This is a genomic window from Blastomonas natatoria (genome assembly GCF_003201955.1).
Classification (GTDB): Bacteria; Pseudomonadota; Alphaproteobacteria; order Sphingomonadales; family Sphingomonadaceae; genus Blastomonas; species Blastomonas natatoria.
The window spans coordinates 1-114,612 of record NZ_QJJM01000005.1 but is presented as its reverse complement, the minus strand read 5'-3'; the positions used below and the strand labels follow the sequence as shown (position 1 = coordinate 114,612).

Genomic DNA, 114,612 nt, shown 5'->3' with positions numbered 1-114,612 from the left:
TTGGAGCCGGACGTGTGGCGGGGGCTGCCTTCGCCCCAGCCATAAGCCGGGCGCAGGCGTACCGCGATGCGCGGGCTGCCGCTGATGACGCGAACGATGCGAGCAATGGCAACAGGGCGGAACATGCGGCCATGACGCGGAAAGCGCGGCATGAAATCGACAACCTCGATGACGTTGCCCGCTTCGCAAGACATTCGGGTGACCAGCACCGGCGTATTGCGGATGTAATGCTGTTCGATCCGCGCGCAATTTTCCAGAACGATGTCCCAATAGCCATGGTCCTCTTGAGGCTCGAGCAGCGAGCAGAAGACGGGGTCGCCATCGAAGCGGGGCAGGCAGCCCCAGGCGATCCGGGCCTTGGCGTCGACCAGCGCGGCAATCTCGCAATTGCCGATCGGCCAGAGATTCATCGACTGATGTTGGGCCTGATGCTGGGCCTGGTCCGGAGCGCCGTTCATGCAATCAGCTCCGCAATGCGCCTGCGCACGCCTTCCACGGTGTCGAGCCGCTCGTCGCTGTGATCGGCGGTGCGCGTACCCACGCTGATCGCCTGTCCGCCAAGCGCGCGTGTCGCCTCGAATGCCGGGATGTCGGTCAGGTCATCGCCGATGAACACCGGCTCGCTGCCCCTGAAGCGCTCGAGCGCCATGATCTGGCGCACCGCATCGCCCTTGTCCGATCCGCCCGGGCGCAGTTCGAACACCATGTCGCCCTGTTGCACGACAAGCCCGTGCGCGGCGGCCCGGTTCATCGCCCATTGTTCCGCGCGATCGCGCAGCTGCGGCGTCAGCCGGTAGTGAATGCCGAGGCCGAAACTCTTTTCCTCGATGACGATCCCGGCAAACGGCCTGAAATGCTGTGCTGCCTCCACCGCCAGATCGGCAAACAGCCGGGTGGGGCGGGGCGCATGCACCGTGCCGTTCACGCTCAATTCCTGTCCATGGCTTGCTGCGATCACGCCATCGGCCAGCGCGTGCGGCAGCAGGTGACGAAGCTGTTCCAGCGAGCGTCCGCTGACGACCGCGATCCGCCCGTCGAGCCGGTGCGCCGCCAGCGCCAGTGTCTGCGCCATCGCAGCGCTGAGCGCGACCGCATCGGGGGTATCGCCGATCTCGACCAGGGTCCCGTCGAAATCGAGCAGCAGCGCCAGAGGCCTTGGGTCTTGATCACGATCGTCAGCGGCGATTGTCTGCGCAAGGCTGTCAGGCACGCGGGTGCTGCTCCTTTTCAGGGTCCATCCATGAGGGTGTGATAGGGACACGCACCACCGCCACGCCGGTTCCCCTCAGCCGCGTTTTTTCAGCATTTTCAGCACTGCGGGCTCGGCCTGATCGGGGTCGGTCCGGCGGAACAGCGTCTCGTCTTCGCGATAGGCTTCGAGGATTTCGGGATGGATGTACGACTGGCGGCAGATTGTCGGCGTGTTGCCGAGTGCATCGGCCGCGCTGGCCACCGCCGTGCGGATCGCGGCTTCGGTCGCCGGCGGTTCGTCGTGCTGGCGCAATTCGCACAGCGCCGAAAAGGCGGTGACGGTGCCGCACCAGGTGCGGAAATCCTTTGCCGAGAAATCCTCGCCCGCGATCTCGCGCAGATAGGCGTTGATATCGTCCGAGCTCACGCTGCGCAGCTCGTCGCCGTCCCGGTATCGGAACAGCTGCTGGCCGGGCAGCTCCTGCAGGGCGCGCAGCACCCTGGCGACGCGGCGATGGCGCAAGGAGACGTCCCATTTGCGCCCGCCCTTGCCGTTGAAGCGGAAGCGGATCTGTGAGGCTTCGAGCGCGACATGGCGGCAATGCAGCGTGGTCAGGCCATAGGAGCGGTTTTCCTTGGCATAGAGCGCGTTGCCGATCCGGATCGCGGTACAGTCGAGCAGATGAATGATGGTCGAGAGCACGCACGGCCGCGATGTCCCGCGCGTGCTGATGTCGCGCTCCACCCGTTCGCGGATCGCGGGGAGCTTTGCGCCGAAGCTGGCAAGCCGCGCGAACTTGGCTGCGTCCTGCTGCTCGCGATAGGCGGAGTGATAGCGATATTGCTTGCGCCCGCGCGCGTCGCGCCCGGTCGCCTGAAGATGCCCATTGGGGTCGGGGCAAATCCAGACCATTTCATAGGCCGGCGGGATGGCGAGGCTCTCGATGCGTTTGCGCACCGCCTTGTCGCGGATCAGCCTGCCCTTGCTGTCATGATAGCTGAAGCCCTTGCCGCGCCGCTTGCGGGTGATGCCGGGCATGTCATCGCTGGTGAAGACCAGCGTGTCGCCCGCGCTCATAGGGCGCGAGCGCCGGGTCGGTCACATGCCCTCATGGTCCTTGTCACCTGCCAGATCGTCGCGCCCGGCATTCTTGGCGGCATTGCCTTGCGCATGCCTGGGCCCGTAATAGCGGTTCTCGCTCTGTCCACCTTCGATGAATCCCCGTTTTTCGCCGCGTTCCTGCTTGCCGGTATGCGGGTCGGGATAGGGTCCGCCGCCCGATTCCCCCGCACCGCCCTTGCCGGTCTGCGCTTTCATGTCGTCGGGGATACGCGTCTTGTTGGTCATGGCTCCGTCCTCCTGAAAAATGAGCCTTGAAGGCTAGGCGCGGCAATTGCTCTGCCCCTTAACATAGGCGTGTGTGGGCGCGTCGCGGCTGCGCGACACAGGGTGTGAAACCGCCTCCCCCGAATCGGCGGACCCATCGAGAGGAACACCCCATGGCCCATTCACGAACGCACAATGGACGCACACCCAATGGACAGGGCGGCAGCTCGATCCTCGGCAGCTCGGCCAAGGGGCTGCTGCTTACCGCAGGCGTTGCCGCCATTGCCAATCTTGGTCGCAAGATGGCGGTCCAGGCCCCGACCGCCATGGCGCAGGACTGGTGCGAGGGGCTGATCCTGGAGCACAAGGCGACGCTCGCTGTCATCGACAAGCTCGAACAGCTCTCGCCCGACCAGACCGACCGCCGCGCGCTGCTCTACGAGCTCGGCCAGATGGACAAGCGCGACCCAGCCTTTGGCGAAACGCTTGGCCGGCTGCGACACCACGGTATCGCGTGAATTGCGCATCTCGCCGACATCGATCGCCACCGATTGCAGATATTCCGCCGCGTCCTCATCGCTTTGCAGGTCGAGGCAGTAGAGCGCGTTGAGCGTCGTGCGGTTGATCGGCATCGGCACCCGCTGGTCGTCGACATGGGCGAGCACGCGATGCTCATAGGCCCGCCAGCCGGTAAGGCGGCTCGGAAGGACACCGGCACCAGCACGATCCGCATTATTCGAACTGGCGGCAGAAGCAGATCGAGCAGCTCGACAGCGATTACGATCGCTTCAACCAGCAGCGCCAGAGCCAGTTCGATCAGGAGTTCAGCGAATGGCGGTCGAAGAACCGTCAGGACTCCGAACGGGATGGCGCCAGCGCGTCCGATTCGCCCTCGGGTCTCGGCAAGACGGAAAAACCCAAGAGTTGATGCAAGTTAATTCGATTGCGGCCTGAACCGCGGCGGGGGGCGATTTGCCCCCCGCTTGCATTCGGTTCGTCGCGAATGCCTCCCTAACATATACCAGTATAAGGACGTTTGTTCAGCCAGGTGAAAGGTTGCGAGTGGAGGGACCTAGCAGAGAGACAAAACACCATGAACATGCATGCGAGCTTGCCGATCGCGTTTCCGTCTCAATCCCGCCCTTGCCCCAGATCCATCGAGCCGCGTTGCGACTTCATCCAGCAGGGTGACACTGTCGTCCGCCCGCGGCTTGTGCTGGAAGGCTGGGCAGCGGGATACCGCATCACCTTTGACGGTCGGCGCCAGTTGACCAACCTGTATCTGCCCGGCAAGATCATCGGCGTCTGGCGCAGCAACCAGACCAGTTTCTACCACGCGGTCATGTCGATCAGCCGGCTGCAGCTCATCGAATTCGGTTCGCTGCCCGAAGCCGATGTGGTCGAACTGGAATGCGCGCTGATCGAGCGCCAGCTGGAAAACAGCATCTTCCGCCTTGGCTGCCTGAACGCCTATGAGCGCATGGCGCATCTGTTTCTCGAACTGGGCGAGCGCCTCGCGATGCGCGGCCAGGGCGAGGCGGATTGCTATCACATGCCGCTGACTCAGGAGCTGCTCGCCGACCTGGTCGGCATCTCCTCGGTGCACGTCAACCGCACGCTGCAGCAGATGCGCGCCGATGGCGTCATTCGATTGGTCAACTGCCGCCTCGAGATCCTCGAACGCGAGGATCTGGCCGACAAGGTCAATTATCAGCCGCTTTTCTGAGGCCCTGGCTGAACCCGATCGGGCGTGCGCCGTTACCCCTTGATGGAACAATCCGAACTCTGGGAGATGCTGCGCACGCCCGCGATCGTGGTCGCGTTGATCTCGACCGCCCTGGTGGCACACCGGGTGATCATGGCGATCGCCGTGCGGATCGCGCAGCGCACGGACACCGATCAGGACGAAGCGCTGCTCGCCTGCCTTTTCCACCCGCTGCGGTGGATCATGGTGGCGTTGCTGCTGCTGGGTGCGGACAGCCTCGCCGCGCGGGGCGACGACTTGTCGAGCGCGGTGACGGCAGTGGTGCGCATTGCGATGCCGCTGCTCTGGGGCTGGCTGGTGATCGCCGTCATCCGGTTCGCCCATGGCTATATCGACGCGCGGTCCGATGTCAGCGCGGAGGACAATCTCGCGGCGCGGCGCAGGCGGACCCGTGCGGACATTCTGGCGCGCATTGCCATCGTCATCGTCGCGCTGGTCAGCCTGGGACTGCTACTGCTGAAGATACCCGCGGTCCGCGAGATCGGTCTGGCGCTGGTTGCCTCTGCAGGCCTTGCTGGCCTCGCCTTTGGCGTCGCCGCACAGCCGCTGCTCAAGAACCTGGTGGCCGGAATCCAACTGGCCTTTACCGAGCCGGTACGGATCGACGACGTCGTAGTGTACCGCGGTGAATGGGGCCGGATCGAGAAGATCACGTTGACCTATGTCGTGCTGAAGATCTGGGATGATCGCCGGCTCGTCATTCCGGTCTCCAAGCTGCTGGAAGAGCCGGTCGAGAACTGGACGCTGCAGACGAGCCATCTGCTCGGCACGGTGATGATCCATGTCGACCATGCCGCCGATGTCGAGCGTATCCGCGCCTGCGCGCTCGATGAGGTGCGCGCCCATCGCCTGTGGGATGGCCGGGTCGCGCTGCTGCAGGTGACCGACATGAATGCCAATGTGCTCGAACTGCGCGTCCTGATGAGCGGGCGGAATGGCGGCGAGCTGTTCGATCTGCGCTGCGACGTGCGCGAGACGGTCTTGCGTTTCATCGCCACCGAAATGCCTGATGCCCTCAACCGCAACCGCGTGGCGCTTGAGCCGTTGGAGACCGCATGACCATCGACTGGATCAATATCGTCGGAACGATCGGCGCCTGTGCCTCGGTGGCCAGCTTCACTCCCCAGGCGTGGAAGATCATCCGGGAGAGATCGACCAAGGGCCTTTCGCTCGGCATGTTTGCGCTGACCTGCCTGGCCTTTGCCGCCTGGACAACCTTTGGCCTGCTGAAAGGCGAATGGGCACTGATCATCCCCAATGCGATCTGCCTGTGCTTTGCGCTCTTCATTTTCGGCATGATCGCGCTGCCGGGCCGGAAAACCCGCGAGGTGGCCGAAACGCTCGATCCGATCAGCTGATCGGTCCAGCCTATGTTGCTGCGGCGGGAGGCCCTGCATGCCGTTGTTGCGCGCAAGGAGCCGCCCGATGAATGCCGAGAAACGCCGAGAACTGGCCAGGGATCGCACCGATCTGGCCGAAGACCGCACCATATTGGTGCATGAGCGCAGCTTTGCCGGATGGGTTCGTACCGGTATGGCAGCGGTCGGCATCGGACTCGGTTTCAACGCGCTGTTTCGCGCTCTCGAACCGGCCTGGGTCCCCAAGGCCATTGCCAGCGCGTTCCTGCTGGTGGCCATCTACATATTCCTGTCTGCGGATCGGCGTGCGCGCCGCATTCTCACCAGGCTCGACGAGCACAGCGTCATCGCGCTCAAGCCGATGCGCATCCGTCTTCTGTCCTGGCTGCTGTCGCTGGCCACGCTGGCGCTGATCGTGGCGATCTGGCTTCTAACAGGCAATCAATCGGGCTGATCGGCCAGCTGCCGCAGCGCTGCATTCGCTGACACCTGCTGTTCGACATAATGCGCCGCCTGATCGGCCTGCTTGCGGCCGAGATGCCAGTCGAGAATCTGCATGCCCGGCACGATCGGGGGGCTGAGCAATATGTCGCCGTCGCGCATCATCGACCGCGAGGCGATGCGGCTCGCTACCACCATCGATCGCTGCATGATCTCGACGATCGAGGGGAAATCGCTGTCCGACTTGCGGCGCAGCAACAGGTCGCGGATCAGTTGCCCGCGTCGCCGGAGCGACTGATAGGCGGCCTTGATCCGCCATACCTGTCCCGCTTCGCCCAGGGTCACGACGATATTGGGCCCGGACTTGAGCGCGCGCATCGTCACCACCGGCACATTGTCGAGCACGCCGCCATCGACCAGGATATTGCCATCGGCATCGATGAACGGCGGCAGGATGGTCGGCAGCGAGCCCGAAGCGCGCACCGCATGCCAGAGCGGCCCGCGGCGGTGGACATGCAGGTCGTTGGTCGAAAGATTGGTGGAAATGGCGAAGAAATTGAGCGGCTGGTCGGCAATGTCGGCCGTACCGTAGCGCGCCTCCAGTTCGCTGTCGAACACCGCCGGGTCGAGCAGCGAATGGATCGGCACGGTAAAGCGCCGCATCGCCCTGGCGCCGATGAACATTGCTTCCATCTGATCGAGCGTCTGGGCCACCGAAAGGCCCTGCGCGATGGCCGCACCCATGGCCGCGCCCGCGCTGGTGCCGCCGATGAGGTCGATCGGCACGCCCGCCTTTTGCAGGCCGCGGACGATTCCCAGATGCGCGCACCCCAGGGCGCCGCCGCCCGCCAGCACCAGCCCGACCGCCCGGCCGGTCAGGAAGCGCGCGACGCGATGAAAATCGGCGTCGCTGTCTCTGGCCACATGATGGTGCAGATGCGGGTCACGCCCGGCCAGCCAGGCGGCGGTGCCGCAGATCGCCTGATCAGCCCGGTCGCGGATCACCAGCAGGCTGCGGTTGGGCGGTTCGATCGCCGCACAGCCTGCCCGTTCGAGGGGGTTCATGGCCGGGCTGGCACCGGTTTCGGCGATCATCAGCAGGCCATCGGCATTGCGACACACCAGTGCGCCCCATTCTGCCTCGCCCGAGGCATCGATCAGCAGATAGCCGCGCCGTGCCTCGTGCTCGCGCAGCCAGGCCTGATAGGCGCTGGCGGGCCCGGGCGGCACGTCGCTTTCGCGCACCAGCATGACCTGGCGATCGTCGGGCACGGTGGCGCGGATCGCAGCCATCAGACGGTCGAGCAGGACGGGATCGACCCGGCTCGTGCCGCATGGCACCACCGCGATGACCCGCGGCAGCCGCGCCTCCATCGGCGGAGTCTTGGCGGTGACTGCGGCCAGCCGCTGGGTCACGGCGGTCAGGATCGCGGGAACCAGCTGCGGATAGGCGGCGACCACGGCATCATAGTTCTGGCGATCCAGCACCATCACCACGCTGTCGCGGCTGGCCTGCAAGGTCGCGGTGCGCGTGCCGCCGCCGAAAAAGGCCAGTTCGCCCACCGGCTCGCCGGCCTCGATCTGCGCCACGGCCTTGGTGCCGGTCGGTGTTTCGATCAGCACCCGCAGCCGACCGGTTTCCAGGAAATACAGCGAATCCGCCGGGTCGCCCTGGCGAACCAGAATATTGCCTGCGGGCAGATCGAGCCGATGGGCGCGCCTGCTCAGCGCATCGATCGCAGCCTGATCGACATTGGCGAACAGGCCGGCCTGCATCCAGTCGCGCAGGGCCCCTTCTGCCGGATACTCACCCGTGTGGCCCGTCACCTCCACGCTCTCCCCCTGCGATGCCGACAGTCTGGCTTCTCCATCGATCCTAGCCCAGGCATTTCGAAAACAGAAGCGGCTCGGCAGGCAAGGGCAGGAATGCGACGACCCGAGCAACGCTTTTGCCGTTCAACCCTTGGTGTCTTGCTGGCCGGGCCACCCCCAAACCGCCTCTCGGCCCGGTCAGCAGCCTGACTTTCCCAAGAACAGCAGGTCAGACGGCGGACAGCACGAGGAGACACCCCATGAACATGATGCAGGACAGCACGCTTGAGCGCGGCTATGACACGATTTCGAGCGACCGCGTTGACGGTACCGCAGTCTATGGCGCCGATCGCGAGAAGATCGGTTCTGTTACCAACATGCTGATCAGCAAGCGTGAAGGCCGGGTGACGGACGTTATCGTCTCGGTCGGCGGCTTCCTCGGCATTGGCAGCGAGCTGCACAGTCTGCCGTGGTCGAAGCTCAGCTATGACACCGAACTCGGCGGCTATCTGGTCAATGTGACGGCAGACCAGCTCAAGGACGCGCCGCGCTTTTCCGAAAGCGATCGCGACCGCGCGCACGACCGTGACTACCAGTCGAGCGTCTACAATTACTGGCAGGTCCAGCCCTATTGGTGATTCGATCACCTGAGCCGCGAAAAGGGCCGGAAAGCATCAGCTTTCCGGCCCTTTTCCGTGTGGATGCGCAGCGGAATGGCTTGCCTTGGTGATGGGCCTGCGCTTAAGGAGCGCGGCGCACGGCGCCCGTTGCATCCCGTCCGGATCAGCGCTGACATGACAAGGTTTCGCCCGGATGCTCAAACGGCTCTATCACTGGACGCTCGCCAAGGCCGCGCATGAAAAGGCGCCCTATTGGCTGGCCGCCGTCAGTTTCATCGAATCCAGCTTCTTCCCCATTCCGCCCGATGTGATGCTGGCCCCGATGTGTCTGGCGCGGCCTCAAAAGGCGTTCCAGTACGCGCTGATCTGCACCATCGCCTCCGTGCTCGGCGCGCTGCTCGGTTATGCGATCGGTTTCTTCCTGTTCGAGACGATCGGCCGTGCCATTCTGGACTTTTATGGCCTTGCCGATCAGTTTGACACCTTCAAGATCAATTTCAACGAGCAGGGCTGGGTGATCGTGCTGCTCGCCGGTTTCACGCCGCTGCCGTTCAAGGTCATCACCATCGCCGCCGGTGCAACGGCGATGCCGCTCTACATTCTCGTCTTCGCCTCGATCGTCGCGCGATCGGCGCGTTTCTTCCTTGTCGGCGCTCTGCTGTGGAAGTTCGGCCAGCCGATGCAGGACTGGATCGACCGGCATTTCGCGCTGGCAACGACTGTGGTCGGCGTGCTGTTCGTCGGCGGTTTCGCCGCGCTCAAGTTCGTCTTCTAGTGGTCCGATACTGACATTTGCAGACCCAATCCCGCCGCAAGGGGATGCAAATGTCAAAATCAATTCACTAGGGCTTGCGGACGAACAGCTCTTCATAGCGCCGCCGCAGCGGATCGGGGATCGCCTTTGGGCCGTTCCTGTCGGTCAGCACCAGCGTCGAGACGCAGGTCGCAACGCACACGCCTTGCTGGAAGGCGGCGGAACAGATGTCCCAGCTGGACGAGCCGATGCGCCCGATTCCGCTCATCACTTCGACCGGGTCGGGGAAATGCGCCTCGGCGACATAATCGATCGCAACCGACGCGATCAGCCAGCGCTCGCCGGGCTGGCGGCGTTCCAGCCCCAGATTGCGGTTGAACCGCACCCGGCCATTCTCGAACAGCGCCGCCATCGCGACATTGTTGATATGGCCGAGCGGGTCGAGGTCCTGGAAGCGCGTCTCGGTGACCGTGCTGAACGGATAGCTTTCCGGTTCGCGCTGCCAGGCTTCGGATCTGGGCATTCAGTCGAGTCCTGACAGGCCGTTCAGAGCGAACGACCGATCAGTTCCTTCATGATCTCGTTGGTGCCGCCGAAGATGCGCGTCACGCGCGCACCGCGCCAGGCCCGCGCGATCGGATATTCGTTCATGTAACCTGCGCCGCCATGGAGCTGGAGGCACTTGTCCATGATCTCCCACTGCAGTTCGGTGTGCCACAGCTTGGCAGCAGCACCTTCGGTGGCCGTCAGTTCCTTCTTGGCGTGGCGGTTCAGCGCCCAGTCGAGATGCGCCCAGCCGACCTGCAGCTTGGTCTTGAGGTCGGCGAGCACGAACCGGGTGTTCTGGAAATCGAACACCGTCTTGCCGAAGGCCTTTCGGTCCTTCACGAAGGCGACGGTATCGTCATAGGCCTTCTGCGCCGAAGCCTGGGCGGACACGGCGATCGACAGGCGCTCCTGCGGCAGTTCGCTCATCAGGTAGATGAAGCCCTTGCCCTCTTCGCCGAGGCAGTTGGTCATCGGCACGCGCACGTCGTTGAAGAACAGTTCCGACGTATCGGCGGCGTCCTGGCCGATCTTGTCGAGATTGCGCCCGCGCGCAAAGCCTTCGCGATCGGCTTCGACCAGGATGATCGACACGCCCTTCCAGGCCGGCTGCACCTCGGTATCGGTCTTGGCGCAGACCAGGATCAGGTCGGCATTTTGGCCGTTGGTGATATAGGTCTTTGACCCGTTGATGACGTAATGGTTGCCATCCTTCTTGGCCGTCGTGCGGATGCCCTGCAGGTCGGAGCCCGTGCCAGGCTCGGTCATCGCGATGGCGGTGATCGTCTCGCCGGAGACAAGCCGCGGCAGCCATTTCTGCTTCTGCTCTTCGGAACCGTACTGGACGAGATAGTTGACCACGATGTCCGACTGCAGCGAGAAGCCGAGCGGCGATCCGCCGAAATAGGCGGCTTCCTCGTTGACAATGGCGTTATAGCCGAAGTCCAGGCCCAGGCCGCCATATTCTTCCGGAACTGTCGGGCACAGCATGCCGAGCTCGCCTGCCTTGGGCCAGATTTCACGTGGAACAATCTTTTCCTCGTCCCATTTGACCGCATTGGGGGCCACTTCTTCCTGCATGAAGCGGCGCACGGTCTGGCGAAAGGCTTCATGATCAGGGGTATAGGCGGTGCGGGCAAGTTCATCGAGCGACATGGCTTCTCTCCGGTGAATCCTCGGCCACGCGATTCATGCCGCGTGGCAGTGCTTCAAGGTCTAGCGCTGCGTTGACGTAAACGTCAATCGCTATTTAATCGCTCGGTTAAGATCGTTTCAGCCCTGACTGCGGCCGCGCGCCATCACCGCGAGCCGCGCCTGTTCGACCGCTTCCGGCGCAACCTGGCGATTGGCGTCGGTCGATCTTTGCGCCTCCAGCGCCAGCCCGTCGGCCAGGCTCATCCCAAAGCCATCGTCGATCAGCCGCTTGTAGGCCGCGACCATGACGGGGTCGATATTGGCCATGTCGCGCGCCAGGGCAGTGGCGACAGGGAGCAGTTCTTCGGCTTGGACGACGCGATTGACCAGGCCCCAGCGTTCGGCGGTGGCAGCGTCGAGGAAATTGCCGGTCAGGGACAGCTCCTTGGCACGCGAAATGCCGATCATCCGCGACAGTTTCTGCGACAGGCCCCAGCCGGGCATGATGCCCACCCGCGCGTGGGTATCGGCAAAGCGGGCGTTGGTGGACGCGATCAGCACGTCGCAGGCCAGAGCCAGCTCGAACCCGCCGGTGATCGCGACCCCGTTGATCGCGCCGATCACCGGCTTGGCGCATTGTTCGACAGCCTTGACCGGATTGTCCCGGGGATCGGTCGCATTGGCCGCACCCAGCCCCTCGGTGCTCGCGCCCAGCTCCTTGAGATCGAGCCCCGCCGTGAACGCGCGGGTGCCCGCGCCGGTCAGCACCACCGCGCGCACCGCGTCATCCTTGGCCACTGCCCGCATGGCATCGGCTAGCTCGGCACGCAAAGCGCTGGACAAGGCATTCATCGCCTCGGGCCGGTTCAGGGTCACGATGGCGACGCTGTCGGCCAATTCGATGGACACCAGCGGCATGTCTCTCTCCTGGCTTCTATAATCCGGATTCAGGCTATGCGGGCCGCGCATGGGTGGCAAGCCTTGCCAATATCCCCGGCTTGGCACACAATGTCCGCGCCTTGGGGGTCGCGCTTCAGGCAGGGGGCTTTGCCGTGTCGCGCGCACAGCGTTTTCTCGAACGGTTCCGGTCTTCGGCCGATGACCGCAACCCGCTCGACATGCTGCACGAGGATGCCGAAGGCTTTGGCGCCCTGCTGGCCGAAGCGCCCGAAGCGCTGGCCGAAGCGCTGATGGACGATGCCGATCGTGCACCCGCGGGTCCCGCTTTTGTCAATCCGCGCGCCTATGCCTCGGCCGCCTGTGATGCCGATGGCACGATCATCATTGCCGATCCTGCCTTTGCCGCCTGGGCCGCGCCGCTGCATCGCGGCCGGGCCGAGCTGGGCGCGTTGAAACAGGGGCGCGCGAGCGTCTCCTATCTGCTCGAGGACGCCTCCGGCGCTGCCGGGCGCGATGGCAAGTTCATCGCGGTGGCTGCAGCGCCGCTGGCGGCTGCGCGTCACTGGCCATTGGCCCCTGAGGTGCGCCGCGCGCTGGAAAAGGGACGCGCGGATTACGCATTGGTCGCCCATCTTCCGCCGACGCTGCAACCGCGCGGGCTCGCGAGCGCGGCACGGATGTTCGGCTTTACCGCGCGCGAAGTCAGCATGGCGGAAGCCCTGGTGCGCGGCGGCGACGTGCGCGAGGCGGCTCGGCTGGAAGGCATCGCCTATGAGACCGGGCGCGACGCGATCAAGTCTGCCATGGCGAGGGCAGGCTGCCATCGTCAGGGCGAGTTCGTCGCGCTCTGCCTGCAGATCGAAAGCGGAGAGCAACCGGGGGGGCTCGCGGTCGAGCCGGTGCTGCGCGACATATTCGGCCTGACCGAACGCCAGGCGCGCATTGCCGATGCCATGGCGCGCGGGCTCACGCGGGAAGAGTGCGCGCAGCGGCTGATGCTGTCGGTCAATGTCGTCAAGGCCGAACTCAAGGCGATCTTCGTGCAATGCGAGCTCAGCTCAGTGGTGCAGCTGACAACTCTCGTCGGGCATATCCAGGCTGTTGCCGCACTGGCCGAGGCGACCGATATCGACCTGTCGGTGGCGACACGCGGCGCAGAGCCGTTGCGGTTGCTGCCACGAGCGGATCGGCCGGGGCGCATCGCCTTTGCCGATCATGGACCGCGTGACGCGATACCGCTGATCTGCCTGCACACCGCGACCACAGGCCGGCATCTGCCCACCAGCGCGATCAGCGCGCTGCAGGCCGGCGGAATCCGTCCGATCACGCTCGACCGGCCCGGTTTCGGCCTGACCGCGATGGTCGAGGGCGATTATCTGAAGCACAACATGCGCGACATTCTGGAGATACTCGACACGCTCGGCATCGCGCGAACCTCCATCCTGGCGCGAGGCGGCACGATGGTGCTGGCCCATTTTGCCGCACAATATCCGGATCGCTTCGACCGCGCCGTGGTGCTCAATCCGGAGCCGCCGCCCCGCGCCGATGGCCGTTTGAACGGTCTGCAAGGGCATGTGAAGAAGCTGGTCTATTCGCGGCCCGGATTGATCGGGCCCCTGGCGACCCATCTGTCGCGCCGCGCCTCGGCGGGCACCGTCGAGCGTCTGGTGCTGCAGGTCGTCGGCGGCTCTGCCGCAGACCGGGCGACGCTGGCCGATCCGGAGATTCTCGCCGCCTATGTCCGGTCCACGCAGCAAAGCGCGATGCAGGGCGGCGCAGGCTTTCTGGCGATCGCCCGGTCCGAGCCGCACGACACGGTGCAGCCGCTAGCCGATGGCAGCCCGATCACGATCCTGTGCGGGGCCGAGGACACGATGTACGAGGCATCCGATTCCGTGCCCTATTGGCAATCGCTCTGGCCGGGCGCGGCCGCGCATGTCGTGGCCGGGGCGGGGCGCATGCTGCTCTTCCAGCGGCCCGACCTCGTGGCAGCGGCCCTGCGCGGCGATCCCCTCATGCTGTAACCGCGTGCTGCGCAACATTTCCCCGCGCGAACACTTGCCCAATCCGTACCGTCACGGCTATGCACGAACCTGCGGGGCGTCCTCAAACCATCAGGCCGGCAATCGGCAAAACCACAATCGAATCAACCTGCGGCCGCGCCCCTGCGGTCGCCAGACAAGGGCCTGTCGATGAGCGAGAAGAGCAACGTCCAGTTCACCGAGCGCGAGGCGCTGCACTTCCATTCCACCGGGCGCCCCGGCAAGCTCGAGATCATCGCCTCCAAGCCGATGGCTACCCAGCGCGATCTGAGCCTCGCCTATTCGCCAGGCGTCGCCGTGCCGGTGCGCGCCATTGCCGAAGACCCGGCCACTGCCTATGACTATACCGCCAAGGGCAACCTGGTTGCGGTCATCTCCAACGGCACCGCAATCCTTGGCCTCGGCAATCTGGGCGCGCTGGCCTCCAAGCCGGTGATGGAAGGCAAGGCGGTGCTGTTCAAGCGCTTCGCGGATGTGGATTCGATCGATATCGAGGTGAATACCGAGGATGTCGACCGGTTCATCGAGTGCGTCGAGCTGCTCGAGCCGAGCTTCGGCGGCATCAACCTGGAAGATATCGGCGCACCTGCCTGTTTCATCATCGAACAGGCGCTGAAAGAGCGGATGAACATTCCGGTCATGCACGATGACCAGCACGGCACGGCGATCATATCCGCCGCCGGCCTGCTCAACGCCTGTTACCTCACGGGGCGTGACTTTGCCGATGTGAAGGTGGTGGTCAATGGTGCGGGCGCCGCTGCCATCGCCTGTACCGAGCTGATCAAGGCGATGGGCGTGCGGCACGACAATGTGCTGATGTGCGACCGCTCGGGCGTGATCTATCAGGGCCGCGACGATCTGGATCAGTGGAAGTCGGCGCATGCCGCCAAGACCGACCGGCGGACGCTCGAAGAGGCGCTGGATGGCGCCGATATCTTCCTGGGGCTTTCGGCCGCAGGGGCGCTCAAGCCCGAGATGGTGATGAAGATGGCGCCCCAGCCGATCATCTTCGCCATGGCCAATCCCGACCCGGAAATCACGCCGCCCGATGCCAAGGCGGCGCGCCCCGATGCGATCATCGCCACCGGCCGGTCGGACTATCCCAACCAGGTCAACAATGTGCTGGGTTTCCCGTTCATCTTCCGCGGCGCGCTTGATGTGCGTGCGACGGCGATCAACGAGGAAATGAAGATCGCGGCGGCCAAGGCGATCGCCGAACTGGCGCGCGAGCAGGTGCCCGAGGAGGTCGCTGCGGCTTATGGCGGTGCGAGCCAGAAATTCGGCGTCGACTACATCATTCCGGCACCGTTCGATCCGCGGTTGATGGAGCGCGTTTCGGCGGCGGTCGCGCAGGCGGCGATGGACACCGGCGTCGCGCAGAAGCGCATCGAGGACATGGCCGAATATCGCCATTCGCTCAAGTCCAGGCTCAACCCGACGACCGCCGTGCTGACCCAGGTCTATAGCGATGCGCGCGCCAATCCCAAGCGCGTGGTCTTTGCCGAGGCCGAGGAAGAAGTGGTGCTGCGCGCCGCGATCCAGTTCCGCGATGGCGGCTATGGCACGCCGGTGCTGGTCGGCCGCGAACAGCGCGTCCGCGACAAGCTGAAGGAACTGGCGGTCGACGATCCCATGGCGTTCGAGGTGCACAACAGCGCCAACTCGCCGCTGGTGCCGCACATGGTCGACGTGCTCTACGAACGGCTGCAGCGGCGCGGTTATCTCAAGCGCGACGTCAAGCGCATGGTCAACCAGGATCGCAACATCTTCGGCTCGGCGCTGCTGCATCTGGGCGAGGCCGGTGCGATGCTGACCGGCATTACCCGCACTTTCGGCCAGTCGATGCGCGAGATTCGCCGCGTGCTCGATCCCAAGCCGGGCGAAACGCCTTTTGGCATCCATGTGATGGTCGGCAAGAGTCACACGGTGTTCCTGGCCGATACCACGGTAAACGAGCGGCCAAGCGCCGAGGAACTGGCGTGCATCGCGGAGAACACCGCCCATGTCGCGCGGCGTCTGGGGCATGAACCGCGTGTCGCGTTCCTGTCCTATTCCAATTTCGGCAATCCTTCGGGTCGCTGGCTGGACAATATCCGCGACGCGGTGAGCATCCTGGATCAGCGCGGGGTCGCATTCGAATATGAAGGCGAGATGTCGCCCGACGTCGCGCTCAACCCCAGGCTGATGGCCAATTATCCGTTCTGCCGTCTGTCGGCACCGGCCAATGTGCTGATCATGCCGGGGCTGCAATCGGCCAATCTTTCGGCCAAGCTGCTGCGCGAACTGGGCGGCGACGCGATGATCGGACCGATGCTGATCGGCATGGAAAAGCCGGTGCAGATTGCCGCCATGTCCTCGACCGCTGGCGATCTGCTGACGCTGGCGCTGCTGGCCTCGGCGGGCGTGGTGGGCTGATCAGCCAGGCTGGCTGGTGGCAATGGTCCGGCGGACCAGAGCCACCAGATCGTCAGGCGCAAACGGCTTGGTGATCAGAACATTGTGCGGGCAGCTTTCCAGCGCGCCGCCGGCATAGCCGGTCATCAGCACGATCGGGATGTCCGGCCAGGAGCGATGGACCTCGGCAGCAAGCGCCTTGCCGTCGAGCCGCGGCATGGTGATGTCGCTCAGCAGCAAATCGGGGCGCTTTTCGGCACTGCGCATCGTGTTGAGCGCGGCCTGGCCGTCTTCGGCCTCGACCACGTTGAAACCAGCTTCCTGCAGCACGTCGCTGACATGCGCCCGGAGCGCGGCATTGTCTTCGGCCAAAAGGATCGTGCAATCGGGACGGCAGGCAGGTTCGGCCAGACCCGCGCTTCCCTCGCCCGGCAGATCGTCGAAGGCATCCGCCGTCACCGGGAGCCACAGGCTCAGCGTCGTGCCCTCGCCGGGCGCGGTCTTCAGCGTCACGAACCCGCCCGATTGCGCGACAAAGCCCTGCACCTGGCTGAGGCCAAGGCCTGTGCCCTTGCCGATCTCCTTGGTGGTGAAGAACGGCTCGAAGATATGCGCGGCAATGTCTGCCGGAATGCCCGATCCGGTGTCGTGCACGCAGAAGCGGACATAGCGGCCCGGCGGTGCATCATGCCCGTCGTGCATGTCCTCTTCGCTGCGCAGCGCATTGGCACCGTGGATGGTGATCGTCCCGGGCTGTTCCATCGCGTCGCGCGCGTTGACCACCAGGTTGAGCAGCGCATTTTCAAGCTGGCTCGCATCGACCGTGATCGGCCAGAGACTGTCGGGGCACTCGACCGCCAGTTCGTGGCGATCGTCGAGCGCTTGCGCGGCCAGTGGCTGAAGGTCGCGGATCAGTTCGGTCGGGCGGATCAGCGTCGGGGTCAGCGACTGGCGCCGGGCATAGGCGAGCAGGCGCTGGGTCAGGTTCGCGGCGCGGCTCGCGCCATCGCGGGCGTTGGCGATCGCGGCCTCGGCACGTTCGACCTGACCGGAGGCGATGCGCTTCTGGGCGATGTCGAGGTTGCCGGTGATGATCGTGAGCAGGTTGTTGAAATCATGGGCGATGCCGCCGGTCAGCTGGCCGATCGATTCCATCCGCTGAACCTGGGCCAGCTGGGCCTCTGCGGCGCGGGCGCGCGTGATATCGCGCGCGATGCCGAAGATCAGTTCACCCTCGCGTGCCAGGCTCCAGCTCGCATAGATTGCCTGGCCGTCGTGCCCGCGCATCTCGCGCTCGAGCTGGACATCGGTCTGACCGCTGGCGAGATGGACCACCTCGGCCTCGTCGGGATGGGCGAAATAGTCGCGGATATGCCCCTGGCCATCGGCAGGGACCGGGCCGAACGCCTTTTCCCAGGCGGGGTTTCCCGCCACCAGCAGCCCGTCGGTCGTGGTGATCAGCATCATGTCGAGCGAGCTGTCCCACAGCCGGTCGCGCTGATCGGCGGCGAGGTCTGCGGCGAGCTGCTGATGGATCAGCTGCTTGCGCAGTTCGAGCAGCGCCGCCACCTGCCGTGCCAGTGCAGCGAGCAGGGGGGCTCCGTCAAAGCCCTCGCGCGCGCGGCTGTCGGACAGGCAGATGGTCCCCAGCGCAAAACCGTCCGCGTTGATCACCGGTGCGCCGGCATAGAAGCGGATGTGCGGAGGCCCGGTGACGAGGGGATTGTCGGCAAAGCGCGGATCGGCGGTCGCATCGAGCACGACCATGACCTCGCTCGATCGGATCGCATGGTCGCAAAAGGCAATGGAGCGCGGCGTTTCCTTCAGATCCAGGCCCAGTGATGCCTTGAACCATTGCCGCTCGTCCTCGACGATCGAGATATACGCCGCCTCGCTGGCACCGATCGACCGGGCGATGCTGACGAGATCCTCGTAAAGCGCATTGTCGCTGTCATCGGGAGACAGCTGATAGGCGCGCAGGGCATTGAGCCGCGCGGCGTCGTCATCGGCCCTGAGGCCGGCCTGGCTGGGATTGAGCAGCATCGACCCGTCCGTAGTCGCGCGAAGCATGCCGCGCACCAAGTTTTGCGCCAATATAGGCCAAGGATCGCCAAGCACCAGAAGCATCGATGTTTTTCTTGGGCCAGGTGGTCGGCGCAGTTGCGGGCTTAACGGAAGGCCGGAGCGATGCTAGAGGCGGCGCACCCCCATCGAAAGAAAGTCTGCGACCCATGAAGACCCGTGCCGCCGTTGCCTTCGAAGCCAAGAAGCCGCTGGAGATCGTCGAACTCGACCTTGAAGGCCCCAAGGCCGGAGAAGTGCTGGTCGAGATCATGGCAACGGGCATCTGCCACACCGATGCCTATACGCTCGACGGGTTCGACAGCGAGGGCATCTTCCCCAGCGTACTCGGTCATGAAGGCGCCGGGATCGTGCGCGAGGTCGGCACGGGCGTGACGTCAGTGAAGCCGGGCGATCATGTCATCCCGCTCTACACCCCCGAATGCCGCCAGTGCAAAAGCTGCCTGTCGGGCAAGACCAACCTGTGCACCGCGATCCGCGCGACCCAGGGCAAGGGCCTGATGCCCGATGGCACCACGCGGTTCAGCTACAAGGGACAGCCGATCTATCACTATATGGGATGCTCGACCTTCTCGAACTTCACCGTGCTGCCCGAGATCGCGGTCGCGAAGATCCGTGAGGACGCGCCGTTCCAGACCAGCTGCTATATCGGCTGCGGCGTCACCACCGGCGTCGGTGCGGTGATCAACACCGCCAAGGTCCAGGTCGGCGACAATGTCGTGGTGTTCGGTCTCGGCGGCATCGGCCTTAACGTCATCCAGGGTGCGCGGCTGGCGGGTGCGGACAGGATCATCGGCGTCGACATCAACCCGGATCGCGAGGAATGGGGCCGCAAGTTCGGCATGACCGCGTTCCTCAATTCCAGGGGCATGAGCCGCGAGGATGTCGTCGCGAAGATCGTCGAAATGACCGATGGCGGCGCGGACTATACCTTCGATGCGACCGGCAATACCGAGGTGATGCGCACCGCGCTGGAGGCCTGCCATCGCGGCTGGGGCACCTCGATCATCATCGGCGTTGCGGAAGCGGGCAAGGAGATCGCGACTCGGCCGTTCCAGCTGGTGACCGGGCGCAACTGGCGCGGCACCGCGTTCGGCGGGGCCAAGGGCCGCACCGACGTGCCCAAGATCGTCGACATGTATATGCAGGGCAAGATCGAGATCGACCCGATGATCACGCATGTCATGGGTCTGGAAGAGATCAACACCGCATTCGACCTGATGCATGCGGGCAAGTCGATCCGCTCCGTGGTGGTGTTCTGATGCCGGTCGCGGTGGAAACCATTTCGTCGGCGAAGAGCTTCGGCGGCGAGCAGGCGGTGCTGCGCCATGCCTCGGAGGTGACCGGCAACGACATGACCTTCTCGGTCTTCGTGCCCGATCATGCAGAGGGCGAGAAGCTGCCGGTGGTCTGGTATCTTTCGGGCCTGACCTGCACGCATGCCAATGTCACCGAAAAGGGGGATTTCAGGCGGGCTTGCGCCGAGCTCGGCCTGATCTTCGTCGCGCCCGATACCAGCCCGCGCGGCGAGGGCGTCGCCGATGACCAGGACGGGGCCTATGATTTCGGCCTTGGCGCCGGCTTCTATGTCGATGCCACGCAAGACCCGTTCGCGCAGCATTACCGCATGTGGAGCTACATCACCGAGGAACTGCCCGAGATCATCGGCGACTGCTTCCCGGCGAACTTGGCGCGCCAATCGATCATGGGCCATTCGATGGGCGGGCATGGTGCGCTGACCATCGGCCTCACCCATGCCGAGCGCTTTCGTGCGGTTTCGGCCTTTGCGCCGATCGTCGCGCCGTCGCAGGTGCCGTGGGGCATCAAGGCGCTGACCGGCTATCTGGGCGAGGACCGTGCCGCCTGGCGCGCCCATGATGCGGTGGCACTGATCGAGGATGGCGCGCGCGTGCCGGCGCTGCTGGTCGATCAGGGCGATGCCGACAGCTTCCTGGCCGAACAGCTCAAGCCGCAACTGCTGGCTGAGGCTTGCGAAAAGGCGGGAATCGACCTGACGCTGCGCCTGCAGCCGGGCTATGATCACAGCTATTACTTCATTTCCACCTTCATGGAGGATCACCTGCGCTGGCATGCCGAGCGGCTGAAGGCCTGACCAAGGATCAGGGGGCGATCGTCACCGTCGCGGTGCCGCTCGCCCAGACGGGCAGATAGAGCCCGGCGCCGGCGGCCTGCAGCTGGCCGGTCCTCGCCCGCTTCACCTCGGCATGGATGACCAGATCGCCCGTGCGCTTGGCCTCGATCGCGCGGTCGATTTTGCCGAGCAGTTCGGCATAGTCGCGCTCGAAATTCTGTGCGAGCAGCTCGGCCACCATCGGCGCGACGCCAGGCGCGTTGATCAGATCGAGAATGAGGTCGCCTCCGGTCATGTCGGTCGTACCCGTGACCTCGAAATCCTCGAAGCCGACGCGGCGCGAATCCTCGGCATTGACCGGCTTGCCCGTCATCCAGACCGTGCCCGATGTCGGCGTCTTGCTGCCGCGTTCGTGCGCGCTGAAGGTCAGGCCCACGGCGATCTTGCCGCCCCTGGTGCCATAGATGGTCGCTGCCTTGAAAGTCGCATCGACGGGGTTCAGGCCCGGCACCTCGAACGGACGGCGCGACCGCTTCTGCAGCGCTTCCAGCAGCACCGGCTGCAGCGCGCGATAGTCGCCGAACACCGGAAGGAAAAAGGCCAGTTCGCCGGTCTGCGCCTCGAGCGGCTGCATGGGCGGCAGCGGCTTCGGGGCACGCGGTCGTGGTTTGTGACCCACATAGGTCTCGGTGAGCGCGCGCATCCCCAGCTTCAGCCGCAACCGACCGCTCGCGATCTCGTAGCCGCCATATTGCAGCTCGCGCGGGGTGATGCGCATCCAGACCTCGGGGTTGCGTTCGTTCAGCACTACGGAAGTGAAGGCGGAGGCCCAGGCCTTTTCGATCTGGCGACGCAGCTCGAGCTTGCCGAGTTCGCCGGGCAGTTCGCGCTCCAGCCTGGCGACGATCGGCGCCAGCTCGCGCTCGGCTTCCTGCGTGAACCGGATTTTCTGGCCGAGAAACTCGATATGCGGCTCGGTGGTCCAGGAATAGTCGAGGTCGAGCGTTCCGCGCGGGGTCCAGTCGCGGGCGATGGTCATGCGGATATCGGCATGGACCATCGCGCGCGCGGTCGCGGTCTCGCGCTTGAGGATTCCGGCGATATCCTCGGCCCGGACGACCGCGGTGATCGGGATCGACAGCCGGATGCGCTGGCCCGACCCTGCGACCGAAATCGCGCCGCGCGTCACCTGCCCGACGATGCGGCACTTGATCTTGGGTGTCTTGACCTTGGCGATCCCCAGATCGACCTTTTCGCTGGCGATGCAGACCTGATCCTTCTGGTCGATGCTCCACAGGCGGCGCGGCACCTGCCGCTCCATCGCACGCGCAAGATTGCCGAGATCGGCTTCTACCGGCACCGAGACAAGCGAGGCCTGGGGCGGGATGGTGATCGCGTCATCGGTGCGCGGCGGGCGCCCCTCGTCGCGCCAGCCGCCGCAGCCTGCAAGCAGCACCAGCCCGGCAAAAGCGAGCGCGCTCGCGGCGATGCGCATCAGCTGCTGGCCACGACCATGCCGTCGATGCGCAGCGTCGGGACATTGACGCCATAGCGAAATTCGAGGTCGTCGGCCGGGATCAGCGCTGCGAACATGTCCTTGAGATTGCCCGCAATGGTGATCTCGCTGATCGGTTCGGCAAGCTGACCGTCGCGGATGATGAAGCCGCTCGCGCCGCGGCTGTAATCGCCGGTGACGCCATTCACGCCCATGCCGATCAGCTGGGTGACGTACACGCCCAGCTTGATGTCCGCCATCAGCGCCTCGGGGCTGACGCTTCCCGCTTCCATATGGACGTTGCTGGAGCCCGTAGAGGGTGCACCGCTCACCCCGCGGGCAGCATGGCCGGTCGGCGCTTCGCTCAGCTGACGGGCCGAGGCGCTGTCCATCATCCAGCCGCTCAGCACACCATGATTGATGATCCGCCAGGGCGCGGTGGGCAGGCCTTCGCCATCGAAGGCGCGGGAGCGCTGACCCCGGGCGCGGTGCGGATCGTCGATGATCGAGACGCTCGAATCGAACACCGGCCGGCCGCGCCGGTCGAGCAGGAAGCTCGTCTTGCGCGCGATCGCGCCGCCCGAGATCGCGCCGAGCAGCGGCCCGAGCAGCGATCCGCCCGCGCGGCGATCATAGATGACCGGCATCGGCCCGCTCTCGATCTTGCCCGCGCCCAACCGCTCGACCGCGCGTTCTCCGGCGCGGCGCCCGACGGCTTCGGCCGATTCCAGATCGGCGAGGAAGCGTGTGCTGTGCGAGGCCGAATCGCGTTCCATCTGTCCGTCGCGCGCGGCGAGCACGCTGGCGGCAATGCCATAGCGGCTGCCGCCATAGCTGCCGCAGAACCCGTGACTGGTGGCGAGCGCCATGACCGATCGTACCGCGCTGGCAGAGCCTCCCTCGCTGTTGGTCACGCCCGGCACGGCGCGTGCCGCATCCTCGCAGGCGAGCGCCAGTTCGCGCAAGTGCTGCGGATCGGGGTCGCCGCCATCGTCGAGTTCCAGATCGGGCAGGGCGCTACGCATCAGCAGCTCTTCGGGGGCAAGTCCGGCATAGGCGTCTTCGGGGGCCAGCCGCGCCATCGCGACGGCGCGCTCGGCCAGGGTGGCAAGTCCGGCGGCGCTGACGTCGGCGCCCGAGACGCTGGCCGACTGTTTCCCGTGAAACACCCTGAGACCGATCGCGGCACTTTCGGACCGCTGCACGTCCTCGAGCGCACCCAGGCGCATCTGGACATCGGTAGAAGCATCGCAGGCAAAGACGGCATCGGCGGCAGTCGCACCGGCGGCCATGGCGCGGGCAACAAGGTCTTGCGCCAGATCGCTGGCTTGTTCGGGGGTCTGCATCAGCGCGATGTAGGTCGCTGGCAGGCTCGGGTCAATCGAACCGCCGCATTCAGATCAGTGCGGCAAGGCCCTTGATCAGCGCGACAAAGCCGAAGGGAAAGCCGATCGCGAACAGCCAGATGCCCAGGCGATCGCCGCGATAGGCCGCGGCCAGCGTTGCTTCGGCCGCATTGCTGCGCACCAGGCCCTGCCATCGCCGTTCGACCCGGCGGCACAGGGGAATGACGATGCCGACCAGCGCGACCAGGCCCAGATAAGGCAGAATGGTCATGCCATCGACCTTGATCGCCTGCATCACCACGAAGATCTGCAGGCCGGTATAGACCAGCAGCGCATAGGCAACATGGTTGCTGATCCGCTTTTCCCAAAGGCTCTCGGGCACGAACGGCTTGACGATATTGGCGTTGTAGCGCGCGGCCTCGAACCGCTTTTCCAGAGCATTGGGCATATGCGTTCCCCTGCCTTGCCAAATGCAGGCCCCACCCCTGCATTTACGGGGAGTGTGTCATTGATGTGACAGCTTGGCAAGGGGCATCGCGCAACGGCTTAGGGCCGTATATCCCCGGCCTTGCGCGCCGTTCTATGCCGCAATGCCTTCGGCCTTGCGGAGGGCCTTCCGGTCGAGCTTGCCGATCAGCGTCTTGGGCAGAGCCTCGCGGATGTCGACCGCGATCACCCTTTCGTGCTTGCCCAGTTGCGGATTGAGCCACGCCATCAACCCAGGCCCGTCGATCTCGGCATCGTCCTGCAGCGCGACAAACGCCTTGGGGCTTTCGCCGCGATAGGTATCGGGCACGCCGATCACCAGCGCCTCCTTCACGGCAGGGTGGCGATAGAGCACTTCCTCGATCTGGCTGGGAAACACCTTGAACCCGCCCACCGCGATCATGTCCTTGATGCGGTCGACGATGCGGATATAGCCCTGTTCGTCGATCTGCCCGACATCGCCGGTGCGCAGGAAATTGCCGATGAACACATCGGCATCGGCATCGGGGCGGTTCCAGTAGCCGCGCATCACCTGGGGGCCGGAAAAGATGATCTCGCCGGGTTCGCCGGGCGCCACGTCCCTGGTCGGGTCTTCCTTGTCCACAAGGCGTACCAGCGTTCCGGGCAAGGGCTGGCCGATGGTGCCGGGCTTGTTGAGCCCCTCATAGGGATTGGTCGAGACGACGCCGCTGCTCTCGGTCAGGCCATAGCCTTCGACGACATTGGCGCCGGTCGCATCCTCGAACCGCGCCTTGACCTCGGCTGCCAGCGGTGCACCGCCCGAAATGCAGGCACGCAAGCTGGCGAAATTGGTGTTCGCGATCTCCGGATTGTCGAGCAGCGCCTGGTACATAGTCGGCACGCCGGGCAGGGCGGTGACCCGGGTGCGGGTAATCGCCTTGAGCGCGGCCTCGGCCTCGAAGCGCGGCAGCATCACGATCTCGCCGCCGTTGAGCACGGTGCGGTTGAGCACGCAGGTGTTGGCGAAGACATGGAAGAAGGGCAGCACGCCCAGAATGCGGTCATGCTCGCTGTCGTTGCGCGGATCGATCGCGTTGACCTGGCGTGCATTGGCCGAGAGATTCTGGTGGCTCAGCATCGCACCCTTGGGCGTGCCGGTGGTGCCGCCGGTATACTGGAACAGTGCGATGTCGCGCTCCGCATCGATCTGCACGGGCGCATATTGCCCGTCATTGGCAATCAGCTTCGAAAACCGCGTGATGCGCGGATCGTTCGGGAGCGGCGTCGTTTCCTTGCTCTTGAACAGCCGGAAGAGCAGCGACTTGAGCGGCGGCAGCCCGCCTGCCACCGATCCGACGACCAGCCGCTGCAGTGTGGACTTGTCGAGCACCTTGAGTGCAGTCGGCAGCAGTGCCGTCGCGGACAGCGTGAAGAGGATCGTCGTGCCGCTGTCCTCGACCTGATGGGCGAGCTCGTCCACGGTATAGAGCGGCGAGAAATTGACCACCGTCGCCCCGGCTGCCATAGCGCCGTAATAGGCAGCGACATAATGCGGCACATTGGGAAGGAACAGGCCGACCCGGTCGCCCTTGCCGATCCCGAGAGCCTGCAGACCCTTGGCTACCCTGGCGACACCGTGAGCGACCTGGTCGTAGCTGTACTTGCGCTCCATGAAATCGAGCAGGGGTGCCGAATGCTTGCGTGCGACCGAAGCGAAGAACATGTCCGGCAGCGACAGCGGCGGAAAGGTCTGATCCCAGGGGCAGGGATGGTTGTAATGCGTCTTCCAGATCGGCTCTGCGTCATCGGCAGCGGCGGAAGGGGCGGTCGAAGCGGGGGCAGAAGCGTCTGTCATTGACATCACTGTAAATAAGACCCGCGCGCCAGACAAGCCGCTTGCTATCCATAAGCCTGAACGCTGCCGATAGAAATGTTCGATTGCAATCCTTGGTTTCTCGCAACACAGTGTGCGGACGCGGGGAGAAGGTGCCAGCATGACGACGATCAGTAGAGCCTGCCAAGTTCTGGTGGTCTTACTTGGGCTGGCCGGCCACACTGTTCATGCGCGCGAAGTCCCGGACAGCCAGAAGCGCGGCCAATGGACGCATGCGCGGACGCAACTGTCGCTGGAACCGGTCCTTGCCGGCCTGCAACTCTACAAAGTCCTGTCTTCTGCGCCGCGAGAGCTCGATGTCCATGCGCGATTTGAAAGCCCTGACCAGGCGACCTTCGCCACGGTCTATGTTTTCCGACCTGCCGCTGGCGACCTGCCGCTCTGGTTCGACCGCGCCACTGCCACCATCGCAACGGCCGATCGCTGGACGATCGCGTCGACAGAGGAATTCGGCCCGTTCGTCCCCCCAGGTCAGGATCGCGCAAACGGACTTCAGGCGATCTATGCACTCGGCGGCGGGGAGTTCAGGTCAACCGCCATCGCCATGGCGGCGACCGACGGGTGGATCATCAAGATCCGCATCACGTCGCTGAAGCTCGATGCGGCCGAAATGAAGGCCCTGATGGGCGAATTCCAGCGGCAGATTGTCTGGCCCCGCACTCTGGCTACCGCCCCGGCAGTGAGCCCGCTGGCCGACTGCCCGACGCCGCTGACCTTCGGCAAGGCCGCCAGGCCGGTGCGACGCAGCCGCGACAAGGCGGCGGCCAGCGCGGTCGCAGGCGCCCTGCTCGAAGGTTCCGAACGCGATGCCACCATCGGGGCGCCCTTGCGCGGCAAGGCCTATTGCCGCGATTCGGTGTTCGGAACGCACGGAATCTATCGCATCGAAGGGACATCGGATCAGTATCTGCTGGCCTATAATGACGCCGGGCGGGTTGCGTCGGTCCGGCCTTCACCGGGCCTGTTCGATGCGGACGGGAAGAAAAGCTTTGCGATCTCGTATCTCGAGCTCGATCGCAGCCTGCAATATGTCGATCACGATCGACTTGTCTCGCCCGCGCATTTGAACGAAATCGTTCATTCGCAGCGGCCGCTGACCACGGTTGCGATCGAAGAAACCGGATCGGAGGCAGCGCCGGACCGGCCCGGTGCGCAGCCATGAACCGATAGCCGCTTGCATCGTCGCCCGGCTTTGCTAGGCGCGTTGCCCATGACTGCGTACAAACCCGGAGACCCCGTATCGGTGCGGCGGCTTTATGGCCGACAGCAGAACCACAAGCTGCGCCTGGGCCAGGCCGAGCTGGTCGAGAAACTGCTGCCGCAGATCAGTGTGCCCGAGGAGGGCGAGATCACGTCGCGCCGCCTGTTCGGCGATGATCGCCCGCTGCATTTCGAGATCGGCTTCGGGGCGGGCGAGCATATGGCCTATCGCGCCGACATGCTGCCCGACCACGGCTTCATCGGCGCAGAGCCGTTCCTCAACGGCGTGGTCGGCGCGCTGCAGCATGTGCGCGAGCAGAATCTGCACAATGTCAGGCTGCACATGGGCAACGCCATCGACGTGCTCGAGCGGGTGCCCGACGGCGCGCTGAGCTTCGTCTATCTGCTGCATCCCGATCCCTGGCCCAAGGCGCGCCACGCCAAGCGCCGGATGATGAACAAGGGGCCGGTCGACCTGATCGCGTCCAAGCTGAAACCGGGCGGCGAGTTCCGCTTCGGTACTGACCACCCGATCTATGTCGCGCATGCGATGATGGTGATGAACGATCACCCCGCCTTTGACTGGCTGTGCGAGAAGCCCGGGGATTTCCTGACCCGGCCCGGCGGCTGGCCCGAGACCCGCTACGAGGCCAAGGCGCGCGCGCAGGGCCACGAAGTCTGGTATTTCCGCTACAGGCGTCGATAACGCCCGGCGCACAGTGATATTCTGCCCCGCTGACCAGCAGAAGCGGCGCGTTCCGTAATCTGGAGCCTGCGCTGTCACGCAATGGCGCTTCGTTGGCGCGCTGAAACTACCGAGCTTGTGCGTGCAAGGATAGAATATGCGATCGATTGCCTCAATCGCACCCAGGCCAATCTGGCGCGCGCGATCGAGGGCTGTGCGAAGCTGACCCGCGAACGCCGGCCCTGTTCGCAAGGGCATCGTCCTGAAGCGCGCAACGGCACGACCAGCCTTGCCATGACGGGTTGACGCGCAAAAGGGAAGTAATTACTTTCATCCTTGACCTTCCACCTTGTCAGGATGGTGCGTGCATGCTCACCGAACTTCCCTTCGAAGCCTCCGATCGTTCAGCACGGCGGATGCGCCCGATTCGGGCCTTGCAGCATTTTCGCGCGCTGATGCGCGATGCCGAGGATACCGCCCAGGTATTCCACATGGCAGACTGCCTTCCGAACCGCAGCACGCGGCAGATCGCACGGCGCTTCTGCGCCAGCGCGGAGGGGCGGGCCCGCATGGCAGCCGAGCCCGCGCTCGTCGATATTCTGGATGACCATGAGAGCCTGCTGCGTCACGGACCCGGCAGCGTGGCCCACGCCTATGTCAGCTTCATGCGATCGGAAGGGCTGTCGGCTGCGGGTCTCGTCGAGGCAAGCCGATGGCCCGGGCAGCGTGTGCATGCCGACCAGCTCGAATGGTTCAACAACCGGCTGCGCGACACGCACGATCTGGCCCATGTGCTGACCGGCTATGGTCGCGATCCCCTGGGCGAACAATGCGTGCTCGGCTTTACCAGCGGCCAGTATCGCGACTGGACCGAGATCGTCATCGCCTGGGCGGGCACGGCCGAATTCGCGCTTCGGCTGCGCAGCGACGCGCCCTTTGTTCGAGCGGTGGCCGAAGCGCGGCGGCATGGCAGGATCGCACAGGCCATTTTCCGCCAGGATGTACGCGCCTTGCTGGCAGAGCCGCTAGCGGCAGCGCGGGCGCGCATGGGCATTGCCGCGCCGAAAATCTATCGTCAGGCGCATGAGCGGTTGCGGGCTGCCGGCATCGACCCCTATCGCATCGGTGGTCCTGCCAGGGCTTTGACCACGACTGGCTGACCATCTCCTTCCTGCTCTCAACCGGGGAGATACGGTGCCAGCAGGTCGTGGAGCATCCGCTTGAGTTCGTCCAGTAGCAGGGCGGCATCGGAGCGATCTTCGGCCTTCAGCGCGAGGTCGATCAGGCGCCCCGAAATCTCGATGATGATCTGCGCGATGATCCGCCGACGATCGGATGCGATGGTCATGCCCAGGGCAAGAAGCGTGTCGGCCACATCGGTCTCGAAACGGGTGACGTTGCGGGCTTCGACCGCGCGCAACTGGGGCGAGACCTGACAGGCGGCGCGCAGCACGCCATAGCTCGCGCTGGCGCTCGCTCCGGCATAGAAGCCGTCGATCATGCGATCCACCGCGCTGCGCCAGTCGTCCCCCGGCCTCAGCCCACCGAGATGGCCGACCCATTCGCGTTCGCGTGCATAGGATCGGTCGACCAGCTCGACCAGAATGGCCCATTTGTTCGGAAAATAGCGATAGATCGCGCGGACGCCGACCTTGGCCCTGTCTGCCAGCACATTGGTGTTGAAGCCGTCCACGCCCTGCTCGACCAGCAGCGCCTCGGCCTCCTCGAGCACGCGCTGCATGGTTTCGCGGCTTCGGGTCTGCTGGGGCTGTTTGCGCGGTATCAGATCAGGAGCCACCATGCTGCCGACTTAGCAGTGGCGATGCGCGCCACGCAAGGCTGGCTGCCGGACCGGTTCGTTTTACCGGCCGCGCCAGGGCCTGTGCCTGCGGGTTCGCTGGATCGAGGCGCGGCCTGCGGCGCGCATCACGCGGCGCAAGGCCATACCGAATCTCAGGCTGCCCTTTGCGTCGCGGCGCGCCCGATGGGCTGCCTTGATGCGCTTGCGTTGAACGGGGTCTTCGGCCGGAATGGCGGACTGTTCAGTCAGGTCTTCCGGGGGAGCAATGGGCTGGCGCGGCAATGCCCGGGTGTTGTGCGGCTTGCGACGGCTCCGCAAGGTCGATCGCAAGGCCGGGCGGCGCTTCGAGCTGGAAATCCGGGTCACTGTTCAGACGCGATGACATGCCTGCGGGCGGCCGGAACCCCCGATATCCCTGCCATCACGCTCATGATCCATATCCGCCCCGCATTAGTTAGCTAGGACTATTAAAATCAGAAATGGTATACTGTCAATGCGCTTGCGATCGCGGCTCAGTCGGCGGGTTCGACCTTGGGTGTCGGCGCATGCGACAGAACGACATCGCGGTAATAGATGCTCATCATTCTTGCTGCTTCCCTGCGCAACAGGGTGGCGGTGGGCATGTCGTCTGCCATGGTCTCGGTCACCGCGTTGTTGACCATGGACGTCAGCAGGGTTGCTCCGCGCACCCGCTCGGGATCGACCTTGGGGAAATCCTCGGTCACCGCCTGATAGACGATGTCGACAATCTCCTTCGACATGCGCTTGCGCATATCCTGCAGGACGGGCACGGCGCTCATCGCGCGATAGATCCACGCGCCGCCGGGATGCGCAAGCACGACATCGCGGAGCTTGTCGAGCAGCGCGGCAAAGGTCTGCACCTCCTCTTCCAGATCGCGGCCGATGGCAAAACCGTCGCTTTGCAGCCATTCGGTGACCACCGCATTTTCCGCCGCGATCAGGCGCCGCCCCATCTCGCTCAGGATGGCATATTTGTTGGGAAAATAGCGGTAGAGCGCCGGCGGCGTCAGCCCCGCACGTTCGGCTATCATGTTCGTCGAAAGGCGTTCGATGCCGATCTCGGGAAGCAGTTCGCCAGTCGCCTGGATGATCTGTTCATAGGTGGCGCGCGCGCGATCCTGCAAGGGCATAACCTTGGGATCAAGCTCGACGGGTTGGCCACTGAACGGCGGCATGCGTTGGGTCTCCACTGACGGAACTTGCCAGATCGCCAGCCATCCGGTTGTACGGAATATCGGGGTTGCCAGCTTTTTCAGAGGCTTAGAATGACACCAGCAGGCCCTTCAATCCAGCAAAAATACGGCCGATCTGGAGCTAAAATAATAGCAATTGTTATAATATGATCAATGCTATTTCAGTTGCCGGCGCCGCTGTCAGGCCTTGCCCCGACGCGTCATTGCCGCCAGCCCCGCGACGATCAGAAGACAGCTCGCGAAAGTCAGCACGGCGATCATCTGATTTTGATAGCGCTGGTCGATCCCTGCAATCGCGATACCCCGGCCGACGAGAAACCCCGGGGTAAGCACCAGCACGACCCACAACACCCCGGAGGCGATGTTCCAGCGATGAAAGCGCCGTGCATCCATCCGCGCGACGCCTGCCACCAGCGGCAGCATCGACTGGAACGGGCCGAGCAGATACCGACCGACGATCAGCGAAATTCCGCCCCAGCGGCGAAAGAATAGCCGGGTTCTCGCAATCCCGCGCCGATGCCGCACCAGCGCCGGCGTCTGCCAGGCGCGGTGGCCGAGGTGATGGCCGATCTTCCACGACACCCAATAGCCGGCAATCGCCCCAGCCATGCCGAACAGCACGACCGATGCCGCATCGATCCGGCCGTTGCCGACAAGCACGCCGACCATGAACAGGATCGGCGTTGCGGGAATGAAGATGCCGGCGACCGCCAGCGATTCACCAAAGGCGATCAGGGCGAACACGGGCCCGGCCCACCAGCGGTACTCGGTCATGAACGCCGCCAGATGATCGAGCAGACCGTTCATCGCGGCCTGGCCACGGTCAGAGCGAGAGCTTCTTGAAGATGGGCTCGGGAATGGCGCGGATGATCGCCATCACCAGCCGCCAGCGACCCAGGGTGTAGATCACATCGGCCTTCCTGCCCTGTGCCTTGATGATGGCATCGGCGACCTGTTCGGGCTCGGCCGTCATTACAGGAGAGAGCTTCATGCCCGCCGTCATCTGGGTGCGGACAAAGCCGGGCTTGACCGTCATCACGTGCAGCCCGGTCTTGGCATGGGCGTTGCGCAGGCCCGAGAGAAAAGCGGTGAACCCAGCCTTGGCCGAGCCATAGACGAAGTTCGATGCGCGGCCACGTTCGCCGGCAACCGAACTGATGCCGATGATGCAGGCATCGGGCACGCTCGCCATCCGGCGGGCCGCTGCCAGCAGATAGCGCGACGGGCCGTTATAGTTGCTGTCCATCACCTTCTGCGCGGCTTCGTCATGGGCAGCCGATTCGGCCTGATCGCCCAGCAGCCCCGCCACCATCACGATCGTCCCCGGCACGACTCCCAGCGCATCGAAGAATGCATCGGGCTTGCCGTCGGTTACGTCGAAGCTGACGGAGCGCACCTTCGCCTGGCTGCGCAGCGCCAGATCGGTGGCATCGGCGCTGATATCGCCGCGCGCGGCCAGGATCACTTCGCAGCCCTGGGCAGCATAGCCCTTGGCGAGAGCACGGCCGATGTCCGAACGGGCGCCCAGGATCAGGACGGGAGATGCAAGCATGGTCAAAGTCCCAATCGTTGCGAAAGCAGGGAGGAAAAGCGCTGGTCGAGGCCATATTGCGCACGAAGATTGCGAAATTCCTGCAGGCGGGGATAGCCGGCCGCAAACATCTGCGCAGAAACGCGCGCATCCTTGGTGAGATAGACGCGACCGCCATGGTCGGCAGTGATGGCATCGAGCCGTTCGAGCAGCTGCAGATTGCCGGGCGTCGCCGGAAAATCGAGCGCGAGCGTATAGCCTTCCATCGGAAAGCTCAGCATCCCGAACGATTGCGGGCCCATGCGCTTGAGCACCGCAAGGAACGAGCCTGCACCGGCGGCCGAGATCGCCTCGAGCAGGCGGCGCATCCCCGTCTCGCTCTCGGCCAGCGGCAGCACCGACTGATATTGCACGAACCCGCGCCGCCCGTAGATGCGGTTCCATTCGAACAGCGCATCGAGCGGGTAGAAATAGGGATCGATGTCGACGACCTCATCGCCCGGACGCTGCATCGCGTAATAGAGATGGTTGAACATCTTCACATTGAAGCCGCTGAGCGCAAAGCCGGGGAAATCGATCGGTACGGTCTTGGGCTTGCGGACCGGGCGCGCCAGCGGTGCGGCGCGGCGGCGTTCGTCGAGCTCGTCGACCCTGGCATGCTCGCCCAGCAGGATCGCCGAGCGGCCCAGATGGCGACCGGTCGCCATGCAGTCGATCCACGCGACCGAATAGGTGGAACCATGCGACTGTTCGAATACGCTCAAGGCCTGATCGAGATTGCCGACACGGATGGTGCGCTGGCGCATGAACGCCGTCTCGATCCTGAGCATGCGAAACGCGGCGCGCACGACAATGCCGGTCAGCCCCATGCCACCGCAGGTCGCCGCGAACAGATCAGGATTTTCGGTCCGGGAACAGCGCAGCACCCGACCATCCCCCAGATCGAGATCGAACCAGTCGACATGGTCGCAGAACGAGCCTGCAACATGATGGTTCTTGCCGTGCACGTCGCTGGCGATCATTCCGCCGATGGTGACCATGCGCGTGCCCGGCGTTACCGGCGGGAACCAGCCGCGCGGAACGAAGGCGGCGACCAGATCGGACAGCAGCACGCCCGCCTCGCACTCCATGGCGCCGGTTGCGTCGTCAAAGGCGATCAGCCGGTCCAGCCGGCGCATGTCGATCGTCGCTTCGGGATTCAGGCTCGCATCGCCATAGGAACGCCCGTTGCCGCGGGCGATGCTGACGGGCAGGGGCCCCAGCGTCTCGTGCAAGGCCTGCGCCGTTGTCGGCTGCCACACGGTGCAGTCACGCACCGGATAGCGGCCCCAGCCGGCAAGAGGCGCGCTATAAGGCATCAGATCGAAACCGCGATGATGAGTGCCGCCACCACGCCGGTCAGCCAGCTTATCTTGTCGGTCATCGCGAAGATGATCGGGTCATCGTGCATCTCGTTGCGATTGGCCAGCATCAGCGTCCGGCTGATCCAGTAGATCAGCAATGGGCAGATCAGCCACATGCGCAAGGGATGCGCGTACAGCGCGGTTATCTGCGGGCTGGAAAGATACAGCATCACGACCATGACCGAGGCATAGCCCGCCGCCGCGCCCAGCGGCAGCAGCATCGCCAGGTCGTTGATGGCATAGCCGCGGCCCGGGGGGCTGGACTTGCCGGCATCGCGACGCGCCACCAGTTCCGAACAGCGCTTCACGATCGCGAGGCTCAGGAAGAAGAACAGGCAGAACATCAGCAGCCATTGCGATTTTTCCTCGCCGGTCGCGGCAATGCCGCCGAGCACGCGGATCGTGTAGAGGCCCCCCAGAATGATGACGTCGACCAGCATCTGGCGCTTGAGATAGAAGCTGTACGCCAGGGTGATGACGACATAGCCGACCAGAATGCCCAGGAATTCGAGCGGCAGCAGCGCGGCGATGACGATCGCAAGTGTCATCAGGCCAGCGGCCATCGCGATGCCGCGCGGGATCGGTATCTGCGCTGCGGCAAAGGGCCGGTTGCGCTTGCGATGATGGTCGCGGTCGCCCGGAAGGTCGAGCAGGTCGTTGATGATATAGGCGCTGGAAGCGGCAAAGCTGAAGGCCCAGAAAGCCATGAACGCGGCGAGCAGCACCGAGAACTCGCCGATCGAGTGCCCGGCGATCGCGGGCAGGAACACCAGTGCATTCTTTGCCCATTGATAGGGCCGCATCGCCTTGAAATAGGGTTTGATCGGCGTCCTGGGGCGGGCGATCACCTCGGCATCGGCAAAGCGGCGCTTGACTGCGCGCTCCAGCGCGCTGCTCTGCGCGACCAGAATCGCACGGCGGGCCGCATCCCAGACCGGCATGTCGACATGATGGTCGCCAATATAATCGAAGCCCTTGTGTCCGAAGCGCTCGACCAGCGCCTTGGCCTTGTTGGGACCGGCAAGGTTGGTCACCCCATCCGATCCCATGACGCCGTCGATGCCGTCGATGCGCGCCGCGATCTGTTCGACCCAGCTCTTGTCGGAGGCGGACGCCAGCCAGACCGGGCGGCCTTCCGCCTTGGCGGCAGCGATATAGGCCACCGTCTCCTCGCGCAGCGGGATGGTGGCGATATGCGGATCGGTGGTTTCGACCAGATTCTGCTTGAGCTGCGCCTTGCCGCTGGCCAGCCAGGTGCCAAGTTTCCAGGCGTTCCATGGCTGGGTCGCGATCAGTTGAAGGGCGGATTCGTACAGAAGGTCGCTGCAGATCAGCGTGCCGTCGACATCGACGACCAGCGGCGTGCGGTCGGTTGCGCCCTCGAACGGAAGCTGCGGATCGATCACGGCTTTGTCTTCTCGCCAAAGGAATAATGCTTGTGCGCGTAATAGCTGAGCACGATCGGGCTGACCACGCCGACCAGATGCGCGATTTCCTCGGCATGCCAGGTCCAGCCGACGAACGGCAGCACCAGCCGCAGCATCCCGGCGCTGACGCCGAGCACGACGGCGAAGCTGAACGCGTTGACCACGGCAAAGCGGCCATATTCCGCCAGCCAGCTGTCCCCGCTGGCATTGAACACGAACATGCGCGCGAGCAGGAACGCCGTCGTCATGCCGACCAGATAGGCGAGCGCGACCGCTGCCTCATAGGGCATTGCATGGCTGAACAGCCAGCGCGAGCCCAGATTGACCAGCGCGGCCATGCCGCCGGTGACGATGAAGCTGGCAAAGCGCTTGCCCTCGCCTGAACCGGCGACCGCACCGGGCCGGGCCACCTTGTCGGACAGGCCGGTCATCCGGGAATTTGCTCCACCATTTCCTTCGCCAGCCGCGCGCTTTCCGAAACGCCGCGGTCCTCGGGATAGTAGAAGCAGGTATCGGCGACCTGCAGTCCGGCGATCGGCGTCTGGATCGGCGGAATCTTCGCGGCAAAGCCCGGCTCGCAGATCGGCTGGGCATGGCGAAGTCGGCCAACCTTGGTCGCGACGATATCGTCACGCTTGATCGCGGGGTTCACGCGCTGGATGTACGAAAACGCCTCGTCGAGCAGCTTCTGATCGTCCCACGAGAATTTGGGATGGGTGACCGGCATGTAATAGGGCACGTAGACGATCGATTCCCCGTTGGGCGTCGGCCGCAGGTTCGAAAATTCGATAATGCCCGGGATTTCGATATCCGGCTCGGTGATGTTGACCCAGAAATGCGGCGTCACCGGCTTTTTCAGCCGGAACAGCAGGCAGCACACGCCGATATTGTCGATCGCATCGTACTTCGCCTTCCAGTCGGCGGGAAGGTCGGGGATCATTTCGGACACGAGCGGAGTGGGGACGGTGGAGATGACATGATCGGCGGCGTGGAAACCGTCCGCCGCCTCGACCCCGGTCACCTTTCCGTTCTCGCTGACCACCCGGCTCACCGGATTGCCCAGCGAGATCTTTCCACCCAGCGCCTCGATCCTCTCGACCAGCCGGTCGACCAGTGTTTGGCTGCCGCCTTCGATATAGCCCAGCTGTTCCTGGAACATCGACTTGCGCGAGCGGCCGGTGCGCTTGACGCGCGTCCAGATCCAGGCGGCGGAGACATTGTCGGCATATTCGTAGAACTTGAGGTCGAACAATGGCTTCCACAGCTTGTTATAGACGCTCTCGCCCGACCAGCGGACGATCCATTCGCGCGCGCTCTGCGTTTCCAGCGCGTCCCAGCGGTCCCGCTTGACCGAGACGAACGCGAGCAGCCCGTAACGGATCTTCTCGATCAGGCTGAGATGCGGATAGGTCAGCAGCGAGACGGGGTCGCCCCATTTGTGCAGCTTGCCGCCCGCAAAATAGCCCATCGATGTGTCGCGCCAGCGCATCTTGTCGCCCAGGCCGATCTCCGCCATCAGATCGAAGGTCGGCTGATCGGTCTTGCAAACGAAATGATAGAAGCGCTCGATCGACATGCCCGCAAAGTCGAAATGCGCCGCCATGCCGCCTGCATCGGGCGATGCCTCGATCACCTCGACCTGATGACCGGCCTTGGCTGCATGATAGCCGGCGGCCAGCCCCATGGCTCCGGCACCGATGACGACAACACGTGACATTCGCTTCTCCTGGGGCCCGATCGACGGAGCCCCCTTAAAGTCCCTGGCGCCAGCCCGCGCCAATCAGAATTGCAGGGCAATCTTCGAATAGACAGGGTGCCCGAAGGTTTCCTTCAGCGCCTCGTCCAGTGGCGTTGCCCTTACGCCGAATATGCCGGGCCAGTCGATGATCTCGAACACGTCGGGCGTCGACAGCGCCTTCAGCTGCTTTTCGGTGAACGGCGGGTTCTTGCTGAACAGGCCATAGATGCGCAGCAGCAATGCGAACAGGTCGTAAGGAATGTTGAGGATGATCGCCCTGGCCCCGGTCGCGCGCTTCATCGCGCGAATGAGATCGATATAGTCGATCCGCTCCTGGCCGGTGATGTTATAGGCGCCGGTGGTGCGGTTCTCGATCGCCGACACGATCACGTCGCAGAAATCGGCGACATAAAGCGGCTGGCGCAGATACTTGCCCGATCCGGGAATAGGGAAGACCGGCACCTTTTCCATGAAGCGCGCCAGCCAGCCGACATGCTTGCGGTCGAACCAGCCGAACATCAGCGTCGGGCGCAGGATCACCTGGGGAATGCCGGTTTCGGCCACCAGTTTTTCCTGGGCCTTCTTCGTTTCGGTATAATCGTCCACGGCCATGGAATTGACCACCGACGAGGAGATGTTGACGATATAGGGCACGCCCTGTTCGATCGCAGCGGCCATCACGCGCTCGCTCGCCAGGATGTTGTTGTCGACAAATTCCTGCGGCACCAGCCCGCCGATCTGGGCATGGCCGTGGACCAGCGCATCGCAATCGGCCAGCGCATGCTGCCAGCCATCCTCGCGCGCCAGATCGGCGACGATCACCTCGATATCGGGATGCTGCTCGCGCAGGATCTGGGAATTGTTGGCAGCCTTGTCGATGGAGACGATGCGCGTGTAGCCACGCTGCTTGAGCTTGGCGACCAGGTTCTGCCCGACCAGACCCGCACCGCCTGTAATGACTATCTTCTTCCCCACCTGCCACATCTCCCAGCGATTATGCCGCCTCCAAATGCGGCGGACCATTACGGATGCTTTGGTTGCAGTGCAACAAGGAAGCGCTTGACGGCGCGGGGAGGCGCTGCTTTGCAACAACACTGTTTCACGCACTTCAAAGGACCATCCATGCGCAGGCTGATCGACGACAAACCGTTCGCTGCAAGCCTGATCGCCGGATTTTTCGCGTTCCTAGTGCTGGGCGCGCTGATGGTGCGAGATATCAACCCCTATGACGAAGGGATCGTGCTGACTGGAGCCTTGCGGACGCTGGCTGGTGATATCCCGCACCGTGACTATTACTCGACGTACGGCCCCGGGCAGAATTATCTGGTTGCCGGACTTTTCGCCCTATTCGGCAAGCAGCTGATTGTTGCACGGCTGTTTAGCCTCTTGCTGATGGCGTTGACTGCTGGTGCGGCCTTCGTCGTGACGCTGGGGCGCATGCGCTGGTATTTCAGCCTGCTCGTGCTGGCTTTGGTCCTGGCGTTCCTGGTCGGCTGGCAGGCCCATCTCTATCCGATCTATCCGGTAATCCTGCTGGCCCTGGTTGGTGCGATCGCGTTGCTGCGCAACCCCGTCGCCCCTTCGCGCACGGCGTTGATCCTTGCCGGCGCATGTGCGGGTGGGGCTGCGCTGTTCCGCTATGATGGCGGGTTTTTCATTCTGGTTGCGCACTGCCTGGCGCTGGCCATCATAAGCTGGCGTTGTGCTTCGGGTGCGTGGTTCAGGCGCTGGTTCGTCGATTGCATCGTCTACGCGCTGGCCTCTGCGGCCATTTTTCTGCCGTTTGCCGTCTCGTATCTGGCCGTTGCACCGCTAGATGCGTTTCTCCATGATATCATTCGCTTTCCAACGACATATTATGCCGAAATGCGTGGCTTGCCATTCCCCGGACCGGGCGAACTGAAGTCCCAGCCACAAGAAATTGCGGTCTATTTTCCGATCCTGATCCTGCTGCTCGCCGCTTGGATTTTGCCGATCAGGCGCTCGCAAAACGAGGGCATCGCCGCAGATCGCTCATGGTTTCCACTGGCGGTGATGATGGCCGTGCTGCAGGTCGTGCTGTTCTACAAAGGCGTTGTGCGGGTGTCAGGATTGCACATGATGATGTCGATTGTTCCCGCCACGGTACTGGCTGGGCTGGTTGCGGACCAGATGATGACCAGACGAGGGTGGCGAGCAGCGCTGGCGATAACGGTCTTGATTGGCCTCGCCCCGGGTCTCGGTGCGATACGCGAACTGGCGCTGGATCTGCGGCAACCGCAAAGGTCTTTGCTGGGCTGGGCAGTCACTGCCAAACCTCAGCCAAGATCTTGCGCAGCAATCGACGAGCGATCGATGTTCAGGCTGGGGGGAGACTATCGCGCCGTGGCGAGCTTTGTCCGTCGCCACACCCCACCTGACGCACGAATTCTGGTCGGGTTGGGGCGCCACGACAAGATTTTCGTCAATCCGCAAGTTCTGTATTTCGCATCTGATCGCCTGCCAGGCACCCGCTGGCATCATTTTGATCCAGGCTTGCAGACGCGAGGTGATGTGCAGCGTCAGATGATAGGTGAATTGCAGCATAATGGTGTTCAGTGGATTGTCAGAGATGGCAGCTTTGACAATGTCTCGGAGCCAAATGGCAGCGCTGTTGGCAGTGGGGTGCATCTCTTGGACCAATACATCGTCAGCCGATATCGTCCATTGAGCTATTACGGTAGACTTGAAATCTGGCTCAGCAAGAGCGTGGCTTGGCCCCGAGACATGAAAGCGTCGCGTTGCATGGCTATTCCATAATCTGCGCCCAGCCGATGGTTGCGTATCGCTCATGCGGTCTGACGCTGCGGCAGGGCTGATCGACGCTTTGCGAAGGCTCAAAGTGAATGCTTGTGTCAAGTCGCTGCGCCCGCTGGTTGAATGAGCCGGGGCGACAAAGCTCTTGCGAAAATTGGTGCTTCTCAGCAAAGCGCGGTTGGGGCTGCCAGCATTGGACGGGAAAGATGAAAAGGCAGATGGCAATCGCATCTATGGCCAAGGTTGGTATAATCGTCGCTGAGGGGGGCCGCCCCTGATGGCCTTCACGTTCGCGCGAAAAAATGGCCGGACCAAATTGGGTCAAGATGGCAAGCGTTACCGATCAAAGTCGGAATCCAGGCGGAAAACGGCACAAAAGCCGCAGCGTCGCAGTCGTAGCTTCTGGATTCTTCTTGGATTGCTCGCTCTGGCCTTCCTGGTAGGCGGCAGTTCGCGGCCAGAAATTCCGGGATTGATATTGTTGCGGCCGCTAGCCGTTTTGATCGCCTTCTATGCTATAGCCATTACACCTATTGAGCGCTGGCGGGCATATCTGTGGCCCGTAGTTTTGATGGCACTGATAACCGGGATGGCCATCGCGCATCTCGTTCCGCTTCCGCCGACCGTGTGGCAGTCACTGGCAGGGCGGGAGATTATCCTGGATATTGAGGCTCTTGCGGGTCAATCAGAGGTGTGGATGCCCCTCGCGATGGCCCCGGGCGCTGCTTGGAATGCATTTTATGCGCTGTTCGTGCCGATTGCTGCGTTCTTTCTGGCCATGCAGCTGGACGATCAAGACCATTTCTGGCTCCTGGTGACGCTCACCGGACTTGGCCTGCTCAGTGGAATGGTTGGGGTCATCCAAGCCGCCGGGATCGACGTCAAGCTCTACGCCATCATGTCGGATACACCGCCCGGCCTGTTTGCAAACCGTAATCACCAGGCGGCTATGCTCGCCATGTTGTTTCCAATGCTAGCTCTGATTGCATCGTCAGCCGAGCGTTTCGGCTTGAACGGGGGATTCGTACGGATTTTGGCAGGCGCCCTAGCTGTAGCTGTCGTGCCCTTGGTGCTTGTCACCGGATCACGGATGGGCTTGCTCGTCAGCGCGGTTGCAACTCTGGGTATACTGTTCTTGCGATTGGAGCTGCTGCCTGAGCGCTGGGTCAGGCGGCACGGCAAGCTGCTGATTGCCGGTGCGGTCGCGGCTGTTTTGGCGATGATTGCTGTAATCGGCTTTGCAATGTCGCGTAATGTAGCCGTTGACCGTCTTTCGCTGGTGAATGAGGATCTTCGATATTCGGTATGGCGTGAGGTCTGGGCGTTTTTGCCCGAATATCTACCCTGGGGGGCCGGGAACGGCAGCTATGTCGAGATTTATCAGTTGCACGAGCCGGCCGAACTGCTGATTTCCAGCTATTCCAATCACGCGCACAATGACTGGCTTGAGGTTGTCCTGACGATGGGCATACCTGGTCTGTGTCTGTTGCTGGTTGCCGTAATGGCCTTTTTGATCGCGGCTTGGCGCAGCGCCAGAGCGCGAGGCCCGCAAGCCAAGTTCAATCGGCTGGGCCTGCTGATGGTGCTGGTTTTGGCCATTGCTAGCCTTGTCGATTATCCGCTAAGGACGCCGATCATGGCGGCGGTTTTTGCAGTGGCGACGGTGTGGTCGTGTCGGCCGAATCAGGCAATTCGCGAATTTAAGGGCAAGGAAGCCAATGTTTAATCGTGCGCAAATGGTTCTGGTGCCGGTGATGGCTGCGCTGCTGGCGTCCGCCTGTTCGACCGGTGGCGCCGTGCAGATCGGTGGGGCATCGAATCTCGCGGTCGTTCCCTCCGACTCGTTGCCTGCGCCTACCGCCGGCGACTATGCGGCTGCGGCAAGGCCTTTCATTATCGGCCCCTATGACATTGTCAGTATTGACGTTTTCGGCAATGAAGACCTCAATCTCAAGGAAATCCAGGTCGACGCAGGCGGGCGCATCACCTTTCCGCTGATCGGAACGGTGGAAATGGCGGGCAAGACCCCGGGCGAGGCGGCGCGCACCATCGAATCCATGCTCAAGGGCCGCTATCTGCGCAATCCGCAGGTGACGGTGAACCTCACCGAAACCTCCAGTCAGGTCATTGCGATCAGTGGCGAAATCAAGAAGCCGGGGATCTATCCGATCGTCGGCGACATGACGCTGCTCAAGGCTATCGCACGGGCCGAGGGCTGGACCGAATTTTCCAAGAAGCGCGAGGTGCTCGTCTTCCGCAAGGTCGGCGGACAGCAATATGCGGCGCTGTACGACGCCAAGGCGATCGAGCGCGGCCAATATGCCGATCCGGAGCTTTACCCCAACGATACCGTGGTCGTGGGCGATTCGCAGGCACGCCGGAACATGAAGGACTTTATCACGGTCGTTCCGCCGATCGTCGGCCCGCTGATCTTCCTGCTCGGCAACAACAACTGATCCAGGCGCTGAATCATTATGCAAACCGTAGAGAATTTTGGCGCCATGGAATCCCACCGCGGCTATCCCGCGGCAACCACGCCCGTCGGACCCAGCGTCCCTCCTATGCTGCTGCAATACTGGTACACTGTCATGCGGTGGCGCTGGCTGGTGCTCGGCATCATTCTGGGCTGCATTGTCCTCAGTGTCGTCGCAACACTGTTCATGTCACCGCAGTATACCGCGCAGGTCCAAATCCAAATTGATCGGCAGCAAAAGCAGATCACGATGGTGGAGGGGATCGAAGCGCAGACCACCCCGCAGGACCAGGAATTCTACGCCACCCAGTATACGTTGCTGAAAGCGCGGCCACTGGCGGAGCGCGTCGCTGCATCGCTTGCTCTCTACGATAATGAGGCATTTCTTGCAGCGCATGGCGTGGATGGCGATGTTCTGACAGAAAAGACGCCGGGTCTGACCGCGCAGCAGATCAAGGACAAGAACCGCCAGCTGATCGTCAATCTGCTTCTGGATAACGTCGATATTGATCCGATCAGAAACTCGAAGCTTGTCAACGTCCGATACACGAGTCGTGACGCCGCGTTGTCTGCAAGGATTGCCAATGAATGGGCTGCCGCATTTATCGCAACCAGCATGGACCGGCAATATGCTTCCACGGCCGATGCCCGCAAGTTCCTCGAAGAACGTCTCGTCACGCTGCGCCAACGATTGGACGAATCTGAAAAGCTCGCGGTGAACTATGCCTCGCGCAACGGAATCGTGACGCTGGGCGAGACCAAGGACAGCGAAGGGCGGACAATTTCGAACCAGACTCTTGCCGGCGTGCAGCTGGCTGAGATGGCGACGGCGTTGAACGACGCAACTGCTGCACGAATTGCGGCCGAGGCACGCAGCGCTTCCTCTGGCGAGGCGACCAGTGAATCCGTGACGAGTTCCACGCTCTCGAATCTGCGGGCGCAGCGGTCGTCGATTGCCGCAGATTATGCTAAGAAGCGGGTCCAGCTTGAAGACGGTCACCCGACAGTGGTGGAGCTCAAGCAGCAGCTCGCGACAGCCGACAATGCGATATCGCAGGAAACGCAGCGCATTTCGCGTGCACGCCAGTCCGAATATCGTGAAGCTGCCCGTCGCGAAGCCGAGTTGCGGGCCAAGGTCGAGACCCTCAAGCAGAGCCTCGATGCGGAAAACAAGGCCAACATCCAGTATGCTGCCTATCTGCGCGATGCCGATACCAACCGCCAGATCTATGATGCGCTGCTGCAGCGCTACAAGGAAATCGGCGTTGCAGGTCAGGTGGGCGTCAACAATATCAGCGTGGTCGAACCGGCCAATGTGCCAGATAAGCCGTCTTCACCCAATCTGCTGCTCAACCTGCTGATTGCGACCTTCCTTGGTATCGCCATCGCGGCAGCAACCGCCTTTGGTCTGGAGCAGATCGACGAGGGTGTGCGTGATCCGACGCAGGTCGATTCGCAGCTTGGTCTTCCGTTGCTCGGCATTACCCCGCAAGTAGAGCGCGACGCAGTAGAAGAGATGTCGGACCTCAAGTCCGCATTGTACGATGCGTATTTCTCGATCCATTCGAACTTGGCCTTCTCCACCAGTCATGGCTTCCCCAAGTCGCTGGCTGTCACCAGTACCCGTCCGGCTGAAGGCAAGAGCTCGACGTCCATGGCATTGGCGATCGTGCTGGGACGCACAGGCAAAAACGTGCTGTTGATCGATGGAGACCTTCGTTCGCCCTCGGTTCATGGCATGCTCGGAATGGGCAACGAGAAAGGCCTCAGCAATTTTCTGGCGGGTGAGGACAACTGGCAGAGTTTTGTCCAACCAACCGAGCTGAAGAACCTCTCGATCATATCAACAGGTCGCACGCCACCTAGTGCTGCAGAATTGCTGAGTGGTGGACGTCTGTCGATGCTGATCGAACAAGCGCTCTCGGAGTATGACCATATCGTGATCGACGCGCCGCCGGTGTTGGGCATGACAGACGCTCCGCTGATTGCCAAGGCGGTTGAAAGCGTTGTCTATGTCGTCGAGTCTGTTGGTCCCGCAGTGCGCGGTATTCGCTCGTCGATCCAGCGTCTGGTCATGGCCAATGCCCGCCTATCTGGCGTCGTCCTGACGAAAGTCGGCGAGGGATCCATGAACTACGGCTACGGATACGGGTATGGCTATGGCTATGGCTATGGTCAGGACCGCAAGGATCTGGACCAGTAAGCGTGGCGGACGCGTGATGTCTGCTATGCTGCGCGCGACGCGTTGGCCACTAGCTTTTGTGGCGCTGGTGCTTGCCTATTGGGCTTTTGACCACTCGCTGGCATCCAACCAGCGGCGGGCCAATCCCGAAGCGGCTTACCGGTCCAGGCCGACAGATCCGGGGACAGTGGCCTCCGTCATGAATGACCGCATGGTGGCGCGGAATCAGTTTGCTGCGACGCCAGACGATGCGGCCAATGCCCGGCTGGCGCTTCAGCGCGATCCGCTCAACCGGACTCTGTTGCGCACGCTTGGTGTCCAGGCGGAAGTTGCCGGCGATGTGCCGTCCGCCTTGCGGGCCATGCGAATGGCCGACCGGGTATCACGACGCGACAGCATTACCGAGCTGTGGTTGGGGGAGTACTATCGCCGCAATCGCCTGCCTGCCGAGGCGGTCAAGCATTACAATGCAGCAATGCTCGTGCGCCCGGAGCTGCAGAAGGTGCTGTTTCCGCAGATGACCAAGTCACTGGCGCAGGCTGATTTTCGAGCTGCCATACGCCCTTACATCATCCGGCAGGCAAGCTGGACAATACCATTTGTCGGCACTGCAGCTGGGACGAATGTCAATGACGCCTACAGGCTAGTGCTGCCCGTGGCTACCAGCATGATTGATAACGGATTTAATGAGGCACTCGCCGACATCATCCTGCGACTGGCCCGACAGAACGAGGACGCAAGCGCACTTTTACTGGCTCAGACGGTGTTCCCAGATCTAAACTTGGCCGCGTTCCGCAAGGCTGCCTGGGGGCCAAGTACGCTTGACCCGCGAATGGGGCGGTTGTCCTGGACCTTTCCGCAGTCGGCGGAAATCAGTTCCACGCTCGATGCGCAGGGTCGCCTGACAATCCAGGTGTCGCCGCTGGCCGCTGGTGCCTTTGCGGAGCGCGCTTTGATGATCGAAGGCGGCCGCACTTATGAGCTGAAGTACGACATGTCGGCCGTCGGTACGTTGAACAAGGGAAACCTTGGCTGGACCGTAGATTGCATCAACAAGAATCTGCCTGAACGACTTTGGCAATCCGACACGTCCGCACCAGCCGGAAACGGCGTACGCAGCGAGCCTATCATGGTTCCCGCCAGTTGCAGCCTCATCTTGCTCACAGGGCGGGTGATCGGCGGCGATTCTCAGTTCCCGGTAGAATTAAGAGTTGGAGCTCCAAGCCTAGCCCCTTTCCCGGCTACGAGATAGGTTGAAACCGAAATACACTTACACTCTGCGCACGGGGCGAACTGCGAAATGACTGCAAAGCCAAGGCGGACCCTTGCTGAATCGATGTCAGCGAGGGATAACCATCTCAATCTCATCCGGGCAATTGCCGCTGTTGCTGTCCTAGTTTCGCATGCATGGCCGATAGCTCTTGGGATGGGCTCCGTGGAACCAGTCGAGCGCGTTGTTGGCTACACGCTGGGTCAGCTTGCGGTGCTGATTTTTTTTGCGATCTCCGGTTTTTTAATTACTGCTAGCTATGATCGCTCTAGGTCACCCAAGAAGTATGTGATCGCACGATTTTTACGACTAATTCCTGGCCTTTTTATCTCTGTTGTTTTGATTGCAATAATCATGGGGCCACTGGTTTCTAGTCTCCCGCCTGCAATATACTTTTCAAATGCAGGCGTTTATGAATTCATTGTTAAGAACGCAATCCTGATTTCACCGCAATATAGACTGCCCGGTGTCTTCCAGACCAACCCGATGCAAGATGTTGAGGGGTCAATCTGGACTTTAGCCTATGAGGCGATGTGCTACGGCGTTATACTTGCCTTCGGGCTACTGGGCGGATTCAAAAATATCCGAATTCTCCGAATGATCACGGTAGCCATGATGGCTTTCCTTGTCGTATTGAACATCCAAGACTACTCGATTAGTCCACGGATCGACATATTTGTAGAATTTGCACTACCGTTCTCGTTCGGAATGGCATTTTATGCCTGGAAAAATGAAATAATTCTCTCACCTTTTTGGGCGTGTATAATCTTGGCAATTGCTTTTTTTTGCCATGACACAAAAATCTATCCCGTCTTTGTTGCTCTGGCTCTTTCGTATACAACGATATTGCTAGCATACACGGCAAGCACATGTTTGCTTGCCTATAATAGGCTCGGCGACTATTCCTACGGGATATATATTTACGCATTTCCCGTGCAAGGTCTTATGGTCCATATGAGCAAAGGTGCGATGTCTCCTGCTGAAAATATCGCGACAGCGTTGCCGATTACCATCTTCCTTGCAGTCGTTTCCTGGCACTTCGTTGAAAAGCCGGCGCTTCAGGTTGCCAAGCGATTTTAATTAACTTGCTGTTTCGCAAAATTTCTTGGCAGGAGAGTTCGAGCGTGCGGCCAAGTGCCTACGGTTCATCGCTCTGTAGGTAGCAGAATAAGCCAAGGCGATAGCAAAGAACATTGTGGCGAATAACACGCCTGACGAACCACCGTTATAGATTGGTGTCTGTAAGCTATATGCACTAAGTATAATGGCTGTGAGGACAACGGCTGAGGCCATATCGCTTGTGTAGCCTAATGATACAATGCGCTTGTAACTTGTACACCCGAGAAAGCAAATCAGAATATAAACGAGAAAGCCTAATATCCCATACATAAACAGGATGCCAATTAAGCCAATGTCAACGGGGTAAAAATAGGTAATTCCACTGATAGGTCGATACCCCTCGATGCCAAAAGAAATTCCAGCTCCGGTGCCCAAATATTCCCAAACCCTTTGGGATGCGATATCAATCGAGTTGGTTCGTACACTTGCTGACTGATCACCAAAATATAAATATGGATTCCAGTTAGGCTCGATCAAGATAATTAGCGAGGCAATTACGCCCACCATGAAAACTGAAAATGCGAGGCGACCAATTAATTCAGCCTTTGGCAAAATCAGATAGGCTACGATAACCGGGATCGATACGACGACGATGGCTCTTGATTCCGTTAGCCACCAGGCCAAGGCAAAGATCGCAGCCCAGATCGTGTGCAATAATCGGAAATTGGTTCTGATTTTGACGATCGTATAGGTTGTACCATAGACAAGCAGCAGCGCTGCAGAGTGTAGTCGGTCGCTTCGTCCGGCATCGTCAGCGCTTGCGATCCCGCGCGTGACGCCACCAGTATCAAGATACCCAAATCTCAGCGCTAGTGACGCCAAAATATAAAACAACGCATAGCCAATGCACAAATTGAAGAACCAGTTCAAAAGGCGTCCGAAAGTTCGATCATGAAGAGTCAAATAAAATAGGCCAGTGAAGGCGATTCCTACGTACTCTCCACCGGAATTGAAAGTAAACGGAACGCCAGAATTAATCGAGAAAATGTATAAGGAAGCAAATATGGCCAGCATGCTAATGAAAGACACAAGCGCCGGTAAGAAAAGACCCCGAAAAACACAAATTGTGGCGCCAAGCATTGCTACAAAAGCTGAGACTATGATGGCAGAGAGCCGAATTCCTTCACCGGCAGGTCCAAGCAAGTCTGCAATAAATGCATAAAAGAATAGCGTCGTTGCTATGGCAGCGATTGTAAGATATGCGTTTCCGAACCCCCCAATGGCAAACAGCGTATTTGGTCGTGCTGGTGGGTGATAGCCATGGCCGCGTACGGGAGCATAGGTTGGTGCGTGCAAGACTGAAATTCCGTTTGGGGGGGTGATAGCGGGACGCGTACCATGAAGGCGTTGCCGTTTGCAAACTTCGAAGGTCACGGCTCGTCCATTTTTTAACAGTCCCAACTCTGGCCTTGTGCACCTCGCCATAGAGCGCTTATCCGCGCCGATACGCCAGGATGATTATCGGTGGTGGATCGAGGAGTTTGGTTCACCGCTCTCATAAACTGACCGGCGGGGCTGCTTCCTCTGTGGAGCGCAGGATGAAAAAAATGAGCGTTTCCCGCAACACGACCTACAATCTCATCGGCGCTGCGCTGCCGATCGCGCTCGCGCTCGCAACCGTGCCGGTTTACCTCAAGCTGGTCGGGTCCGATCGCTACGGCGTTCTGGCGATTGCCTGGCTGCTGCTCGGCTATTTCGGTCTGTTCGATCTGGGGCTCGGCCGGGCGACCTCGCAGCGGATTGCCGCGCAGCGCAATGCCGATCCTGCCGATCGCGCCGCAACTTTCTGGACCGCACTGTGCGTCAACGGCGTGATGGGGGGCATCGGTGCGCTGATCTTCTGGCCGGTTTCTTACTATCTCTTCGGCCATTTCTTCCGTGTTGACGAAGCGCTTCGCCCGGAAGTGCTGGCCGCAGCCCCGCTGCTGGCGCTTGCGGTTCCCATCGCCACCTCCACCGGCGTGCTGACGGGTGCGCTGCAGGGGCGCGAGCGCTTTCTCGAGGTCAATATCATCTCGGTGATCTCGACGACCCTTTTCCAGTTGCTGCCCCTGGCCGTCGCCTGGCTTTATGGACCCTATCTTCCGATCGTGCTGCTCTCGGCTCTTGCTGCACGGGCGATTGCGTTGCTGGTGCTTTGGCAGCGCTGCCGAAGCGATCTGCTGCGCGGGCAGGCGGTCCGTCCCGACTGGAAGCTGGTCAAGCCGCTGCTCAGCTATGGCGGCTGGGTGATGCTCACGTCGATCGTGGGGCCGATGCTCGTCATGTCGGACCGGTTCCTGATCGGTGCGATCCTGGGTGCCGTGGTCGTGGGACATTATTCGGTGATCTTCCAGCTAGCCGAGCGCATCACCGTGGTGCCGATGGCGCTGACCAACGCGATGTTTCCGCGGCTGGCGCTGCTGACGGGGGAGGAGGCCAATCGGCTCGCGGCCGACGCGATCCGGGCTGTCATGACGGTGATGACCCCCATCATGGTGGCTGGCATCTTCATCCTCGACCCGTTTCTGTCGCTCTGGGTTGGCGCAGAGATAGCGGCAGAGGTCGGCTTTGTCGGAAAGATCCTGCTGATCGGCTTCTGGGTCAATTCGCTGGCCCTGGTGCCCTATGCCCGGCTGCAGGCGACGGGCCGGCCCGATCTTGTTACCAAGGTCCTGCTCGCAGAGCTGCCGCTCTATATCCCGGCGCTCTATTTCGCGGTCACCAGTTTCGGGCTGGTGGGTGCGGCCGTGACCTTCGCCATCCGGCTGGCGGTCGATTATGTCCTGCTGTCGCTCGTCGCGGGGCGTATCGCAGCGCCGCTGGCGACCATCATCTGTTTCGGCTGGCTGCTGACAGCCCTCGGCATATCCGAGCTCGCCCCGGTTCCGCTGGGCGTCAATCTGGCCATCGGTGCCGCGATGGCGATGATTGCCGGCGGTTATGGCCTGTGGATAGCTCCCGACCAGCTGCGCCAGCTGGTCGCCCGGCTGCTGCCATGGGGCGGGCATCTGCTGGTGCGATCGCGCTGACGGGTGGCTTCCAGTCATCCCGTGACACGACCATGCCGAACTGGCCCACTTGCAAGGCCTACGCTTGGCTGTATAGCTCCATGCCCGACGGGGTGACGCACATCCGGCGCTGCGACGCGCCTTCACGATCGAGGGGCCTGGCCGAGAGGCAGTATCAACCGAGCAGCATATCCGGCAGAACGGCGCTCCGCGCGCCCGCCTGATGCTGCCCGGCAGGGCCAAGAGGAGACTGGGTTTGGGCAAGGTGAACAATCGCAAGGGCATCATACTGGCAGGCGGCGCCGGGACGCGGCTCCATCCGCTGACCAAGGCGGCATCGAAGCAGCTGATGCCGGTCTATGACAAGCCGATGATCTATTACCCGCTCTCCACGCTGATGCTGGCAGGCGTGCGCGAGATCCTGATCATCACGACGCCGCACGACCAGGCCTCGTTCAAGGCGCTGCTCGGCGATGGCAGCGACTGGGGCATCTCGCTCACCTATGCCGTCCAGCCCGATCCCGGCGGTCTGGCCCAGGCCTATCATATCGGCGCGGATTTTGTTGGCACCGATCCTTCGGTGCTCGTGCTGGGCGACAATATCTTCTACGGCCATGGCCTGGTCGATCTGCTTTCTGCGGCGAATGCGCGGACCGAAGGCGCAACCGTGTTCGGCTATCATGTCAGCGATGCGCGCGCCTATGGCGTCGTCTCGTTCGATGCGAACGGCAAGGCCGAGACGATCGAGGAAAAGCCGGAAAATCCCAAGTCCAACTATGCGGTCACGGGGCTCTATTTCTATGACGGACGCGCGGTCGAGCTCGCGCGCGATCTCAAGCCCTCGCCGCGCGGCGAGCTCGAGATTACCGACCTCAACCGGCTCTATCTGGAAGCTGGAGAGCTTTCGGTCGAGATCATGGGCCGCGGCTATGCCTGGCTCGATACCGGCACGCACGGATCGCTGCTCGATGCCGCGCTCTATGTCCGCGTGACCGAGGAGCGTCAGGGACTCAAGATCTGCTGTCCCGAGGAGATTGCGTGGCGAAGCGGATTTATCGACGACGCCCAGCTCGAGCGGATTGCAACGCCGCTGCGCAAGAGCGGCTATGGCGATTATCTGGTGCAGCTGCTCAGGAACAAGGGGCAGGTCTGGTGATCGTAACCTCAGTCGATATCCCGGGCCCGCTGGTCATCGAACCCAAGGTGTTCGGCGACGAACGCGGCTTCTTCCTCGAAAGCTGGAACGAGGGCCGCTTTGCCGAGGCGGGTCTGGACTGGACCTTCGTCCAGGACAACCACAGCCGCTCCGCCAAGGGCGTGCTGCGCGGCATCCATTTCCAGAATCCCAATCCCCAGGGCAAGCTGGTGCGCGTGGTCTCGGGCGCGGTCTGGGACGTCGCAGTCGATCTGCGCCGCTCCTCGCCGCATTATGGCCAATGGTTCGGGCTGGAGCTGTCGGCCGCGAACAAGAAGATGTTCTGGGTACCACCCGGCTTCGGCCACGGGTTCCTGACGCTCGAGGACGGCACCGACTTTCTCTACAAGTGCACCTCGCTCTACGATCCTTCGGCAGAACAGTCGCTGCAATGGAATGACCCTGCGGTGGGCATCGACTGGCCGCTGGACGGAATCGAGCCGCAGCTTTCGGCGAAGGATCGCGAGGGGACGCCGTTCGATCAGATCAGGGCTTACGCATGAAGGTGCTGATCGTCGGCGGCAAGGGCCAGCTCGGCCGGGGACTGGCTGCCACTGCGCCTGCGGATGCGGAGATCGTCAGCCACGATATCGACACGCTCGACATCGGCGATGCTGACGCCTTGCGTGCCTGTGTCAGCGACGTGAAACCCGCCACCCTGTTCAATGCCGCCGCCTATACAGCGGTCGACAAGGCGGAGAGTGAGGAGGCGCTGGCGCTGGTCGTCAACGGCACTGCCGTGGGCACGCTGGCGGATGCGGCGCGCTCGGTTGGCGCGCGGTTCATCCATGTCTCGACCGATTTCGTGTTCGATGGCACCTCGGGCATACCCTATGCCCCTGATGCTGCACCCAATCCGGTCAGCGCCTATGGCCGCACCAAGCTGGCGGGCGAACAGGCAGCGGGACCGGATGCCCTGATCGTGCGCACAGCCTGGGTCTATGCACCCACTGGCGGTAATTTCGTCCGCACCATGCTGCGCCTCATGAAGGAACGGCCAGAGGTCCGCGTCGTCGCCGACCAGATCGGCACGCCGACCTATGCGCCGGACCTCGCCAGGGCCTTGTGGACGCTGGCGGCCCGGGGTGTCACCGGCATCCACCATTATACCGACGCAGGCGCGGCCAGCTGGTACGATTTTGCCGTCGCGATCCAGGAGGAGGCGCTGGCCATCGGTCTGCTCGACAAGGCCGTGCCCGTCATGCCCATTGCCACTTCCGATTACCCGACACCGGCACGCCGTCCGCATTATTCGGTGCTCGACAAGACCAGCGCCTATGCCGCGCTCGGCGGTCCCGCGCCGCACTGGCGCAGCAACCTGCGCATCATGCTGCGCGAAATCGCCCGGAACGGATAAGCGATCGTGCCGATGTGGTTGTTGCGCGGTTGTGAACCGGACAGAGGCATGCTAGCCGCACGCTCTTGCTGCGGCGCAGCATTGGGCATCCGCTTGCCGCCATGCGTTTGTAGAGAAGAGTAGATACTGATGGCCAATCTGATCGTGACCGGCGGTGCCGGATTTATCGGTGCCAATTTCGTTCACCGCTGGCGCAAGGTCGAGCCGGGCGACGGCATCGTGGTGCTCGACGCGCTGACCTATGCCGGCAACCGCGCCAATCTGGACGGGCTCGATGGCGTCGAGCTGGTCGAGGGCGATATTTGCGACACCGATCTGGTCTCGAAGCTGATCGCCGATCACCAGATCGATACCATCGTCCACTTTGCCGCCGAAAGCCATGTCGACCGCTCGATCACCGGGCCCGATGCCTTTGTCACGACCAATGTCGTCGGCACGCACAGCTTGCTCAAGGCCGCCAAGGCCGCATGGCTGGACAAGGGCACGGGCCGTCCGCACCGCTTCCACCATGTCTCGACCGACGAGGTCTATGGCTCGCTCGGTCCCGATGATGCCGCGTTCAGCGAGACCACTGCCTATGCGCCCAATTCGCCCTATTCGGCCTCCAAGGCGGGCTCCGACCATCTGGTGCGGGCCTATCACCACACCTACGGCCTGGAGACGACGACCAGCAACTGCTCGAACAATTACGGGCCGTTCCAGTTTCCGGAAAAGCTGATTCCGCTGTTCATCCTCAACGCCCTGTCGGGCCGCAACCTGCCGATCTATGGCGATGGCATGAACGTACGCGACTGGCTGCATGTCGAGGATCACTGCCTCGGCATCGAGCTCATCCTGAAAAAGGGCCGGGTCGGCGAGGTCTACAATGTCGGCGGCGGCCAGGAGCTGCCCAATATCCGCGTCGTCGAGGAAATCTGTGCCGGTGTCGATGCTGCCTTCGCTGCCGACCCCTCGCTTGCCGAACGTTTTCCCGATGCGCCGGCGGCGAAGGGCCAGCCGACCGCCAGCCTCAAGACCTTTGTCGAAGACCGCAAGGGGCATGACCGCCGCTATGCGATCGACGAGCGCAAGATCCGTGGCGAACTCGGCTATGAACCGGCGCGCGACTTTCCGCAGGGCTTTGCAGAGACGTTGCGCTGGTATCTGGCGAACGAGGGCTGGTGGCAGCCGCTGCTGGAGCGCGCCAAGCTCAACGCGCGCTGATTGCCCGGAGGTCCGGTCGTGAACAAGTCTGCTCCCGCTCAGCATCGCTCGGTCAACATCCTCGGCTGTCGGGGCGTTCCCGCCGCGCATGGCGGTTTCGAGACCTTCGCCGCGCGGCTTGCGCCCTATCTGGTGCAGCATGGCTGGGACGTGACCGTCTATTGCCAGGACGATGTCGCTCCCGGCAGCGACCTGACGGTGTTCAGCGACGAATGGCAGGGCGTGCACCGCCGCCATATCCCCACGTCGCGATCCGGCCCGGTCGGCACGATCAGCTTCGACCTCAAGGCGACACGCGACGTGCTGTCGCGGCCGGGGGTCGACCTGGTGCTCGGCTACAACACGGCGGTCTTCGCTGCGCTCAATCGCATCAAGGGCCGCAAGGTCGTGATGAACATGGACGGCATCGAATGGAAGCGCGCCAAATGGTCGGGCCTGGCCAAGGCCTGGTTCTACCTGAACGAGCGCGCCGGATCGTGGTTGTCCCAAGTGGCGATTGCCGACCATCCCTCGATCGCCGATCATCTGCGCGATACCAGCGGCATCTCGTCGATCGTCATCCCCTATGGCGCTGACCTGGTCACCCAGGCGGATGCCGCGCTGCTGGCGCCGCTGGGCGTGCAGCCGAACCGCTATTTCGTGTCGATCGCCCGTATCGAGCCGGAAAACTCGATCCTGGAGATCGTCGAGGCCTTTTCGCGCAAGCACAGAGGCGATGCCCGGTTGATGGTGCTGGGCAAGCTGGAAGAGGGCAACGCCTATCATCAGCGCGTCAAGGCGGCGGCCAGCGCCGAGGTCATCTTCCCCGGCGGCATTTACGAGGCGGACCGGCTAGGCGCCGTCCGCTTCCATGCGCTCGCCTATATGCACGGTCATCAGGTCGGCGGCACCAATCCCTCGCTGGTCGAGGCGCTGGGCGCGGGCAATCCCGTGATCGCGCATCGCAACCGCTTCAACCTGTGGACCGCAGGCGAAGGCCAATTCTATTTCGACAGCGTCGACGAATGCGAGGCGCAAATGGAGCGGCTTCTGGCCGAACCGTCTGCCGCCGAGACTGCAAGAGCTGCAGCCCGCGCGCGCTTTGCTCGCGACTTCGAATGGGAAAAGGTGCTCGGCCAGTATCGCGCCCTGCTGGAAGACGTCGCGGACGGCAAGCCTGTCCGCGAGGCCTATTGATGGATCGGAAGGCGGCGTGATGGCCCCGGCCTCCGACCAGCAGCCGCGTGTCGCCATCGCCATCGTCAACTGGCGCAATGCGGCAGACACCATCGCGTGCCTCGAATCGCTTCAGCAGCTTGCTGACCGCGATGTGATGGTGGTGCTGTGCGACAACGGCTCGGCCGACGGATCGGTGGAGAAGTTCGTCGCCTGGGCAAGCGACCGGCTGGCTGCCAGGGGACGCAGCTTCCGTCTGTGGCGCGACGGGGAGCAGCCGTCCGAACCGCCGCGCGACTATCTCAGCATCATCGCCTCGCAAGCCAATCTCGGCTTTGCAGGAGGCAACAATCTGTGCATCCGTCTGGCGCTCGCCGATCCCGGCATCGAGGCGGTATGGTTGCTCAACAACGATACCGAGGTGCTGCCCGATTCGCTCGGCGCGCTGCGCGATCGGATGAAAGAAGATGCGCGGGTCGGCATCTGCGGGTCCACTCTGGTCTATCATTTCGACAAGCAGACGGTGCAAGCGGTCGCGGGCCGGTATGACATAAGCCGGGGCACGGGGCATGAAATCGGCCAGGGCCTGACCATCGCCACCCTGCCTTCGCGGGCCGAAGTGGAATCGCAGATGAGCTATCCGCCGGGAGCCTCGATGCTGGCTTCGCGCAGGTTCATCGAGAAGGTCGGTCTGATGGAGGAAAGCTATTTCCTCTATTTTGAAGAGCTGGACTGGACGCTTCGGGGCAAGCCGGATTTCGCGGCGGGCTGGGCGCCGGCATCGGTGGTCTATCACAAGGAGGGCGGATCGATCGGCACTCATGCCCGCGGCCGCCCCAGCGACCTTTCGCTCTACTATAATCTCGTCAACCGGTTGCGCGTGGCCCGGCGTTTCGAGCCTGCAGCGCTGCCGGTCAATCTTGCCAGGCTCGCCGCGATCGCTGCAAAATACGCCATCCAAGGCGACCGGCGCGCCGCGCGCATCGCGTTGCATGCCCTTGGCGACTTTGCCAGCGGGCGTTACCGCACCGGCGCCTGGCTGTCTGCCAGCCGCCCATCAGAGCCCAGCCAGGGAAGAAACTGACCACCATGTCGACTGCCCAGAACGGCTCCAAGCCGCCGATCGCCATTATCGAGACCATCGGCTCGCACGGTGGCATGCATTATTATACGGACAATCAGGCGCACGCGCTGGTCAACCAGGGCCATCGCGTGACGCTCTATTCCCTGCCCGCGTCCACCGATGCCGGCGCGCGCTATCGCAAGGTCGATACCTTCAAGGCGATATACGGCCCCGATCCCAAGGCGATCCGGGGATTGCGGCTGATTCGCGATCTGACCACCGCGATTGTGTCGGCTAGACGATGGGGTGCCAAGGTCTGCATCTTCCATCTGTTCAAGATGGATATATTCGAGCTTTACGCCGCCCGACTCTGCCGGATGCTGGGGATGAAATCCATGGCGGTCGTGCATGACGTCGCTCGGCTCGATCAGCCGAACGATCGCCCGCAGCTTGCTCGCATTGCCGGTTTTACCGACTTGCTGATCACCCATAACGGCTTTTCCGAGACGGCCCTGCTCCAGGCCCTGGCCGGCGCTCCGGCGAATGTGTCGGTCATTCCGTCGGGCAACTATATTGCCCAGTTCCCGAACCCTCCCTCAAAGGCGCAGGCGCGCGACAGGCTCAAGCTGCCGCACGACAAGCAGGTCATCCTGTTCTTCGGCAATCCCCGTCGCGAAAAGGGGTTGCATGTTCTGCTCGAGGCGATGGTGGCGCACCGCGATAACGAACGCCTGCTGGTGCTGGTGGCCGGAAAGATGAAGCCTGACGAGGAAGCCGAATATCGCGGATTTGCCCGTGCCAACGGGCTGGATGCGCGGGTCCGTTTCGACATCGGTCATGTCGATGATGCCGATGTGCCGTCCTATTACCGGGCGCCCGATATCGTGGCTTTGCCCTATCTCAGGATTTACGAAAGCGCGGTCGCCCTGATGGCGATGAGCCTCGAACGACCTGTGCTTGCCAGCGACCTTCCGCCCATGCGCGACGTGATTGGAGAGGATGTTCGCGGCTTGCTTTTTGCGGCAAGTGATGCGCAAGCGCTTTCCGCACGTATCGGCGATCTGATGGCTGATCCTGCAAGGCTTGCAGACCTGGCGGCAAACGCGGCACATTATGCCGCAAACGACCGCCACTGGGACGTGACCGGCAGGATGCTGTCAGCCGCCGCGCAATCACTCTGAGCCGCTAGCCGGAACAGCAGACCCCTGGAGGACGAATGAAGGCTTTAATCACTGGCGTCACCGGACAGGACGGCGCGTATCTGGCGGAAAACCTGCTGGGTCGCGGCTATACCGTCTATGGCACCTATCGCCGGACCAGCTCGGTCAATTTCTGGCGCCTTGAAGAGCTGGGCATCGACAAGCATCCGAACCTCCATCTGGTCGAATATGACCTGACCGACCAGGGGGCGGCCATCCGGCTGCTGGACACGACCGGTGTGACCGAGGTCTACAATCTCGCAGCGCAGAGCTTTGTCGGCGTATCGTTCGACCAGCCGCTGACCACCGGTGCGATCACGGGTCTCGGCGTCGCCAACCTGCTCGAGGCGATCCGCATCGTGAACCCCAAGATCCGCTTCTACCAGGCGTCGACCTCGGAGATGTTCGGCAAGGTCCAGGCTATCCCGCAGACCGAGGACACGCCCTTCTATCCGCGCAGCCCCTATGGTGTGGCCAAGCTCTATGCCCACTGGATGACGATCAACTATCGCGAAAGCTATGGCATTTTCGGCACCAGCGGCATCCTGTTCAACCATGAATCGCCGCTGCGTGGTCGCGAGTTCGTGACCCGCAAGATCACCGACACGGTCGCCAAGATCCATCTCGGCAAGGCCGATGTGCTGGAGCTCGGCAATATCGATGCCAAGCGCGACTGGGGCTTTGCCCGCGACTATGTCGAAGGCATGCGGCTGATGCTGCAGCATGACGAGCCCGAAACCTTCGTCCTCGCCACCAACCGCACCGTTACCGTGCGCGATTTCGTCTCGCTCGCCTTTGCCGAGATCGGCGTGAACATCGAATGGAGCGGCAAGGAGGAAAACGAGATCGGCAGCGATCCTGCGACCGGCCGCCAGCTGGTTCGCATCAACCCGCGCTATTATCGCCCGGCCGAGGTCGATCTTCTGATCGGTAGCGGAGAGAAGGCCGAACGGCTGCTGGGCTGGAAGAGCAGCACGTCGCTTGAAGATCTGTGCCGCCTGATGGTGGCGGCGGATATCGACCGCAACACGCGGGGCTTCTCGTTCTGATGCGGGTTCTCGTGACCGGCGCGGAGGGCTTTACCGGCACCTATCTGGTGGCGGAATTGCGCACGCGCGGTTGCGATGTCATCGCGCTGGCAAGCGACATCACCGATGCCGCAGCGGTCGATGCCGAGATCGCTTCGGTCAGGCCGGATCGGGTGATCCATCTCGCAGCGATCGCCTTTGTCGGCAGCGCGGCGGTGGATCCCTTCTATCAGGTCAACCAGCTCGGCACCTTTCACCTGCTGGAAGCCGTGGCGCGCCATGCACCGCAGGCGCATGTGCTGATCGCCAGCAGCGCCAACATCTATGGCAACGGGACCGGCGGCTATCTTGACGAAGCAACCCCGCCCAACCCGGCCAACCATTATGCCGTGAGCAAATGGGCGATGGAACTGGGGGCTCGTTTCTGGGCCGACCGGGTGCGCATGACGATCGTGCGGCCTTTCAACTATACCGGTGTGGGGCAGGACGAACAGTATCTCATCCCCAAGATCGTCCGCCATTTCCGGCGGCGCGAACCGGTGATCACCTTGGGTAACATCGACGTGAGCCGCGACTTTGGCGATGTTCGCTCGGTTGTTGCGGCCTATTGCGGCCTCAGCCTGGAGCCGCCGGAGGCAGTGGTGGTCAATGTCTGCACCGGCCGGGTGTTCAACATTCGTCAGGTCATTGCCATCGCTGCCAATCTGACCGGCCACGAGATCGAGATTGCCACCAATCCCGCATTCATGCGGCCGAACGAGGTGGAGATCCTGGCAGGCGACGCCACCTTGCTGCGGCGCCTGCTCCCGAGCTGGGAGCCGAGAAAGCTTGAGGATACGTTGGCTTGGATGCTGCGGGCATGATAGCAGCAATTGAAACAGCATTTCTGGGGTAATCGATGACACTGACCACGACTATGGACCCGTCCCGCATGGATTACCATAAACACATTCGTGAGGAGATTATCCCGCTTGTCCCTGATGCAGGTGGAACGTTGCTCGATGTGGGAGGCGGAGTCGGTGCTACTGCCGCGCGATTGAAGCACCTAGGCAAGGCGCAAAGGGTTGGCGTGGTCGATCTTATCGATTCGTCGATGGAGGGCGTTACAAAAGATTTCAGCTATAGCGGCAATATAGAGGACGCTCGTTTTCTTGATTCGGTGATCGAAGCAGAGGGTCCGTTCCAAACCATTTTGTGCCTTGATGTTCTCGAGCATCTGGTCGACCCGTGGGCAATCGTCGGGCGGCTGCACAAAGCCTTGGCTCCTGGCGGCGTTATCGTCGCCAGCATACCGAATGTTCGACATTATTCGGCATTTCTGCCTCTCGCATTTCAGGACCGGTGGGATTTGGCCGACGACGGTATTCTGGACAGAACGCACCTTCGTTTTTTTGTGCGCAGTACGGCCATCGAACTCATGACCTGTTCAGGTCTCAAGCTCGAAGAGGTGCGTGGTAATCTGGTGGGCGGCCGGAAGGTCAAGCTTGCTCGCGCGCTAAGTCTGGGTATGGTTAACAGCTTCACCTATCTTCAGTATCTGATCCGGGTACGCCGGGTCGACTGATTCGAGCCTTGCTTTGAGTCAAAGCCGTTGATCTCCTGACGGTCGGACGCGATGGGTCGTGCCGTCTCAGGGGCTAACCAAATTCCGAGGCTATTGTGCGTTGCAGCAGAATCGGGTACCAACCCGGCAACGGGCGCACCATGATTCCTGTCATCGGAGCAAAAACATAATATGCTGACCGCCAAGGACACTGCTGCCGTAACGCCTGCCGCACTGACGGGCCAGGATCTGGATGCTGCACCAATCCGCACCGATCGTGCCAATCGCGTCGATTTCGATACGGTCGTGCGTCTCGATGCGCTGAAGGGACGCAAGCGTTTCCGCGGCACCATGTCGCTCCTGTCACTTACCACGGATGTCGTATCGATCGTCGCCGGCTTCTTTCTGGCGGGGCTCGTCTATCTGGGCAGCATCGAGAACGATCATGCGCTGAACATGGTCGCGGTCTGCGTGCCGATGTTCCTGCTGTTTTCGCTCAACAACAATGCACACAATACCCGCAAGGTGCTCAATCTCACCTCGGGAGTGACGTCGGCAGCCGGCGCGCTCATTCTTGCGGCCGGATGTTTGCTGCTGATTGCGTTCTTCATGAAGATCGGCGCGGAATTCTCGCGCGGGGTGTTCTTCCTGGGCGTGGCGTTCAGCCTGTTCGGTATCATCGCGTCCCGCACGCTTACTCGCATCCTGTTCCGCAAGCGTCTGGACGAGGGCGTCTATGCAATCCTGTGCATTTATGACGGCGTCCCCATGGGCCCCGGCGCCGGGCCGGGTGCCATCGAGGCCAGGTCGATGGGCCTGCATCCCGATCTTGCCAGCGCGGTTGCGGTGAACCGTCTCGGCACGCTGGCCAAGGGGATGGACCGCGTGGTCATTCACTGCGTCCCGGCTGCGCGTGAGGCCTGGGCTCTGGCGCTCAAGACCCTCGATGTCCGATGCGAGATCGTGGTGCCGGAACTCGACAGTTTTGCCGCTCTCAGCATTTCGGAACGCTCTGGCCATACCAGCCTGCTGCTCAACAGCGGTCGCATGGCCTGGAACCACCAGCTGATGAAGCGCGCCTTCGATCTTGCGATTTCGCTGGCTGCGCTGCCGGTGCTTCTTCCCTTTTTCGCCTTGGTGGCGCTCGCGATCAAGCTTGACAGCCGCGGTCCCGTCTTCTTCCGGCAGGAACGCATCGGACTGGGCAACCGGCCGTTCATGATCTGGAAGTTCCGTTCGATGCGCACCGAAGCGTGCGATGCCAATGGCAGCCGCTCGACTTCGCGCGATGACGACAGGATTACCCGTGTCGGGCGCATTCTGCGCAGCACGAGCATCGATGAGCTGCCGCAGATCCTGAACGTGATTTCGGGTGACATGAGCCTGGTCGGCCCGCGCCCGCACGCGTTCGGATCGCGCGCCGAGAACGCGCTGTTCTGGGATATCGATCAGCGGTACTGGCAACGCCATGTGGTCAAGCCCGGCCTCACCGGGCTGGCGCAGATTCGCGGTTTTCGCGGTGCGACCGAGCAGAAGACGGACCTGACCAAGCGGCTGCAGTCCGACCTTGAATATGTGTCTAACTGGAGCCTGATGTCAGACATCCGCATCCTGCTGGGCACCGCCTTCGTGGTCTTCCACAAGAACGCCTTCTGAACGCCAGCCGCCTTCGGATCGTCGTTCTAGCGGCGATCCCTACCGCTGGGTCCCGGCGCTACCCGAATGGCATGGCAAGGGAGTCTAGAGCGTTTTCACTTTGAGCGAAAACGCTCTTGTTTTCTGATGCCGCATTTTCCGAGCCGTTGACCGTAACCGGTCAACTTGAAAATGCTCTAGGCCGGCCCACGTTCCTTGAGCGCTGCAACGATAGCCTTCACGTCCTGGGACTTGCCCTTGGGCACGATCATCACATGCGATCCGTTGGCAATGACGATCAGATCGTCGATGCCGGCAGCCGTCACGGTGACGCCATCGGCGTGGACATGGATGTTGCGGCTGTCGATCAGTATCGCTTCGCCGGCAATCGTGTTGCCTTGCGTATCGGGTGTTCCGATCTCGGCCAGCGCATCCCAGCACCCCACATCCGACCAGCCACAGGCCACGGGTACAATGGCCACGCGATCGGCACGCTCCATGACCGCATAATCGATCGAATCGGACGGACAGGCGGCGAAACGCTCGGCGTTCGGGCGGATCAGCCGCGCCGCCATGTCGCGGCCATCGAGTGCGGCGCGTGCAGCGTGGGCCATGTCGGGGGCATAGCGCGCCAGTTCCTCGAGATAGCGATCGGCCCGCATCAGGAATATGCCCGCATTCCAGGCATGGCTGCCCTCCGCCAGCATAGCTTCGGCCTGATCGCGGGGTGGCTTCTCGATGAATCGCTCGACCTTGCGGACACCGGTCGCGTCATCAAGGCTGTTACCCATCCGGATATAGCCGAAACCGGTTTCAGGGCCCGCAGGCTCGATGCCGAAGGTCACCAGCCAGCCTGCGCGCGCAGCGGGCAGGGCGGCATCGACGGCGTCCAGAAAGGCGGGCAGATCGCGGATGACATGGTCGCTGGGCATCACCAGCATCACCGCGTCACCTGCGCCAGCAGCGATTGCCGCGAGCGCAATGGCAGGGGCGGTGTTGCGAGCGCTCGGCTCCAGGATAATGCGCGCCTCGGCCTGTTCAGGCGCCGAGAGCTCTGCCTCCATCAGCGCAGCGTGCCGCTCTGCGCCGATCACTAGCGCAGGACCGAACCGACCACGATCGCTCGTGCGCGCGAGCGTATCGGCAAACATCGTCCGGCTGGAAGCCAGCGGCAGAAACTGTTTGGGGCTGGTGTCTGTCGAGAGCGGCCAGAGCCGCGTGCCCGATCCGCCGGAAAGAATGACGGGGGTAATCAGGGTCATGAATGCTCTCGTATCAGTTCGCACGCGCCAGCAGCAGGCGTGCGTCCTCGCTTGCCCACAAGCGACTGTCGCTGTCAATTGCCAGACATTCGCCAGCCTGAACCGTGATCGCTGCCGCATCCCGCTCGATTCGTGCGCTCCCCTGTAGCGGAATGACCATCAGTGGGCCGGAGCCATCCAGCCGAGCCGTTGCATCGCTGGTGAGCAGGAGCGAGAAGAACGGGCCTTCGACCAGCCTATGTTCACCCTGCAGATCGACCTTCTGCTGCAGAGCATGGGCATAGGGTTTGGCGCGCGACACGGCGACGGCCTCTTCCAGATGCAGCGCGCGCGGACGGCCATAGTCATAGAGACGATAGGTGATGTCGGCGTTCTGCTGCACTTCGATCAAACTGATCCCCGCCCCGATGGCGTGAATGGTGCCCGCAGGAATGTAGAAAAAGTCGCCGCGCTCAACCGGCTTCCAGTCCATCAGCGCCTCGATCTCGCCTGACATCGCGGCATCGCGCAATTCTTCGGACGATAAGGGGCGATGCGTCCCGATGCCGAGCACGGCGCCGGGCTCCGCATCCAGCACCAGCCAGCATTCTTCCTTGCCGCTCGCCAGACCCATGGCGTGCGCCTGCGCGTCGTTCGGGTGAACCTGCACCGACAGCTTTTCGCTGGTGAAGAGATATTTGACCATCAATGGCAATGCCGGGCCCTGCGCAGCCTCGAACCAGATTTCCCCGATCCGTTCGGCCTGAGCATCGCCGAACGGTGCAGGCAATATCGCCCGCCCCCAGGGCTTGGCCACTTGCCTGGTGGTCAGTTTCTGGCCCCGCTCCACGTAAGTCATCGGCACACAGCGCGCCCGATGCCGGTGCCGTTGTCACGGTTCAACACCATCGGACCTGAATGAGGAAGGGGCGGGGAGATCATGAAAGGGTCAACTGCCGTAAGATGTTGCGCCTGCCCGACCGGCCCGAGAACGGACGTTGGCTCAACGGCGATACCCATGTCGATAGCGCCAAGAAAGCGCAAGTTCAACGCGCTTGCCGATTCTGCAACACGGCTCTGCCGCTGGGAGCCTGGCCGGCGCATTCAGGGCAGACTAGCGCACAGGTGGCGCAAACAGCCTTGGATCGATCGGCTCGCCGACCTTGATCACCTGCCAGAAAACCGTGTTTGCCTTTACCCCATTGTAGAACAGGGTCACCTCGCGCGCCTGAACCCAGCCCGAAGGCAGACGAACAAAATCGTCATAGTGCCGCTCGTGAAAGCCGCGAGGGGTCACGAAGCCCATATAGCGGATATAGTGGCTCTGCCGGTCGATCCCGAACAGGGTAGTCGCACCGTCTGGGGAGATCACGCGCATCAGGGCGATGGCATGGCCGCCCAGATCCCGGTCGGGTGCACGCTCCAGCCTGAAGCCATCGCCCAGCGCTTCGCGGATGATCCCGAACCCGAAGTTGCTCGCCCAATAGGCATCCGCCTGGTCCTTGGGCATCACGCCCTTCTCGGTCCAGGTGGTCGTGCCGTCATAGCCGATCTCGAACAGCAGCTTGCCGTCAGATTTCGCGGTAATCCGCACCTTGCCGTCCGCGCCGTGCGCGGTCTTGCGATCAGGATTCATCGCGCGCCACATGCGATAGTCGTCCGCCGTGCTGCGGGGCTCGGCACTGTCGGGTGCATAGAACACCGCGCGGCCAGCCAGATACAGGGTGGAGGGGTTGAGCCAGGCATCGCCGCCCGCCGCCGCCACTGCTTGCTCCAGAATCACCCGGGCGCTGTCATCAGGCGCAGATGTCTCCGCCTGCGCCGGGCTTGCGATCGCCATGAGGCCAGCCAACACCAGAATCAGCAAGCGCATCATCGCTCCATGCCCTGTCTCCCTTAAGTCTGGGAAGATGCCGCTGAACCTGCATGGGCACAAGTATAATTTGTCCGGACAAATGAGTTGACGTTTCGCTACCGGTGAGGCGTAATGCTTGCCATGTGGCGTCTTGCCTTTCCCTTGTTCAGCTTTATGGCGGCGCCAGTTTCTGCCCCGCCATCCGAGCCGCTTCCGACCGGCACCTTCACCAACGAGGAACAGGTCTATTTCGATGCCGAGGTAGGCGGTACGCCGCCCCCATGGATCGGCGTGCGCATCGAGGTGGCAGAAACCGGCCTGGTCTGGAAGACCATCGATCGCCTAGGCACCGTCCTGGCGAGCACGCCCGTTCAGGCAGGGCAAACAGAATGGATGATCGGGACCTGTGCGCTGACGACGAGGACGGACGCCGATGGTGCGATGGAATTCGTACCGGGCAGCGGCGAATGCACAGGCGTTACCCTGCCTGTCCGGCTTGATCGGACGGCGCTGACGCTGCGACTGGCCGATGGCCGTGAAACCCGGCTGCTGCGCGCACGGCCGTTTACGTGCTGGATGAGCGTCAGGCGCGACAGGCCGAAAAGCGATGGCAGCGATGACTGGCTGTTCCAGCCGGGCATGGCGACCCATGATCAGGGCGGGCGGTTGCGTCTGGGCGGGGGCGATAGCGGTGCGCCTGAGGCGATCATCCGTATCCGCAATGTGGTCTGGCCGCCGCCTTCGCGCAACCGGTCCTCGATCGTGCTCTACGTCTTCACCCCCGATGACATGAACCGGGCGGTGGCTTATGGCTGGGCCGACCCGGGCGCGGTGCGGGTGGGAATCAATCAACGCTGGATGCAGGCCAGCTGTACTTTGGATGGAGCAGAATGATGCAGGCACGCCAGGCCGTCATCCGGGCAACCGGTGGTCCCGAGGTGATCGAATGGCAGACGGTCGACGTTGCTGCCCCCGGCGCGGGCGAGGTGACGTTGCGGCAGACGGCGGTCGGCCTCAACTATATCGACACCTATCACCGGCGCGGCATCTATCCGGTCGATCTGCCGAGCGGGCTGGGCCTTGAGGCAGCAGGCGTGGTCGAGGCGGTCGGCGCGGGCGTCGAGGGGCTGAGCGTCGGCGACCGGGTCGCGACCTTCGGGCCCGCACGCGGAGCCTATGCCGATATTCGCAATGTTGCTGCGGCGAGCCTGTTCAAGCTGCCCGAGGACATTTCCGACGAGACTGCAGCCGCCGCGCTCCTCAAGGGCTGCACCACCGAATTCCTGGTCGAACGCTGCGCACGGGTCGAACCCGGCCAGGCGGTGCTGGTCCATGCCGCCGCTGGCGGCGTCGGGCTGTTGCTGGTGCAATGGCTGAAAGCGATCGGCGCGACCGTGATCGGCACCGTCAGCAGCGAGGAAAAGGCAGCGCTGGCCAAGGAGGCCGGGGCCGACCATATCGTCTTCTACACCCGCGAGGATACGGCGAAGCGCGTGCGCGAGCTCACCGGCGGCGCGGGCGTGCGCGTGGTTTATGACGGCGTCGGGCTCGATACCTGGGAGGCTTCGCTCGACAGCACCGGACGGCGCGGGCTGATCGTGTCTTATGGCAATGCCAGCGCGCCGGTTACCGGCATCAGCCTTGGCATTCTCGCCACCAAGGGCTCGCTCTACAACACCCGGCCGACGCTGTTCGATTATTATGCCGATCCGGCCGAACGCGAAGCGGGCGCCGCGCGGTTGTGGCAGATGATCCGCGCCGGCAAGGTCAAGGTGACCATCGGCCAGACCTATCCGCTGGAGCAGGCCGAACAGGCGCATCGCGATCTGGAAAGCCGGGCAACCAGCGGATCGACGCTGCTGATGCCCTGAGCGAGGCAGGGGCCGGGCGCAGGCTCAGAAGCGCCCGGTTTCGATCAGCTCGATCAGCTCGCCCGAAGGCCCGCGGACGGTGGCGGCCATGTTGCCCATGTACAGATCGCCATGGCGCAGCACCGGCGGGGTCAGGAACTCGACATCGAGATCGTCGAAGCTCTCCACCGCCAGCGTCACCAGCGCGTTGCCCGGCGGCAGCATCTCGGCATGGCTTGGGCGATCGGTCGCCTCGGCGGGATAATCGTCGATCTCGAGGATCGGCAGCCGTTCGTTCTGCACCATGGTAATGACCGACTGGGTTCCGGCCGGCTTGCCGAACGCGGCGTTGATCATCGTGTATTCGAGCGTGTAGCTCTCCCCTTCGTCGAGACGCAGGGCATGGCGATACCAGTCGACTGCGGCCATGCGGTCCTTCGCCGCCAGGATCACGATGAAGACATGGTCGGTCAGGCTGTGCGCCTTGGGCAGATCGGACGAGGGCGTGTCCATCGCCACCTCGTTCAGATAGATCATCTCGTCGCCGCGCCCCAGCACCTGCATGGGGATGAAATAGGGCAGGCCCGCAATTTCCCTGGGCGGGCCGATGACGCGAAAGCCGCTGCCGTCGAGCCGGTCGGGCCAGCCGAACACGTCCCTGACCGTCAGCTCATAGGCGGCCCAGCCAAAGGTGCGGGTCGGCCTGAACCCGGGAACATCGGGCTGCTCGACCAGCCGGATGAAGCAATGCGCGCCGCTTTGCGGGCGCAGCATCGCATAAGGCAAACCGGCGCTGCCTGCGCAGCCCCAGCTTGCGGCGAGGTCCGCAGGCAGCGGTCCCTGCTCGACCAGATCGAGCCCCAGCCGCCCCTGATAGTCGGCGAGCGATCCAGCAAGATCGGGCGTTACCGCCACACCGCCCATGATCTTTCCGTGCTTCGGATGATGCGACATGGCGTCAGAACTCCGGCTTGCGCTTGGACAGGAAGGCAGCGACGCCTTCGCGAAAATCGGGACCGTCAAATGCGTCGGCGAACTGGGCCAGGGTTTCGGCGTCATCCTCGGCCTGGCCGTGCAGGATGCGTGCGATCATCGCCTTGCTGGCGTGCACGCTGTGCGGCGAGACGCTGGCGACGGTCGCCGCAAGCGCGGTTGCTGCGGCTCCGGCATCCTCCGCCAGCTCGTCGATCAGGCCGATGCGGTGGGCCTCCGCGGCGTCGACCAGCCCGGCGGTGAACAGGATGCGCTTGGCCGCTGCCGGGCCGACCAGATCGACCAGCAGCTTGGTGTCGTGCAGCGAATAGACCAGGCCAAGCTTCGCGGGTGTGATGCCGAAGCGCGCCGTTGGCGTGGCGATGCGGAAATCGCAGGCGAGCGACAGGCCGCAGCCGCCGCCGATGCAATCGCCCTCGATCTGCGCGATCACCGGCTTGGGTGCGCGTGCCAGCGTCTCCATCGCGCGGCGGATTGCGGCCTGGTTGCGGATGCGCCAGTCGGCGTTCTGCGCGCCGGCCCCGAACTCTGCGATATCTGCGCCCGCGCTGAACGCGCCCGGCACGCTCGCGCGAAGGATCATCACGCGGATATCGGGGTTGAGCATAGCCCGGTCGACCAGCTCGGGCAGGGCCTCCCACATCGCTTGCGTGAACGCATTGCGCTTGTCGGGCCGCTCGATGATCAGGTGCGCGATAGCGCCGTGGAGGGTGAGAGAGAGCGCCATCACTCCTCTCCCTTTACGGGAGAGGACAGGCTTGGCTTGGCGGCTTGCCGCCAAGCAAGCCTTGGAGAGGGCCCAGCGCCACCGTCGGGGACAATCCCCCTCTCCCAGCTCCGGCTAGGCGGCACAGCCGCCAAGCCTGCGCAACCCTTTCCCTCGAGGGGAGAGGGGGAGGTGCGCACGCCGCTCATGCCGGCACCGTTTGCGTGAAATGCTGCGCGATGGCGCGGCGCGTCGTCACCCAGACGTCAGGCTTCCTGCGGACATGGCGGAAGAATTCCTCGAGCGCCCAGATGCGCCCCGGACGCCCGATGATGCGCAGGTGCAGGCCGAGCGACATCATCTTCGGGTGACCGTCTTCCCCTTCGGCATAGAGCTGGTCGAAGCAGCGCACCGCGTAATCGAGCCACTGGGTCGGCGTTATCGCAGGGTCGGTCCACATCTTCATGTCGTTGGTGTCCAGCTGATAGGGCATGATGACCATCGGCTTTTCGGGCACGGTCTCGCGATCCCAATAGGGAATATCGCCCGAATAATCGTCCATGTGATACTCGAACCCGGCCTCGCTCAGCAACCGGCGGGTATTGTCGGTATGCAGATAGCGCGACAGCCAGCCATAGGGGCGCGTGCCAGTGGTTTTCTCGATCGACGCCACGGCCCTGGCGATGAAATCGCGCTCGGTGGCCTCGTCCATCTTGAACTGGTGCACCCATCGCCAGCCATGGCTGACCGGTTCGTGGCCGAGTTCGACAATCGCCTCGGCAATCTCGGGATGGTTTTCCAGCGCCATCGCCGCGACAGTCCAGCTTGCCATGATGTCATAGCGCTTCAGCAGCTTGACCACGCGCGGCGCGCCCGCCTTGATGCCGTAGAGATAATTGCTCTCGTTGCCATAGTTGCGGATGGCGGACTTCACGAACACGCCCAGCTCGTCGACCGGCTCCATGCCCCGGTCGCCGCGCGCGATCGTCATCTCGCTGCCTTCCTCGACATTGACCACGACGCTGAGCGCGAGCTTTGCGCTGCTGGGCCAGTCGATCCGTTCTTCCTTCATGGTCAGTGCATCTCCTCGCCGCCGCTCACGTTGAGCGCCTCGCCGGTCACGTAAAAGGCATCATCGCTTGCCAGCCAGGCGCAGGCCGACGCGGTGTCGCTGGCAAGGCCCGGACGGCCCATCGGGTTCTTCGCCTTCATGTTGGCGAGGTAAGCCTCGACACTGGCAAAGCCCAGAAGCTTCGAGAAATACGCGTTCTGCTGTGCCCCCAGGCCGGTTGTGACATGGTTGGGGCAGACCGCATTCACGGTAATGCCATGCGCGCCGAGTTCCACCGCGCTCGCCCGGGTGAGCCCGACCATGCCGTGCTTGGAGCTGACATAGGCGGGCAGGTGCGGAAAGCCGGTCTTGGCGGCCTGGCTCGCGATGTTGATGATCCGCCCACCGCGCTTCCCTGCGATCATCGCCTTTGCCGCGGCCTGGGTGCAGTAGAACGCGCCGGACAGGTTGACGGCGAGCACCTGGTTCCAGTCCGCCGGATCGACATCGAGCAGCGGCTTCATCATGAAGCCGATCCCGGCATTGTTGACGAAAATGTCGACCGAACCGAATGCGGAACGTGCACCATCGACCAGCGCGCGGCATTCCTCGACTTTCGCGACATTGCAGGCGATGCTCGTGACCTTCGCGCCGCGCGAGCGCAGCTCGTCTGCCACCTCTTCGGCTTCGGCGTCGATGGCAAGGTCGGAGAGAACGCAGTTCGCGCCCTCGTCGGCAAAGCGCTGCAGGATCGCCTGACCCAGCCCCTTGTGCTTGCCCGAACCGGTAACGACGATCGTTTTCCCCTCGAACCGGCGCATCACAGATCCTCGGTCAGGATGAACTGAGGTGCATCGGCATAATCCTGGAAGGGGGCGGCCATCGCCTGGAATTCGGGTGTGCTGATCTCTGCGACGAACGGCTCCATGGCCGGAATGTCGATGATCTCGATATATTGATAGGGCGCGGCGGCATCGGACCCGAACAGCCCGGTCGCGCGGTGCACGGTGAAACTGGTCACCGATGACAGCGCATTGACCCCCGGAATGTCGCGGGTGCGCGCCCAGGTCTCATAATCGCTGATCGAGACGCCGGGCTTCAGGTTGAACAGCACGATGATCTTCATGACGAGACTCCTTCAGGCGAAAGCATGGGCGGGCGATAGGCGGCAAGCGCCGCATCGAGCGTGCGGGCGCGGGCGACCAGGGCGCTTTCCTGCCCGGGCAGGGCAATGATCTGCACGCCGACCGGCAGGCCATGCTCGCTGAACCCGGCGGGCAGGCCGATCGCGGGCAGGCCTGCGACATTGGCGAGGCAGGTGAAATCGGCCTGATTGGCGGGCGCGGCAACGGAATGGGCAAAGGCGGTTTGCGGCGCGGTGGGCAGCAGCATCGGTCCGTGCTTCGCGATGGCGTTGCGCAGCGCATCGGCAGTTTCGGCGAGCACCTTCTGGTCCTCGGCCCAATCCGCATCGCTGCGGCGTGGGCCATAGGCGATCAGCTTGCGGAGGTGATCGGAGAGCAGCGCCGGGTCGGCATCGGCGAAATGGGCCGCCATGAAGCGTACGGTCTTGATGAACCCGGCAAAGCGCACGCGCGAGAGCGGATGGGGCAGGGCGAACTCGCTCACATCGCCACAGGCCGCGCGGGCGCTGGCGAAGGCGTTCAGCACGGCGGGTTGGCATTCCACGCCGCCCATATCGGGCAGGGTCGCCCAGCCCGACGGTGCGGCCTTTTCGCCAACATCGGACATGACGCGGGCCACGCGCTCCAGCAGGTCGAGCGAGCGGGCGAGGGGACCGATCGCGTCGAAATCGGGTTCGGCGAGTTCCAGCCCTAGCTGGCTGACGTGCGTTTGCGCCGGCTTGAAGCCATAGACGCCGCAATAGGCCGCCGGGATACGGATCGAGCCCATGGTGTCGGTGCCGAGCGCCGCATCGCACAGCCCCGCCGCCACCGCCGCGCCGCTGCCGCCGGACGAGCCGCCGGGGGTATGGCCCATGCGGTGCGGATTGTGCGTCGGCCCGAACCAGGGATTGTCGGTCTTTGCGCCGAGCGCGGCTTCCTCCATGTTGAGCATGCCGGTGATGCTCGCCCCGGCAGTGCGCAGCTTCGCGACCACCTCTGCGTCCTCGCCGGCGACCCGATCCTGGAACAGCGCCATTCCGGCGGTCCAGTGCAGGCCCCGGACAGCGATATTCGCCTTCACGCCGATGGTGATACCGGAAAGCGGGCCATCGGCTGCGGTCGCATCGGGCGCGTGTTCGACAAAGGCGTTGAAGGGGTCGAGCATGGTCAAAATCCTCCCCGATCCGGGGAGGGGGACCGCGAAGCGGTGGAGGGGAAGCGGGATTGTGCTTTCATGGAAAGTTTCACACGCACGCTACCCCTCCACCATTCGCTTCGCGAACGGTTCCCCTCCCCATGCTGGGGAGGATCAACAGTCGCATCCCCCTCACAATCCCCGCTCGTCGATCAGGCGGATAGGCTTCTGCCGCACCTCGATCTGGGTCAGCGCCGCCGTACCTCCGGGTGCGACCAGATCGACCTGCACCTCAACCCCCAGGCCCCGGCGCATCAGTTCGGCGAGCTCGCCGGTGTCGGTGCCGCCCCGGCTTTCCAGCGTCACGGTCATGTCATCGCGCTGGCTGGCCGGATCGCGCACCACGCGGCAGACGAACTCGCCGGTGAGATCGCTGCGGTTCTCGATCAGGGCTCCGATCGCATGCGGAAAGACGTTGATGCCGCGCAGCTTGACCATGTTGTCGCTGCGCCCCTTGAAGCCCGCGATCCGCTTGAACGCCATGCCGGTGGCATTGGTCCCGGTCAGTTCATGCGTGATGTCGTGCGTGTTGAAGCGGATGCACGGCGCGACATCGTCCTTGAACAGGCAGGTGACGACCATGTCGCCGGTCTCGCCGGGGGCGACCGGCTGGCCGCTGTCAATGTCGAGCAGTTCCAGATATTGCGCGTCTTCCCAGACATAGAGGCCGTCGCGTTCGGGTCCTTCGCCCGCGATCGATCCGGTATCGCCGACGCCATACCAGTCGAAAGCCTTGGCCCCACCCCAGGCGGCTTCCACAGATGCGCGGTCCTCGGTGCCAAGATGGCCGACGATCATGCGGATGTTGATCCGGTCGAGCAGCTGTTCGGCTACCGCGGTATCGGCGAGCTTGCGGATATAGTCGACGAAACCGACCAGCACGGTGACGCCGAAATCGGCCATCAGATTGACCTGACCCAGCGAGCGCGTCTCAATGCCTGTCCCGGCGGAAAGGAACAGCGAGTTGGTGAAATGGGTAACGGCCTCGCGAATATAGTGGCCGCCGTTGATCATGCCATGGCCGTAGACCGACTGGATGACGTCGCTCGGCTGCAGCCCCTGCCAGCGGTACATGCGCCCGACCAGCAGGTTGGTGATTTCGCGCCCCTTGGGCCCGAACAGCAACGCCTGGGGGCGGCCCGTCGTGCCCGATGTGGTGTGGAAGATCGACGGCGCACGCGAAGGATCTCGCATGTCGATCCCGGCGAAATCGCCGAAGGGCGGGTGATCGGCGATCGAGGCCATCAGGTCGGATTTGTCATAGACCGGCAGCTTGGTGATGTCGGCAAGGCCCTGGATGTCGCCCGGCTCGATCCCAGCCTGGCCCCAGAGGCGCTGGTAGAAGGGGATCTGCCAGCCGCGCTGCATCAGGCGACGGAATTGCCGGTCCTGGATCGCGAACAGCTCGTCACGGCTCATGCCCGTGTAGCGCTGGGTAAACGCATCGCCGACCGGGTAATCGGCCAGCATCTGTCTGGCGTCAAAGGCTTCGAAATAGCTGGGGAAGGTCATTGCGGCTCCCTGCCACGGGGGTGAGTGAAATAGGCGAGCGGATCATCCAACAGCCGCGCATCGGGCACATCCTCCGCCAGCTCGCGCGCCAGGGCCCGCTTGTCGGCGGTGCCTTGCGCCGAGAGCGGAGCATCCGGGCTGCCGAGCGTGTGCGGGATGACGCGTTCGATCGTGCTGCCGTCGGTCAGGCGCACGATCAGCCGCTGCGGGAACAGCGCATTGGGATCGGGATTGTCGTCGATGGTGATCGTCAGGCGGCCTGCCAGCGTGCGAATCGCAGGATCGGCAAGCGTTCCGGGCACGAAGCGGCGCGGGTCGATGCGGCCGTTGGTGAGGATCAGCGCGGTCAGCAACGGCAGGCACAGCCGCGCATAGGCCGGGGTCATCTCGGCGACCGGCGGACGCCCCACGAGTCGCGCGATCAGCGGCGGGACAAAAGCCTCGATGGATGCGACCGAAGCCGGATCGAGCTCAAGATCGGCAAGCGTGCCCAGCACCGCATGGCTGGCACGGCCCGAGGGATAGGGTTTCACGCTGATCTTGGCGATGCGCCAGATGCGGCCCAGACCGCGGGTGTAGCTGGCAAGATCGCCCTGGTCGATCAGCCGGAAATAGCCAAACGGCCCTTCGAGCGCATCGTGCGGGCCGGTGAGGCCCTCCCTGACCAGATCGACTGCGGCAATGGCGGCGCGCGCTGCATTGGCGATCTGCAACGGCAGCGCGATCGACCCTTCGACATGGGCCTGCATCGTGCCGGCGAGCGACGAATAGGCGAGGCCCAGCACGTCCTCGAGGGGTTCGACGGCTTCTATCCGCGCCACCGCCAGCGCCGCGCCGATGCATCCGGCGGTGGCGGGGCGGAAGAAGGTGAGGGGGCTGGTCGTGGCGAGACCAAGTCCGGCGGCGATATCGACTCCGATGGCGAGCGCGGTCAGCGCCGCGTCGGGATCACAGCCGCCCATCCGGTCGATGCTGGCGCCGAGCGCAGCGGTGACCACCGACATTGCATGCACCACGGCGGGTTCATGCACCGCGTCCCATTCGAGGCAGTGGATGCGGAAACCGTTGACGAACGCGGCCGAGGCGGCGGGAAGGCGTTCGTCCGACCCGATCAGCCGCGCGTCCTCGCCGGTGCCCCAGCGGCGCGCAGCGGCTAGCACGCCCTCGGCGCCCGGTGCGGTCGTCCCCGCTGCGCCCACGGCCAGCGTATCGCCGAGCAGGTGGAGCGCGGCGGCGCGCACCTGGGGCGGCAGCTGATGCTCGGCGCGCACGAACGCCAGGAGGTCGCTTGTCGCGGTCATTCCAGCCAGTCCTCCAGCAGGGCCAGCAGCGGGCCGACGCTGGTATCATTGAGCGCGATCTCGGCCGCGCGTTCAGCTTCCACGGGCTTGAGCCCGCCCCAGCTGACCAGACTGTCGAGCTTGGCGCGCAGCATCTCAGGGCCAGCGGGCCGCTCGGGATCGCCGCGCGTGTCGGCGAGGGTGACGACCGCATCGTCGCTGGTCACGCGCGCGCCGAAATGCTGCGGATAGGCGGCTGTGAACTCCGCAGCCTGGTGCACGGTCACCTGCGCGCGCTGGTCGGAAAGTGCAGCGATGGCGTCAGGCGTGAAATCCTCGGGCGTAGCACTCCGGCCATCGGCAATGACTGCCACCGCATGCTGAATCGAGAATTTGGCATCGAGCTCGGTCACCGGGTGTGGACGGTCGCAGAATTTCAGGGCATCGGCATAGGTTTCGACCGTCACAGGCAGGTGCAGCTTGCCCGCCTCGCGAAGTTCCAGTGCGGCGTCGATCGCCGGATGCGCATGGCGGCACGCGGCCCAGGGCTTGAAGCTTACCGCATGGATCAGCCATTCCTCGCCCAGCGCCATCGGTTTCGGCTCGCGCACCATCGCGGCATACAGACCCTGCTCGCCCTCGAGCGCCTGGGCCGGCCCGGTAAAGCCCTCGCGCGCCAGCCGGGCGAGCCACAGACCCTCCAGCGCGGCGCGCGCGGCGTGCATCGCCTTGGTCATCACGTCCTCGTGGCGCATCCGCCACAGCCCGCCGGCGACTGAAGCGGCATTGCCCAGCGCCCAGCCGGTCGCTGCCTCGTCGAGCGCGAAGATCGAGGCTGCCGCTGCCGCGCCGCCAAAGCCGCCTGCGGTCGATGTGGGGTGAAAATGCGCATAATGGTGCGCATCGAAGGTCGCACCGATTGCGATCATCGCCTCATAGCCGCGCACCGCGCCGTCGAGCAGCGCGTCCATGCCGCATTTTTCCTGCCGCGCGGCGGACAGGGCTGCGGGCCAGATCACAGGGCCTGGGTGGAGCAGGGCGGCGCGGTGGACATCGTCCATCTCCAGCACATTGCCCAGCAGCGCGGCACGGGTCAGCATGTCGGGCTCGGCCATGCGCGCGACGGCGGCGACCGGGGCCTGGCGCGCACCGGCCACACAGGCCAGCCAGTCGAGCAGGTGCAGCCGCGCCCGCGCGCGGTCGCTTTCATTTGGCGAACGGGCCAAATGTGCGCTAAGCCGCTGGATGAGGCTCGCGGTGGTCATGCAACGGCATCCGCAGAGCGACGATGGAGCAGGAGCACGCGTTGAACCGCCGCGCAGAGGCCAGTGATACCCTGATCGACAAGGTACCCGAGAGATCGGGGGAGAAATCGGGCGACAAGCCGCGCTACCAGCAGCTTGCCGACGAGTTGCGCGCGCGCATCCTTTCGGGCGAACTGGCGGGCAACAACAGCTTCCCCACCGAAAGCGCGCTGTGCGCCGAATATGGCGTCAGCCGCTTCACCGTGCGGGAGGCGCTGCGCCGCCTGCAGGTGGAAGGATTGATCGCGCGCCGGCGCGGTTCGGGCACCGTGGTGCAGCCGGCGGCGGCGCGCGGCGGCGCGCTGCACCAGCCCTTGTCGAATGTCGGCGAGATCCTGCAATATGCGCGCGATACCCGCATCGCCTACGATCATCTGGGGCTGCAGGCGCTGCCAAAGGCCATTGCCGTGCAGATCGCGATGCCGGTCAGCGACAAGTGGTTCCGCTTTCGCGGCGTGCGACGCCAGGTCAGCGATGGCCAGCCGATCGCACTGACCGAGGCCTATGTCATTGCCGATCTCGCGACCGCCGTCGCCGAAATCCTGCCGTCCGCCGACGCCGCAGACCAGCAGATCAATCCCGGCGCCAACACGCTGTTCCAGTTCATCAGCAACGCGGCACGGCTCTCCATGTCCAAGGTGACCCAGGATATCCAGGCAGTGCCCGCCAGCGCCGAGGTCGCCGCCGCGCTCGATATTCCGCGCCGGTCGGCTTGCCTGCGCATCCTGCGCTGCTATCACGACCAGGGCGGGCGGATGTTCGAACTCTCGGTCAGCCACCATCCCGGCGACCGCTTCGCCTATTCGATGCATATCGACGTCGAGGGGTAACGCCCGGCGCATCATCCTCGCCCCAGCTCCGGGGCGTCCGCTGGCACCCATTCCGGCTCCCCGGCAAAGCGGATCGGCGGCGCGATATGATGCGCCTCGCTTGCTTCGACCAGCAGACCGCGATGCGCGACATGATCGCTCGCGAATCCCTCGGCAAAATCGAGTACGGGGGAGAAGGCGACGTCCTTGTCCTCGAACCAGGCCACCCATTCGTCTCGGGTGCGCGTGAGGAAAGTGTCGCGCAGGAAGGCGATCAGCGGCGCTTGCGCCGGGCCCGCCTCGGCCGCGCCGAGCGGGATGAGGTCTTCGCGGTTCAGTGCGCCGAGCAGCACCTTCACGAATTTCAGCTCGCGCCCGCCCAGGGTGACATGGCGTCCGTCGCGCGTGACATAGACCTGATAGAAGCCCGCGCCGCCCAGCGAGCGCTGCGTGGCAGAGCGCGGTGCGTCGCCCCCGGCGATCGCGCTGCCAGCGATATGCGCGCACCAGGGCAGCAGACTGTCGAACATCGCGATATCGACATAATCGCCCCGTCCGGTGCGCTCGCGCCCGATCAGCGCCATCAGCACCGCTGACAGCCCCGTGAGCCCTGCGGCCATATCGGCGGAAGGGACGCCCGGCACCACCGGGGTTCCATCCGGCCCGTCATTGACCGAAAGAAAGCCCGACAGCGCCTGCACCGCCAGATCATGCGCCGGGTGATGCGCCATCGGCCCGGTCTGCCCGAAGGCAGAGACCGAGCAATAGACGATGGCCGGGTTGATCGTGCTGACCGCTGCATAATCGAAGCCCAGCCGCTGCATCACGCCGGGACGAAAGCCCTCGACAAAGACATCGGCGCTCTGGATCAGTTCGGTCAGCCGCGCGCGCCCGGCCTCGCTCTTGAGGTCCAGCACCTCGCTCCTCTTGCCGCGATTGAGGTTGCGGAACCAGACCGACTGGCCGTTCTCGAAGGGGGCCATCGCCCGCGCCGGATCGCCTGCGGGCGGTTCGATCTTGATGACGTCCGCGCCCTGATCCGCCATCATCACGGTAAGCATCGGCCCGGGCAGGAATTGCGACAGGTCGATCACCCGGATGCCCGATAGCTTGCCCATGGCTCAGACGATTCCGTCGCGTTTGAGGGCCTCGATCTCGCCGCCCGACAGGCCGATGCTGGCCAGTACCTCGTCATTGTCCGCGCCCAGCAGCGGGCCAGCGCGTGCGGGCAGCCGTTCGCCGTCGATGCGGATCGGGCTCGCCAGCACGCGCAGTTCCTTGCGGTCGGGATGCTGCACGGTCTGCATCATCCCGGTCTGCTGCAGATACGGATTGTCCATCGCGCTGGCGAGATCATGCACCGGCGCAACCGGGACCTTGCCTGCCAGCAGGTCGATCCAGTGCTGCGTCGGATGGGTGCCGAACACGGCGTCGAGCACTTGCGTCAGCGTATCGCGATTGGCGAGCCGATCGGCGGGCGTCCGGAAGCGCGGATCGTCCTTGAGATCGCTGCGCCCGATCGCATCGATGAGGATCGACCAGAATTTGGGCAGCTGTGCCATCACGAACATCCAGCCATCGGCGGAGCGGAACATCTGGCTGGGCGTGACCGAGGGATGCGCAGAGCGCGGCGCGCGCGGGGTCACGTCGCCCTCGTTCAGATACCAGACGGCGGGATAGCTCATCTGATGCGCCGCGACCGACATGAGATCGACATCGACATCGCGGCCCAGTCCCGATCGCTGGGCATCGAGCATGGCTGCCAGCAGCCCGACCGCCATCTGTGTCCCGGTCATGAAGTCTACGATCGACAGGCCGAAGCGCACCGGCGGGCCATCGGGCTCGCCGGTCAGTGACAGGAAGCCGGCTTCGGCCTGCATGAGGTAATCATAGCCTGGCCATTTGGCGCGGATATTGTCGCGGCCATAGGCGGAAAGATGTGCGCAGACGATGGCCGGGTTGATGTCTGCCAATGCGGCATAATCGAGCCCCAGCCGGGCCGGCAGATCGCCGCGCAGATTGTTGACCATGGCGTGTGATCCGGCCGCAAGCGTCCGCAGGATCTCGCGCCCGCGCTCGCTCTGCAGGTCCAGCGTCAGCGATTTCTTGTTGAGGTTGAAGCTCTGGAAATAGAGGCTCTCGTTCTCGCGCAGGAAATGGGGGCCGACGGCGCGTGCAGTGTCGCCGCCGGGCTGGCCCGGCTTGTTCGGCGGCTCGATCTTGATGACCTCGGCCCCCATCTGCGCCAGGAACATCGTGCCATAGGGCCCCGCGCCATATTGCTCGGCAGACAGCACGCGATAGCCGGTGAGCGGCAGCCTCATGTCCCTAGCTCCTCGCTCACGCCGGGTTCCGTTTCACCCATTGCTTGGAAATGATCATGCGCTGCATCTCGTTGGTGCCTTCGCCGATGCACATCAGCAGCGCGTCGCGATAATAGCGCTCGATCTCGTATTCCTTGGAATAGGCATAGCCGCCATGGATGCGCATCGCCTCTTCGGAATTGCGCACGGCGGCTTCGGAGGCAAAATATTTCGCCATTCCCGCTTCCATGTCGCACCGCTCGCCCCGGTCATAGGCTTCGGCGGCGTCGAGCGTGAGCAGCCGTGCTGCGCGGGCGCGCGTCACCATTTCGCCGATCTTGAGCTGGATCGCCTGATGGTCGGCAATCGGCTTGCCCATGGTCTGGCGCAGCTGCGCATATTCGGTGGCCAGACGGAGCGATCCTTCGGCCAGGCCCACGCCGCGCGCGGCGACGTTGATGCGCCCGAGTTCGAGGCCTCCGGTGGCCTGGAAAAAGCCCTGGCCCTCGACCCCGCCGATCAGGTTGTCTGCGGGAATGCGATAGTTGTCGAAGATCAGCTCGGCGCTGTCGATCGCCTTGTAGCCCAGCTTGTCGAACTTCTTGCCGACGGTGAAGCCGTCCTGCTTGGGCGCGATGAAAAGGCTCATGCCCTTGTAGCGCGGATCGGCCTTGGGGTCGGTCTTGACCAGCAGCGCAAAGCAGCTGCCCTGGATGGCGTTGGATATCCAGGTCTTGGTGCCGTTGATGACATAATCGTCGCCGTCACGGATGGCGGTCGTGCGGATGGCCTGAAGGTCGGTGCCGGCATTGGGCTCGGTCAGCGCGAGGCCGCCGCGAATCTCGCCGCTGGCGAATTTGGGCAGCCATTTTGCCTTCTGCGCGGGCGTGCCGAAGCGCTCGACCGCGCAGGCCATGATCAGGTGCGAATTGAAGATGCCGGTGATCGCCATCCAGTAGGACGAGATGCGCGCGACGATCTTGGCATAGGTGGTCGCAGGCAGGCCCAGACCGCCATATTCCTGGCCGATGGTCGCACCGAACAGGCCCATCTCGATCATCTGGTCGACAAGTTCTGCGGGCCATATATCGCCATGATCGTGGTGCATCACCACGGGCTTGACCTCGCGCTCGATCCAGCGGTCGATCGAATCGAGGAACGCGGCTTCCTCGTCCGCATCGATCGTGCGCAGTTCTTCCTTTGGCAGGCTTGCCATGCTTGGGTACTCCGGTCTTTCTGCTCGCCGCCCCCCATAGGGCAGCAAGGATCAATTCTGGGCCTCCTCAGGCCCCGGTCAGTCGTCGGACGGGCCGAAGCCACGCTTCCAGATCAGCATGGTGCGGTTGAAGGTGCACACCACCTGCCCATGCTGGTTCTTGCCGATGGTCTTGACCGTGACAATGCCCTGTTCGGGGCGCGAGGAGGACTCGCGCTTGTCGATTACCTCGCTCTCGGCATAAAGCGTGTCACCGGGGAACAGGGGGTTCGTCAGGCGGATATTGTCCCAGCCGAGGTTCGCCACCGCCTTCTGGCTGACGTCCGAGACGCTCATCCCCACCATCAGCGCGACGGTGAGCGGGGAGCAGACCAGCGGCTTTCCGAACTCGGTCTTCTTGGCATATTCGTAATCGAAATGCGCCGGGTGCGTGTTCATCGTCAGCAGCGTGAACCACACATTGTCGGCATCGGTGATCGTGCGGCCTGGGCGGTGCTCGTAGATATGGCCGACGACGAAATCCTCGAACGCGCGTCCGAAGGTCTCGCGATAACGGCCCGGTTCGACTTCCTTTGCTCCCTCACGCATTCATCATGGTCCTTTCGTTTCGTTTCGCCTCGCGCGACAGCATCGCGCGCATCCGCGCCACGATTGGCGCTTCGAGCATCTTTCCCTTGTGGCGGATCGCCATGCCGCCTGCGGCTTCATAGGCGGCGATCGCTTCGTGCGCCTCGGCCAGAGCCTCCGCGTCCGCGCCGAAGCTGGTGTTGATCGCATCGACCTGGGCGGGGTGGATCGCGGCCTTCGCGGCAAAGCCGAGCGCGCGTACCCGTCGGCATTCATCAGCCAGGCCCTCGGCATCGTCGAGCTTCACGAACGGCACGTCGATGGCGGGCACGCCTGCATCGGCACAGGCCATGATAAACTGACCGCGCGCCACCAGCAGCGGATCGAATGCCAGGTCTACGCCCAGCTGCGCGGAGAAATCGCCGCCGCCGAACATCATCGCGGCCACCTGCGGCTGTGCGGCGACCAGGTGCGCGTTGCGCAGGCCCTTCACCGTCTCGATCAGCGGGACAAGCCCGATCGCGGGATTGTCGAGGATGCGCGCTACCTGTGCCATCTCGCTGGCCTGCTCGACCATCGGAACGAACAGCAAGGGCGGCGGCGTTGCGCACTCGGTCAGCGCGATCAGGTCCCTGAGGCCGGCGCGGGTCATCAAGCCGTTGATTCGCACCGCAATGCGTGGCCTGTCCCAACTGCCGAGACCGGCCATGACCGCCTCGCGCGCACTGTCCTTGTCGGTCGCGGCGACCGCGTCCTCCAGATCGATGCAGACAAGGTCCGCCGCGCTTCCCAGCGCCTTGGCGATGCGGTCGACACGCGAGCCCGGCACGAACAGGATGCTGCTGGCAGCGAACATGATTTTCCCCAAGGCCCCTTTGCCGACGAACAATTCCTCTTCACAATTTGTCCGGACAAATCTAAAGTCAAGCACAAATCAGGATAATCACGAAGGGAAGAGGTTTATGCGTATCGGTACCCTTGCTCTGGCGGCGCTTCTGACTGCCACGACCCTCGCCAGCCCGGCGCTGGCGCGGCAGCTCGATCCGGCCAAACCAGAAGATGCGCTGGAGATCATGAAGCGCACCCAGTGCGGCGTGAAGGACAATGTGCCTGCGGTCTATCGCTGGCAGGGCCGCATCTACAGCCGCCGCCAGGGCGAGCCCGACAAGCACCTGTTCAACATGGAAGGCATGAACATCCGCCAGTGCGTGAGCGTGACCGATCCGCAGCGCGGCACCGGTTATCGCATGGTCAGCCGGGAGATCACGCTCTACCTCGACCCGAAGACCAACGAGGTGCTGCGCACCTGGCAGAACCCCTATACCGGCAAGACCGTCGAGGTGATGCACATCGCCAACGATCCGGTCAATTCGCGCCCCAGCTTCCCGATCGGCGCGGACGGAAAACCCTATTCGCTTAACCTCACCCGGATGGGCGACACGATGCTGATGCCGGTCGAGGCGCCGCTCTATTACGTCAATCCGCTGGCGGGCGACTATCAGGATTATGTCGGCAACAAGTACCATGCGATGGAGATTTTCGATTTCTCGATGCCGGTAAAGGCGCTCGACACCGCCACGCCCTCGGTCAACCCGACCGTCGCCTGGGTGCGCATCTCCGACTGGATGCCGTGGATGATGATGGAAGGCCGGGACGGACAGATGGTGTTCAATGCCATGGGCGTGAAGCTCAACAGCTTTGATGAGCTGCCCGATGTCATCAAGCGCGAGATTGCGACCAACTATCCCGGCTATGTCGCGCCGCCGCCGGTCGACGATACCCGCCCCAATGAAACCACCTGGACGGTGTTCAAGAAGAAGATCGAAGCCCAGCGGGCCAAGGACGGCAAGCCCGCCGCCGCACACTGAGGCTGCGCTGCCCCAACCGCAGGGCGCACAAAAAGACCCCCGGAAGCCTCGCGGTTTCCGGGGGTTGATCATGGCCCTTCCCGCAGCAAGGGCGCAGGCGTGGTGGAAGCTTCAGAAGCTCGCGGTCAGCAGGATGCCGATGCGCCGGGGCGGACGCAGGCCCGCGACGAAGTTGCGGCGCAGATCGGCATTGGCATCGGCATAGCGCAGGATCTGCGCGACCGAATCCTCGTCGAAGAGGTTGCGGGCATAGAGCATCACCCGGTAGCGGTCGCTCTGCACGCCAAGCCGCGCATCCACGACCACCGATCCACCGGTTTCGGCGAAGTTCAGCACCTGATCGAAGCTGGTCGAGACCATGTTGACGTTGCTGCCGACAAAGAAGTTCCAGTCGTCGCTGATCGGGGTGCGATAATCGACATCGACGAACATCGTGTGTTCCGGTGCGCGGGGTATGCGCTTGCCGCGGATCGATCCGAAGCGTGACTGGCAGCCGGTAACGGCCGGAAACTCGTCGCCCGTCGAGCAATTGGCAAGGCGATCGTCGAGAAGGTCGTTGATCAGCCCGAGATTCTCGTCCGTGCCGGCCGTGAACTTGGCATCGACATAGCTGTAATTGGCGGTGACGGTAAAGTTGCGCACCGGGCGGATCAGCAGCTCCAGTTCCGCGCCGTTGATCCGTGCATCGCCGCCATTGCGGGTGAGCGAGACCTGATTGGGCGGCACCGACACGTTCTGCGTGATCTGATAGCCCGTCACCTCGGTGTGATAGAGCGCGAGGTTCGCCGTCAGCTTGCCGTCGAAGAACGTGTTCTTGGTGCCGATTTCATAGGTCTTGTTGTCTTCCGGCTGGAAGGTCGGAAAGCCCGCGATGATCGCCTGATTGCTGTTGAAGCCGCCGGGCTTCTGGCCTTCGGCATAGACCGCGTAGAACAGGTTGTCCGGCGTCGCCTGCCAGCTCAAGGTGAAGCGCGGGGTGAATTCCTTGAACGTCGCCTGCACCACGCGCGGCGCGGGGATGGCCTGGCCGTTGTTGAAGGTCAGGGTCGACTGGCGGATCTTCTCCTCGGCATAGCGGCCTTCCGCGGAGAAGGAGAGCGTATCGGTGATGTCGAACGTGGCCGAACCGAAGATCGCCTTGTTCTCGATGTCGAACGAATTGACGTTGCGCGATTCGGGCAGGTTGGCGGCGGTGACTGCAATCGGTGTGAAGATGCCGCAATTGGGCAGCTGGGCGCAGAGCGAGGCGGTGGCAGCCGCCGAATTGGATTGGGCCCGCGCCAGCGATCCTGGCGGAACGACGCGCGTGTCGCGGGTGACATCGCTCTGGTCGAAATAGTAACCGCCCAGCATCAGTTGCAGCCGGTCGCCTTCGTAAGCCAGGCGCAACTCTTGCGACCAGTCATCGGTAACGGCGCGATTGGAGAAGGAGAAATCCTGAACCGATGTGGCAAAGGCGGTGAACCGGGTCGTGCGTGGCGGAATGATCGGCGCAGGCGCAGGCCCCGTCGCGCCATAGGCGAAGATCACCATGTTGAAGCTGTTGGGCGAATAGTCGCCATCGGTCTTGGTGTTCGCGGTGCGCCGGTTATAGCCGGTCAGGCTGGTCAGCGTCAGCTCGTCGGTAAAGTCGAAGTCCAGCCGGAGGCCCGCATTGAGAGTCTTCGATTCGAGCCCGACATTTTCCGGATCGACGAACTGGCGACGATAGTCGGTGTTCACCTGCTGCGGCCGGATGACGCCGCAGAAATAGCGGTTCTGCCCGCGATAGAGCGCGCTGTTGTCAGGGAAGCAGTTGTTCGCATTGGCGCTCTGCGCGAAGATCGCCGGCTGGCCATCGTCGATGACATTGTAGTTCGCGCGCAGCGAGGCGCGGAACGGTCCGCCATTGTTGAACTGCAGCGCGCCGTAGCCCGAATAGCTCTGCTGCTTGCCAATGCGCGTGCCGTCGAACGCGTTGCGGAAAGCCCCCGCATTGTCGAGCACGCGCCCGCCCAGCACGATGCCAAGGCCCTCGGCTAGCGGTCCGCGGACGTTGGCGGTAGCTTCGTAGCGGTCATCCTCGGCCAGATCGACCTGGACGCGGCCCGTCCATGTCGTGCTCGGCATCTTGGAAATGAGGTTGATCGCGCCCGAATAGGTGTTGCGACCGTAGAGCGCGGATTGCGGGCCCTTGACGATCTCGAACCGCTCGACCGTGTCGACGTCATAATCGGCGAGCGAGCCCGAATAATATATCCCGTCGATGAAGAAGGCGACGCCGGACTGGCCCAGGATGTTCGCCTGGCCGCGGATGACCGGGCGATTCGCATCACGGCCCAGCGTATCGTCGAACACGAGGCCGGGCACGGTCTTTGCGATATCGGTCAGATTGTCGAGGCCCAGCCGATCGATCGCGGCGGCGGTGACGACCGAAACCGTGGTCGGTGCCTCCTGCAGCGTCTCCTCGGTCTTGCGGGCGGTCACGATGATCACATCGCTGTCGGCAGCAGCCGCGCCGGGTACTGCCTCCTGCGCCATGGCGGAAACGCTGGTCAGCGCGGTGACGGCAAGCAGGCAAGCCTTGAAGCTGTGTGTCATGTGAAACCCCCTCAGGTTCTATCGTTCTCCCTTGTCCGGACAACATCGCCCAAACACGCCAAAGTTGTCCAGACAAATTTTACCCGAAGCGCGAATTGTACGGCGTGTGTTGCTTGAATATGACACCGTCGGTGGCTCGCCCGCCTTAGAAGTCGGGCTTCACCGCCCCGAGCCAGGATGTCACCACCAGCAGGATGTAGATGGCCATGACCCAGACGCGGGTGCGGTCCATCGTGCGGCGCAACGGCACTTCGGTCGCATCGCTCGATCCCTCGCTCAACAGGCGCACGAGTTGCGGCCCGACCGGCTTGAATGCAACATCGATGCCGATGGCCGCGACGAAGATGCCGCCGAAGAGCAGCGCCTTCCACGCCAGCCAGCCAGGCGCCAGTGGCGTGCCGGTGAGCAGCGACTGGCCGCCGAGCCAGAGATAGAAGGCGGTGAGGGTGTATTTGAGACCATTCTCGTAGAAGCGGTCGCGCTTCGCGCGCGCCGTCTGATCGTGATTGTGTGCATCCCAGACCAGCCACAGCCATATGCCGCCGATAATCCAGGCCGCGGTCAGCAGTGCGCCCGGCACATCCCACCAGCCCCCCATTTTCAATACCGAGAGCGAGACGGGTACCATCAGCGCCCAGGCGCTGCGGGGCGTCATGTCGACCAGCACCAGCAGCTTGAGCAGGGCGATGCGCTGGTCGAGCGTATAGAGGTCGCGCTTGCGGAAATGCTGGCCGAGCAGGAACACGCCCACGTCCGCACCCAGCCACAGCACGAACAGCAACAGATGCACGTATACCAGCGAAGGGTACGCAATTTCAGCCCAGTCCAATCCGCATCTCCCGCCAGAATCTTGCACTATCCCGATTGACAATGCAGATTTGTCCGGACAAGTTGCAAGAAAAAAATGAACGTCAGGCGGATCGGCACCACCAGAGATTCAGGGAGATTGACGATGATCGACAAACGCTTGGCGGCGACCGTTTCGGCGCTTGCTGTCGCCCTTGCTTCACCAGCCCATGCCCAGAATGGCGAGCAGGCCGGTACCACCGAATCCAGCGAACAGCCGGGCCTGTCCGAAATCATCGTGACCGCGCAGCGCCGCCAGGAAAGCGTGCAGGATGTGCCGATCGCGATCAGCGCCTTCACCGCCGAGCAACTGCGCGATCAGGGGGTGTCCAATACATTGCAGCTGGGCCAGTATGTCCCCAATCTGGTGGCGCAGAACAACACCGGCATCGGGTCGGCGAACGCGTACTTCCTGCGCGGTCTGGGATCGACCGAGACGATCGCGACCTTCGATCCGCCGGTCGGCACCTATGTCGACGACATCTATCTCTCGCGCCAGAATGCGAACAACCTGTCGCTGTTCGACGTCGCGCGGGTCGAGGTGCTGCGCGGGCCGCAGGGTACCCTGTTCGGCCGCAATACTACCGGTGGTGCGATCAACGTCATCATGGCCGATCCGGGCGATACCATCGGCGGTTATGCCGAGGTCGGCTATGGGCGGTTCGACCGCAAGCTGGTGCGCGGCTCGATCGACCTGCCGCTCGCCGATTCGTTCGCGATCAAGGTTTCGGGTTATTGGCAGGACGATGATGGCTATGTGAAGAACGTCACCACCGGCGAGCGCCTGAACGATGATGACGGCTGGGGCGTTCGCCTGGGCGTGAAGGGAGAGCTCGCCCCCTGGGCCAGGTGGCGCGCGAGCTACGCGCATATCGTTTCCAAGGGCGAGAACACGCTCAATTTCACCTGCAATCCGGCCAATCCGACCGACTGCAAGGGCCGTTTCTCGACTACCGGTCTGCGCGAGAACCCCACTTCCGCCACGCCCTTTGCGCCTCTGGTGATCCAGGGCCGCAAGGCAGGCTATGGTAACGGGCAGGAAGCGGCCACCGACCTGATCACGTCGAACCTGTCCTTCGACATTGCCGACAAGACGACGCTCAGCCTGATCACCGGCTATGTCAGCCTCAACCAGCAGTTCGCGCTCGATTTCTTCGACGGGCGCGGCGGTCCTTCGGTCAGCGTGCCGTTCCCGACGGTGCAGGGCTATGCGCGCGGCGGCTTCACGATCGTCAATGACGGCAGCCATCAGCAGTTCACCCAGGAAATCAAGCTCGATGGCAGCTTTGGCAACGGCCTGGTCGATTATGTCGCGGGCTTCTTCTATATCGACGAGCGAAACCGGACGAACCTGGCCGATGTGTTCTCGATCTCGCCGGCCGTCTCGCTGCTGCTGGGCGATCGCATCATCCGCAACACGACCAAGGCCTATGCAGGCTATGTCCAGGCGGACCTCAACATCACCGAGCAGCTGAAGCTCACCGCCGGCGTCCGCTATACCGACGAGACCAAGAATGTCTCGATCACCGACAACCGGCCCTCGTGCAATGACGGCACGATCGAGGCGACGTGCATGTTCGACCAGAATCTGCGCGCGGCCAACGGCGTGATCATCCCTCGCAGCCAGAATGTGAAGATCTGGACCCCGCGCTTTGCGCTGAACTTCAAGCCCAATGACGACCTGCTGCTGTTCGCCTCGGCGACGCGGGGCTTCAAGTCGGGGGGATGGAATGCGCGCGCGACTGCGCCCAGCCAGTTCCTGCCCTTCGATGAGGAGCGGGTGTGGAGTTACGAAGCGGGCATCAAGAGCGAGTTTTTCGACCGCAAGGTGCGCGCCAACATCACCGCCTTCTGGATGGATGTGAGCGACCTGCAGATCCTTGCCGGCCTGCTCAACCCTGCAACCGGCGCGATCACCTTCCTGACCCGCAACTTTGCCGATTACCGCAACAAGGGGATCGAGGCGGAACTGACCGTCGCGCCGGTCACAGGCCTGACGCTTTACGCCAATGTCGGCTATCAGGACGACAATTACCGCGTGCCCAATGCACCCGCCGGGAACGACATTTACGGCATCCAGAACGTTCAGGCCCAGCTTGCGGCCTGCCGCGCGCAGCTCGCGGCCGGGCAGATTCCCGCCAGCGCGAATAGCGCACCGGCAGGCCAGCCGGTCAACAACGCGCCTGCCTGCGCCGCTGGGATCGTGACCGCCAATGGCACGATCGCAACCCCGGTCCGCACGCCCGACTGGTCGCTGGCCATCGGCGGCAGCTATCGCGCACCGCTGGGGACAAGCGGGCTGACCCTCGTCCCCACGATCAACGCCAGTTACCGTTCGCGCCAGGAAGTCGCGATCGCCAACCTGTCGATCTACAACCAGCCAGTGACGCGCGGCGGTCGCACCACGCCCGCCAATCCCTTCGGTGACGGACCCTTCGTTACCGGATCGGAAAGCCCGGCGGCCTGGCTGGTCAATGCAGGCCTCGCGCTGAACGGCCCCGAGGACCGCTGGCAGCTGGCGGTCGAGTGCACCAACTGCTTCAACGAGGAATTCATCCAGTCCTCGCTGTCCAACTACAGCTATCTGAACCAGCCGATGATGTGGACGGTGCGTGCGCGCTACAATTTCTGATCGCGCATTCTGGCCGTCAGGCGGATGGAGCATCGTGCGACTCTGTGCGATGCTCCCCTCCCGCCTAGGCTTTGCATTCATGGTGGACTGACGGGAGCGACGCGTTGGCAAGCAGGGCAGACGAACTGACAGCAGGTGTGGCGCCGGCTCCGCGTGGCGAATTTGCGGGCGGGTGGAAGGTGCTGCTGGCAGGCGTGATCGGCGTGGCCTGCGGAGCTTCGCCGATCCCGTTCAACGTCGTCGGCTTCACCATCGCGCCGCTGTCGAAGGAATTCGGCTGGACCACCACCGAGATCCTCACGCCCATCACCATTTTCGGCGTGGTCGCCGCGCTGCTCGCGCCGGTGTTCGGCTGGCTGGCGGATACCTATGGCGTGCGCCGCATCGCCTTGTGGTCGCTGTTCGCTTTCGGGGCCACCTTTGCGGCGCTTTCGCTGACCCCGCCGGTGCTCTGGGCCTATTACCTCTTGTGGCTGCTGGTCGGGCTGGTGGGTATCGGATCGACCCCGGTGACCTGGAGCCGCGCGATCAACATGTGGTTCTACAAGAGCCGCGGGCTGGCGCTCGGCCTCTTGCTGCTCGGCACCAGCCTGGCGGCGATCGTGGTGCCGAAGCTCGCGGTGTTCGCGATCGAATCCTGGGGCTGGCGCTCGATGTTCGCCATCGTCGGCATGCTGCCGCTGCTCGTCGCGCTGCCGCTCGCCTTCTGGCTGTTCCGCGAACCCCGTCCCGAAGAGCAGCCGCCGGGGATCAAGACCGCAAGCGGCGCATTGACCGGTGTCACACTCGCGCAGGCGCTGCGCGACCATCGCTTCTGGCTGATCTGGCTCTCGATCCTCGTGATCGCGCTGACCTTTGGCGGCGCGTTCATCAACATGCCTGCGATGCTTGCGGACCGGGGAATCCCGGCGCAGGGTGCGGCTTCGGTCATGGGCATATTGGGTCTTGGCATCCTGGCAGGCCGGATCATCACCGGGCTGCTGCTCGACCGCTACTGGGCCGGCTTCGTCGCCTTTCCGCTGCTCTGCCTGCCTGCGGCATCGAGCTGGATCCTGCTCGATCCCGAGCCCGGCTTCGCGTTGGCGGCGCTGGCCGGGTTCTTGCTCGGCTTTGCGGCAGGCGCAGAGAGCGACCTCATCGCCTATCTCACCGGCCGCTATTTCGGGATGGCGAATTACGGCAAGATCTACGGCATGCTCTACATGCCGTTCGGCGTGTTCTCGGCGATCTCCCCGATCGTCTATTCCTCGGTCCGCGATGCGACCGGCAGCTATGATCCGATCCTGTTCTACTCGATTTTCGGCTATATCATCGGTGGCGCGCTGCTGCTGCTGCTGGGGCGCTATCCCGTGCTGACCGAGGCAGCGGGGACAGGGCCTCAGAGCGAACCGGCAATGGAGACAGCATGATGGCGACCTTGGTCGGGGATGAGGCTGGCGCACTCGATGCGGTGATCGCTGCGGCAGGTGCAGATGCGGTGCTGACCGATGAGGCAGCCTGCGATTTCTTCTCGCACGACGTCTATTCGACCGGACGCAAACCGCTCGCGGTGCTGCGCCCCGCGACCGTCGATCAGCTCGCGCGCGGCGTCTCGGCGGCGACGGCCCAGGGGCTCGCCATCGTCCCGCGCGGCGGTGGCATGAGCTATACCGGCGGCTATCTCTATTCGGGCGGCGACTTCGTCCTGATCGATACGACTTCGCTCGGCTCCATTGTCGATATCAACGCCACCGACATGACCGTGACGGTCGAGGCCGGCTGCACTTGGCAGACGCTGCACGATGCGCTGAGGCCGCTCGGCCTTCGAGCCCCGAGCTGGGGCACGCTGTCGGGCCTGCGCGCGGCGATCGGCGGCGGCATGAGCCAGAACGGCATCTTCTGGGGCGCGCGCTCCGGTTCCGTCGTCGACAGCGCGCTGAGCTTCGACGTGGTGCTCGCCGATGGCCGCATCGTCAGCACCGGCAGCGATTTCTTCCGCCCGTTCGGCCCGGACCTCACTGGGCTGTTCGCCGCCGATACCGGCGCGTTCGGCGTCAAGGCGCGGGTAACGCTGCGGCTGGTGAAAGAGGCCACAGCCTTTGCCTATGGCTCGTTCTCGCTGCCCGACCACAAGGGGCTGCTGGGCGCGATGAGCGCCATCGCGCGCGAGGGCCTGGCGTCCGAAAGCTTCGCCTTCGACCCCTATCTGCAATCGCAGCGGATGAAGCGCGACAGCCTGGCCAAGGATGCCAAGTCGCTGCTCAACATGATGAAATCGCAAGGCTCTGCCTGGAAGGCGATCAAGGAAGGGGCAAAGGTGGTCGCTGCGGGCCGGTCATTCCTCAAGGACGTTCCGTTCTCGCTCCACACCATCGCCGAAGGGCGTCATCAGGGCGCCGTCGATGCCGAAATCACCGAGATCGGCAGGATCGTCACCGCGCATGGCGGCAGCGCGGTCGAGAATTCGATTCCCAAAATCCTGCGCGCCAACCCGTTCCCGCCGCCCAATTCGATGCTCGGCCCGGATGGCGAGCGCTGGGTGCCGGTGCACGGCTTCCTGCCGCATTCGAAACTGGTCGAGGCGTGGGAGCGGATCGAGGCGTTATATGCCGCCAATGCCGAAGCGATGGAACGGCTAGACGTCAATGCAGGGGCGATGCTCGCGGCGGTCAGCCGCTCGGGTTGCCTGATCGAGCCGGTCTTCTTCTGGCCCGACGCGATGAACCCGCTGCACCGCCAGGCGGTCGAGCCCGATCACCTGAAAAAGCTCAAGGGCTTTCCCGAAGGGCCGGAGGCGCGCGCCCTGGTGGGCGAATTGCGCGCAAGCATCATCGGCATCTTCCGCTCGCTGGGCTCGACGCATGTGCAGATCGCGCGCACCTATCCGTTGCGCGAGGCGCTCGATCCTGCCGCCTGGGAGATGCTGGTGGCGTTGAAGCGCGCGGTCGATCCGCATGGCCTGATGAACCCGGGGAGCCTGGGACTGGAATGACAAGCGATGGACCTCGAACGCCGCTCGGTTCTCGCCGCGATGATTGCCAGCGCCTTGCCGCTGGAGGCGGCGCTGGCGGCGGAGGCGCGTCCCATGGCTGAAGCACAGACCTATGCCGCCGTCGCGATGCAGCTCGCCGCCCGGTCGGTCGAACGCGCGCCCGACCGCGCTGCCGCGCGCGCGCAGGTGCTCGGCATGATCGGCGAGGTCGAGGCCAAGATCCGATCGGCGCGCATCTTCATCGAGCAATATGGCGGCCATCCGGTGAGGCTCGCGGTGCTGCCCGAATATCTGTTCACCAGCTATCCGGGGCGCATCTCGATCCCCGATTTCGCCTCGCTGGCGGCCTTCGAGATGCAGGGCAAAGAATATGACGCGCTGGGCAAGGTCGCGCAGAATCTGAAGCTCTATCTTGCCGGCAATGCCTATGAGGTCGATCCCAATTTCCCCGGGCTCTATTTCCAGGCAAGCTTCCTGATCGCGCCTTCGGGCGAGGTGGTGCTGCGCTATCGCCGGCTCAACTCGATGTTCGCGCCGACGCCGCACGATGTGTGGAGCAAATATCTCGACGTTTACGGCATCGACGGCGTGTTCCCGGTGGCAAGAACCGAGATCGGCAACATGGCCGCGATCGCGTCGGAGGAAATCCTCTATCCCGAGATCGCCCGGGCACATGCGCTGCGCGGCGCGGAGATCTTCCTGCATTCGTCGTCCGAGATCGGATCGCCGATCGATACCAACAAGGCGATCGCCCGGCGCGCGCGCGCGTTCGAGAACATGGCCTATGTCGTATCGGCGAATACGGCGGGGATCGAGGGCACCAGCCTGCCGCTCGCCAGCGCCGACGGCAACAGCCAGGTGATCGACTATAAGGGCCGGGTGCTCGCCGAATCGAATAGCGGCGAGACCTTCACTGCCTTTGCCGAGATCGACCTGGGCGCGCTGCGCCATGCGCGGCGGACGCCCGGCATGACCAACTATCTCGCGCGCCAGCGGCTCGAACTGTTCGCGGCAGCCTATGGATCTGTGCGCCACCCGGCCGACGGCCTGCTGGAAGGCGGGGCTGTGAAGGTGCCCGACCGCGATTATTTCAAGCGCGTGCAGGAAGAGGTTATCGAGCGGATGGCCAAAGAGGGATTGATATGACGCACCAATTCGATGTCGCACCGCCCTATACCGCCGTGGCGCTGCACGGCGTATCGCCGCAGCCCAGCCATGACGAGGCGGCCAGGTTCGATTTTCTGGCCAACCTGAACAAATATCTGTCGGGCACGCTCGGCCCCGGCAACAAGCTGGCCTATGACACGCGCGTGCTGCCCGGCTTCGTCGCTGAAAATGGCCGCGAGCCCAGGGACCGGTTCGAGATCCGTCATGCGATGAACCGCGATCCGCACCATCGCTTCTGGTCGGCCTTGAAGCGCAACAGCATGGAGATGCGCCAGCAGAACGGCCGCGCAATGGTGCTGCGCCAGCTCGACGAGCTCAATGCCAGGGCGCGCCAGTATAACGAGGGCCGCGACACGCTGGAGCTTGACCCGTCCGTCGCCGTGCCGCGCTATCAGAGCGCGATCGACATCCATTGCATGCCCGGCAGCTATCATGGCGAGGAATTGCCCGGCGATGTCTCCGCCGGGGCCAATTACGATTGCGGCATCTTCGCGACGACCGCAGGGGGCCTCGGCGCGCTGTCCGATGGCGGCGGCCAGGCTCTGGTCAAATGGGCGCAAACCGAACGCCCCGGCTGGCAACCGCAGCGCATCCTCGATATCGGCTGCACCGTCGGTCACAACATAGTGCCGCTGGCGCTCGCCTTTCCGGATTGCGAGGTGATCGCGATCGATACCGCCGCGCCCTCGCTGCGCTATGCGCATGCCCGAGCGCAGTCGCTGGGTGCGACCAACATCCGGTTTGTCCAGGCCAATGCCGAGAATCTGTCGCGATGGGCCGACGAGAGCTTCGACTGGGTGCAGACAACGATGTTCCTGCACGAGACCAGTGGCACCGCGCTGCCACGCATCATCCGCGAAGGCTATCGCGTGCTGAAGCCGGGCGGGCTGATGCTGCATCTGGAACAACCGCAATATTCGGACGCGATGCCGCTCTACGAGCAGTTCATTCGCGACTGGGACGCGTTCAACAACAACGAGCCGTTCTGGTCGGCAATGCATGCGCTCGATCTCAAGACGATCATGCAGGACGCCGGCTTTGCTGCCGACGACCTGTTCGTCACCGGGGTCCGTGCGGTGGTCGATACCGACATCTTCCCTTCGGCGGGCGAGGAGAAGGAAGAGGACCATGGCCGTGCCGCCGTCTGGCACGCCTATGGCGCGTGGAAGGGCGGCAAGCCCGCGTAATCTTTCCCCTGGAGACCTGATGTGACCGAACCCGTCGACTGGATGATCCGCGCCAACGCGCGCGCCAAGGGCAAGCGGCCCGATTTCCTGGGCGATCCCGACAAGGAACGCATGCTCTCGATGTTGATGGCAGTGATCGGCGAGGTGTCGGTGCTGCGCGAGCGGCTCGATACCGTCGAACGGCTGCTCGACGCCAAGGGCACGATCAGCCGCGCCGATATCGAGAGTTACAGGCCCGATCGCGAGGCAGGCTACGAGCGCGGCGCGATGATCCGCGAATATATCGTGCGCGTGATGCGCGGGCCTCAGCAGATGATGGAGGCGATGAAGGCCGACGACAAGCCGGTCGAGGAATTGAGCCGTGAACTGAAGGACCTGTGATGCAGCACCGCACGGTCAGCGGCAGGATCCGCTATACCAGCAAGAAGCCCGAGATGATGGACCAGGAGCGCGGGCGCGAATGGTTCAGCTTTACCCACCATTCGGACGGGCGCACGATCATGCGCGCGCGCTGCGAGATCGAGGAGCCCGAACCCAAGGTGCTGCGCGACATCGTCTACGGCATCGGCCCCAACATGGTGCCCGAGCATCTCCACGTGCACCTGACCGTGGGCGATGCGTTCATGGGATCGGGCTGGATGCGGCACGATGCGGCGGCGGGCGTCATCGAGTGCGAGAGCTTTGGCCCGTCGATCGGCCGCGTGTCGCAGCGCGTGTCGGTGGGCGGGCATTTCGACGGGTTCGGCACGCACCCGATCGCGGGCGACGGCTTCACGACCCGGGTGATGGACGTGAGCAAGGGCCCGCACCGGCGCAATGTCCGCTGTTTTCTGCCCTCGCCCGACCATCGCGGCGCGACCCCGCCGATGATCGCCGAGGTGCTGATCGGCCTCGAATATGTCGGCGAGGAGGAGATGACGGTGGCCGCAGGCACCTTCGCCTGCCGCCACTATCGCTATATCGACGATCTCGGCCCCGGCATGGGCGGCAAGACGCACCCCACCTATGACATGTGGGTGACGGCGGACGCGGATTCGGTGTTCGTTTATGGTGCGATCGATGGCGGCATGCTCGCGCGCTACGAGCTGGTTGAACTGGAGCGCTGACTTGATTGCCGCAGTTTTTGACGTTATATAGCGTCAGAAATCGCGGAGATTGATAATGGCGATCCAGAACTATGCCGAACATGGCGCGTTCGCGCCGCGCAAGATCGTGGAGACGTTGCGCACAACCAGCGATGAGCTGGCGCGTTCGCTCGGCATCGGCAAGGACGCGATCCAGCGCAAGGATCGCATCGCGTCTGACCGGACGCAGCGTCGCCTCCGCCAGATGGTCGAGATATTGAACAAGGTCGAACCGCGCTTCGGATCAGCGCTGCTGGCCTATGCCTGGTATCGCTCCGAGCCCTTATCCGGCTTTTCGGGCCACACCGCGATGCAGCTGGTTCAGGCCAACCGGGCTGACGACGTTCTGACCTATATCGACGCGGTCGACGCCGGCGTCCACGCCTGACCCATGCATTATACGGGGCTGCTCTATCGCGCCCATAACCCCGTCTGGTCACGCGCGCCGCTGTCAGGCGAGGGGGCGGCACGCTTCGGCGGTCGCTTCAACCGGATCGGGCGGCCTGCGCTCTACACCTCGCTCGCGCCGGAGACGGCTTTGCGTGAAGCCAACCAGGTCGGCACGCTGCAACCGACCATGCTGGTCGCCTATCAGGCCGATATCGGGCCGCTGCTCGATGGCCGGGATGCGGCGGTGCTGCAGCCTTTCGCGATGACGCCGAACGATCTGGCCGATCCCGGCTGGCGCGATAGGATGCTCCTGGGCGAGCGCGTGCCGACCCAAGACCTCGCCGAGCTTGCGATTGCCCACGGCTATGCGGGTATCGTGGTACCCAGCTATGCGCGCGGCGTGCCCGCGGACGCGCTGAACCTGGTTCTGTGGGTCTGGGACGGACGGTTGGAACTGGTCGACGACGACGACCGGCTGGGCCTGCGCCCGTCCTAGGGCTTTGGCGCGACCTGCTCGATCGCCGAAGCGTCGAATGTCGCCGTGTACCCATTGTCGCCGACCTTGCCGAGCATATCTGCACGCAAGGGCGCTTCGGGATAGACGGTGACGACATAATCGCCCGCCGAGGGGCCGAGGCGTAGCGGCTTGATCTTCTCCTGATATTCCTTCGAATTCCAGAAGGCCTGGGCATTGGCGAGACAGGGGAAACGGATCATCAGCACCGTATATCCGGCGGGCGGCGTGCCTTCGAAGGTTGCCAGCGGGCGGGGGATGTTGATGTAATAGCCGCCCAGCTTCTCGTACAATTTGCTGTCGGCAATGGCCTTGCCATAGGCAGCCATGCGCTCTCGGTCGTGCGTGGGGCCGGCGACCACCATCACGACCGGTGCATCGCAAGCCGGGGCAGTGGTTGAGGTGCCGTCGCTCGCAGCGGCCATCATCAGCAAGGGGGTAATCACAGTTCAGCCTCCGGATCGCGCGAAACGCGCCTTTCGTCGCACAGGGTCCGCTTGAAGGGCGTGCCATCGCGGAACCATTGCCAGGTGCGTGCACGGCTTTCGCCATCATCGGAAATCTGGATCATCTCGGTAAAGCGCACGCCCGGCTCGTCCTTGCGATGGAGCGTCAGCATCAGCACGCTGTCGAGCGTCTGCCAGCCACACCCATGAAACCGGTCCGTATCCCACCACAGCCGTCCATCGCGGAACACCCCCCCAAAGCTCAGCCGCTGCTCGCGGCCATCGGGCCAGATCAGATGGTTGTGCTGGACATAGGCAAAGGCGCCCGAAGCCGGGAATTCGCAGCGGGTCCGCATCCGGTGCTGGTCGATCAGCGTGCCCGCCGCATCCACATGACGATAGGTGCCGTCCCATAGCCCTTCATGCGCAAACAGCGCGGGCATTTCGCGCGCAAGCAGGTCTCTCATTTCGGGGCATCCTCGGCATAGGCCGCAAGGGGAAGGGGATTGGCGGTCTGGCGGATCAGCGCCTGCTTGCGGAAAAAGCGCAGCAGGCCGCTTTCTCCCATGCGCGACGGGCCCATGCCCGACAGCTTGAACGAGCTGTTCTCCGCGTCCCAGACCATCGAGGTCAGCGAGCCGTCGTTGATCGACACCGCGCCCGCTTCCAGTCGCACCGCCACGGCTTCGGCCTCGTCGGCGGTTGCGGCGACCACAGCGGCGGACAGGCCGTAGATGCTGTCATTCGCTTGAGCGATGGCGTCTTCCACATCGTCGAAGGCGATCACCGGCAGCACCGGGCCGAAGGTTTCGTCGCGCACCACGGCCATGTCCGCCGTCGCGTCCGCGATGACGGTGGGTTTCAGATACTGGCCGCCACCCAGGGTCTCGACCGTGCCGCCGGTCAGCACCTTCGCCCCCATCGCTGCCGCCTCGTCGATCTGCGCCTGTACCTTCGCGCCTTGCGGTCCGAAGATGAACGGACCGATGTCACCCGTCGCTATATCGGGATAGTTGAGCCGGACCTTGCTGGCCACGTCGACCAGCGCATCGAGAAACGGCTGGTAGATCGCGCGGGCGACATAGATTCGCTCGATCGACTGGCAGGCCTGGCCGGTGGCGACGATGCTCGCGCGCAGGGCCAGATGGGCTGCGCTGGCCGGATCGGCACTGGCCAGCACGATCATCGGGTCCTTGCCGCCGAGTTCCAGATTGGCGGGAATGAAGGCACGTGCGGCGGCCTCTGCCACCTTGCGCCCGGTCGCGACCGATCCGGTGAAGCACACATAATCGACCGCCTCGACCAGTGCCTGGCCGGTCGCCGGATCGCCTTCGACAAAGCTGAGCACCGCGGCAAGCTCGGGCACCGCAGCGATGGTCTCGCGCAGCGGCGCGATAAAGCGCGGGGTGATTTCCGAGGGCTTGACCAGCGCCGCGCAGCCTGCGGCGAGCGCAGGGATCGCATCGATGGTCGAGAGCACGATCGGGAAATTCCACGGCGCGATCGCCCCGAAAAGCGGATAGGGGACAAGGCGCGTGGAATTGCGCACGGTCGGGTGCGCGCTGGGCTGGTTGTCGCGCGAATGCTCGGCGATCAGCCTGGGCGCGAGGTCCGCCCAGCGACGGATGGTTCCCGGCAGCCCATCGACCTCGATTTCCGAGATCCGTCGCCGTCCTGTGTCGAGTGTCAGCGCATCGAGCAGCGTCTCGCGATGCTCCACGACAGCATCGGCCCAGCGGTGCAGGATCGCCGAGCGCGCCTCCGGCTCCAGCGCCGCCCATGCGGGCTGCGCGGCGCGTAGCCGTGCCGCCTCGGCCTGCACGGCAGCGGCATCGATCGGTGCGATCTCGTAATCGGCCTCGCCGGTGCGCGGGTTGATGACCTTCACTGGCCCGCGCTCCAGCTGTCGAGGATATCGCCACCGGTCGCGAACCAGGCGCCCGGTTGCTCGGTAAGCCAGCGCACCAGTCCTTCGAACGCATCGATGCGATAGGGCAGGCCCATGATGTACGGCGTCAGGTGCAGCGGCAGCATCCGCGCACCATGCGCCGCAGCCTCGCCTGCGAGCCAGTCATAGGCATCGCGAATCTGTGTCGCATAGCTGTCGACCGATTGCTGCTGGACGTTGATGATCTGCCGGTCGGACAGTTCGTGGTTGAGCGGGATATTGACGATGCCACCGGCGTCGGTGGCCATCCGGTAGGGCAGCTCGTCGTTCACCCAGTCGCACATATAGGTGAGCCCTGCCTCGGCGAGCAGGCGCGGCGTGTTGAACGATTGCGAGCGCGCGATTGACAGCCAGCCGCGCGGGCGCGTGCCGCTCGCAGCTTCCAGCGCATCGAGCGAAGCTGCGATCAGCGCGCGCTCGTCATCCTCGGCCAGGCCGGAGGCGATGGTGCCATTCATGTCGGTCGAATGCGCGATGATCTCGTGCCCGCCCTTCGCCAGCGCCTCGACGATCGCGGGATAGCGCGTCGCGATCGCGCCGTTGCACGCGACCGATATGCGAGCGCCAACCGCCTCGAAGGCATCGAGCAGCCGGAACAGCCCGATCCGCGTGCCATATTCGCGCGCGGTGTAGTGGCGATAATCGGGATAGGCCGTCTGCATATGCCCCGGCGCGCGGAACGGCGTGTCGCTTGGCACCATCGGGAACCATTCGAGGCTGATGACCGGCCAGATCGCGACGCGCTTCTCGTCCGGCCAGGCGACCTGGGGGCGCTGGAACAGGTTGCTGTAGGGATACAGCGCATGGTCCATGCCTTTGCGGCGATGGGGGTATTCGAGATAGGTGGGGTCGAGGCTCATCCCTGTTGCTCCCGCCAGGCATCGACAATCTCGCCCGCCGTCGCGATCCAGGCGCGGCCGTCGGCGGCGATATGGCGCAGCACCTCCTCGAACGGGCCGATGCGGTGCGGCTGGCCGATCAGATAGCTGTGCAGCGGGATGCACATCACCGTGCCGCCCGGGCCGTCCTCGCGTTCGCCTTCGCTTGCAAGCCGCTCGAACTGGCGGATCAGCGTGTCGGCATAATCGCGCGGGCTCATGTTGTAGATGAAGAAGCCATAATGGTCGTTGACCTCCAGGCTGTAGGGGATGGCGGTCAACCGCCCGGTCCTGACCTTCACATCGGTCGGCTGGTCGTCGTGATACAGGTCGCAGGTATAATCGAGCCCGTATTCGGCGATCAGGTCAAGCGTTCGCGGCGTGTGGGTGAGGGCAGGCGCGAGCCATCCGCGAATCCGTTGCCCGGTGGCGCGCTGGACTGTGGCGATGCTGTCCTCGATGATCGCGCGCTCCTGCGCTTCGTCCATGCCGTAGCTGTAGCGGGTGTTGTAGATGCCGTGGCTGAAGAATTCCCAACCGCGCTGGCGGGCATCCTCCACCACTTCCGGGATATGATCGCACAGCGCGACCGACAGGCTCACCGATCCCGGAAAGCCGTGCCGCGTCATCACATCCGCCATGCGCCAGTGGCCGACACGGTTGGCATGGTCGCGATGCGCATAGCCGACCACATCGGGATGCGGCTTTGCCCAGCTCTTGCGGTGCGTGTTGGCGGGCGGATCGAGCTCGTAGAACTCAAGGTTGGGCGCGACCCAGACCGCGCAGGTCTTGCCTTCGGGCCAGCGGACCTTGCGGCGGCCGCGCCAGTGGGAGAAGTTATAGAGTTCGGGGTCAGCCTTCATAGCCTTCTCCCCTTCAGGGGGGAGGGTTGGGAGGGGGGACTGTGCAGAGGTCGGCGCTTGCCCCTCTCCTTCCGCCGCTTCGCGGCTCCCTCCTCTCCCCTGAAGGGGAGAGGGCATTTAACGACAGTTACCCCCATCACCTCTGCTCCAGCCAGTCGATCACCGTCTGCACGGGTTCGACATCGGCATATTTGATCTGCAGATCGGTGAGGTTCGCGAAGTGATAGCTTTCGTGCTTGTCCGCGCAGGTCTCGATCGGGACGATGGTACGATAGCCGTGGCTCAGCGCATCGACCGCCGTCGCGCGGACGCAGCCCGAGGTGCTGCCGCCCGTGACGACCACGGTGTCCACACGGTGGAAGGTCAGATAGCTCGCCAGCGGCGTCTCGAAAAACGCGCTCGGCATGCGCTTGGTATAGTGCAGGTCATCGGGTCCGAATTCGCAGCGCTGATCATAGGCATGGCGCTCGCTGTCATAGCGGATGTTCTGCAGGCTGTCGGGCGTGTTCGTCCGCGTGCCCCAGACGCCGGCGTCGGCAGCATCGTCCTTGTAGGCGACGCGCGTCCAGATGACCGGCATGCCCTTGGCGCGGGCGAGCCGCGAGATCGTGTTGATATGCTCGATCTGCCGGGGGTCGGTCTCATAGGCCGTCTTGAACATGTCGATCCTGGTATAGGCCTGCTGCACATCGACATTCACGATCGCCAGCTTGCTCCCAAAACCGAACTTGTTGCGCGCCGGATTGGCCATCACCGCCTCAAAAAGCTCGCGCGCGGTCTTGTCCTCGCGGATCATTCGGGTGCCGATAATCTCCATGTTTCCTCCATGTGGCAGCGCGATTCGAACCATAATCGCAAAAAAGGGCTTGTCGAGATGAATTTGTCCGGACAAATTAGGGCATGATCCGGATCACCCGCCACTATGTCGATGTGCCGCAGGCCGATGGAAGCCAGCGGCGCGTGCATTACCGACAGGCGGGCAGTGGCCCTCCCTTGCTGATGATCCACCAGAGCCCGCGCAACAGCGGCGAATATGGCCCGCTGATGGAACGCTGGGGCGAGCATTTCACCTGTATAGCACCGGATACGCCGGGCTTCGGCCAGTCCGACCCGCTGCCGGGCACGCCCGAGATCGGCGATTTCGCCGATGCGCTGGTCGCGACGATGGATGCGCTGGGACTGCCGCCATGCCCGGCTTATGGCTTCCATTCGGGCGGGATCATCCTGGTCACCGCGTTGAAGCGGCACCCTGAACGGTTCACTGGCCTTGCCATCGGCGGCTATGCGATCTGGACGCCTGAGGAGATGGCGCTGTTCGGCGAGCGTTATCTGCCACCTTTCGAGCCGTCATCCTATGGCGAGCATCTGGTCTGGTTGTGGAACCGGATGCTCGAGCAGAGCTGGTTCTTCCCCTGGTTCGATGTCCGCGATGCCGCGCGGTTGCCCGGCGCGCATGCCGATGTCGCGCGGATCGACATGGCAGTGCGCGAGATGCTCGATTCGGGCGCGGCCTATCGCGCGGGCTATGGTGCGGTGCTGCGCGCAGCCCGCGACATTCCGCCTGCCGATGCGGTGACGCCGGCGGTGCTGATCAGCGCCTATGACGGCGACCCGCTCCAGGCGCATATCGACCGGCTGGGGGACATGCCTGCGCAATGGTCGGCGGTGAAGTGCGCGAGCCCCGCCGATCATCAGGCACTTAGCCTCGATTTTTTGAAACGCCTGCCGCAGGCCGGTTCACCTGTACCGAACCAGTCTGGCGATGCTGGCTTTTTCCCTGTCGAGACGCCCGAATTCTCAGGGCTCATCCATTGGGACGGCGATCCTGATTCGGGCGTGCTGTATCTGCACGCACCGGGCGAGGAACTGCAGCGCGGCACCACCCGCGCATTGGCGATCGACCTGCCGGACCACGGCCTGTCCGATCGCTGGCCGGGCAAGGCTCCGACCGACTGGGCGCCATGGCAGCGGGTGATCGATGCGGTCGCCGCGCATTTCGCGCTGACCGATATCCGCCTGCCCGATGTGCCTGTTGGCGATGCCGAGCAGCTCTTCCCCGATCTTGCGCCCGACCGCTATGGCACGCACCTGATCCGTGCCTGGCAGATCGTGCGCGCGCGCCATTTCTTCCGCCCCCATCATGCGGTGGGCGCGGGCAATGCGATTGCCTTTGACCCCGATGCCATCCGCCCCGAATGTCTGGCAGGCGAACATCGCGCATTGCTGCGCGCAGGCGCGGCGCGGGCCTATTATCAAGCCATCATCGACCGATAAGGAGGAACAAGGCCATGGGTATTCGCGAGGACATGCCGCTGCTGGCACGGCACGAGGGCGTTTGGGACGGGGTCTATAGCTATTACAACGCCGCCGGCGACAAGATCGACGAGCATGCCAGCCGCCTGTTCTGCCGCTTTCCAGATGACGGGCCGTTCCCCTATCACCAGACGAACCATTACACATGGCCTGATGGCCGCAAGGACATCCGCGAATTTCCGGCCGAATATCGCGACAAGCGCGTCTGGTGGGACAATGACCTGATCGTCGGCTGGGCAGCCGAGGTCGGGCTCGACGAATACAGCCGCACGGTGATGCTCTACTGGCAGCGTCAGGGCGATCCATCGCTCTACCTCTATGAGATGATCCAGATTTCGGACGATGGCCAATCGCGCTGCCGCACCTGGCACTGGATCCGCGACGGCAAGCTGGAAACGCGCACCGCGATCCAGGAATCGCTGGTGAGCAAGGACTGGCGCGCGGTGGAAGCGGAGATGAACGCGAGTGCGGAGTGAGCCAAGACAATGCCCTCTCCCCTTTAGGGGGGAGGGTTGGGAGGGGGGACCGCGCCAACCTTGGCGATTGCTCCTCTCCCCCCGCCGCTGCGCGGCTCCGCCCTCCCCCCTGAAGGGGAGAGGGTGTTGATGACAACCCTGTTCGACCGTCTGTGGGACGCGCATGTGGTCGCGCCGCTCGATGGCGGTGCGGCGCTCATCGCGATCGACCGGGTGCTGCTGCACGAGCGCACCGGGGCGGCGGCGCTGAACGCGCTGAGCGAAGCGGGTCGAAAGGTGCAGGACCCGGCGCGTGTCTTCGCGATCATGGACCATATCGTCGATACCCTGCCCGGCCGCACCGACCGCACGCTGATGCCCGGCGGTCAGGCCTTCATCACCGAAACGCGCGCAGCAGCACAGGCGGCGGGGATAACCCTGTTCGATGTCGGCCATCCCGATCAGGGCATCATGCATGTAGTCAGCCCCGAACTCGGCATCGTGCTGCCCGGCCTCACGCTCATCGCACCCGACAGCCATACCTGCACGCAGGGGGCGCTGGGCGCGCTCGCCTGGGGCATCGGGTCGTCCGAGGCGGAGCACGCGATGGCCACCGGAACGCTGCGCCTCACCCGGCCAAAGTCGATGCGCGCCACTTTTTCCGGCCAGCTCGCCCCCGGCGTGACCGCCAAGGACATGATGCTGGCGCTGATCGCCGCGCATGGTGCAGGCGGCGGCGCAGGCCATGTCGTCGAATTCGCCGGAGAGGCGGTGACCGCGCTCGACCTGGAAGCGCGGATGACCCTGTGCAACATGGCGACGGAATTCTCCGCCTTTGCCGGTCTGATCGCGCCTGACGAGGTCACCTTCGCCTGGCTCAAGGGCCGCCGTTATGCGCCGCAGGGCGCTTCCTGGGACGCCGCGCTGGCGCAGTGGCGCGCGCTCCGCTCCGACGCCGATGCCGTGTTCGATGCCGAGATCGCGATCGACGCGAGCACCATCGCGCCGATGGTCAGCTGGGGTACCAGCCCGCAGGCGAGCGTGCCGGTGACCGATGCGATCCCGGCAGATGCTTCCTCGGCGATGCTCGACTACATGGCGCTGCAGGCCGGAGCGCCGCTGATCGGCACGCCTGTCGATGCTGCATTCATCGGCAGTTGTACCAATGCACGCCTGTCCGATCTGCGCCGCGCCGCCGCCCTGCTCAAGGGCCGCAAGGTGGCAGCGGGCATCCGCGCGATCTGCGTGCCCGGATCGAGCGCGGTCCGCCGGGCTGCTGAGGCCGAAGGGCTCGACCGGGTCTTTCTCGATGCCGGGTTCGAATGGCGGGAAAGCGGCTGCTCGATGTGCTTCTTTGCGGGTGGCGAGAGCTTTGGCGACGGATCGCGCGTGATCTCGTCGACCAACCGCAATTTCGAAAGCCGCCAGGGCCTGCGCGTGAAGACGCATATCGCCAGCCCCGAAACGGTGGCCGCGAGCGCGCTTGCGGGCGCCATCGCCGATGCACGGGACTGGGCGCATGGCTGAACCCTTCACCACGCTCACCGCCATCGCCGCGCCGCTGCTGCGCGACAATGTCGATACTGATGCGATCATCCCCTCGCGCGAGATGAAGAGCACAGGCAAGACGGGCCTTTCGGACGGGCTGTTTGCAGGCTGGCGCTATCTGGACGCGGCGCGCACGCCCAATCCGGATTTCGTGCTCAACCAGCCGGAACATGCAGGCGCGCGCATCCTCGCCTCGGGCGTCAATTTCGGCTGCGGGTCGAGCCGCGAACATGCCGTCTGGGCGCTCGCCGAATATGGCGTTCGCTGTATCCTGGCCCAGAGCTTCGCGCCGATCTTCCACGGCAACTGCATCCGCAACGGCATCGTGCCGGTGGTGCTGGACCGGGAGGCGATTGCAGCACTGGCGGGGCGCGAGGTTCAGGTCGATCTGCCCGCACAGACCGTGCGGTGCGCCGACCAGTGCTGGACATTCGCGATCGAGGCCGAGGCAAAGACGATGCTGCTCGAAGGGCTCGACGCAATCGACCTCAGCTTGAAGCACCGCGATGCCATCGCCGCGTTTCACGCGCGCGACCGGGCGCAGCGCCCCTGGGTCTATCTGGAGCAGAACCATGGCTGACATTCTCATCAGCGAAGTCGGCCCGCGCGACGGGCTGCAGAGCATCGACCGGATCATGCCGACCGAAGCCAAGAAGCGCTGGATCGCCGCGGAGGCCGCCGCCGGCGTGCGCGAGATCGAGGTCGGCAGCTTTGTCCCGCCCAGCCTGCTCCCGCAAATGGCCGACAGCGCCGAGATCGTGGCGTTCGCGTGCACCATCCCCGGCCTCAACGTCGTCGCCCTGGTGCCCAATGCCAAGGGGGCTGCCCGCGCGATCGAGGCGGGAGCGCATGCGATATCGATCCCGTTCTCGATGTCCGAAACGCATAGTCTGAAGAACGTGCGCAAGAGCCATGCGCAGATGCTCGAGGAAATCGCGGTCATTGCGGGGCTCGCGAAGGCGGCGCGGGTGCATTTCGCCGTTGGGCTGTCGACCGCGTTCGGCTGCACGATGGAGGGCCCGGTCGAAGAGGATCAGGTCGTGCGGCTCGCGGTGGCTTCGGCGGAGGCGGGGGCGCAGGAATTCAGCCTGTCGGACACCACCGGCTATGCCAATCCGGCGCAGGTCAAAAGGCTTGTGCGCGCGGTAAAGGCTGGAGTCGGCGCGGAGCGGATGACGACACTGCACCTCCACAACACGCGCGGGCTCGGCCTTGCCAATGCGCTGGCCGGGCTGGAAGAGGGGATCACCACGCTCGATGCGTCGCTCGGCGGGCTGGGCGGCTGCCCGTTCGCGCCGGGAGCATCGGGCAATATCGTCACCGAGGATCTGGTGTTCATGCTCGAGGCAATGGGCGTGAATACCGGGATCGATCTGAAGGCCTTGCTCGACGTGCGCGCCATCGTCGCAGAGGCGCTGCCGGGCGAGCCGCTCTACGGCTTCACCCCGGATGCCGGCCTGCCGCTGGGATTTGAAGGGATAGCAGCATGAATGGCCCGCAACCGCTCAGGAAACTCAAGGTCGTCGAATTCACGCACATGGTGATGGGCCCGGCGGTGGGCGCGATCCTCGCCTCGCTGGGGGCGGAAGTGGTGCGGGTCGAACCAATCGGCGGCGATCGCACCCGGCGGTTGATCGGATCGGGCGCGGGCTATTTTCCGATGTACAACCGGCACAAGGCGAGCATCTGTCTCGACCTCAAGTCCACCGATGGCCTTGGCGTGGCGCGCGATCTGGCGGCGAGCGCCGACATCCTTATCGAGAATTATCGCCCCGGTGCGATGGACCGGCTGGGCCTGGGCTACGAGGCGCTGAGCAAGGCCAATCCGCGGCTGATCTATTGCAGCGAGAAGGGCTTCTTGCCCGGCCCCTATGAGGAGCGGACCGCGCTTGACGAGGTGGCGCAGATGATGGGCGGCCTTGCCTATATGACCGGTCCGCCGGGACGGCCCTTGCGTGCAGGCTCGAGCGTCATCGATGTCACCGGCGGTATGTTCGGCGTTATCGCCATTCTCGCGGCGGCCGAGGAGCGGCACCGGACGGGGCGCGGGCAGAAGGTGCAAAGCTCGCTGTTCGAGACCACGATCTATCTGATCGGCCAGCACATGGCGCAACTGGCGGTAACCGGCAAACCGGCGGCGCCCATGCCCGCGCGGATCAGCGCCTGGGCGATCTATGACGTGTTCGAAACCGCCGACGACAAGCCGATCTTCATCGGCGTGGTGACCGACGCACTTTGGGAGAAATTCTGCGCGCTGTTCGGCCTCGACGATCTCTGGGCGGACGAGAGCATCCGCGAGAATACCGCGCGCGTGCTGGCGCGCGACCGCATCATGCCGCAGATCCGCGCGCTGGTGAAAGGCTGGAAGCGCGACGACCTGATCGCCAAGCTCGAGGGCACGGGGCTTCCCTTTGCGCCGATCGGGCGGCCCGAGGACATGTTCGACGATCCGCATCTGCTCTCCAGCGGCGGGCTGGAGCCGGTGACGCTCGCCGATGGCCGCGCCACCATGCTGCCGACGCTGCCGATCGAGATGAACGGTGCGCGTCCCGGCGGCGAGGCGGTTCTGCCCGAGGCCGGGGCGAATACGAAGGCGGTGCTGGCGGCTTTGGGCTATGACGAAGCGCGGATTGCGGCGCTGATCGAAAGCGGAGCGGTAGAGGGAGACGGGTGATGGGCGGAACAGCGAGATTTACCGTTCTCCGGCGAAAGCCGGAGTCCTGGGCAAGGTTGCGTCTGGCTGCTCTGTATTCCGGCCTTCATCGGAAAGCTGTCCGGTTTCTTGCATGTGTGGTCGTGTTCACCACCATCCCGGCCCACGCCCAGGATCGACCCGCCACCAGCTCGCCGGGCGTCGAAGCGCCTGCCGAGCGCCTGCCCACCGATATCCGCCGGGTCACGCTGATCGTGCGCGACATGGAGGCCTCGCTGAAGCTCTATCGCGATGTCGTGGGGCTGAAGGTCAATTACGATACGGTAGTGGAGACGAGCGGCGTTGCACTGCCCGCAGGCGAGCCGGGGGCCAGGGCGCGGCTGGTGCTGCTGAACAGCAACGATCCGTTCATCGGCTGGATCGGGCTGATGCAATGGATCGATCCGCCGTTGCCCGATCCGGGTCCCTACCCGAAGCGCATGGGTCCGGGCGGGCATGTCATCGTGATGAACACCGACGATGTCGATGGCCGCTGCGCCGCCGCCGCCAGGGTGCCCGGCGTCACGATGACCGCGCCGCCCCGGATGCAGGAATATCCCGGGCGGGGCGGCGGTCCCGTCATCCGGGTGCGCGGCTGCAATTTCTTCGATCCCGATGGCACATTGATCGAGATGAACCAGATCCTGAAATAGGTCTCAGACCGGCTCGCCCGCCGAGCGTGCCCGCTCGACCACGGTGCGTTCGGCCAGCGGCACCAGCCTGTAGGCAAAGGCCAGCAGGGCGAGGCCCACGGGGACGATGACAAGCACCGAGAGCACGCCGGTCGAGAGGCTGCCCGAGATCACCGACATCTGCCCGGCGAGATAGGGGCCGAGCGCGAGGCCAAACAGGGTGGTCGCAAGGAAGAAGGTGGCGGTCGCGGTACCGCGCATCCGGGGCATGACCAGATCCTGCGTCGTCGCTGCGGCTGCACCGAGCGCGGAGCTTGCGAACAGGTTGGCGAGCGAGGCGAAGACGGTGAAGCGGATGAAATCGCTGTCCGATCCGGGATCGCTCACCGTCGTGAAGGCGAGCAGCACCGGGATGACCGGGGTGATGAGGCCGAAGGCGATGACCATGATCCGCCCCGACTCGCTGCGCGCGCGAAGCCAGTCGGACATGCGCCCGCCCAGGATCACGCCCAGAAAGCCGCCGAGCGCACCGAAGCCGCCGATCCAGAATCCGATCTTCGCGGTCTCCTCGCCCAGCACCTGCGCGGCATAGCTGGGCCCGAAAGCGGTGGTGGCATAGGAGAGAAAGGCGACGCAGCCATAGCCAAGGATCGTGCACAGGAAGGCGGGCGATCCCCAGATCAGCGCAAAGGTGGGCTTGTCGCGCGCGCGCAGCGAGCTCGCCCAGGAGAAGACGGCATAATAGCCGATGGCGATGCACAGCCACTGCAGCGTTGCACCGGTGAGCGCGATCATGGCTGCCGCAATCAGTCCGAGCAGAACGAGCGCGCCGATATTGATCGCCAGCGCCGCCACGCCCCGCTGCATCGCGGCAAACACGGTGAACGGCGGGATGACCGCAAACAGCTCCTGCACGAAGCCCCGAAACGGCTCGGCTGTGGGCGGCGTGGGCAGGCCATCGACCAGCCCGCGCACCGGCTCGCGCAGCGTGGCGACCCAGGCCGCGAGCAGCAATCCGGGAACACCCACGGCGAGGAATGCCGCCTGCCAGCCGACCAGCCCGAGTGGCCCGCCGCCGGGATAGGCATTGTTCCAGCCTGCGACGATGAAGCCGCCGATCATCAGCGAGATGCCGCCGCCGAAATACAGCCCCGCCGAATAGATGGCGAGCGCGGTGCCACGCATGCGCTTGGGAAACATGTCGGAGATCAGCGAATAGGCCGAAGGGCTGGCGGTCGCCTCGCCGACGCCCACGCCCATGCGCGCGAGGCCCAGCATCGTGCCGTTCTTAGCAAAGCCGGACACGGCGGTCATCGCCGACCAGACGGCGAGGCCCACGGTCAGCAGCCGAACCCGGTGCCAGCTATCGGCGAGCCTTCCCAGCGGGATGCCGAACAGCGCGTAGAACACGGCAAAGGCGGTCCCGTACAGAAACCCGATATCGGCATCGTCCAGCCCCAGGTCGGCCTTGATGTCAGGCGCGAGGATGGTGATGATCTGCCGGTCGATGAAATTGAGCACATAGACGAGGAACAGGATGAAGAGGCCGTACCAGGCATAGGGCGAGGCTTTTGTGGCGGGCGATATGCCCGGCGCGGCGGTGTCCTGATGATCGTTCGGCCCTGCCATGCGCATGTCTCTCCCCGTTCGTGGCGTCTCTTGTGTGCGTCCTTGCCCTTGGCTAGCAGAGCCCCGAGGTGACGCAAGCGTCAAACGACCGGACGTGACGACCCAAAACAAGGGGCAAGGATTTGCAGACGCCATCAATCCTGTTTGTCTGCCTCGGCAATATCTGCCGTTCGCCGCTCGCCGATGGGGCGCTCAGGCACCGAGTGCGCCAGCTTGATCTTGGCTGGGCGGTGGATTCGGCGGGCACCGGCGGCTGGCATGCGGGCGATCCACCCGATCCGCGCGCGGTCGCGGTTGCACGGGCGCATGGCGTCGATATCTCCGGCTTGCGCGGCCGGCAGGTCGGGCCTCAGGATTTCGTGCGTTTCGATCTCATCCTAGCGATGGATCACGACAATCTGGCGGGCCTGCGCCGTATCGCTCCGGCAGACGCCCCCGCCGATCTGCGCCTCGCGCTCGATCTGGTCGAAGGGCGGCAGGGTCAGGCCGTGGCCGATCCCTATTATGGCGACGCGTCGGGCTTTCATGCCACCTGGGCTGATGCCTGCGCCATTGCCGATGGGGTTCTACGTCATTTCGGACGTGCGGGCTAAGCCGGGAACCCATCGACGCACCAGCCCGACCAGGGGCGAGATCAGCCATTCGGGTTCGCGCAGCGAAAGCCCCGCATCCAGCGGCCTGAGCGCTCTCGCCTCACGCAAGCGCAAGGTGCCATGACGCAGTGCGGGTTTGGCCAGCTTCCACCAAATGCGGCGGTATTCGCGCGCCACGAAGCGCTCGGTCGCAGGGTCGGGCGCTCCCTGTTCCAGAAAATGCCGGTGAAGCGAGGCAACGATCGCCAGAAGCTGGGCAAAGGTGGCCAGGTCCGGGACCGGCAGACCGTGCATCAGGTGGCGGACGACCAGGGTTGCGTGATCGCCGGCCCGATCGCCGAAGACCGGCCCGTAATTCTCCGCCAGCACTCTGGCGGCGCTCGCGCACATGATGTCCTCGAACCGCTTCGATGCGCCGCCTTCATGGCAGCGATAGATCAGCAGCGGCGTATCGATGCGCGCGATCGCCCCGAAGGCGCGAAGCCGGTGATAGAGGTCGAAATCCTCGGCATAGAGCACTTCCTGCCGCTCGAGCGGGTCGAGGCGGCGGGCAGCATCGGCGCGGAACATGACCGATGACCAGGGCAGCGGATTGCCGACCATCATCATCCAGTCGATGGCGCGCGGCGTGGTCGGCTCAATTCCGGGCCAGGGGTCGAGCCGACCGTCGCGCATCAGCCGGGATTCGGTCGCCACCAGCACGGTGCCCGGCCGGGCATCGAGATACTCGACCTGGCGGGCAAACCGATCGGGCATGCAAAGGTCATCCTGATCGAGCCCCACGATGTAGCGACCGCGTGCATGCGAAAAGGCGATGTTGCGAGCCTGTACGGGACCGCCATTCCGCTCGGCCCGGAAAAGGCGGATCCGCGGGTCGGTGAACTGCTGCAGCACCTGCCATGTCGTGTCGGTCGAACAGTCGTCCACGATCACGATCTCGAAATCGGTGAAGGTCTGCGCCAGCACCGATTCGATGGTTTCGCCGATCCAGGCCGCCCCGTTATACGCAGGCATGATCACGCTGACGATCGGCGTGCTCATGCCGCCCTCCGTGCCGCTGCCGCATTGGCCGCGATCTGGTCGACGATCAGCTGGCCCACATCGTTCTGCCAGAGCCAGAGGCCATTGGCCTTGCCCCGGAAGCTGCGTTCACCGCCGAGCCGGCCCTCGGGCACGAAACCTGCCGCAAGGCCGATGCCGAACGCGCCGGAAAGCGGTTCGCCTGCAGCATCGATGATCCGGCACTGCTGGTCCGTGAGCCGCGGGCGCCCCGGCGCATCGGCAGACAAGGCCAGCCGGCTGCCATCCGCTGCAAAGAACGGCAAGCCATGGGGACGATAGCCCAGCGCACCGATCACCACATCGGATGCTTCGAGCATTTCGGCGGCCTCCGCATCCCGCGACCCGTCAAGATGCAGCAGCCTCATCCGCGGATCGGGTGCCCGGCCTCCCACGCCCAGCATCCGCAGCACCAGTTCGCGTGCCTCCAGCCGGAACCCGGCCAGGCGATAGACAAAACCGCTCACCGGGCAGATATCGTCTTGGGCAAAGTCGGTGAACCCGTCAGCCAGCGCCGCCTCGGCGGAGGGGTAGAAGGGCCGCAGCGGCTGGCGGTGGAGCAGGGTCACGGCTCCAGCGCCCAGGGCAAGATCCGATTTGAGCAGCAGCGCTGCCGATGCCAGCGCGCTCGTCGATGCGCCGACGATGGCGATGCGCGGGGCAGGCGTACCGGCCAGCCGCTCGCGCAGCCGTTCGATCCCGCCCAGCCGCAGAAAGCGGTCGGAAGGCAGCAGCCGATCGCCCAGCCGCTGGCCCAGAGCCATGCCCGCAACCTCGGCAGCAGCGACATCCTCGGGCGCCTGATAGCCGCCAGTGGCGAGCACGATATGCCGCGAAAGCAGCACCTTCTCTGCCCCGGATACGGCATCGCGCACCCTTGTCTGCCACAGGCCGTTGGCCGTCTGCCGCGCGTCGATCGCCTCGTGCTGCATCAGCAGCATGCCGCCATGCGCGGTCACCACCTGTCCGATCCGCTGGCCCAGACCGTCCAGAAAGCCGCCGGTGCGCGCCAGCGGCACGCCCAGGCGCCCGGCATGGCGCGCAATCTCGCGGCCGGCAGGGTGATCGACCAGGGCTGCAATTTCGGGATGCGGATTGTCCTTTGCAGCCGACAGGAAGGTCTCGGCCGTGCTGTCCGATGTGATCGCATAGCTGTCGAGCTGGCCACCGCCTAGGCGGGCGCTGCGTTCGATCACAACGAGCCCGCTGGCCAGATCGGGCAGACGGCCCTGCTTGCTCGCTGAAATCAGCATCGCTGTGCCTGCAGGTCCGCCGCCGATCAGCACGGTTTCGTGGACGAGCGGCGCCTGCGGCTGGGCTGGCAGAAGCTGGCGGGCACAGGCCATGCGCAGCGCGCGGGCGACGCGGTCGACATCCTCGACCGTCATGGCATCGCTGATCGGGAGCGACAGCATTCGGCCGCCGATCGCATCGGCGATGCTGGTCGGCTGAATGATGCAGCTCTGCTGGAAATAGGGCTGCTGGGCGAGATGGGGGCTGAAATAATGGCCTGATCCGATCCCATGCGCCGCAAGATCGGCCATGATTGCCGCCCGATGCGGTGCCATGGCTTCAGGCAGCAGGACCGGCATGAACTGGGGTATGGCCGTGGCCATCGTCACCTTCTGCGGGGTGACCAGACCGTCCAGCACCGCCCTGTAGCGATCCGCGAGCGTGATGCGATGCTCGGCGATATCGCTGATCGTCGCGAGCCGGGCCAGGGCCAGCAGGCCGAGAATTTCAGGAAGCTTGGCGTTCATGCCGGGCTGCAGTGCAGAACGGGCGTTGCCGAAGCCGTAATTGCTCATGGCGCGCATCTCGGCAATCTGGCCGGCGTCTGCGCTGTAGATCAGTCCGCCCTCGGCCGTGGCAAACGGCTTGGTGGCATGCATCGAGAAGACGGTGGCGAAGGAAGCGCTGCCGCCAAAGCCCATGCCGTTCGAATCGCGATTGCCCAGCGAAGCCGCTGCATCGACGACGATTGCCGCCCCTGTTTCGGCGGACAGACGGGCATAGCGATCCGTGTCGATGCCGGTGCCGAACGTGTCATAGGGCACGATGACGGCGATGCGGTCGCCATATTGGCGGAGCGCATCCGCTTCGGCTTCTTCCGAAGCCGCCCAGTCATCGGGGTCGCTGTCGATCAGCAGCGGCGTCAGCCCGGCCCAGATTGCCGCATGCGCTGTCGCGGCAAAGGTAAAGCTCGGCATCATGGCCAGATCGCCTGCATGATGCCGGCGGGCATGGCGGATTGCCAGCATCAGGCCGACCGTGGCGCTGGGCACCGCGAGGCAATCACCCTGACCCTGATAGAGCTGCTCGACGATGGCCGATTCGAACCGGCGCACCACCGGCCCGCCATTGGTGTAGATCCCCGAGGCTTCGATCTCGGCGATGGCTTCGATCAGGGTACTGAGCCTTGGCGGGCGCGCGGCGATCAGGGGAAGGTCATGAAGTGCAGATGCGGGCATGGGGGCTCGCTTGTCTTGAAGGGGTGCAGCGAGCAGTCTTATGTCAGTATAATCTCAACAAATTGCGAATTTGCGCTCTTGCCGGTTCAAGACAAGGACACGTATCTGCAAGTTCATGCAGGTACAGGGCGGCGCAATTGTAAAACCGCTGCTTTGCGCATCTTGCGCGAAGCGAGCCGTTACAGACAGCGCGGACCATCAGCCGGGGGCAAGCTCTTCCATGGCTGGCGGTTGACGTCGCAACAGGGCGATGGCGTCGGCCAGCATCCTGGGTGCCAGAATGCGCAGCAGCAGGACATAGCTGAGCACCCCGATTGCGGCGAGCAACGCGAGGCGCATCATGATCTCGGGAAGGCCGTTGTCGAGCGTTCCTGACAGGCCGATTCGCATCGTCCAGACCATGGCGGCCATGGTGCCCGCCGCTCCCACGCCCGGTGCGCAGGCCAGCAGCACGTCGCGAACCCGTACGCCGATGACCGGGCACGACTGCCAGAGGTTGAAGAGCAGCACCAGCGGCATGCCGATCACCCAGCCAAGCGCCAGCCCGGTGACGCCGAACTGGACGCCCACCAGAAACACCAGCGGCATCAGCGCGGCACCGAAGGCGGACGAGCGCACCGTGATTCGTGGATGACCCAGGGCATTGACCGCAGGATGGATCAGCACATGCAGCGTCATGAACGGCATGGCGAGCGCGAACATCTGGACCAGCGGCACCATCTCCACCCATTTGGGGCCGAACAGGGTGTAGACCGCCTCGGGCGCAGTGACCGCGAGCCCTGCATAGACCGGGCAGCAGATCAGCATGATGAGCGCGATGGCCTTGAGAAAGGCGGGACGCAGCCGGTCCGGCTCGGATTGCAGCCGCGCATAGGCCGGGAAGGCGACCTCGTTGAGCGGCGGAATGACCTTGGACGAGAACAGCTGCGCGAGGAACAGCGCCTCGGCATACAGGCCCAGCGCGTGTGGATCGAGGATGCGGCCGGCAATCAGCACATCGGCCTGGGTCTGAACGCTCCAGAGCAGATGGCTGACCAGCATGGCGCTGCCAAAACCGATCATCGCACGGGTACCCCGGAAGTCGAAGCTCGGCCACACGACGAATCGCTGCGCAATGCACAGTCCGATCGCGCGAGACCAGACCATCGAGGTCGGTGCCGCCACCAGGGTCCACACGCCCCATCCGGCAAGCGCGCAGACGATCGAGGTGGTTGCGCAGACAAAGGCGGAAATGAAGTTGACGATCGCAAGGCGCTTGAAATCGAGCGCGCGGCTCATCAGCACTTCGGGTACGGCCATGAATGGTGTCGCCAGATACATCACTGTCTGCCAGCGCAGCAGGTCGGCCACCTGTGGCTGGCCGTAATAGGCCGCGATGGCCGGCGCAGCGGCGAACTGGATGGCGGCGATGCCAAAATTCAGGATGAGCAGCAGGCCGAACGCCTGGCGGACGCGAAAGCGGTCGATCTGCTCCTGCTGGATCAGCGAACTGGCAAAGCCATAGCCATTGAGAAAGGCGAGCATCACCATCACGACCTGGGTCATGGCGAACAGGCCGTAATCAGCCGGGTCGAGGATTCGAATCACTGCCAGCGTGGTCGTCCACATCACCACCTGGCTGACGATCTGGCTGCCCGAACGCCAGAAAACTGCGGATCTCACGCGGTTTGCAAAACCCGAATCCGTGATTCCCGCGGCTGTATCTTCCACCATAAACCCTATCATTCCTGTGCGGGGTGCTCGTTGGCAAGGCCAAGATGCCTGGCTGAAAGCCCCGTTTTTCCGAGGTCTAGCCGCAAATCCCCAAAAATTTTGAAATAAAATTGCAAAAAGGGTTTGACCCGACTCGATCCGATCCATAGATGACGCCTCACCAGACGGGACGCGGCGCTGACGCATCGCTCTTCATCTGGTCGCCAACATAATCGGATAGCCATTCCCTCGGTTTAAAGATCGGGGCACATTGGTTGT

At 63.8% G+C, this 114,612-nt stretch carries 106 protein-coding genes (1 of these 106 only partly in view); 54 read left to right on the top strand and 52 right to left on the bottom strand.

Features of this window, described 5'->3' with window-relative positions; genetic code table 11:
- From C7451_RS07645 to C7451_RS07630, 4 genes are all read right to left on the bottom strand, one after another.
- A protein-coding gene (locus C7451_RS07645; RefSeq protein WP_110298383.1) for a glycoside hydrolase family 15 protein crosses the window boundary here: on the bottom strand, positions 1-458 show its beginning. It extends 1,360 nt beyond the left edge of the window; the window shows 458 of its 1,818 coding nt (coding positions 1-458); its start codon is at positions 456-458; its stop codon lies beyond the left edge, outside the window.
- Positions 455-1,210 (bottom strand): trehalose-phosphatase, encoded by a 756-nt coding sequence (gene otsB, locus C7451_RS07640; protein WP_167398472.1) that lies wholly within the window; start codon positions 1,208-1,210, stop codon positions 455-457. Before otsB ends, C7451_RS07645 begins: the two co-directional genes overlap by 4 nt.
- Before the next feature lie 75 nt (positions 1,211-1,285).
- Positions 1,286-2,269, bottom strand: a complete 984-nt coding sequence (locus C7451_RS07635) for a DNA topoisomerase IB (RefSeq protein WP_110298381.1) — start codon at positions 2,267-2,269, stop codon at positions 1,286-1,288.
- A 21-nt stretch (positions 2,270-2,290) separates the two neighbouring features.
- The gene (locus C7451_RS07630; RefSeq protein WP_110298380.1) at positions 2,291-2,539 is read right to left on the bottom strand and encodes a hypothetical protein; all 249 of its coding nucleotides are present in this window, start codon (positions 2,537-2,539) and stop codon (positions 2,291-2,293) included.
- A gap of 152 nt (positions 2,540-2,691) precedes the next feature.
- Here C7451_RS07630 and C7451_RS19745 point away from each other — a divergent pair, with 152 nt between their 5' ends.
- The 5 genes from C7451_RS19745 (at position 2,692) to C7451_RS07605 (ending at position 6,095) form a co-directional block, all read left to right on the top strand.
- The gene (locus C7451_RS19745; RefSeq protein WP_146215311.1) at positions 2,692-3,036 is read left to right on the top strand and encodes a hypothetical protein; all 345 of its coding nucleotides are present in this window, start codon (positions 2,692-2,694) and stop codon (positions 3,034-3,036) included.
- Between the two features lie 575 nt (positions 3,037-3,611).
- On the top strand, positions 3,612-4,244 hold the full coding sequence (locus C7451_RS07620; protein WP_110298379.1) for a Crp/Fnr family transcriptional regulator: 633 nt from the start codon (positions 3,612-3,614) through the stop codon (positions 4,242-4,244).
- 42 nt (positions 4,245-4,286) lie between these two features.
- A complete protein-coding gene (locus tag C7451_RS07615) occupies positions 4,287-5,342 on the top strand; it encodes a mechanosensitive ion channel family protein (protein ID WP_110298378.1) in 1,056 nt (351 codons plus the stop codon).
- Entirely contained in the window at positions 5,339-5,641 is a 303-nt protein-coding gene (locus C7451_RS07610) for a SemiSWEET family sugar transporter (RefSeq protein ID WP_110298377.1), read from the top strand. Before C7451_RS07615 ends, C7451_RS07610 begins: the two co-directional genes overlap by 4 nt.
- A gap of 67 nt (positions 5,642-5,708) precedes the next feature.
- The gene (locus C7451_RS07605) at positions 5,709-6,095 is read left to right on the top strand and encodes a YidH family protein (protein ID WP_110298376.1); all 387 of its coding nucleotides are present in this window, start codon (positions 5,709-5,711) and stop codon (positions 6,093-6,095) included.
- Here the strand turns inward: C7451_RS07605 and C7451_RS07600 are convergent.
- Positions 6,083-7,909, bottom strand: coding sequence for a cyclic nucleotide-binding and patatin-like phospholipase domain-containing protein (locus C7451_RS07600; protein ID WP_146215310.1), 1,827 nt, complete (start codon positions 7,907-7,909; stop codon positions 6,083-6,085). The two genes, C7451_RS07605 and C7451_RS07600, sit on opposite strands and share 13 nt — an antisense overlap.
- A 245-nt stretch (positions 7,910-8,154) precedes the next feature.
- Here C7451_RS07600 and C7451_RS07595 point away from each other — a divergent pair, with 245 nt between their 5' ends.
- Together C7451_RS07595 and C7451_RS07590 are read left to right on the top strand one after the other, a co-directional pair.
- Positions 8,155-8,532: a PRC-barrel domain-containing protein gene (locus C7451_RS07595; RefSeq protein ID WP_244181728.1), complete on the top strand. Its 378-nt coding sequence runs from the start codon at positions 8,155-8,157 to the stop codon at positions 8,530-8,532.
- Between the two features lie 175 nt (positions 8,533-8,707).
- Positions 8,708-9,289 (top strand): YqaA family protein, encoded by a 582-nt coding sequence (locus tag C7451_RS07590; protein ID WP_110298374.1) that lies wholly within the window; start codon positions 8,708-8,710, stop codon positions 9,287-9,289.
- A 67-nt stretch (positions 9,290-9,356) separates the two neighbouring features.
- Here C7451_RS07590 and C7451_RS07585 read toward each other — a convergent pair whose 3' ends face one another.
- From C7451_RS07585 to C7451_RS07575, 3 genes are all read right to left on the bottom strand, one after another.
- Positions 9,357-9,791, bottom strand: a complete 435-nt coding sequence (locus tag C7451_RS07585; RefSeq protein ID WP_110298373.1) for an acyl-CoA thioesterase — start codon at positions 9,789-9,791, stop codon at positions 9,357-9,359.
- 23 nt (positions 9,792-9,814) lie between these two features.
- Positions 9,815-10,969 carry an acyl-CoA dehydrogenase family protein gene (locus C7451_RS07580; RefSeq protein ID WP_110298372.1) on the bottom strand — a complete coding sequence of 385 codons (1,155 nt, stop codon included), beginning with the start codon at positions 10,967-10,969 and terminating at the stop codon, positions 9,815-9,817.
- 117 nt (positions 10,970-11,086) lie between these two features.
- Entirely contained in the window at positions 11,087-11,866 is a 780-nt protein-coding gene (locus C7451_RS07575; protein ID WP_110298371.1) for an enoyl-CoA hydratase, read from the bottom strand.
- A gap of 53 nt (positions 11,867-11,919) precedes the next feature.
- On the opposite strand from C7451_RS07575, the gene C7451_RS07570 reads away from it, so the two are divergent.
- Both C7451_RS07570 and C7451_RS07565 read left to right on the top strand, forming a co-directional pair.
- Positions 11,920-13,872: an alpha/beta fold hydrolase gene (locus C7451_RS07570; protein WP_110298370.1), complete on the top strand. Its 1,953-nt coding sequence runs from the start codon at positions 11,920-11,922 to the stop codon at positions 13,870-13,872.
- Between the two features lie 168 nt (positions 13,873-14,040).
- Complete coding sequence (locus tag C7451_RS07565) at positions 14,041-16,305, top strand: NADP-dependent malic enzyme (protein WP_110298369.1); 2,265 nt, start codon at positions 14,041-14,043, stop codon at positions 16,303-16,305.
- Here the strand turns inward: C7451_RS07565 and C7451_RS07560 are convergent, their stop codons facing one another.
- Positions 16,306-18,354, bottom strand: a complete 2,049-nt coding sequence (locus C7451_RS07560; RefSeq protein ID WP_208625163.1) for a GAF domain-containing hybrid sensor histidine kinase/response regulator — start codon at positions 18,352-18,354, stop codon at positions 16,306-16,308.
- A 161-nt stretch (positions 18,355-18,515) separates the two neighbouring features.
- Between C7451_RS07560 and C7451_RS07555 the strand changes: the two genes are divergently transcribed.
- A complete protein-coding gene (locus C7451_RS07555) occupies positions 18,516-19,628 on the top strand; it encodes an S-(hydroxymethyl)glutathione dehydrogenase/class III alcohol dehydrogenase (protein ID WP_110298367.1) in 1,113 nt (370 codons plus the stop codon).
- Positions 19,628-20,479, top strand: a complete 852-nt coding sequence (fghA, locus tag C7451_RS07550) for an S-formylglutathione hydrolase (RefSeq protein WP_208625162.1) — start codon at positions 19,628-19,630, stop codon at positions 20,477-20,479. The genes C7451_RS07555 and fghA overlap by 1 nt, the downstream gene beginning before the upstream one ends.
- 7 nt (positions 20,480-20,486) lie before the next feature.
- Here fghA and C7451_RS07545 read toward each other — a convergent pair whose 3' ends face one another.
- The 4 genes from C7451_RS07545 to C7451_RS07530 all read right to left on the bottom strand — a co-directional run bounded on the left by C7451_RS07545 (position 20,487) and on the right by C7451_RS07530 (position 25,601).
- The gene (locus C7451_RS07545; protein WP_110298366.1) at positions 20,487-21,953 is read right to left on the bottom strand and encodes a DUF4403 family protein; all 1,467 of its coding nucleotides are present in this window, start codon (positions 21,951-21,953) and stop codon (positions 20,487-20,489) included.
- Positions 21,953-23,299, bottom strand: coding sequence for a TldD/PmbA family protein (locus C7451_RS07540; RefSeq protein WP_110298365.1), 1,347 nt, complete (start codon positions 23,297-23,299; stop codon positions 21,953-21,955). Before C7451_RS07540 ends, C7451_RS07545 begins: the two co-directional genes overlap by 1 nt.
- A 49-nt stretch (positions 23,300-23,348) precedes the next feature.
- Positions 23,349-23,747: a hypothetical protein gene (locus tag C7451_RS07535; RefSeq protein ID WP_110298364.1), complete on the bottom strand. Its 399-nt coding sequence runs from the start codon at positions 23,745-23,747 to the stop codon at positions 23,349-23,351.
- 132 nt (positions 23,748-23,879) lie between these two features.
- On the bottom strand, positions 23,880-25,601 hold the full coding sequence (locus C7451_RS07530) for a long-chain-fatty-acid--CoA ligase (RefSeq protein ID WP_110298363.1): 1,722 nt from the start codon (positions 25,599-25,601) through the stop codon (positions 23,880-23,882).
- 139 nt (positions 25,602-25,740) lie between these two features.
- Here C7451_RS07530 and C7451_RS07525 point away from each other — a divergent pair, with 139 nt between their 5' ends.
- The 4 genes from C7451_RS07525 to C7451_RS07510 all read left to right on the top strand — a co-directional run bounded on the left by C7451_RS07525 (position 25,741) and on the right by C7451_RS07510 (position 28,685).
- A complete protein-coding gene (locus C7451_RS07525) occupies positions 25,741-26,802 on the top strand; it encodes a hypothetical protein (RefSeq protein ID WP_146215309.1) in 1,062 nt (353 codons plus the stop codon).
- A gap of 48 nt (positions 26,803-26,850) precedes the next feature.
- Entirely contained in the window at positions 26,851-27,546 is a 696-nt protein-coding gene (gene trmB, locus C7451_RS07520) for a tRNA (guanine(46)-N(7))-methyltransferase TrmB (protein ID WP_110298361.1), read from the top strand.
- 81 nt (positions 27,547-27,627) lie between these two features.
- Positions 27,628-27,831 (top strand): hypothetical protein, encoded by a 204-nt coding sequence (locus tag C7451_RS07515; RefSeq protein ID WP_110298360.1) that lies wholly within the window; start codon positions 27,628-27,630, stop codon positions 27,829-27,831.
- 62 nt (positions 27,832-27,893) lie between these two features.
- Positions 27,894-28,685, top strand: a complete 792-nt coding sequence (locus C7451_RS07510; RefSeq protein WP_110298359.1) for a Coq4 family protein — start codon at positions 27,894-27,896, stop codon at positions 28,683-28,685.
- 17 nt (positions 28,686-28,702) lie between these two features.
- Here C7451_RS07510 and C7451_RS07505 read toward each other — a convergent pair whose 3' ends face one another.
- The 9 genes from C7451_RS07505 to C7451_RS07460 form a co-directional block, all read right to left on the bottom strand.
- The gene (locus C7451_RS07505; RefSeq protein WP_167398470.1) at positions 28,703-29,266 is read right to left on the bottom strand and encodes a TetR/AcrR family transcriptional regulator; all 564 of its coding nucleotides are present in this window, start codon (positions 29,264-29,266) and stop codon (positions 28,703-28,705) included.
- Positions 29,267-29,838: 572 nt separating this feature from the next.
- Positions 29,839-30,522, bottom strand: coding sequence for a TetR/AcrR family transcriptional regulator (locus C7451_RS07495; RefSeq protein ID WP_110298356.1), 684 nt, complete (start codon positions 30,520-30,522; stop codon positions 29,839-29,841).
- A 198-nt stretch (positions 30,523-30,720) separates the two neighbouring features.
- On the bottom strand, positions 30,721-31,347 hold the full coding sequence (locus C7451_RS07490; RefSeq protein WP_110298355.1) for a DedA family protein: 627 nt from the start codon (positions 31,345-31,347) through the stop codon (positions 30,721-30,723).
- A 16-nt stretch (positions 31,348-31,363) separates the two neighbouring features.
- Complete coding sequence (locus C7451_RS07485) at positions 31,364-32,092, bottom strand: SDR family oxidoreductase (protein WP_110298354.1); 729 nt, start codon at positions 32,090-32,092, stop codon at positions 31,364-31,366.
- Between the two features lie 2 nt (positions 32,093-32,094).
- A complete protein-coding gene (locus C7451_RS07480; protein WP_110298353.1) occupies positions 32,095-33,429 on the bottom strand; it encodes an FAD-binding oxidoreductase in 1,335 nt (444 codons plus the stop codon).
- Positions 33,429-34,880: a UbiA family prenyltransferase gene (locus C7451_RS07475; RefSeq protein ID WP_167398469.1), complete on the bottom strand. Its 1,452-nt coding sequence runs from the start codon at positions 34,878-34,880 to the stop codon at positions 33,429-33,431. Before C7451_RS07475 ends, C7451_RS07480 begins: the two co-directional genes overlap by 1 nt.
- Positions 34,877-35,332, bottom strand: coding sequence for a GtrA family protein (locus C7451_RS07470; RefSeq protein WP_110298351.1), 456 nt, complete (start codon positions 35,330-35,332; stop codon positions 34,877-34,879). The genes C7451_RS07475 and C7451_RS07470 overlap by 4 nt, the downstream gene beginning before the upstream one ends.
- A complete protein-coding gene (locus C7451_RS07465) occupies positions 35,329-36,618 on the bottom strand; it encodes an NAD(P)/FAD-dependent oxidoreductase (RefSeq protein WP_110298350.1) in 1,290 nt (429 codons plus the stop codon). Before C7451_RS07465 ends, C7451_RS07470 begins: the two co-directional genes overlap by 4 nt.
- A gap of 63 nt (positions 36,619-36,681) precedes the next feature.
- Positions 36,682-37,623 carry an NAD-dependent epimerase/dehydratase family protein gene (locus C7451_RS07460; protein ID WP_110298349.1) on the bottom strand — a complete coding sequence of 314 codons (942 nt, stop codon included), beginning with the start codon at positions 37,621-37,623 and terminating at the stop codon, positions 36,682-36,684.
- A 138-nt stretch (positions 37,624-37,761) separates the two neighbouring features.
- On the opposite strand from C7451_RS07460, the gene C7451_RS07455 reads away from it, so the two are divergent.
- From C7451_RS07455 to C7451_RS07430, 6 genes are all read left to right on the top strand, one after another.
- Complete coding sequence (locus tag C7451_RS07455) at positions 37,762-39,417, top strand: hypothetical protein (protein WP_110298348.1); 1,656 nt, start codon at positions 37,762-37,764, stop codon at positions 39,415-39,417.
- Between the two features lie 274 nt (positions 39,418-39,691).
- Positions 39,692-41,140 carry an O-antigen ligase family protein gene (locus C7451_RS07450; protein WP_110298347.1) on the top strand — a complete coding sequence of 483 codons (1,449 nt, stop codon included), beginning with the start codon at positions 39,692-39,694 and terminating at the stop codon, positions 41,138-41,140.
- The gene (locus tag C7451_RS07445) at positions 41,133-41,870 is read left to right on the top strand and encodes a polysaccharide biosynthesis/export family protein (protein ID WP_110298346.1); all 738 of its coding nucleotides are present in this window, start codon (positions 41,133-41,135) and stop codon (positions 41,868-41,870) included. The genes C7451_RS07450 and C7451_RS07445 overlap by 8 nt, the downstream gene beginning before the upstream one ends.
- An 18-nt stretch (positions 41,871-41,888) precedes the next feature.
- On the top strand, positions 41,889-44,090 hold the full coding sequence (locus C7451_RS07440; RefSeq protein WP_244181726.1) for a GumC family protein: 2,202 nt from the start codon (positions 41,889-41,891) through the stop codon (positions 44,088-44,090).
- Positions 44,091-44,106: 16 nt separating this feature from the next.
- The gene (locus tag C7451_RS07435) at positions 44,107-45,321 is read left to right on the top strand and encodes a tetratricopeptide repeat protein (RefSeq protein ID WP_146215308.1); all 1,215 of its coding nucleotides are present in this window, start codon (positions 44,107-44,109) and stop codon (positions 45,319-45,321) included.
- A gap of 48 nt (positions 45,322-45,369) precedes the next feature.
- Positions 45,370-46,419, top strand: coding sequence for an acyltransferase family protein (locus tag C7451_RS07430; protein ID WP_110298343.1), 1,050 nt, complete (start codon positions 45,370-45,372; stop codon positions 46,417-46,419).
- On the opposite strand, the gene C7451_RS07425 is transcribed toward C7451_RS07430, so the two are convergent.
- Positions 46,420-47,832, bottom strand: coding sequence for a hypothetical protein (locus C7451_RS07425; RefSeq protein ID WP_146215307.1), 1,413 nt, complete (start codon positions 47,830-47,832; stop codon positions 46,420-46,422). It abuts the gene before it with no gap.
- Positions 47,833-48,005: 173 nt separating this feature from the next.
- Here C7451_RS07425 and C7451_RS07420 point away from each other — a divergent pair, with 173 nt between their 5' ends.
- The 12 genes from C7451_RS07420 (at position 48,006) to C7451_RS20230 (ending at position 60,847) form a co-directional block, all read left to right on the top strand.
- A complete protein-coding gene (locus C7451_RS07420) occupies positions 48,006-49,469 on the top strand; it encodes a flippase (RefSeq protein ID WP_167398468.1) in 1,464 nt (487 codons plus the stop codon).
- A gap of 235 nt (positions 49,470-49,704) precedes the next feature.
- Positions 49,705-50,604 carry a glucose-1-phosphate thymidylyltransferase RfbA gene (gene rfbA, locus C7451_RS07415; RefSeq protein WP_425266469.1) on the top strand — a complete coding sequence of 300 codons (900 nt, stop codon included), beginning with the start codon at positions 49,705-49,707 and terminating at the stop codon, positions 50,602-50,604.
- A complete protein-coding gene (gene rfbC / locus C7451_RS07410; protein ID WP_146215306.1) occupies positions 50,601-51,146 on the top strand; it encodes a dTDP-4-dehydrorhamnose 3,5-epimerase in 546 nt (181 codons plus the stop codon). The genes rfbA and rfbC overlap by 4 nt, the downstream gene beginning before the upstream one ends.
- A complete protein-coding gene (rfbD, locus tag C7451_RS07405) occupies positions 51,143-52,000 on the top strand; it encodes a dTDP-4-dehydrorhamnose reductase (protein WP_110298339.1) in 858 nt (285 codons plus the stop codon). Before rfbC ends, rfbD begins: the two co-directional genes overlap by 4 nt.
- Positions 52,001-52,129: 129 nt before the next feature.
- Positions 52,130-53,203, top strand: coding sequence for a dTDP-glucose 4,6-dehydratase (gene rfbB / locus C7451_RS07400; RefSeq protein WP_110298338.1), 1,074 nt, complete (start codon positions 52,130-52,132; stop codon positions 53,201-53,203).
- Positions 53,204-53,221: 18 nt separating this feature from the next.
- Positions 53,222-54,379, top strand: a complete 1,158-nt coding sequence (locus C7451_RS07395) for a DUF1972 domain-containing protein (protein WP_110298337.1) — start codon at positions 53,222-53,224, stop codon at positions 54,377-54,379.
- Between the two features lie 19 nt (positions 54,380-54,398).
- Entirely contained in the window at positions 54,399-55,442 is a 1,044-nt protein-coding gene (locus tag C7451_RS07390) for a glycosyltransferase family 2 protein (protein WP_110298336.1), read from the top strand.
- 5 nt (positions 55,443-55,447) lie between these two features.
- Positions 55,448-56,602 (top strand): glycosyltransferase family 4 protein, encoded by a 1,155-nt coding sequence (locus C7451_RS07385; RefSeq protein WP_110298335.1) that lies wholly within the window; start codon positions 55,448-55,450, stop codon positions 56,600-56,602.
- A gap of 35 nt (positions 56,603-56,637) precedes the next feature.
- On the top strand, positions 56,638-57,669 hold the full coding sequence (gene gmd / locus C7451_RS07380) for a GDP-mannose 4,6-dehydratase (protein WP_110298334.1): 1,032 nt from the start codon (positions 56,638-56,640) through the stop codon (positions 57,667-57,669).
- Positions 57,669-58,511 carry a GDP-mannose 4,6-dehydratase gene (locus C7451_RS07375; RefSeq protein ID WP_110298333.1) on the top strand — a complete coding sequence of 281 codons (843 nt, stop codon included), beginning with the start codon at positions 57,669-57,671 and terminating at the stop codon, positions 58,509-58,511. The genes gmd and C7451_RS07375 overlap by 1 nt, the downstream gene beginning before the upstream one ends.
- 35 nt (positions 58,512-58,546) lie before the next feature.
- Positions 58,547-59,212, top strand: coding sequence for a class I SAM-dependent methyltransferase (locus C7451_RS07370; protein ID WP_110298332.1), 666 nt, complete (start codon positions 58,547-58,549; stop codon positions 59,210-59,212).
- A gap of 171 nt (positions 59,213-59,383) precedes the next feature.
- Positions 59,384-60,847: an exopolysaccharide biosynthesis polyprenyl glycosylphosphotransferase gene (locus tag C7451_RS20230; protein WP_110298331.1), complete on the top strand. Its 1,464-nt coding sequence runs from the start codon at positions 59,384-59,386 to the stop codon at positions 60,845-60,847.
- Positions 60,848-61,023: 176 nt separating this feature from the next.
- Here C7451_RS20230 and C7451_RS07360 read toward each other — a convergent pair whose 3' ends face one another.
- The 3 genes from C7451_RS07360 to C7451_RS07350 form a co-directional block, all read right to left on the bottom strand.
- Positions 61,024-62,088, bottom strand: coding sequence for a mannose-1-phosphate guanylyltransferase/mannose-6-phosphate isomerase (locus tag C7451_RS07360; RefSeq protein ID WP_110298330.1), 1,065 nt, complete (start codon positions 62,086-62,088; stop codon positions 61,024-61,026).
- 13 nt (positions 62,089-62,101) lie between these two features.
- Positions 62,102-62,926 (bottom strand): class I mannose-6-phosphate isomerase, encoded by an 825-nt coding sequence (locus tag C7451_RS07355; protein ID WP_110298329.1) that lies wholly within the window; start codon positions 62,924-62,926, stop codon positions 62,102-62,104.
- Positions 62,927-63,181: 255 nt separating this feature from the next.
- Positions 63,182-63,943 carry a hypothetical protein gene (locus tag C7451_RS07350; protein WP_110298328.1) on the bottom strand — a complete coding sequence of 254 codons (762 nt, stop codon included), beginning with the start codon at positions 63,941-63,943 and terminating at the stop codon, positions 63,182-63,184.
- 120 nt (positions 63,944-64,063) lie between these two features.
- Here C7451_RS07350 and C7451_RS07345 point away from each other — a divergent pair, with 120 nt between their 5' ends.
- Together C7451_RS07345 and C7451_RS07340 are read left to right on the top strand one after the other, a co-directional pair.
- Entirely contained in the window at positions 64,064-64,816 is a 753-nt protein-coding gene (locus C7451_RS07345; protein WP_146215305.1) for a hypothetical protein, read from the top strand.
- Positions 64,816-65,793, top strand: a complete 978-nt coding sequence (locus C7451_RS07340) for a quinone oxidoreductase family protein (protein ID WP_167398483.1) — start codon at positions 64,816-64,818, stop codon at positions 65,791-65,793. Before C7451_RS07345 ends, C7451_RS07340 begins: the two co-directional genes overlap by 1 nt.
- A gap of 24 nt (positions 65,794-65,817) precedes the next feature.
- On the opposite strand, the gene C7451_RS07335 is transcribed toward C7451_RS07340, so the two are convergent.
- The 9 genes from C7451_RS07335 to C7451_RS07295 all read right to left on the bottom strand — a co-directional run bounded on the left by C7451_RS07335 (position 65,818) and on the right by C7451_RS07295 (position 74,901).
- A complete protein-coding gene (locus tag C7451_RS07335; protein WP_110298325.1) occupies positions 65,818-66,726 on the bottom strand; it encodes a VOC family protein in 909 nt (302 codons plus the stop codon).
- Positions 66,727-66,730: 4 nt separating this feature from the next.
- On the bottom strand, positions 66,731-67,492 hold the full coding sequence (locus C7451_RS07330; RefSeq protein ID WP_110298324.1) for an enoyl-CoA hydratase/isomerase family protein: 762 nt from the start codon (positions 67,490-67,492) through the stop codon (positions 66,731-66,733).
- A 184-nt stretch (positions 67,493-67,676) separates the two neighbouring features.
- Positions 67,677-68,543, bottom strand: coding sequence for a polysaccharide deacetylase family protein (locus C7451_RS07325; RefSeq protein WP_110298323.1), 867 nt, complete (start codon positions 68,541-68,543; stop codon positions 67,677-67,679).
- A 2-nt stretch (positions 68,544-68,545) separates the two neighbouring features.
- Positions 68,546-69,343, bottom strand: coding sequence for an SDR family NAD(P)-dependent oxidoreductase (locus tag C7451_RS07320; protein WP_167398467.1), 798 nt, complete (start codon positions 69,341-69,343; stop codon positions 68,546-68,548).
- Positions 69,343-69,648, bottom strand: a complete 306-nt coding sequence (locus C7451_RS07315; RefSeq protein ID WP_110298321.1) for an REDY-like protein HapK — start codon at positions 69,646-69,648, stop codon at positions 69,343-69,345. The genes C7451_RS07320 and C7451_RS07315 overlap by 1 nt, the downstream gene beginning before the upstream one ends.
- Positions 69,645-70,814, bottom strand: a complete 1,170-nt coding sequence (locus C7451_RS07310) for an amidase (RefSeq protein WP_110298320.1) — start codon at positions 70,812-70,814, stop codon at positions 69,645-69,647. Before C7451_RS07310 ends, C7451_RS07315 begins: the two co-directional genes overlap by 4 nt.
- A gap of 162 nt (positions 70,815-70,976) precedes the next feature.
- Positions 70,977-72,356, bottom strand: a complete 1,380-nt coding sequence (locus C7451_RS07305) for a phenylacetate--CoA ligase family protein (RefSeq protein WP_110298319.1) — start codon at positions 72,354-72,356, stop codon at positions 70,977-70,979.
- On the bottom strand, positions 72,353-73,657 hold the full coding sequence (locus C7451_RS07300) for an MmgE/PrpD family protein (RefSeq protein ID WP_110298318.1): 1,305 nt from the start codon (positions 73,655-73,657) through the stop codon (positions 72,353-72,355). Before C7451_RS07300 ends, C7451_RS07305 begins: the two co-directional genes overlap by 4 nt.
- Positions 73,654-74,901, bottom strand: a complete 1,248-nt coding sequence (locus tag C7451_RS07295) for an MmgE/PrpD family protein (RefSeq protein ID WP_110298317.1) — start codon at positions 74,899-74,901, stop codon at positions 73,654-73,656. The genes C7451_RS07300 and C7451_RS07295 overlap by 4 nt, the downstream gene beginning before the upstream one ends.
- A 41-nt stretch (positions 74,902-74,942) precedes the next feature.
- On the opposite strand from C7451_RS07295, the gene C7451_RS07290 reads away from it, so the two are divergent.
- Positions 74,943-75,770 (top strand): GntR family transcriptional regulator, encoded by an 828-nt coding sequence (locus C7451_RS07290; protein WP_110298516.1) that lies wholly within the window; start codon positions 74,943-74,945, stop codon positions 75,768-75,770.
- Between the two features lie 11 nt (positions 75,771-75,781).
- Here C7451_RS07290 and C7451_RS07285 read toward each other — a convergent pair whose 3' ends face one another.
- The 5 genes from C7451_RS07285 to C7451_RS07265 all read right to left on the bottom strand — a co-directional run bounded on the left by C7451_RS07285 (position 75,782) and on the right by C7451_RS07265 (position 80,691).
- On the bottom strand, positions 75,782-76,867 hold the full coding sequence (locus C7451_RS07285; RefSeq protein ID WP_110298316.1) for a CaiB/BaiF CoA transferase family protein: 1,086 nt from the start codon (positions 76,865-76,867) through the stop codon (positions 75,782-75,784).
- A 3-nt stretch (positions 76,868-76,870) separates the two neighbouring features.
- The gene (locus C7451_RS07280) at positions 76,871-78,073 is read right to left on the bottom strand and encodes a CaiB/BaiF CoA transferase family protein (RefSeq protein ID WP_110298315.1); all 1,203 of its coding nucleotides are present in this window, start codon (positions 78,071-78,073) and stop codon (positions 76,871-76,873) included.
- Positions 78,074-78,089: 16 nt separating this feature from the next.
- Positions 78,090-79,268, bottom strand: coding sequence for an acyl-CoA dehydrogenase family protein (locus C7451_RS07275; protein ID WP_110298314.1), 1,179 nt, complete (start codon positions 79,266-79,268; stop codon positions 78,090-78,092).
- A 78-nt stretch (positions 79,269-79,346) separates the two neighbouring features.
- The gene (locus tag C7451_RS07270; RefSeq protein WP_110298313.1) at positions 79,347-79,856 is read right to left on the bottom strand and encodes a MaoC family dehydratase; all 510 of its coding nucleotides are present in this window, start codon (positions 79,854-79,856) and stop codon (positions 79,347-79,349) included.
- Positions 79,849-80,691 carry an HpcH/HpaI aldolase/citrate lyase family protein gene (locus tag C7451_RS07265; RefSeq protein ID WP_244181725.1) on the bottom strand — a complete coding sequence of 281 codons (843 nt, stop codon included), beginning with the start codon at positions 80,689-80,691 and terminating at the stop codon, positions 79,849-79,851. Before C7451_RS07265 ends, C7451_RS07270 begins: the two co-directional genes overlap by 8 nt.
- Positions 80,692-80,797: 106 nt before the next feature.
- Here C7451_RS07265 and C7451_RS07260 point away from each other — a divergent pair, with 106 nt between their 5' ends.
- A complete protein-coding gene (locus C7451_RS07260; protein WP_167398466.1) occupies positions 80,798-81,703 on the top strand; it encodes a DUF1838 family protein in 906 nt (301 codons plus the stop codon).
- A gap of 111 nt (positions 81,704-81,814) precedes the next feature.
- Here C7451_RS07260 and C7451_RS07255 read toward each other — a convergent pair whose 3' ends face one another.
- Both C7451_RS07255 and C7451_RS07250 read right to left on the bottom strand, forming a co-directional pair.
- Positions 81,815-84,283, bottom strand: coding sequence for a TonB-dependent receptor (locus tag C7451_RS07255; protein WP_110298311.1), 2,469 nt, complete (start codon positions 84,281-84,283; stop codon positions 81,815-81,817).
- A 145-nt stretch (positions 84,284-84,428) separates the two neighbouring features.
- Complete coding sequence (locus C7451_RS07250) at positions 84,429-85,112, bottom strand: hypothetical protein (RefSeq protein ID WP_110298310.1); 684 nt, start codon at positions 85,110-85,112, stop codon at positions 84,429-84,431.
- 123 nt (positions 85,113-85,235) lie between these two features.
- On the opposite strand from C7451_RS07250, the gene C7451_RS07245 reads away from it, so the two are divergent.
- The 9 genes from C7451_RS07245 (at position 85,236) to C7451_RS07205 (ending at position 95,096) form a co-directional block, all read left to right on the top strand.
- Positions 85,236-87,761, top strand: coding sequence for a TonB-dependent receptor (locus tag C7451_RS07245; protein ID WP_244181724.1), 2,526 nt, complete (start codon positions 85,236-85,238; stop codon positions 87,759-87,761).
- A gap of 104 nt (positions 87,762-87,865) precedes the next feature.
- On the top strand, positions 87,866-89,170 hold the full coding sequence (locus C7451_RS07240; RefSeq protein WP_110298309.1) for an MFS transporter: 1,305 nt from the start codon (positions 87,866-87,868) through the stop codon (positions 89,168-89,170).
- Entirely contained in the window at positions 89,167-90,732 is a 1,566-nt protein-coding gene (locus C7451_RS07235; protein ID WP_110298308.1) for an FAD-binding oxidoreductase, read from the top strand. The genes C7451_RS07240 and C7451_RS07235 overlap by 4 nt, the downstream gene beginning before the upstream one ends.
- A gap of 6 nt (positions 90,733-90,738) precedes the next feature.
- A complete protein-coding gene (locus tag C7451_RS07230; protein ID WP_208625160.1) occupies positions 90,739-91,878 on the top strand; it encodes a nitrilase-related carbon-nitrogen hydrolase in 1,140 nt (379 codons plus the stop codon).
- The gene (locus C7451_RS07225) at positions 91,875-93,086 is read left to right on the top strand and encodes a class I SAM-dependent methyltransferase (protein WP_110298307.1); all 1,212 of its coding nucleotides are present in this window, start codon (positions 91,875-91,877) and stop codon (positions 93,084-93,086) included. The genes C7451_RS07230 and C7451_RS07225 overlap by 4 nt, the downstream gene beginning before the upstream one ends.
- Before the next feature lie 21 nt (positions 93,087-93,107).
- A complete protein-coding gene (locus C7451_RS07220; RefSeq protein ID WP_244181723.1) occupies positions 93,108-93,467 on the top strand; it encodes a hypothetical protein in 360 nt (119 codons plus the stop codon).
- Positions 93,467-94,192, top strand: coding sequence for a hypothetical protein (locus C7451_RS07215; protein WP_110298306.1), 726 nt, complete (start codon positions 93,467-93,469; stop codon positions 94,190-94,192). Before C7451_RS07220 ends, C7451_RS07215 begins: the two co-directional genes overlap by 1 nt.
- A gap of 55 nt (positions 94,193-94,247) precedes the next feature.
- Positions 94,248-94,598, top strand: coding sequence for an antitoxin Xre/MbcA/ParS toxin-binding domain-containing protein (locus C7451_RS07210; protein ID WP_110298305.1), 351 nt, complete (start codon positions 94,248-94,250; stop codon positions 94,596-94,598).
- Positions 94,599-94,601: 3 nt separating this feature from the next.
- Positions 94,602-95,096: an RES family NAD+ phosphorylase gene (locus C7451_RS07205; protein WP_110298304.1), complete on the top strand. Its 495-nt coding sequence runs from the start codon at positions 94,602-94,604 to the stop codon at positions 95,094-95,096.
- Here the strand turns inward: C7451_RS07205 and C7451_RS07200 are convergent.
- The 6 genes from C7451_RS07200 to C7451_RS07175 all read right to left on the bottom strand — a co-directional run bounded on the left by C7451_RS07200 (position 95,093) and on the right by C7451_RS07175 (position 100,066).
- Complete coding sequence (locus C7451_RS07200; protein ID WP_146215304.1) at positions 95,093-95,560, bottom strand: DUF1330 domain-containing protein; 468 nt, start codon at positions 95,558-95,560, stop codon at positions 95,093-95,095. The two genes, C7451_RS07205 and C7451_RS07200, sit on opposite strands and share 4 nt — an antisense overlap.
- Positions 95,557-96,027 carry a hypothetical protein gene (locus tag C7451_RS07195; RefSeq protein WP_244181722.1) on the bottom strand — a complete coding sequence of 157 codons (471 nt, stop codon included), beginning with the start codon at positions 96,025-96,027 and terminating at the stop codon, positions 95,557-95,559. The genes C7451_RS07200 and C7451_RS07195 overlap by 4 nt, the downstream gene beginning before the upstream one ends.
- The gene (locus C7451_RS07190; protein WP_110298302.1) at positions 96,024-97,448 is read right to left on the bottom strand and encodes an aldehyde dehydrogenase family protein; all 1,425 of its coding nucleotides are present in this window, start codon (positions 97,446-97,448) and stop codon (positions 96,024-96,026) included. Before C7451_RS07190 ends, C7451_RS07195 begins: the two co-directional genes overlap by 4 nt.
- Positions 97,445-98,368 carry a polysaccharide deacetylase family protein gene (locus C7451_RS07185; RefSeq protein WP_110298301.1) on the bottom strand — a complete coding sequence of 308 codons (924 nt, stop codon included), beginning with the start codon at positions 98,366-98,368 and terminating at the stop codon, positions 97,445-97,447. The genes C7451_RS07190 and C7451_RS07185 overlap by 4 nt, the downstream gene beginning before the upstream one ends.
- Positions 98,365-99,249: a polysaccharide deacetylase family protein gene (locus C7451_RS07180; protein ID WP_110298300.1), complete on the bottom strand. Its 885-nt coding sequence runs from the start codon at positions 99,247-99,249 to the stop codon at positions 98,365-98,367. Before C7451_RS07180 ends, C7451_RS07185 begins: the two co-directional genes overlap by 4 nt.
- A 136-nt stretch (positions 99,250-99,385) precedes the next feature.
- Positions 99,386-100,066 (bottom strand): isochorismatase family protein, encoded by a 681-nt coding sequence (locus C7451_RS07175; protein WP_110298299.1) that lies wholly within the window; start codon positions 100,064-100,066, stop codon positions 99,386-99,388.
- A gap of 83 nt (positions 100,067-100,149) precedes the next feature.
- Here C7451_RS07175 and C7451_RS07170 point away from each other — a divergent pair, with 83 nt between their 5' ends.
- The 7 genes from C7451_RS07170 (at position 100,150) to C7451_RS07140 (ending at position 106,910) form a co-directional block, all read left to right on the top strand.
- Positions 100,150-101,523, top strand: coding sequence for an alpha/beta hydrolase (locus C7451_RS07170; protein ID WP_110298298.1), 1,374 nt, complete (start codon positions 100,150-100,152; stop codon positions 101,521-101,523).
- A 14-nt stretch (positions 101,524-101,537) separates the two neighbouring features.
- Entirely contained in the window at positions 101,538-102,038 is a 501-nt protein-coding gene (locus C7451_RS07165; RefSeq protein WP_110298297.1) for a DUF3598 domain-containing protein, read from the top strand.
- A 129-nt stretch (positions 102,039-102,167) separates the two neighbouring features.
- Positions 102,168-103,544, top strand: a complete 1,377-nt coding sequence (locus C7451_RS07160; protein WP_208625159.1) for a 3-isopropylmalate dehydratase large subunit — start codon at positions 102,168-102,170, stop codon at positions 103,542-103,544.
- Positions 103,537-104,145, top strand: a complete 609-nt coding sequence (gene leuD, locus C7451_RS07155; RefSeq protein ID WP_244181720.1) for a 3-isopropylmalate dehydratase small subunit — start codon at positions 103,537-103,539, stop codon at positions 104,143-104,145. Before C7451_RS07160 ends, leuD begins: the two co-directional genes overlap by 8 nt.
- Complete coding sequence (locus C7451_RS07150) at positions 104,138-105,055, top strand: hydroxymethylglutaryl-CoA lyase (RefSeq protein WP_110298295.1); 918 nt, start codon at positions 104,138-104,140, stop codon at positions 105,053-105,055. Before leuD ends, C7451_RS07150 begins: the two co-directional genes overlap by 8 nt.
- A complete protein-coding gene (locus C7451_RS07145; protein WP_110298294.1) occupies positions 105,052-106,239 on the top strand; it encodes a CaiB/BaiF CoA transferase family protein in 1,188 nt (395 codons plus the stop codon). The genes C7451_RS07150 and C7451_RS07145 overlap by 4 nt, the downstream gene beginning before the upstream one ends.
- 122 nt (positions 106,240-106,361) lie before the next feature.
- Positions 106,362-106,910 (top strand): VOC family protein, encoded by a 549-nt coding sequence (locus C7451_RS07140; RefSeq protein ID WP_167398465.1) that lies wholly within the window; start codon positions 106,362-106,364, stop codon positions 106,908-106,910.
- A 3-nt stretch (positions 106,911-106,913) separates the two neighbouring features.
- On the opposite strand, the gene C7451_RS07135 is transcribed toward C7451_RS07140, so the two are convergent.
- Positions 106,914-108,518, bottom strand: a complete 1,605-nt coding sequence (locus C7451_RS07135) for a spinster family MFS transporter (protein WP_110298292.1) — start codon at positions 108,516-108,518, stop codon at positions 106,914-106,916.
- Between the two features lie 122 nt (positions 108,519-108,640).
- Here C7451_RS07135 and C7451_RS07130 point away from each other — a divergent pair, with 122 nt between their 5' ends.
- Complete coding sequence (locus C7451_RS07130; RefSeq protein WP_110298291.1) at positions 108,641-109,111, top strand: low molecular weight protein-tyrosine-phosphatase; 471 nt, start codon at positions 108,641-108,643, stop codon at positions 109,109-109,111.
- On the opposite strand, the gene C7451_RS07125 is transcribed toward C7451_RS07130, so the two are convergent.
- The 3 genes from C7451_RS07125 to C7451_RS07115 form a co-directional block, all read right to left on the bottom strand.
- Positions 109,085-110,152 carry a glycosyltransferase family 2 protein gene (locus C7451_RS07125; protein WP_110298290.1) on the bottom strand — a complete coding sequence of 356 codons (1,068 nt, stop codon included), beginning with the start codon at positions 110,150-110,152 and terminating at the stop codon, positions 109,085-109,087. The genes C7451_RS07130 and C7451_RS07125 overlap by 27 nt on opposite strands.
- On the bottom strand, positions 110,149-112,641 hold the full coding sequence (locus C7451_RS07120; RefSeq protein WP_110298289.1) for a DegT/DnrJ/EryC1/StrS family aminotransferase: 2,493 nt from the start codon (positions 112,639-112,641) through the stop codon (positions 110,149-110,151). Before C7451_RS07120 ends, C7451_RS07125 begins: the two co-directional genes overlap by 4 nt.
- Before the next feature lie 198 nt (positions 112,642-112,839).
- Positions 112,840-114,354, bottom strand: coding sequence for a lipopolysaccharide biosynthesis protein (locus tag C7451_RS07115; RefSeq protein WP_110298288.1), 1,515 nt, complete (start codon positions 114,352-114,354; stop codon positions 112,840-112,842).
- Between the last annotated feature and the right edge of the window lie 258 nt (positions 114,355-114,612).

Excerpts from the sequence above, each read along its gene's own strand:
- C7451_RS07635 (WP_110298381.1), bottom strand. The coding sequence starts at position 2,269 with ATGAGCGCGGGCGACACGCTGGTCTTCACCAGCGATGACATGCCCGGC.
- C7451_RS07630 (WP_110298380.1), bottom strand. The coding sequence starts at position 2,539 with ATGACCAACAAGACGCGTATCCCCGACGACATGAAAGCGCAGACCGGC.
- C7451_RS19745 (WP_146215311.1), top strand. The coding sequence starts at position 2,692 with ATGGCCCATTCACGAACGCACAATGGACGCACACCCAATGGACAGGGC.
- C7451_RS07620 (WP_110298379.1), top strand. The coding sequence starts at position 3,612 with ATGAACATGCATGCGAGCTTGCCGATCGCGTTTCCGTCTCAATCCCGC.
- C7451_RS07615 (WP_110298378.1), top strand. The coding sequence starts at position 4,287 with ATGGAACAATCCGAACTCTGGGAGATGCTGCGCACGCCCGCGATCGTG.
- C7451_RS07610 (WP_110298377.1), top strand. The coding sequence starts at position 5,339 with ATGACCATCGACTGGATCAATATCGTCGGAACGATCGGCGCCTGTGCC.
- C7451_RS07605 (WP_110298376.1), top strand. The coding sequence starts at position 5,709 with ATGAATGCCGAGAAACGCCGAGAACTGGCCAGGGATCGCACCGATCTG.
- C7451_RS07595 (WP_244181728.1), top strand. The coding sequence starts at position 8,155 with ATGAACATGATGCAGGACAGCACGCTTGAGCGCGGCTATGACACGATT.
- C7451_RS07590 (WP_110298374.1), top strand. The coding sequence starts at position 8,708 with ATGCTCAAACGGCTCTATCACTGGACGCTCGCCAAGGCCGCGCATGAA.
- C7451_RS07585 (WP_110298373.1), bottom strand. The coding sequence starts at position 9,791 with ATGCCCAGATCCGAAGCCTGGCAGCGCGAACCGGAAAGCTATCCGTTC.
- C7451_RS07580 (WP_110298372.1), bottom strand. The coding sequence starts at position 10,969 with ATGTCGCTCGATGAACTTGCCCGCACCGCCTATACCCCTGATCATGAA.
- C7451_RS07575 (WP_110298371.1), bottom strand. The coding sequence starts at position 11,866 with ATGCCGCTGGTGTCCATCGAATTGGCCGACAGCGTCGCCATCGTGACC.
- C7451_RS07565 (WP_110298369.1), top strand. The coding sequence starts at position 14,041 with ATGAGCGAGAAGAGCAACGTCCAGTTCACCGAGCGCGAGGCGCTGCAC.
- C7451_RS07560 (WP_208625163.1), bottom strand. The coding sequence starts at position 18,354 with ATGCTTCGCGCGACTACGGACGGGTCGATGCTGCTCAATCCCAGCCAG.
- C7451_RS07555 (WP_110298367.1), top strand. The coding sequence starts at position 18,516 with ATGAAGACCCGTGCCGCCGTTGCCTTCGAAGCCAAGAAGCCGCTGGAG.
- fghA (WP_208625162.1), top strand. The coding sequence starts at position 19,628 with ATGCCGGTCGCGGTGGAAACCATTTCGTCGGCGAAGAGCTTCGGCGGC.
- C7451_RS07545 (WP_110298366.1), bottom strand. The coding sequence starts at position 21,953 with ATGCGCATCGCCGCGAGCGCGCTCGCTTTTGCCGGGCTGGTGCTGCTT.
- C7451_RS07540 (WP_110298365.1), bottom strand. The coding sequence starts at position 23,299 with ATGCAGACCCCCGAACAAGCCAGCGATCTGGCGCAAGACCTTGTTGCC.
- C7451_RS07535 (WP_110298364.1), bottom strand. The coding sequence starts at position 23,747 with ATGCCCAATGCTCTGGAAAAGCGGTTCGAGGCCGCGCGCTACAACGCC.
- C7451_RS07530 (WP_110298363.1), bottom strand. The coding sequence starts at position 25,601 with ATGACAGACGCTTCTGCCCCCGCTTCGACCGCCCCTTCCGCCGCTGCC.
- C7451_RS07525 (WP_146215309.1), top strand. The coding sequence starts at position 25,741 with ATGACGACGATCAGTAGAGCCTGCCAAGTTCTGGTGGTCTTACTTGGG.
- trmB (WP_110298361.1), top strand. The coding sequence starts at position 26,851 with ATGACTGCGTACAAACCCGGAGACCCCGTATCGGTGCGGCGGCTTTAT.
- C7451_RS07515 (WP_110298360.1), top strand. The coding sequence starts at position 27,628 with ATGGCGCTTCGTTGGCGCGCTGAAACTACCGAGCTTGTGCGTGCAAGG.
- C7451_RS07510 (WP_110298359.1), top strand. The coding sequence starts at position 27,894 with ATGCTCACCGAACTTCCCTTCGAAGCCTCCGATCGTTCAGCACGGCGG.
- C7451_RS07505 (WP_167398470.1), bottom strand. The coding sequence starts at position 29,266 with ATGCAGCGCGTGCTCGAGGAGGCCGAGGCGCTGCTGGTCGAGCAGGGC.
- C7451_RS07495 (WP_110298356.1), bottom strand. The coding sequence starts at position 30,522 with ATGCCGCCGTTCAGTGGCCAACCCGTCGAGCTTGATCCCAAGGTTATG.
- C7451_RS07490 (WP_110298355.1), bottom strand. The coding sequence starts at position 31,347 with ATGAACGGTCTGCTCGATCATCTGGCGGCGTTCATGACCGAGTACCGC.
- C7451_RS07485 (WP_110298354.1), bottom strand. The coding sequence starts at position 32,092 with ATGCTTGCATCTCCCGTCCTGATCCTGGGCGCCCGTTCGGACATCGGC.
- C7451_RS07480 (WP_110298353.1), bottom strand. The coding sequence starts at position 33,429 with ATGCCTTATAGCGCGCCTCTTGCCGGCTGGGGCCGCTATCCGGTGCGT.
- C7451_RS07470 (WP_110298351.1), bottom strand. The coding sequence starts at position 35,332 with ATGACCGGCCTGTCCGACAAGGTGGCCCGGCCCGGTGCGGTCGCCGGT.
- C7451_RS07465 (WP_110298350.1), bottom strand. The coding sequence starts at position 36,618 with ATGTCACGTGTTGTCGTCATCGGTGCCGGAGCCATGGGGCTGGCCGCC.
- C7451_RS07460 (WP_110298349.1), bottom strand. The coding sequence starts at position 37,623 with ATGTGGCAGGTGGGGAAGAAGATAGTCATTACAGGCGGTGCGGGTCTG.
- C7451_RS07455 (WP_110298348.1), top strand. The coding sequence starts at position 37,762 with ATGCGCAGGCTGATCGACGACAAACCGTTCGCTGCAAGCCTGATCGCC.
- C7451_RS07450 (WP_110298347.1), top strand. The coding sequence starts at position 39,692 with ATGGCCTTCACGTTCGCGCGAAAAAATGGCCGGACCAAATTGGGTCAA.
- C7451_RS07445 (WP_110298346.1), top strand. The coding sequence starts at position 41,133 with ATGTTTAATCGTGCGCAAATGGTTCTGGTGCCGGTGATGGCTGCGCTG.
- C7451_RS07440 (WP_244181726.1), top strand. The coding sequence starts at position 41,889 with ATGCAAACCGTAGAGAATTTTGGCGCCATGGAATCCCACCGCGGCTAT.
- C7451_RS07435 (WP_146215308.1), top strand. The coding sequence starts at position 44,107 with ATGTCTGCTATGCTGCGCGCGACGCGTTGGCCACTAGCTTTTGTGGCG.
- C7451_RS07430 (WP_110298343.1), top strand. The coding sequence starts at position 45,370 with ATGACTGCAAAGCCAAGGCGGACCCTTGCTGAATCGATGTCAGCGAGG.
- C7451_RS07420 (WP_167398468.1), top strand. The coding sequence starts at position 48,006 with ATGAGCGTTTCCCGCAACACGACCTACAATCTCATCGGCGCTGCGCTG.
- rfbD (WP_110298339.1), top strand. The coding sequence starts at position 51,143 with ATGAAGGTGCTGATCGTCGGCGGCAAGGGCCAGCTCGGCCGGGGACTG.
- rfbB (WP_110298338.1), top strand. The coding sequence starts at position 52,130 with ATGGCCAATCTGATCGTGACCGGCGGTGCCGGATTTATCGGTGCCAAT.
- C7451_RS07390 (WP_110298336.1), top strand. The coding sequence starts at position 54,399 with ATGGCCCCGGCCTCCGACCAGCAGCCGCGTGTCGCCATCGCCATCGTC.
- C7451_RS07385 (WP_110298335.1), top strand. The coding sequence starts at position 55,448 with ATGTCGACTGCCCAGAACGGCTCCAAGCCGCCGATCGCCATTATCGAG.
- gmd (WP_110298334.1), top strand. The coding sequence starts at position 56,638 with ATGAAGGCTTTAATCACTGGCGTCACCGGACAGGACGGCGCGTATCTG.
- C7451_RS07375 (WP_110298333.1), top strand. The coding sequence starts at position 57,669 with ATGCGGGTTCTCGTGACCGGCGCGGAGGGCTTTACCGGCACCTATCTG.
- C7451_RS07370 (WP_110298332.1), top strand. The coding sequence starts at position 58,547 with ATGACACTGACCACGACTATGGACCCGTCCCGCATGGATTACCATAAA.
- C7451_RS20230 (WP_110298331.1), top strand. The coding sequence starts at position 59,384 with ATGCTGACCGCCAAGGACACTGCTGCCGTAACGCCTGCCGCACTGACG.
- C7451_RS07360 (WP_110298330.1), bottom strand. The coding sequence starts at position 62,088 with ATGACCCTGATTACCCCCGTCATTCTTTCCGGCGGATCGGGCACGCGG.
- C7451_RS07355 (WP_110298329.1), bottom strand. The coding sequence starts at position 62,926 with ATGACTTACGTGGAGCGGGGCCAGAAACTGACCACCAGGCAAGTGGCC.
- C7451_RS07350 (WP_110298328.1), bottom strand. The coding sequence starts at position 63,943 with ATGATGCGCTTGCTGATTCTGGTGTTGGCTGGCCTCATGGCGATCGCA.
- C7451_RS07345 (WP_146215305.1), top strand. The coding sequence starts at position 64,064 with ATGTGGCGTCTTGCCTTTCCCTTGTTCAGCTTTATGGCGGCGCCAGTT.
- C7451_RS07340 (WP_167398483.1), top strand. The coding sequence starts at position 64,816 with ATGCAGGCACGCCAGGCCGTCATCCGGGCAACCGGTGGTCCCGAGGTG.
- C7451_RS07335 (WP_110298325.1), bottom strand. The coding sequence starts at position 66,726 with ATGTCGCATCATCCGAAGCACGGAAAGATCATGGGCGGTGTGGCGGTA.
- C7451_RS07330 (WP_110298324.1), bottom strand. The coding sequence starts at position 67,492 with ATGGCGCTCTCTCTCACCCTCCACGGCGCTATCGCGCACCTGATCATC.
- C7451_RS07325 (WP_110298323.1), bottom strand. The coding sequence starts at position 68,543 with ATGAAGGAAGAACGGATCGACTGGCCCAGCAGCGCAAAGCTCGCGCTC.
- C7451_RS07320 (WP_167398467.1), bottom strand. The coding sequence starts at position 69,343 with ATGCGCCGGTTCGAGGGGAAAACGATCGTCGTTACCGGTTCGGGCAAG.
- C7451_RS07315 (WP_110298321.1), bottom strand. The coding sequence starts at position 69,648 with ATGAAGATCATCGTGCTGTTCAACCTGAAGCCCGGCGTCTCGATCAGC.
- C7451_RS07310 (WP_110298320.1), bottom strand. The coding sequence starts at position 70,814 with ATGCTCGACCCCTTCAACGCCTTTGTCGAACACGCGCCCGATGCGACC.
- C7451_RS07305 (WP_110298319.1), bottom strand. The coding sequence starts at position 72,356 with ATGACCTTCCCCAGCTATTTCGAAGCCTTTGACGCCAGACAGATGCTG.
- C7451_RS07300 (WP_110298318.1), bottom strand. The coding sequence starts at position 73,657 with ATGACCGCGACAAGCGACCTCCTGGCGTTCGTGCGCGCCGAGCATCAG.
- C7451_RS07295 (WP_110298317.1), bottom strand. The coding sequence starts at position 74,901 with ATGACCACCGCGAGCCTCATCCAGCGGCTTAGCGCACATTTGGCCCGT.
- C7451_RS07285 (WP_110298316.1), bottom strand. The coding sequence starts at position 76,867 with ATGGGCAAGCTATCGGGCATCCGGGTGATCGACCTGTCGCAATTCCTG.
- C7451_RS07280 (WP_110298315.1), bottom strand. The coding sequence starts at position 78,073 with ATGAGGCTGCCGCTCACCGGCTATCGCGTGCTGTCTGCCGAGCAATAT.
- C7451_RS07275 (WP_110298314.1), bottom strand. The coding sequence starts at position 79,268 with ATGGCAAGCCTGCCAAAGGAAGAACTGCGCACGATCGATGCGGACGAG.
- C7451_RS07270 (WP_110298313.1), bottom strand. The coding sequence starts at position 79,856 with ATGCGTGAGGGAGCAAAGGAAGTCGAACCGGGCCGTTATCGCGAGACC.
- C7451_RS07265 (WP_244181725.1), bottom strand. The coding sequence starts at position 80,691 with ATGTTCGCTGCCAGCAGCATCCTGTTCGTGCCGGGCTCGCGTGTCGAC.
- C7451_RS07260 (WP_167398466.1), top strand. The coding sequence starts at position 80,798 with ATGCGTATCGGTACCCTTGCTCTGGCGGCGCTTCTGACTGCCACGACC.
- C7451_RS07255 (WP_110298311.1), bottom strand. The coding sequence starts at position 84,283 with ATGACACACAGCTTCAAGGCTTGCCTGCTTGCCGTCACCGCGCTGACC.
- C7451_RS07245 (WP_244181724.1), top strand. The coding sequence starts at position 85,236 with ATGATCGACAAACGCTTGGCGGCGACCGTTTCGGCGCTTGCTGTCGCC.
- C7451_RS07235 (WP_110298308.1), top strand. The coding sequence starts at position 89,167 with ATGATGGCGACCTTGGTCGGGGATGAGGCTGGCGCACTCGATGCGGTG.
- C7451_RS07230 (WP_208625160.1), top strand. The coding sequence starts at position 90,739 with ATGGACCTCGAACGCCGCTCGGTTCTCGCCGCGATGATTGCCAGCGCC.
- C7451_RS07225 (WP_110298307.1), top strand. The coding sequence starts at position 91,875 with ATGACGCACCAATTCGATGTCGCACCGCCCTATACCGCCGTGGCGCTG.
- C7451_RS07215 (WP_110298306.1), top strand. The coding sequence starts at position 93,467 with ATGCAGCACCGCACGGTCAGCGGCAGGATCCGCTATACCAGCAAGAAG.
- C7451_RS07210 (WP_110298305.1), top strand. The coding sequence starts at position 94,248 with ATGGCGATCCAGAACTATGCCGAACATGGCGCGTTCGCGCCGCGCAAG.
- C7451_RS07205 (WP_110298304.1), top strand. The coding sequence starts at position 94,602 with ATGCATTATACGGGGCTGCTCTATCGCGCCCATAACCCCGTCTGGTCA.
- C7451_RS07195 (WP_244181722.1), bottom strand. The coding sequence starts at position 96,027 with ATGAGAGACCTGCTTGCGCGCGAAATGCCCGCGCTGTTTGCGCATGAA.
- C7451_RS07185 (WP_110298301.1), bottom strand. The coding sequence starts at position 98,368 with ATGAGCCTCGACCCCACCTATCTCGAATACCCCCATCGCCGCAAAGGC.
- C7451_RS07180 (WP_110298300.1), bottom strand. The coding sequence starts at position 99,249 with ATGAAGGCTGACCCCGAACTCTATAACTTCTCCCACTGGCGCGGCCGC.
- C7451_RS07175 (WP_110298299.1), bottom strand. The coding sequence starts at position 100,066 with ATGGAGATTATCGGCACCCGAATGATCCGCGAGGACAAGACCGCGCGC.
- C7451_RS07170 (WP_110298298.1), top strand. The coding sequence starts at position 100,150 with ATGATCCGGATCACCCGCCACTATGTCGATGTGCCGCAGGCCGATGGA.
- C7451_RS07165 (WP_110298297.1), top strand. The coding sequence starts at position 101,538 with ATGGGTATTCGCGAGGACATGCCGCTGCTGGCACGGCACGAGGGCGTT.
- C7451_RS07160 (WP_208625159.1), top strand. The coding sequence starts at position 102,168 with ATGACAACCCTGTTCGACCGTCTGTGGGACGCGCATGTGGTCGCGCCG.
- leuD (WP_244181720.1), top strand. The coding sequence starts at position 103,537 with ATGGCTGAACCCTTCACCACGCTCACCGCCATCGCCGCGCCGCTGCTG.
- C7451_RS07150 (WP_110298295.1), top strand. The coding sequence starts at position 104,138 with ATGGCTGACATTCTCATCAGCGAAGTCGGCCCGCGCGACGGGCTGCAG.
- C7451_RS07145 (WP_110298294.1), top strand. The coding sequence starts at position 105,052 with ATGAATGGCCCGCAACCGCTCAGGAAACTCAAGGTCGTCGAATTCACG.
- C7451_RS07135 (WP_110298292.1), bottom strand. The coding sequence starts at position 108,518 with ATGGCAGGGCCGAACGATCATCAGGACACCGCCGCGCCGGGCATATCG.
- C7451_RS07125 (WP_110298290.1), bottom strand. The coding sequence starts at position 110,152 with ATGAGCACGCCGATCGTCAGCGTGATCATGCCTGCGTATAACGGGGCG.
- C7451_RS07120 (WP_110298289.1), bottom strand. The coding sequence starts at position 112,641 with ATGCCCGCATCTGCACTTCATGACCTTCCCCTGATCGCCGCGCGCCCG.
- C7451_RS07115 (WP_110298288.1), bottom strand. The coding sequence starts at position 114,354 with ATGGTGGAAGATACAGCCGCGGGAATCACGGATTCGGGTTTTGCAAAC.